Annotated in this window: 102 protein-coding genes (2 of these 102 running past the window's edge); 20 read left to right on the forward strand and 82 right to left on the reverse strand. The window is 48.6% G+C overall.

The annotated features are described in order from the left end of the window. The 4 genes from arfA to A7975_RS29925 all read right to left on the reverse strand — a co-directional run. A protein-coding gene (gene arfA, locus A7975_RS29910; RefSeq protein ID WP_065387570.1) for an arabinosylfuranosidase ArfA crosses the window boundary here: on the reverse strand, positions 1-743 show its 5' end (the start). The gene continues 775 nt to the left of window position 1, outside the view; only the first 743 of its 1518 coding nucleotides appear in the window; the start codon lies at positions 741-743; its stop codon lies off the left edge, out of view. Between the two features lie 46 nt (positions 744-789). Beyond that, positions 790-1638 carry a carbohydrate ABC transporter permease gene (locus tag A7975_RS29915; protein ID WP_065387571.1) on the reverse strand — a complete coding sequence of 283 codons (849 nt, stop codon included), beginning with the start codon at positions 1636-1638 and terminating at the stop codon, positions 790-792. 3 nt (positions 1639-1641) lie between these two features. Then, a complete protein-coding gene (locus A7975_RS29920; RefSeq protein WP_053374216.1) occupies positions 1642-2583 on the reverse strand; it encodes a carbohydrate ABC transporter permease in 942 nt (313 codons plus the stop codon). A 139-nt stretch (positions 2584-2722) separates the two neighbouring features. Next, positions 2723-4051 (reverse strand): ABC transporter substrate-binding protein, encoded by a 1329-nt coding sequence (locus A7975_RS29925; RefSeq protein WP_053374215.1) that lies wholly within the window; start codon positions 4049-4051, stop codon positions 2723-2725. 402 nt (positions 4052-4453) lie between these two features. On the opposite strand from A7975_RS29925, the gene A7975_RS29930 reads away from it, so the two are divergent. Next, positions 4454-5371: an ArsR/SmtB family transcription factor gene (locus tag A7975_RS29930; RefSeq protein WP_053374214.1), complete on the forward strand. Its 918-nt coding sequence runs from the start codon at positions 4454-4456 to the stop codon at positions 5369-5371. Between the two features lie 313 nt (positions 5372-5684). After that, on the forward strand, positions 5685-6662 hold the full coding sequence (locus A7975_RS29935; RefSeq protein ID WP_065387572.1) for a tRNA dihydrouridine synthase: 978 nt from the start codon (positions 5685-5687) through the stop codon (positions 6660-6662). Between the two features lie 258 nt (positions 6663-6920). Here A7975_RS29935 and A7975_RS29940 read toward each other — a convergent pair whose 3' ends face one another. The 7 genes from A7975_RS29940 to isdC form a co-directional block, all read right to left on the reverse strand. Continuing rightward, positions 6921-7451, reverse strand: coding sequence for an FxLYD domain-containing protein (locus A7975_RS29940; RefSeq protein WP_141680456.1), 531 nt, complete (start codon positions 7449-7451; stop codon positions 6921-6923). A gap of 693 nt (positions 7452-8144) precedes the next feature. After that, positions 8145-9779 (reverse strand): chaperonin GroEL, encoded by a 1635-nt coding sequence (gene groL / locus A7975_RS29945; protein ID WP_053374211.1) that lies wholly within the window; start codon positions 9777-9779, stop codon positions 8145-8147. A gap of 73 nt (positions 9780-9852) precedes the next feature. Further along, a complete protein-coding gene (groES, locus tag A7975_RS29950; protein ID WP_053374210.1) occupies positions 9853-10134 on the reverse strand; it encodes a co-chaperone GroES in 282 nt (93 codons plus the stop codon). Positions 10135-10270: 136 nt separating this feature from the next. Continuing rightward, a complete protein-coding gene (locus A7975_RS29955) occupies positions 10271-11044 on the reverse strand; it encodes an ABC transporter ATP-binding protein (RefSeq protein ID WP_065387574.1) in 774 nt (257 codons plus the stop codon). After that, positions 11034-12017, reverse strand: a complete 984-nt coding sequence (locus tag A7975_RS29960) for a FecCD family ABC transporter permease (protein WP_065387657.1) — start codon at positions 12015-12017, stop codon at positions 11034-11036. The genes A7975_RS29955 and A7975_RS29960 overlap by 11 nt, the downstream gene beginning before the upstream one ends. Before the next feature lie 2 nt (positions 12018-12019). Continuing rightward, positions 12020-12952, reverse strand: coding sequence for a heme ABC transporter substrate-binding protein IsdE (gene isdE / locus A7975_RS29965; RefSeq protein ID WP_065387575.1), 933 nt, complete (start codon positions 12950-12952; stop codon positions 12020-12022). Positions 12953-13036: 84 nt separating this feature from the next. After that, complete coding sequence (isdC, locus tag A7975_RS29970) at positions 13037-14065, reverse strand: heme uptake protein IsdC (RefSeq protein WP_065387576.1); 1029 nt, start codon at positions 14063-14065, stop codon at positions 13037-13039. 452 nt (positions 14066-14517) lie between these two features. On the opposite strand from isdC, the gene A7975_RS29975 reads away from it, so the two are divergent. Genes A7975_RS29975 through isdG form a run of 3 tightly spaced genes read left to right on the forward strand, consistent with a single transcriptional unit; the run spans position 14518 to position 17631 of the window. Continuing rightward, entirely contained in the window at positions 14518-15471 is a 954-nt protein-coding gene (locus A7975_RS29975) for an ABC transporter substrate-binding protein (RefSeq protein ID WP_065387577.1), read from the forward strand. 10 nt (positions 15472-15481) lie between these two features. After that, entirely contained in the window at positions 15482-16480 is a 999-nt protein-coding gene (locus A7975_RS29980; protein ID WP_065387578.1) for a FecCD family ABC transporter permease, read from the forward strand. After that, positions 16477-17631, forward strand: coding sequence for a heme oxygenase (isdG, locus tag A7975_RS35295; RefSeq protein ID WP_065387579.1), 1155 nt, complete (start codon positions 16477-16479; stop codon positions 17629-17631). Before A7975_RS29980 ends, isdG begins: the two co-directional genes overlap by 4 nt. A 61-nt stretch (positions 17632-17692) precedes the next feature. Here the strand turns inward: isdG and A7975_RS29990 are convergent, their stop codons facing one another. The 11 genes from A7975_RS29990 to A7975_RS30040 form a co-directional block, all read right to left on the reverse strand. After that, positions 17693-18898, reverse strand: coding sequence for a DUF2264 domain-containing protein (locus tag A7975_RS29990; RefSeq protein WP_255314611.1), 1206 nt, complete (start codon positions 18896-18898; stop codon positions 17693-17695). Between the two features lie 15 nt (positions 18899-18913). Further along, positions 18914-20047 carry a glycoside hydrolase family 88 protein gene (locus tag A7975_RS29995; RefSeq protein ID WP_141680457.1) on the reverse strand — a complete coding sequence of 378 codons (1134 nt, stop codon included), beginning with the start codon at positions 20045-20047 and terminating at the stop codon, positions 18914-18916. A 33-nt stretch (positions 20048-20080) separates the two neighbouring features. Next, the gene (locus A7975_RS30000) at positions 20081-21919 is read right to left on the reverse strand and encodes a heparinase II/III family protein (RefSeq protein ID WP_065387581.1); all 1839 of its coding nucleotides are present in this window, start codon (positions 21917-21919) and stop codon (positions 20081-20083) included. A gap of 341 nt (positions 21920-22260) precedes the next feature. Continuing rightward, the gene (locus A7975_RS30005) at positions 22261-22851 is read right to left on the reverse strand and encodes a TetR/AcrR family transcriptional regulator (protein WP_053374201.1); all 591 of its coding nucleotides are present in this window, start codon (positions 22849-22851) and stop codon (positions 22261-22263) included. A gap of 73 nt (positions 22852-22924) precedes the next feature. Then, entirely contained in the window at positions 22925-24091 is a 1167-nt protein-coding gene (locus A7975_RS30010) for a YhgE/Pip domain-containing protein (protein ID WP_053374200.1), read from the reverse strand. A 120-nt stretch (positions 24092-24211) separates the two neighbouring features. Beyond that, the gene (gene tatC, locus A7975_RS30015; RefSeq protein WP_053377614.1) at positions 24212-24964 is read right to left on the reverse strand and encodes a twin-arginine translocase subunit TatC; all 753 of its coding nucleotides are present in this window, start codon (positions 24962-24964) and stop codon (positions 24212-24214) included. 130 nt (positions 24965-25094) lie between these two features. Then, positions 25095-25328 carry a twin-arginine translocase TatA/TatE family subunit gene (gene tatA / locus A7975_RS30020; protein WP_053374199.1) on the reverse strand — a complete coding sequence of 78 codons (234 nt, stop codon included), beginning with the start codon at positions 25326-25328 and terminating at the stop codon, positions 25095-25097. A gap of 54 nt (positions 25329-25382) precedes the next feature. Beyond that, positions 25383-26438: a molybdopterin-binding protein gene (locus tag A7975_RS30025; protein ID WP_065387582.1), complete on the reverse strand. Its 1056-nt coding sequence runs from the start codon at positions 26436-26438 to the stop codon at positions 25383-25385. Continuing rightward, complete coding sequence (locus A7975_RS30030; protein ID WP_053374197.1) at positions 26435-26929, reverse strand: MogA/MoaB family molybdenum cofactor biosynthesis protein; 495 nt, start codon at positions 26927-26929, stop codon at positions 26435-26437. Before A7975_RS30030 ends, A7975_RS30025 begins: the two co-directional genes overlap by 4 nt. A gap of 27 nt (positions 26930-26956) precedes the next feature. Next, positions 26957-27436 carry a cyclic pyranopterin monophosphate synthase MoaC gene (gene moaC, locus A7975_RS30035; protein WP_053374196.1) on the reverse strand — a complete coding sequence of 160 codons (480 nt, stop codon included), beginning with the start codon at positions 27434-27436 and terminating at the stop codon, positions 26957-26959. An 84-nt stretch (positions 27437-27520) separates the two neighbouring features. Then, positions 27521-28129, reverse strand: coding sequence for a 5-formyltetrahydrofolate cyclo-ligase (locus A7975_RS30040; RefSeq protein ID WP_082198550.1), 609 nt, complete (start codon positions 28127-28129; stop codon positions 27521-27523). A 153-nt stretch (positions 28130-28282) separates the two neighbouring features. On the opposite strand from A7975_RS30040, the gene A7975_RS30045 reads away from it, so the two are divergent. Next, a complete protein-coding gene (locus A7975_RS30045) occupies positions 28283-30217 on the forward strand; it encodes an ABC-F family ATP-binding cassette domain-containing protein (protein ID WP_065387583.1) in 1935 nt (644 codons plus the stop codon). 36 nt (positions 30218-30253) lie between these two features. After that, the gene (locus A7975_RS30050) at positions 30254-31180 is read left to right on the forward strand and encodes a phosphotransferase family protein (protein WP_065387584.1); all 927 of its coding nucleotides are present in this window, start codon (positions 30254-30256) and stop codon (positions 31178-31180) included. 97 nt (positions 31181-31277) lie between these two features. Here the strand turns inward: A7975_RS30050 and A7975_RS30055 are convergent, their stop codons facing one another. The 21 genes from A7975_RS30055 to yyaC all read right to left on the reverse strand — a co-directional run bounded on the left by A7975_RS30055 (position 31278) and on the right by yyaC (position 52415). Then, entirely contained in the window at positions 31278-31928 is a 651-nt protein-coding gene (locus A7975_RS30055) for a response regulator transcription factor (RefSeq protein WP_065387585.1), read from the reverse strand. Further along, the gene (locus tag A7975_RS30060; protein ID WP_065387586.1) at positions 31906-34302 is read right to left on the reverse strand and encodes an ATP-binding protein; all 2397 of its coding nucleotides are present in this window, start codon (positions 34300-34302) and stop codon (positions 31906-31908) included. The genes A7975_RS30055 and A7975_RS30060 overlap by 23 nt, the downstream gene beginning before the upstream one ends. A 33-nt stretch (positions 34303-34335) precedes the next feature. Continuing rightward, entirely contained in the window at positions 34336-34506 is a 171-nt protein-coding gene (locus A7975_RS34405; RefSeq protein ID WP_157265765.1) for a competence pheromone ComX, read from the reverse strand. A gap of 127 nt (positions 34507-34633) precedes the next feature. Further along, positions 34634-35563, reverse strand: coding sequence for a polyprenyl synthetase family protein (locus A7975_RS30065; RefSeq protein ID WP_065387587.1), 930 nt, complete (start codon positions 35561-35563; stop codon positions 34634-34636). A gap of 44 nt (positions 35564-35607) precedes the next feature. Then, positions 35608-35838, reverse strand: a complete 231-nt coding sequence (locus tag A7975_RS30070) for a hypothetical protein (RefSeq protein WP_053374189.1) — start codon at positions 35836-35838, stop codon at positions 35608-35610. 61 nt (positions 35839-35899) lie between these two features. After that, complete coding sequence (locus tag A7975_RS30075; RefSeq protein ID WP_053374188.1) at positions 35900-36643, reverse strand: ABC transporter ATP-binding protein; 744 nt, start codon at positions 36641-36643, stop codon at positions 35900-35902. Between the two features lie 538 nt (positions 36644-37181). After that, complete coding sequence (locus A7975_RS30080) at positions 37182-37994, reverse strand: class I SAM-dependent methyltransferase (protein ID WP_053374187.1); 813 nt, start codon at positions 37992-37994, stop codon at positions 37182-37184. A 33-nt stretch (positions 37995-38027) separates the two neighbouring features. Continuing rightward, positions 38028-39593, reverse strand: coding sequence for a 2-isopropylmalate synthase (locus tag A7975_RS30085; protein WP_065387588.1), 1566 nt, complete (start codon positions 39591-39593; stop codon positions 38028-38030). Positions 39594-40601: 1008 nt separating this feature from the next. Continuing rightward, positions 40602-41660, reverse strand: a complete 1059-nt coding sequence (gene tsaD / locus A7975_RS30090; protein WP_483295939.1) for a tRNA (adenosine(37)-N6)-threonylcarbamoyltransferase complex transferase subunit TsaD — start codon at positions 41658-41660, stop codon at positions 40602-40604. A 2-nt stretch (positions 41661-41662) separates the two neighbouring features. Continuing rightward, positions 41663-42151 (reverse strand): ribosomal protein S18-alanine N-acetyltransferase, encoded by a 489-nt coding sequence (gene rimI / locus A7975_RS30095; RefSeq protein ID WP_053374184.1) that lies wholly within the window; start codon positions 42149-42151, stop codon positions 41663-41665. After that, positions 42148-42972, reverse strand: coding sequence for a tRNA (adenosine(37)-N6)-threonylcarbamoyltransferase complex dimerization subunit type 1 TsaB (gene tsaB, locus A7975_RS30100; protein WP_065387590.1), 825 nt, complete (start codon positions 42970-42972; stop codon positions 42148-42150). The genes rimI and tsaB overlap by 4 nt, the downstream gene beginning before the upstream one ends. Further along, entirely contained in the window at positions 42969-43457 is a 489-nt protein-coding gene (tsaE, locus tag A7975_RS30105) for a tRNA (adenosine(37)-N6)-threonylcarbamoyltransferase complex ATPase subunit type 1 TsaE (protein WP_053374182.1), read from the reverse strand. Before tsaE ends, tsaB begins: the two co-directional genes overlap by 4 nt. A gap of 16 nt (positions 43458-43473) precedes the next feature. Further along, complete coding sequence (thiL, locus tag A7975_RS30110) at positions 43474-44565, reverse strand: thiamine-phosphate kinase (RefSeq protein WP_065387660.1); 1092 nt, start codon at positions 44563-44565, stop codon at positions 43474-43476. Positions 44566-44640: 75 nt separating this feature from the next. Next, positions 44641-45510 carry a YitT family protein gene (locus tag A7975_RS30115; RefSeq protein ID WP_053374181.1) on the reverse strand — a complete coding sequence of 290 codons (870 nt, stop codon included), beginning with the start codon at positions 45508-45510 and terminating at the stop codon, positions 44641-44643. A 149-nt stretch (positions 45511-45659) separates the two neighbouring features. Continuing rightward, on the reverse strand, positions 45660-46013 hold the full coding sequence (locus A7975_RS30120; protein WP_053374180.1) for a hypothetical protein: 354 nt from the start codon (positions 46011-46013) through the stop codon (positions 45660-45662). Between the two features lie 99 nt (positions 46014-46112). Next, positions 46113-47195, reverse strand: a complete 1083-nt coding sequence (locus A7975_RS30125) for an HD-GYP domain-containing protein (RefSeq protein ID WP_053374179.1) — start codon at positions 47193-47195, stop codon at positions 46113-46115. Between the two features lie 126 nt (positions 47196-47321). Next, on the reverse strand, positions 47322-48998 hold the full coding sequence (locus tag A7975_RS30130) for a histidine kinase N-terminal 7TM domain-containing diguanylate cyclase (RefSeq protein ID WP_255314617.1): 1677 nt from the start codon (positions 48996-48998) through the stop codon (positions 47322-47324). Positions 48999-49077: 79 nt separating this feature from the next. Then, on the reverse strand, positions 49078-50280 hold the full coding sequence (locus tag A7975_RS30135) for a class I SAM-dependent methyltransferase (RefSeq protein WP_065387591.1): 1203 nt from the start codon (positions 50278-50280) through the stop codon (positions 49078-49080). 71 nt (positions 50281-50351) lie between these two features. Continuing rightward, positions 50352-50996 (reverse strand): DUF6483 family protein, encoded by a 645-nt coding sequence (locus tag A7975_RS30140; protein WP_065387592.1) that lies wholly within the window; start codon positions 50994-50996, stop codon positions 50352-50354. A gap of 24 nt (positions 50997-51020) precedes the next feature. Further along, positions 51021-51878 (reverse strand): alpha/beta fold hydrolase, encoded by an 858-nt coding sequence (locus A7975_RS30145; RefSeq protein ID WP_065387593.1) that lies wholly within the window; start codon positions 51876-51878, stop codon positions 51021-51023. A 15-nt stretch (positions 51879-51893) separates the two neighbouring features. Next, complete coding sequence (gene yyaC / locus A7975_RS30150) at positions 51894-52415, reverse strand: spore protease YyaC (RefSeq protein ID WP_065387594.1); 522 nt, start codon at positions 52413-52415, stop codon at positions 51894-51896. A gap of 210 nt (positions 52416-52625) precedes the next feature. Between yyaC and A7975_RS30155 the strand changes: the two genes are divergently transcribed. Continuing rightward, complete coding sequence (locus A7975_RS30155) at positions 52626-52853, forward strand: DUF1128 domain-containing protein (RefSeq protein ID WP_053374173.1); 228 nt, start codon at positions 52626-52628, stop codon at positions 52851-52853. 120 nt (positions 52854-52973) lie between these two features. Here the strand turns inward: A7975_RS30155 and A7975_RS30160 are convergent, their stop codons facing one another. From A7975_RS30160 to A7975_RS30175, 4 genes are all read right to left on the reverse strand, one after another. Next, positions 52974-53423, reverse strand: a complete 450-nt coding sequence (locus A7975_RS30160; protein ID WP_065387595.1) for a hypothetical protein — start codon at positions 53421-53423, stop codon at positions 52974-52976. Between the two features lie 220 nt (positions 53424-53643). Next, positions 53644-55233, reverse strand: a complete 1590-nt coding sequence (locus A7975_RS30165) for a UDP-glucose--hexose-1-phosphate uridylyltransferase (protein WP_176707839.1) — start codon at positions 55231-55233, stop codon at positions 53644-53646. A gap of 32 nt (positions 55234-55265) precedes the next feature. After that, positions 55266-56252, reverse strand: a complete 987-nt coding sequence (gene galE / locus A7975_RS30170) for a UDP-glucose 4-epimerase GalE (protein WP_053374170.1) — start codon at positions 56250-56252, stop codon at positions 55266-55268. Positions 56253-56297: 45 nt separating this feature from the next. Then, positions 56298-57470: a galactokinase gene (locus A7975_RS30175; RefSeq protein ID WP_065387597.1), complete on the reverse strand. Its 1173-nt coding sequence runs from the start codon at positions 57468-57470 to the stop codon at positions 56298-56300. Positions 57471-57673: 203 nt separating this feature from the next. On the opposite strand from A7975_RS30175, the gene A7975_RS30180 reads away from it, so the two are divergent. Further along, complete coding sequence (locus A7975_RS30180) at positions 57674-58543, forward strand: AraC family transcriptional regulator (protein WP_082198554.1); 870 nt, start codon at positions 57674-57676, stop codon at positions 58541-58543. Positions 58544-58621: 78 nt separating this feature from the next. Next, positions 58622-59851 carry an NAD(P)/FAD-dependent oxidoreductase gene (locus A7975_RS30185; RefSeq protein WP_065387599.1) on the forward strand — a complete coding sequence of 410 codons (1230 nt, stop codon included), beginning with the start codon at positions 58622-58624 and terminating at the stop codon, positions 59849-59851. Positions 59852-59935: 84 nt separating this feature from the next. On the opposite strand, the gene A7975_RS30190 is transcribed toward A7975_RS30185, so the two are convergent. Then, the gene (locus A7975_RS30190) at positions 59936-60490 is read right to left on the reverse strand and encodes a general stress protein (protein ID WP_065387600.1); all 555 of its coding nucleotides are present in this window, start codon (positions 60488-60490) and stop codon (positions 59936-59938) included. Between the two features lie 255 nt (positions 60491-60745). Between A7975_RS30190 and A7975_RS30195 the strand changes: the two genes are divergently transcribed. Next, a complete protein-coding gene (locus tag A7975_RS30195; protein WP_065387601.1) occupies positions 60746-61930 on the forward strand; it encodes a magnesium transporter CorA family protein in 1185 nt (394 codons plus the stop codon). 70 nt (positions 61931-62000) lie between these two features. Here A7975_RS30195 and A7975_RS30200 read toward each other — a convergent pair whose 3' ends face one another. Continuing rightward, complete coding sequence (locus tag A7975_RS30200; RefSeq protein ID WP_065387662.1) at positions 62001-62969, reverse strand: Gfo/Idh/MocA family protein; 969 nt, start codon at positions 62967-62969, stop codon at positions 62001-62003. Positions 62970-63119: 150 nt separating this feature from the next. Here A7975_RS30200 and A7975_RS30205 point away from each other — a divergent pair, with 150 nt between their 5' ends. Continuing rightward, positions 63120-63932, forward strand: a complete 813-nt coding sequence (locus A7975_RS30205) for a lipase family protein (RefSeq protein WP_065387602.1) — start codon at positions 63120-63122, stop codon at positions 63930-63932. A 118-nt stretch (positions 63933-64050) separates the two neighbouring features. On the opposite strand, the gene trhA is transcribed toward A7975_RS30205, so the two are convergent. The 16 genes from trhA to A7975_RS30285 form a co-directional block, all read right to left on the reverse strand. After that, positions 64051-64695, reverse strand: a complete 645-nt coding sequence (gene trhA / locus A7975_RS30210; RefSeq protein ID WP_065387603.1) for a PAQR family membrane homeostasis protein TrhA — start codon at positions 64693-64695, stop codon at positions 64051-64053. 79 nt (positions 64696-64774) lie between these two features. Next, positions 64775-65470, reverse strand: coding sequence for a lipase family protein (locus tag A7975_RS30215; RefSeq protein ID WP_053374162.1), 696 nt, complete (start codon positions 65468-65470; stop codon positions 64775-64777). Between the two features lie 96 nt (positions 65471-65566). After that, positions 65567-67024: a glycoside hydrolase family 26 protein gene (locus A7975_RS30220; protein ID WP_065387604.1), complete on the reverse strand. Its 1458-nt coding sequence runs from the start codon at positions 67022-67024 to the stop codon at positions 65567-65569. A gap of 182 nt (positions 67025-67206) precedes the next feature. Next, on the reverse strand, positions 67207-67410 hold the full coding sequence (locus A7975_RS30225) for a hypothetical protein (protein WP_063845995.1): 204 nt from the start codon (positions 67408-67410) through the stop codon (positions 67207-67209). 32 nt (positions 67411-67442) lie between these two features. Next, positions 67443-68363: a TRM11 family SAM-dependent methyltransferase gene (locus tag A7975_RS30230; protein ID WP_065387605.1), complete on the reverse strand. Its 921-nt coding sequence runs from the start codon at positions 68361-68363 to the stop codon at positions 67443-67445. A 25-nt stretch (positions 68364-68388) separates the two neighbouring features. Further along, positions 68389-68718, reverse strand: coding sequence for a LapA family protein (locus tag A7975_RS30235; RefSeq protein WP_053374158.1), 330 nt, complete (start codon positions 68716-68718; stop codon positions 68389-68391). A 123-nt stretch (positions 68719-68841) separates the two neighbouring features. Continuing rightward, the gene (locus A7975_RS30240; RefSeq protein ID WP_082198555.1) at positions 68842-70653 is read right to left on the reverse strand and encodes an FTR1 family protein; all 1812 of its coding nucleotides are present in this window, start codon (positions 70651-70653) and stop codon (positions 68842-68844) included. A 58-nt stretch (positions 70654-70711) separates the two neighbouring features. Further along, a complete protein-coding gene (gene efeB / locus A7975_RS30245; protein WP_065387606.1) occupies positions 70712-72034 on the reverse strand; it encodes an iron uptake transporter deferrochelatase/peroxidase subunit in 1323 nt (440 codons plus the stop codon). A 6-nt stretch (positions 72035-72040) separates the two neighbouring features. Further along, positions 72041-72904 carry an iron uptake system protein EfeO gene (gene efeO, locus A7975_RS30250; RefSeq protein ID WP_053374156.1) on the reverse strand — a complete coding sequence of 288 codons (864 nt, stop codon included), beginning with the start codon at positions 72902-72904 and terminating at the stop codon, positions 72041-72043. Positions 72905-73066: 162 nt separating this feature from the next. Continuing rightward, positions 73067-74101, reverse strand: a complete 1035-nt coding sequence (locus tag A7975_RS30255; protein WP_255314613.1) for a glycosyl hydrolase family 18 protein — start codon at positions 74099-74101, stop codon at positions 73067-73069. 52 nt (positions 74102-74153) lie between these two features. After that, on the reverse strand, positions 74154-75821 hold the full coding sequence (locus tag A7975_RS30260) for a polysaccharide deacetylase family protein (RefSeq protein WP_065387607.1): 1668 nt from the start codon (positions 75819-75821) through the stop codon (positions 74154-74156). A gap of 39 nt (positions 75822-75860) precedes the next feature. Then, positions 75861-77732 (reverse strand): glycosyltransferase family 2 protein, encoded by a 1872-nt coding sequence (locus tag A7975_RS30265; protein ID WP_065387608.1) that lies wholly within the window; start codon positions 77730-77732, stop codon positions 75861-75863. A gap of 22 nt (positions 77733-77754) precedes the next feature. Further along, positions 77755-79068: a nucleotide sugar dehydrogenase gene (locus tag A7975_RS30270; protein WP_065387609.1), complete on the reverse strand. Its 1314-nt coding sequence runs from the start codon at positions 79066-79068 to the stop codon at positions 77755-77757. A gap of 28 nt (positions 79069-79096) precedes the next feature. Further along, positions 79097-80557, reverse strand: a complete 1461-nt coding sequence (locus tag A7975_RS30275; protein ID WP_065387610.1) for a polysaccharide deacetylase family protein — start codon at positions 80555-80557, stop codon at positions 79097-79099. 224 nt (positions 80558-80781) lie between these two features. Next, complete coding sequence (locus A7975_RS30280; protein ID WP_065387611.1) at positions 80782-81858, reverse strand: Gfo/Idh/MocA family protein; 1077 nt, start codon at positions 81856-81858, stop codon at positions 80782-80784. A 74-nt stretch (positions 81859-81932) separates the two neighbouring features. After that, positions 81933-82502, reverse strand: coding sequence for a hypothetical protein (locus A7975_RS30285; RefSeq protein WP_053374150.1), 570 nt, complete (start codon positions 82500-82502; stop codon positions 81933-81935). Between the two features lie 374 nt (positions 82503-82876). On the opposite strand from A7975_RS30285, the gene A7975_RS30290 reads away from it, so the two are divergent. Both A7975_RS30290 and A7975_RS30295 read left to right on the forward strand, forming a co-directional pair. Next, the gene (locus tag A7975_RS30290; RefSeq protein WP_065387612.1) at positions 82877-83812 is read left to right on the forward strand and encodes a hypothetical protein; all 936 of its coding nucleotides are present in this window, start codon (positions 82877-82879) and stop codon (positions 83810-83812) included. 112 nt (positions 83813-83924) lie between these two features. After that, positions 83925-84170 (forward strand): NHLP leader peptide family RiPP precursor, encoded by a 246-nt coding sequence (locus A7975_RS30295; protein ID WP_065387613.1) that lies wholly within the window; start codon positions 83925-83927, stop codon positions 84168-84170. Between the two features lie 35 nt (positions 84171-84205). Here A7975_RS30295 and A7975_RS30300 read toward each other — a convergent pair whose 3' ends face one another. The 8 genes from A7975_RS30300 to A7975_RS30335 all read right to left on the reverse strand — a co-directional run bounded on the left by A7975_RS30300 (position 84206) and on the right by A7975_RS30335 (position 92795). Beyond that, positions 84206-86110, reverse strand: a complete 1905-nt coding sequence (locus A7975_RS30300; RefSeq protein WP_176707840.1) for a sensor histidine kinase — start codon at positions 86108-86110, stop codon at positions 84206-84208. 274 nt (positions 86111-86384) lie between these two features. Continuing rightward, positions 86385-88286, reverse strand: a complete 1902-nt coding sequence (locus tag A7975_RS30305; protein WP_065387614.1) for a sensor histidine kinase — start codon at positions 88284-88286, stop codon at positions 86385-86387. Positions 88287-88468: 182 nt separating this feature from the next. Next, a complete protein-coding gene (locus tag A7975_RS30310; RefSeq protein ID WP_065387615.1) occupies positions 88469-89215 on the reverse strand; it encodes a hypothetical protein in 747 nt (248 codons plus the stop codon). Next, positions 89212-90093, reverse strand: a complete 882-nt coding sequence (locus A7975_RS30315; protein WP_065387616.1) for an ATP-binding cassette domain-containing protein — start codon at positions 90091-90093, stop codon at positions 89212-89214. The genes A7975_RS30310 and A7975_RS30315 overlap by 4 nt, the downstream gene beginning before the upstream one ends. Continuing rightward, on the reverse strand, positions 90090-90458 hold the full coding sequence (locus A7975_RS30320) for a GntR family transcriptional regulator (RefSeq protein ID WP_053374143.1): 369 nt from the start codon (positions 90456-90458) through the stop codon (positions 90090-90092). Before A7975_RS30320 ends, A7975_RS30315 begins: the two co-directional genes overlap by 4 nt. Before the next feature lie 203 nt (positions 90459-90661). Continuing rightward, positions 90662-91456, reverse strand: coding sequence for an alpha/beta fold hydrolase (locus A7975_RS30325; protein ID WP_065387617.1), 795 nt, complete (start codon positions 91454-91456; stop codon positions 90662-90664). A 13-nt stretch (positions 91457-91469) separates the two neighbouring features. Beyond that, entirely contained in the window at positions 91470-92381 is a 912-nt protein-coding gene (locus A7975_RS30330; RefSeq protein WP_065387618.1) for a Gfo/Idh/MocA family protein, read from the reverse strand. Positions 92382-92411: 30 nt separating this feature from the next. Next, positions 92412-92795, reverse strand: coding sequence for a (deoxy)nucleoside triphosphate pyrophosphohydrolase (locus A7975_RS30335; protein WP_053374140.1), 384 nt, complete (start codon positions 92793-92795; stop codon positions 92412-92414). 284 nt (positions 92796-93079) lie between these two features. On the opposite strand from A7975_RS30335, the gene A7975_RS30340 reads away from it, so the two are divergent. Further along, positions 93080-93820 (forward strand): Fic family protein, encoded by a 741-nt coding sequence (locus A7975_RS30340; protein ID WP_082198558.1) that lies wholly within the window; start codon positions 93080-93082, stop codon positions 93818-93820. Between the two features lie 481 nt (positions 93821-94301). Here A7975_RS30340 and A7975_RS30345 read toward each other — a convergent pair whose 3' ends face one another. Further along, positions 94302-97877, reverse strand: a complete 3576-nt coding sequence (locus A7975_RS30345; protein ID WP_065387619.1) for an S-layer homology domain-containing protein — start codon at positions 97875-97877, stop codon at positions 94302-94304. 163 nt (positions 97878-98040) lie between these two features. On the opposite strand from A7975_RS30345, the gene A7975_RS30350 reads away from it, so the two are divergent. The 4 genes from A7975_RS30350 (at position 98041) to A7975_RS30365 (ending at position 105269) form a co-directional block, all read left to right on the forward strand. After that, positions 98041-100632: a winged helix-turn-helix domain-containing protein gene (locus A7975_RS30350; protein WP_065387620.1), complete on the forward strand. Its 2592-nt coding sequence runs from the start codon at positions 98041-98043 to the stop codon at positions 100630-100632. Between the two features lie 117 nt (positions 100633-100749). Then, positions 100750-103194: a beta-propeller domain-containing protein gene (locus A7975_RS30355; protein ID WP_065387621.1), complete on the forward strand. Its 2445-nt coding sequence runs from the start codon at positions 100750-100752 to the stop codon at positions 103192-103194. A gap of 209 nt (positions 103195-103403) precedes the next feature. Further along, positions 103404-104369 carry an ATP-binding protein gene (locus A7975_RS30360; protein WP_065387622.1) on the forward strand — a complete coding sequence of 322 codons (966 nt, stop codon included), beginning with the start codon at positions 103404-103406 and terminating at the stop codon, positions 104367-104369. Positions 104370-104396: 27 nt separating this feature from the next. Further along, complete coding sequence (locus A7975_RS30365; RefSeq protein ID WP_065387623.1) at positions 104397-105269, forward strand: tetratricopeptide repeat protein; 873 nt, start codon at positions 104397-104399, stop codon at positions 105267-105269. A gap of 82 nt (positions 105270-105351) precedes the next feature. On the opposite strand, the gene A7975_RS30370 is transcribed toward A7975_RS30365, so the two are convergent. Then, positions 105352-106374: an S-layer homology domain-containing protein gene (locus tag A7975_RS30370; protein ID WP_065387624.1), complete on the reverse strand. Its 1023-nt coding sequence runs from the start codon at positions 106372-106374 to the stop codon at positions 105352-105354. Positions 106375-106572: 198 nt separating this feature from the next. Between A7975_RS30370 and A7975_RS30375 the strand changes: the two genes are divergently transcribed. Beyond that, positions 106573-107538, forward strand: coding sequence for an acetylxylan esterase (locus tag A7975_RS30375; protein ID WP_065387625.1), 966 nt, complete (start codon positions 106573-106575; stop codon positions 107536-107538). A gap of 60 nt (positions 107539-107598) precedes the next feature. Here the strand turns inward: A7975_RS30375 and A7975_RS30380 are convergent, their stop codons facing one another. From A7975_RS30380 to A7975_RS30410, 7 genes are all read right to left on the reverse strand, one after another. After that, on the reverse strand, positions 107599-109041 hold the full coding sequence (locus A7975_RS30380) for a nicotinate phosphoribosyltransferase (RefSeq protein ID WP_065387626.1): 1443 nt from the start codon (positions 109039-109041) through the stop codon (positions 107599-107601). A gap of 105 nt (positions 109042-109146) precedes the next feature. Further along, a complete protein-coding gene (locus A7975_RS30385; protein ID WP_065387627.1) occupies positions 109147-109395 on the reverse strand; it encodes a YdeI/OmpD-associated family protein in 249 nt (82 codons plus the stop codon). Further along, positions 109392-109991, reverse strand: coding sequence for a response regulator transcription factor (locus A7975_RS30390; protein WP_053374130.1), 600 nt, complete (start codon positions 109989-109991; stop codon positions 109392-109394). The genes A7975_RS30385 and A7975_RS30390 overlap by 4 nt, the downstream gene beginning before the upstream one ends. 28 nt (positions 109992-110019) lie before the next feature. Continuing rightward, positions 110020-111138, reverse strand: coding sequence for a sensor histidine kinase (locus tag A7975_RS30395; RefSeq protein ID WP_053374129.1), 1119 nt, complete (start codon positions 111136-111138; stop codon positions 110020-110022). Positions 111139-111298: 160 nt separating this feature from the next. Next, positions 111299-112351, reverse strand: a complete 1053-nt coding sequence (gene desA / locus A7975_RS30400; RefSeq protein ID WP_053374128.1) for a Delta(5) desaturase DesA — start codon at positions 112349-112351, stop codon at positions 111299-111301. A gap of 246 nt (positions 112352-112597) precedes the next feature. Continuing rightward, positions 112598-113830 carry an aminopeptidase gene (locus A7975_RS30405; RefSeq protein ID WP_176707846.1) on the reverse strand — a complete coding sequence of 411 codons (1233 nt, stop codon included), beginning with the start codon at positions 113828-113830 and terminating at the stop codon, positions 112598-112600. A 176-nt stretch (positions 113831-114006) separates the two neighbouring features. Beyond that, positions 114007-115343, reverse strand: the final stretch of a protein-coding gene (locus A7975_RS30410) for an S-layer homology domain-containing protein (protein WP_255314618.1). It continues 5212 nt past the right edge of the window; 1337 of the gene's 6549 nt are visible here — the last part of the coding sequence; the start codon falls outside the window, past its right edge — the gene reads right to left on this strand; it ends in the stop codon at positions 114007-114009.

The raw sequence follows: 115343 nt of genomic DNA on the forward strand, positions 1-115343 counted from the left end.
TTGCCATAATACTGATGGAGCGAGACGTAATCCACAACCTCATACGTATGCTCAAGCGAAATTGCTTCATATTGCGGAAAGGTTGGCATGCCCGTATTGGAGCTTCCGCAGGAGACCAGCTCGATCGTCGGGTCTACCCACTTCATCGCCTTCCCCGTCTCAAGAGCAAGTCGGCCGTATTCGTCGGCTGTTTTGTGCCCGATCTGCCAAGGACCATCCATCTCATTGCCTAGACACCAAGTCTTAATCGCATGGGGCTGCTCGTAACCATGCTTTTTGCGCAAATCGCTCCAATACGTACCGCCAGGATGATTGCAATATTCAAGCAAGCTGCGAGCTTCGTCAATGCCGCGAGTGCCGAGGTTAACCGCCATCATCACTTGCGCGTTCACGCTGCGCGCCCAATCTACGAACTCATTCGTTCCGAATTGATTGGTCTCAATCGTTCGCCATGCAAGCTCCAATCTTCTTGGCCGTTCCTCCTTCGGTCCGACTCCGTCCTCCCAATTGTACCCGGATACAAAATTGCCGCCCGGATAACGGACGATAGGTACCTGCAGATCGGTGATCAGCTTCGCGACATCCTTGCGAAAGCCGCTCTCATCGGCTTCAGGATGACCCGGCTCATAAATACCGCCATAAACGGCGCGGCCTAAATGCTCGATAAAGGACCCATAAATGCGCGGGTCAACTTCGGAGATGGCAAAATCTTTTTCTAACGTCATTTTCGCTTTAAGTGTCATGGAATCACCTTTCTTTTTGAAAAGATAGTTTGGTATGTGAGCTGCCTTAGCCTTTGACTCCGCCTGCGGTCATGCCTTCGATAAAATACTTTTGGAAAAATAAAAACACGAGCAAAATGGGGACAATCGCCATCACCGCGCCTGAAATGAGCATGTCGAAATTGTTGCCGTAAGGCGTGAGGAGCGTCGCGAGGCCAATCGGAATCGTCAGCTGCTCGGTCGTACGCAGAACGATAAGCGGCCATAAGAAGTTATTCCATGCGAATAGCGCTTGCAGGATTGCCATCGACGAGAAAGCAGGCGCCATAAGCGGCATCATAATTCGGAAAAAAGTTCCGAACTCCGTAGTGCCATCCACACGGGCAGCGTCGAGAAAGTCCTTCGGGAGGCCGCCGGCATATTGACGGAAGAAAAAAATCGGCAATGGAGCAACGACAAAAGGCAATATGACGCCCCATATGCTGTTAATCAGCTTCAGGTTAATCGACAGCTTATACAGGGGGAGGATAATAATTTCGATCGGCACCATCATCGTAATCAGCACTAGAGCAAAGATGAAGTTGCGAAACCGAAAGTTATAAACCGCGAGGCCATAGCCAACCATGGAAGAAAAGAGCAAGCACAGCACCGTGAAAATAGCCGTAATCACCAAGCTGTTTTTGTACCAGGTTAAATACAGCGAATCGCCCGTGAACAAATAAGCATAGTTTTTAAAAGAGAAGATTTCTGGGCTGATCTTCAGATTTAATCCAAAGCGCATAAGCTCCTGCGCAGGCTTGAAGGATGCGATCGTCAATGTAACCAGCGGAAACAGCGCAAACGCTGCGAAGATGATAAACAAGAGAAGCAGCAATACGGTATTGACGGTCCATTTATGTTTCTCTGCATGATTCATCCTCTACTCCTCCTTCTTGAACATGCCGAATAATTTAAGCTGGCTGATCGTGATAATGAAGGTGAGAACTAGAAGCACGATACCAACCGCAGAGCCAAGACCCAAATTATTTTGCTCAAGCCCATTTCGGTACAGATAGCCGACGATCGTAAGTCCGATATCATTCGGTGAACGGTTGCCGTTCCACAGCATATAGCTTTCCGTGAACATGGAATAACCGCCGTAGATACTAATCGTGAATACGTAGATCGTAATTGGCTTCAGCAAAGGCAATGTGATTTTCAAAAATTTATTCCAGGTTGATGCGCCGTCAATCTCTGCCGATTCATACAGCTCCTTCGGGATATTTTGCAGTCCGGCCATAAAATAGAGCAGATTAATGCCAATCCATCGCCAAGCTGCAAGCGTTATTAGCGTCAGCATCGCGAGATGCTCCTTGCCAAGCCAGCGCTGCTTCTCAAAGCCAAGCGAGGTGACAATGGTATTCATAAGCGAGCCTTCCAATTCTCCAAAAGCTAGTCGAAAAATGGTTCCTGCTACAACGACGGAAGTTAGCGCAGGAATGAATAACGTGGAACGAAAGAAGTTTTTGGCAACCATCACCTTTGAGTTCAGGAAAACAGCCAATACAAGAGGAATAGGGATCAGGAGACACAAAGAAAATAGCGTATATTTACTGCTGTTAATGATCGATTTTAGAAACGTCGGATTCCATAAGTCCTTGTAATTCTCAATCCCTATAAACGCTACCTGCCCGGGGAGAACCTCCTGAAAGCTCATGACGATAGCCGAAATGACCGGATAGGCAAAAAATACGGCAAACGAGATCAAGAAAGGCAATACGAAAAAGTAAGGGGCCATCTTCTGTGAATACAAAATGCTAGAGCTTGCGGAAGCTTTAGAGGTTTCCACTGCCTTTAACGCCTCTGGCGAGCCTTTTGCCATAAAACCCTTCCTCCTTACCAAGCGTAAACAGCTGAAGCGGCTATTTGAAGGCTAAAGCTTGTTTCGCAGCATTGAATCACTATCGTGGAATAGGCAGTATCACTAGCCCTCGCGAGGCTAGTGATACCTTCTCATTCTATTATTTTAGCTGGGCAGCCGCTTCCTTCAGTACTTTATCCACATCCTCGTTGTCGAGCAGTATGCGAACAAGGATCGAGGTTTTGAAAGCATCGGAAATCGTTGGCGTATTTTCATTAATGTTCACGCCTTCAATTTCGCCTTTGATATCCGTCAGCACGTCAAAAATATCGTCTCCGAAATACTCCGTAAATTTATTCGGCTCACTCAGCGCTGGGTCTGTCCATACATCCGAGCGGAGCGGGTCAAATCCAAGCTGCTTCCAAATTTGAATGTTGCCTTCCTTGCTGATCTTTGCGAAAGCAAGGAATGCTTTGGCTAATTCCGCATTCTTGGTCGTTTTCGTGATAGCTGTCCCAGTCCCGCCCATACCTGCGGAACGAGGCTGTCCTTCTGCCCATGCCGGCATAGGCTTAATTGCAATCTTGCCTTTCAGATCCGGCATATAATCGGTGAACCGCCCCATATACCACATCGGCATCCATAGGGAGGCAGCACCGCCGCTGTTCATCAAACCATAGTACTCCTCACTGTGATGGCCAGTACCCGGCGCTGCGATAGCGATGCCTTGTTTAACTAGACTTTGCTGCCATTTGAGCGGATCTGCTACAATCGGGCTTGTAATATTAAGCTTGCCATCCGCTGTTTGGAGATCGTCATTGCCCGGCGCCTGCGCTACCTGAGGCCATAGCGACCACAGATCTCCGCTTTCGAGTGTAGCCATCGGAATGCCCGTTTTATCCAGCACTTGCTTGCCAGCAGCTTCATAATCAGCCCAAGTTTTAATTTGATCTGGATTAACGCCAGCCTTGTCGAGAATCTCTTTGTTGTAGTAAATAACAGCTGCGCCAACATGGAAGTCAATGCCGTAATAATTGCCGTCTTTCGAGTAAATATCCAGCCTTGATTTCACTAAATTATTAATCTCAGGCTCAATGATATCGTTAAGGGGAAGCAGCTGCGGGTCGCCTTTAAGAAAATTCGGGAATTTATTCAGCTCAATATCCGCCATATCCGGTGCTCCTGTTCCCGATTGAAGCGCTACCAAAAGCTTGTTATGCATATCGTCATAGGGAAAAGTGTTAGCGACTAGCTGAATCTGTTGCTCCGGGTTTGCTTCATTCCAGCGTTTTGCCATATCCTCATAAAACTTTTGATGCAGCTCGTTAAACGTCCAGAATTCAATTTTTGTCGTTTTCACACCGGTTGCAGCAGAGTCTTCCTTGTTCGTAGTGCCGTTCTTCGTGCCGCCGTTATTACCCGAGCAAGCAGCCAGAACAACGGTAAACATGACTAGACAAGAGAGCATGACCAACAAATGCTTTTTCACTTGTATTCCCCCTTAATAAGTATGCTTCTATGCTTAATCCCATTGGGATCAATGCCGCTACTTGGGTGAAACTCGTTTGTTTTATACTTTTATGTATTTACTTTATAAAAATCTAAACTGTTTGATATTCCCATCATAATGAGGACGGTTTTGTTTGTCAATCACAAAATGTATGCGTTTACTTTATTCTTTTGTTTTAACCTTTACTAAACTAAGATCGCCTTCTTTTCACACAAAAATAGATGTTTTTCGCAACACGAATGAATATCTTTAGAAAAACGTTGCTTTCCGCTGCCATCCATCCCTCTTTTTACATAAAAAACCTATCCCTTCTCATTCGTTATTATTTGATTTATAATAAGTTAAATCAATTACTTGTCAGGAGAGGGGCGACTACTCACATTGATCCATATCAAAGAGCTCCGTTCAGGTTTAAACATCTTTAAAGCGCTTAGCTCGGAAATCCGAATTGAAATACTTGAATTGCTGACCAAACACGATAGCTTGAATTTAAATGAGATCGCTGAGAAGCTTGGGCTTACCAACGGGGCGATTACGATGCATATTAAGAAGCTTGAGGAAAGCGGCTTAATTGATATCACGACAGCGGTTGGCCGCCATGGCCGCCAAAAAATATGTTATTTAAACGAGGATTTATTATCTGTCGAATTGCGGAGCAAAGGCAAACAAAATGTATACGAAGTAGAGTTGCGAGTTGGCCACTATTGCGACTACCATGCCGAACCAACCTGCGGATTAGCTACAAAAGACAGCATCGTTGGGGAATTCGACAATCCTCGCTATTTCGCTGATCCTGAGCATATCAATGCCGGAATCGTATGGCTGAGCAAAGGATATTTGGAATATCGAATCCCAAATTACCTTAAATCCAATCAACGCTTCAGCGAGCTGCAATTTATATTGGAAATCGGCTCCGAAGCACCCAGCTTTAACAACGACTACCCTTCCGATATCGTGTTTAGCGTAAATGGAGTAGAGCTTGGCATGTGGACCTCCCCCGGTGATTTCGGCCTGGAACGCGGCACGTATAATCCGGAATGGTGGCCGCCCCACTTGAATCAATACGGCTTGATCAAGCTGGTGCGCGTCAACGAGAACGGCTCCTTCATCGACGGCTGCCTAATATCGAATGTTACGATTGCCGATATCCAGCTGAATGAGAATACAGATATCAAATTCAAGGTTGCCGTTGCAGAAACAGGCAATGTGGGCGGCCTTACCATTTACGGCCAAAGCTTCGGCAACTATAAGCAGGATCTCATCGCTAGAATTATTTATGATGAGGTTGATAGGGGTTAAGCCAACACAAATAAAAGGCTTCTCGATAAGTTCAGATGAACTATTGAGAAGCCTTTTATTTCAATAGTATCGTTTTCTCGTCTCTCCTTGGTTTCCCTATTTCCAACTTAAGGTCCACAAGATTTTCAACTGCAGGCGCCTATTCACCTGAACGCGTTTTTATAGCAAACAATGCCAATATCACATTAATTGGTCAGTCGCTCACACAATTGATTCTGTGCATCAAACGAAAAAAAATGATACTATGTATGATGGGTAAAGGACTTTGCTATAGCTTATATCGATTTTATATGTTGCAACAGGAGGAAGTAATATGAGTAACGACCAAAATTTTTGGCTTGATTTACCAAAGCCGTTTTTTATATTAGCGCCAATGGAAGATGTCACAGATGTTGTATTTCGTCACGTCGTTAGCACAGCTGCAAAACCCGACGTATTTTTCACGGAATTCACAAGTACAGATAGTTATTGTAACCCTGCAGGAAGAGACAGTACTCGCGGTCGGTTAACGTTCACAGAAGATGAGCAACCGATCGTCGCTCATATTTGGGGCAATAAACCTGCATTTTTTGAACAGATGAGTATAGATATGAAAAAACTAGGCTTTCGTGGTATCGATTTAAACATGGGATGCCCGGTCCAAAACGTCGCATCCAATGGTAAGGGTTCTGGATTAATACAACATCCTGAAGTTGCAGCCGAAATTATTCAAGCAGCAAAAGCAGGCGGATTGCCGGTTAGTGTTAAAACAAGATTGGGTTACTTTGAAATTGACGAGTGGCGCGATTGGTTAGGGCATATATTGAAACAAGATATTGCGAATCTTTCCATTCACCTTCGTACAAAGAAAGAGATGAGTAAAGTAGAGGCGCACTGGGAGCTAATTCCTGAAATAAAAAAATTACGCGATGAAATTGCACCAAATACGCTGTTAACCATTAATGGAGATATTCCTGACCGCGCAACAGGTTTAAAATTAGTGGAACAATACGGCGTTGATGGTGTCATGATTGGCCGCGGCATTTTCACCAATCCATTTGCTTTTGAAAAAGAACCTAAAGAACATAGCGCGAAGGATTTTCTCCATTTGCTACTTTTACAGTTGGATCTTCACGATAAATATTCAAAAGAAAACGAACCACGTCCATTTAAACCGCTTCTGCGCTTTTTCAAAATCTATGTTCGTGGATTTAGAGGCGCAGGCGAACTAAGAAACCAATTAATGGATACCACGTCAACAGATGAAGTACGTCGTTTAGTAAAGCCTATTTTAGATCAAGTATTAGATTGAAGCATTCCCACCTGTGCATGATTCAAAAGACTTGCTGTTAAAACAAGATAGAGTTTTCGGTATCATGTGTATAACTCTCTTTCAAAATAATGGAGAGCACTGAACCTGCTTTCGGTGCTCTCAAGACCTACCATAAAACATAAACTGACGTATCCAAAGTTGTAGACTATATAAAGAATGATATGACCCACAGACAAACAAAAAAGAGTACTCATGGTGAAGTACTCTTAGCGCTAATCGGTTACACGATATATATCTCTATTCAAACAGTTGAAATTTATATTTCTTTATCCCCTCTGGATATTTGGTCATCAACTCAAACCTCCTATTCTCGTTTGGTTCAATCCCTAATGAACCAATGGCATATGTCCAATCAGTATCAATCACATTATCATTTGCATCCATATATATAGCCATAACCTTTATGTAGGAATACGATGTGTCTCCATTATTCTTTACTGATCCTATTGCACGAATGTAATCTCCATCTCGACTCACTTCTACATCAGTGAGATCAAGCATAGGAACTGCATCTTTATTTATTGCATCCAGCAATTCAGTAAGGAACTCCATATCCTCTGACTTTATTACAACATCCGAAATAACCTCAAATGCTTCTTCTGTCTTTCCTTGCTTATGTAATTCATTAGCTTGTGCCATCAATTCATTGTATTCACTGTCAGAGCTTGAATTAACACTATCCGCACCGTTTGAACATCCAGAGAATATGAAAATAGATGAGGATAAGGCAATAAATATTAATATTGCATTACGCACTTCAATCACCACTCCCGTTTATCCTATGAAGTCCCTGCTTCCCATTTATGCCCACAACTCATACAGCCAACCATTAGCTTCTTACTTCCAATAAGTCCTCCTAGCAAAGCACCACCAACAGCAGACTTACCAAGTCTAAAGCCTTTGTCCTGGGGACAACTGAGTGGATTTGCATTTTGGACAACGCAATATCTCGTTTGAATTATCCGTATCTTGAAAAAACAGTTTGTTTGCTGGCTTCTAATGAGGTTTGAAGACTCTCAACAGGAGCACATAATAACTGCATTGGACTTATAGCCAATGTCATTCGATTGACAGCTAATATAATAATTTTTTCCTGATTCATGTAATAACTTCATATCAAACATACGATTCCACATTTCAACCAAACTAGAATAATTACCTATAAATATACTAACATATTCCAAATGAATAGGAGTATAAAAAGTTGGCTAGAAGATGTAGAAAAGAATCTACATTTGTTGTATTGGCAATGCAACTTGCAAATGTCTTCTCTGTCGTGTTCTTGCACTGTCTGTCATCAAGAAAATCCTGAAAAGCAAATTTTAACAACATAAAAAAGACTACCTCCTGTTTTTTAGGAAGTAGTCTACACTTTAGAAAATAGTTTTTAACGTGACCAGTTCTCACGATGGACGAAAATAGTCTAAACTATTTCACAATGTATAAGGGTTTAACCCCTTATTACATCATGCCGCCCATTCCACCCATACCGCCCATATCAGGCATGCCAGCGCCAGCACCCTTAGGTTCTGGTTTGTCAGCAACTACGGCTTCAGTAGTCAAGAACATAGCCGCAACGGAAGCTGCGTTTTGTAGAGCTGAACGAGTAACTTTAGCAGGGTCAACGATACCAGCTTCGAACATGTTTACCCATGCGCCAGTAGCTGCGTTGTAGCCTACGCCGATTTTTTCGTTTTTCAGACGCTCAACGATAACGGAGCCTTCTTGGCCTGCGTTAGCTGCGATTGTGCGAAGCGGCTCTTCAAGGGAACGAAGAACGATGTTTACGCCTGTTTGCTCGTCGCCTTCTGCTTTAACAGCAGCAACGGCATTATATACGTTAATGAGGGCTGTACCGCCGCCCGATACGATACCTTCTTCAACCGCTGCGCGAGTGGAGTTGAGGGCATCTTCGATGCGGAGCTTGCGCTCTTTCAATTCTGTTTCTGTAGCTGCGCCGACTTTGATTACTGCAACGCCGCCGGACAATTTTGCAAGACGCTCTTGAAGCTTCTCGCGATCGAAGTCGGAAGTTGTTTCTTCCAGTTGAGCGCGGATTTGGTTCACGCGAGCAACGATGTCAGCGGAGTTGCCGCTGCCGTCAACGATAATTGTTGTTTCTTTTGTGATGCGGATTTGACGAGCGGAACCTAGCGATTCAACGCCAGTCGATTTCAGCTCAAGGCCGAGTTCTTCTGTAATTACTTGGCCGCCTGTAAGAGCAGCGATATCTTGAAGCATTGCTTTGCGACGGTCGCCGAAGCCAGGAGCTTTAACTGCAACGCAAGTGAATGTTCCACGAAGTTTGTTCACTACTAGAGTAGCTTGAGCTTCGCCTTCAACATCTTCAGCAATGATTAGCAATTGCTTGCCGGATTGTACGACTTTCTCAAGAACCGGAAGGATCTCTTGAATGCTCGTAATTTTTTTGTCAGTGATCAGGATGTAAGGGTTGTCGAGAACCGCTTCCATCTTGTCTGTGTCCGTGATCATGTAAGGGGACACGTAACCGCGGTCGAATTGCATACCTTCAACCACTTCAAGCTCTGTAACAAAGCCTTTCGACTCTTCTACAGTGATAACGCCGTCGTTGCCCACTTTTTCCATTGCTTCTGCAATCAGTTGGCCAACTTCATCGTCAGCAGACGAGATCGAAGCGACTTGAGCGATCGATTGTTTGCCTTCGATTGGTTTCGAGATTACTTTCAGCTCTTCAACAGCAGCTCTAACCGCTTTCTCGATACCTTTGCGGATAACCATAGGGTTAGCGCCTGCAGTAACGTTTTTCAAGCCTTCGCGAATCATCGCTTGAGCAAGAACAGTTGCGGTAGTTGTACCGTCACCTGCTACGTCATTTGTTTTTGTAGCTACTTCTTTAACGAGTTGAGCGCCCATGTTTTCAAAAGCGTCCTCTAGCTCGATTTCTTTAGCGATGGATACGCCGTCATTCGTGATGAGCGGGCTTCCGAATTTTTTCTCAAGTACAACGTTGCGGCCTTTTGGACCAAGCGTTACTTTAACTGCATTTGCAAGAGCGTCAACTCCGCGCAGCATTGCGCGACGAGCATCTTCACTAAATTTAATTTCCTTAGCCATTAACGTAAAACCTCCCAAAATAGTTTAAGTAGAACTGCTATGTCTTGCCTTCTATGTGTCCCTAAGCGGGCTGTTATTCAAAAATCGCGTGAATTTCGCTTTCTTTCATAATCAAATACTCTTTACCTTCGTATTTGATTTCAGTACCGGCATATTTGGAGAAAAGAACACGGTCGCCTTCTTTAACTTCCAAAGCAACACGAACGCCATCTTTCAGCGTACCGCTGCCAACTGCTACCACTTTACCTTCTTGCGGCTTTTCTTTCGCCGAATCCGGCAATACGATACCGCTAGCTGTTGTTTCTTCTTTCGCGATTGCTTCGATCAATACGCGTTCACCCAAAGGTTTGATCATTGAAAATAGCCTCCTTCAAAATTTGTCGCTTCTTTTATTCTCGTTAGCACTCGAAACCTTCAAGTGCTAACAACTATTTTTATCATACTCATTTTCAAAGTTAATTTCAAGTGCTTGGTTTTAATTTTCCGTTAATTTACACTATACCCAAAGGAACAACAATCATTCCCGCCTCTTCCTCCTGTTTGATCGTCACTTTGACGCCATAAATATCCTTCATCGTTTGCTCCGTAATGACCATCTTAGGCGCTCCCGCCATATGTACCTCTCCGTCTTTCATCACAATTATGCTGTCGCTGTAGCGAACCGCTTGATTCACATCATGCAGCACCATCACAATGGTCAAGCCATATTCAACGTTTAAGCTTTTGATCAAATCAAGCACTTCTATTTGATAATACATATCGAGGTAGGTCGTAGGCTCATCCAAAAATAAATAAGGCGTCTTCTGCGCCAGCGCCATTGCAATCCATACGCGCTGCCGCTCGCCGCCAGACAGCTGATCCAGCATCAAATGCCGCTTCTCAACGAGCTTCGTGCAATTTAACGCCCATTCAATAGCGAGTTCATCCTCCTTGCCGCTTTGCGTCCACATGCTGCGGTGGGGGAGCCGTCCGTAGCTCGTCAGCTTCTCGACCGTCATATCAGACGGCGCTTCATTCTGCTGATGCACGACCGCTATTCTGCGAGCCAGCTCCTTCGGCTTAAAATCGGTTATGTTTTTCCCATCCAATATGACATGACCGCTCTTCGGGGCAAAATTACGCGCCATCACGCCCAGCAGCGTCGATTTGCCGCTCCCGTTAGGGCCGATAACCGTCGTAATCCGACCAAGCTCAACGTCCGCGGATATATTTTTCAAAATATCGGGCTGTCTATCATAAGCATATGTAATTTGATTAAGCTCCATGAATGCGGTCACCCCTTCTCAGCATGAATACTAAAAATGGCCCGCCGATAATCGTCATTATAATAGAAGCCGGAATTTCGGTCGGTGCCAGAATCGTTCTGCCGAGCGTATCCGCGCTTAATATGAGCAAAGCTCCGGCTAACGCCGAAAAGGGGATAAGCAGCCGATGATCCGAGCCGATCAACAATCTCGCAATATGAGGAACAAGCAGGCCGACAAAAGCGATCAAGCCGCCAACGGCTGTCGCAACCGAAGCAAGCAGCACCGCGATAATAGAGATAATTAGACGCGCTCTCGTCACGCTAAGACCTAAGTTTCCTGCCGTTTTATCCTGCAAAGCCAGCATATTGCACCACGAGCATACGAAGAGCGACAAAATAAGCCCGATCACGCCATAAATGCCCAATATCTCGACATCGCTCCATGTTTTCATCGTAAAAATAGAGCTGATCGCCTGATTGACCGAGGTCACCGCATAGCTCCCGCGATAATTAAACGATTGTCCGAGTCCGGTGAAGGTTGCATTAATCGCGACGCCTACCAAAATAATGCGCATCGGGCTCAGCCCTGTTTTCCAAGAGAATGAATACACCAAGAAGCACGCAAACGCGCCTCCTAAAAATGAAAACAGCGGCATCCAAAAAAACATCGCCGGAAAAATCGTCACCATGAGCAGCGAAATAAAGCCGGCTCCCGAAGAAATGCCGATCACGCCCGCGTCGGCAAGCGGATTACGCATAACGGCCTGAAGCAGCACGCCCGAGACGGCAAGCGCCGCTCCTGTCAGCAAAGCGACGATAATGCGCGGCAGCCGCAAATCTTTGACAACCTCTACTTCCTCATTCGTTCCGCTGAACAAGCCCTGCGTAAGCTCTACCAAGCCAACCTTTATACTGCCCGTTGTCGCAGAAATCATGATAACGCCAAGCAGCAAAATTATTACGCCCACAAAGCTGACAATTTTTTTGTTCATCTTCATGGATAAAGCATCTCCATCAAAGCGTCCATCGCTTCATTGGCCGCTAAGCTCGCAGTCGTTCCGAACAGCGCCTCTTCCAGGTCATACACCCGATCATTTTGCACCGCGTTAAAATGATTCCAAATATCGTTTATCTTAAACTCCTTGTCGAACATCTTAATAACCTCCTCCGGCATTCCGTGCGCGGCCCGCAAAATCACATCCGGATTAGCCTGCTGCAAATACTCGGTGTTGGAAGCCAAATATTCGACGGTCTCGCCCTGCACGATATTGACTCCCCCAGCCAGCTTCACAAGATCTCCGATATACGAATTTTCCGTCGCAACGAGGTAACTTCCCGGCACGCCTAGCAAAATAAGTACGGTTGGCTTTTGCTTGCCTTCCATTTTGTTTGCCATCTCCGCTATTTTCTCGTCATAGCCAGCTGCAATTTCGTTTGCCTTCGCCTCTTTTCCATAAGTCTTGCCTAGCTCAATGATCGCCGCTTGCATATTGGCAAGGCTCGTCAGGTCAAGGAAGTTTGCCTTTACGCCTACAATTTCAAATACTGGCTCCAGATCGTACTTCAGCGTCGTTACCGATAGCACTTCAGTAGGTTTTAATGATTTCACAAGCTCCATGTCCGGGCTCATCGGATTGCCCACCTTGGTCGCCGTTTTGTACCGTTCAGGCAATGACTTCACGCTTGTAGGAATGCCGACCAGATCAACGCCCAGCGCATCCATGATCTGCGTAACCGCCACGGTCGTCGCGATCACGCGATGCTCATGCCCCTCCCCCTCCTCATCAGTCTTTTTCTCATTGCCTACTGCCGTTTGCCCCTTGGCCTGTTCGTTATTGATCGTTTTCACTTCACTTTTAGTGCCGCCGCAGCCTGCTAGCGCGACCATTAAAGCGGCAATGATGATCGTCCATAAGAATTGCTTCATCTCTTCCCTTCTCCTCCCTAAAAACACCGCAGAGGACACCATCCATATGGCGCCCTCCCGCATGTCATTTTATAATGGCGGCTATTAGACCTTTTTGTTCATCGCTCGCTTACGCAGCATCCAAATCGCGATCGCGCCGACTACAGCAATAAGAACGGGGATCGTCACGACCCAAAACGTTCTGCTGCCCGATTGCTCCTGCACATCGAGCACCTCAGCTGCGACAACCGCTTGATCAATCGAAGCCTTTACGGTCTCTGCTTCAGCATCCAGCGCTGCCGTTTGCCCCGCTTCCTCCGTAGGCGCAGGCTGTTCAGAGGCTGTCTCCGCTGGCACCTCGCTTGACGATTCCTCTACCGCTGGCTGTTCGCTTGGCGCAGCTGACGGTTTGGCAGTTTCCTCTTGCGAGGCGGCTATAGCAACCTCCGGCTTCCCTTGAGCCGGTTTCGTCGTTTCAATTGCCTCAGCTTTGATCTCTGGCGCAACTGTAGCTTGTGCGTTCACCGTATCGGTGGCTGCTGGCTTAACAGGCTTTGCACCCGTTGCTGGTTTAGCCGTGCTTGCCGGCTGTGCGGGCTTCCCCGTTGCGGCCGGATTTTTCTCCTCCTGCTTGGCAGGCACCGTTTCTTTGGGCTCGGACTGTGCTGCCTTCACGAGCTTAAAGCTATCCTGATCGAATACAATACGAATCGTGTAATCATGATCGTAGTCAATGTCCGCAACCGTCACATGGATTTTCGAAGTAACCGGCTTTGACAAATCATCGGCCTTAAACTCGACTACTCTTTTATCCTCTGTCATATCCCTGCTAATGACCTTCGCATCCGCATGGCCGCCAGCACTCGGCACCTTAAATTCCGTCACCCATTTGCTGTGATTGATAGTCAACCGAATCGTCGGCTCGCCATTCTCGATCAGAACGGTCGCCGGCTTTTCCCAATAGTCATTAGCCATCGATACCGAATCATCCTCCGCTTTGAGAACGAGATAAGTAGCGGTATAGGTACCGTCTGTCCGATCGGATTTTGCCTGCACGGCAGATGCGGCGAGCAGCAGGCTTATCGCACTAATGACCGCTATGATATAAGTCCGATAACGTCGTTTCATCATCATTTTAAACCTCCATTATTTATGTAAAAATATAGTATATATAATCATTATAAATAGGTTTTTATTTTCTTTTTAAATTATTATCTCATTTATTCCGCATTCATAAGTAATGATTATCATTCTCATTATAAAACAAAAAAATAAATTCCGTTTATTTGCGCTTCATTTCTAAAACCCTCGTAAAACCTGCGATGAAAGCCAGTTCCATCCCCTCATGTCTCACGCTCTACCGCTCGGCAGCCTATCCCATTCACGGGCTCCATCCCCTATAAAGTGACTCCTCTCCCTAAATTAAGCTTAAAATCTTAAACCACAGACGATGTTACTCCACTTTCAAAGCAATCGTCAACCGTTATTAAATTTTTAAATAATCGATATTTCGCTTATATAAATGTGTTAATCTCAATACAATAAAAGTAAAAATTTTCTTTTTAGAAATTTGGCTGGAGGGTCCTATGAATAAAGGCTTGTTGCTTTGCTGCGCCGCTCTGCTGCTCACTGCTGTAGGGTGCAGCGGACAAACATCACGAACAAATGAGTTTTCGGATCCGCCCCCCGCACGGATTCAAGTAAAGGACTTTGCTGGACGCATGATCACCTTTGACAAGGTGCCAGACCATATTGTCGCTCTGAGCAATGGTGAAACGGATATTGTGTACGCGCTAGGCGGGGAACTGGTAGGCAGACCTGCTTCAACCTCCTCCTCACTCCCGGCTGCAGCAGAAAAAGTGGAGCAAATCGGCTCTGCCCATGAGGTTGATCTTGAGAAAATTACGCTGCTCCGCGCAGATGTCGTGCTCGGCAACAATCCGATGAATACAAAGGATGTCCCCGTACTTGAAGGGGTTGGCTCTAAGGTCATTCTCACAAGCGCCAATTCCGTTAATGAGATAAAAGCGCAAATTACTTTATTCGGCCAGCTTCTGCAAAAGGAAGCGCGGGCGCAGGAGCTTAATCAAACGATAGACGACAAGCTGAAGCAATTTCATGCAGCAGCAAACCAAGAGAAACCGAAAGCTCTGCTCGTCTATGGAGCACCGGGAACTTATATGGCTGCTTTGCCAAACTCGCTCAGCGGCAACATCCTAGAACTGGCAGGCGGTACGAATATCGCGTCCAACTATCCGAGCCTGCAAAGCTATCCGCAGTATGCGCAGCTCAATTCGGAGCGGATTGTGGAAGCGAACCCCAGCCTTATTCTCATTATGACCCATGGCAATCCGGAGGAAGTGAAGAAGGGGTTTCTAAAGGAAATGCAGCAAAACCCTGCCTGGAGCAGCCTGGATGCCGTGAAGCAAAACAAAGTGGAAGTATTGCCGTCCGACTTATTCGGCTCCAATCCGGGAACTCGCATTATTGAGTCGCTCGAATGGCTGCACGACATGTTGGAGACGGCAGCGCAGCGCTGAGAGGAACAAGATGAATAAACAATTGCGAACAAAAAGAAGAAGGATCGCTCTGGCGGTCGCCCCGCTGCTTCTGTTATTAAGCGCTTTTTATGGATTGTCATACGGCTCCGTATCGATATCGCTCAAGGAAATATGGCTTATCCTTACGACTGATATACAATCGGCGCAGCAAACGATCATTATGAATTTAAGGCTGCCTCGCGTATTGGTTGGTTTGCTGACAGGCGCATGCCTGGCTGCTGCCGGCGCTATCCTGCAGGGAGTTATGCGCAATCCGTTAGCGGATCCCGGCATTATCGGGGTATCGGCAGGCGGCGGGCTTGCCGCCGTTATGATGATGGTGCTGCTGCCGCAGCTAAGCTATTTGCTGCCTGCCGCAGCTTTTGCTGGCGCATTTGCAGCGTCAATCATCATTTATCTCATATCGTGGGATAAAGGCGCTTCTCCCGTCAAAATCGTCCTCGCCGGTGTCGCGATCAACGCCCTGCTTGGCGCCATTATGAACGGCATCATGGTCGTTTACAGCGATAGGATCCAGGCGGTTTTGCCATGGCTGTCGGGGGGATTGAACGGCCGGAGCTGGCATCATCTGTCTTTTATGGCTCCGTACGCGCTAATCGGCCTTGCTCTCACGTTTCTTGCTATCAAGCCCGCAAATGTGATGCTGCTTGGTGATGATTCCGCTAAGCTGCTCGGCCAGAAGGTAGAGCTGCAAAGATTGTTGCTCATCCTCCTTTCTTCCTTGCTGGCAGGCGCCGCGGTCAGCGTCGCCGGATTAATCGGCTTTGTCGGGCTCGTTGTCCCGCATGCGGTAAGACTGCTCATAGGAGAGGATTACAGGTATCTCCTCCCTGTCTCCATAGCAGGCGGTGCGGCGCTGGTCGTGTTGGCCGATACGATCGCCAGATCATGGTTCGATCCGATCGAGCTTCCGGTTGGCATTTTGCTTGCATGCATTGGCGCACCGTTTTTTCTACTATTATTAAGGAAACGGAGAAATTGGCGATGACAGCTAACGATACGGCAATTGATTTAAAGGAGCTTGCGCTTGAGATGGGAATGTTCCAGCTCATCGACATTTCTACCTCGGTTCCGCTTGGCAAAATGACAGGCATCATCGGCCCGAACGGCTCCGGCAAGTCTACCCTGCTCAAAATCATCGCCAAGCTGCTGGATGCAGACAAAGGGGAGATTGCCATTGAAGGCAAGGCTGCGAAAGCCTATTCAAGAGCTGACTTTGCCAGAACCGTCTCCATGCTTCCGCAAGCGAAGGATATGCTTCCCGAGCTAACCGTCCGCGAGCTGATTGCATACGGACGTTCTCCCCACAAACGTTTGTTTAGACAGAAGCTAACCGATGAGGATCAGCAAATTATAGATTGGGCGATGAAAACGATGAGCATCCGCCGCCATGACGATCGGATGTTCCATACTCTATCGGGAGGTGAACAACAAAAAGCGCGTATTGCGATGGCTCTGGCCCAGAAGACCAGCATCATTTTGCTCGACGAGCCCACGACCTACTTAGATATCTCCCATCAGCTTGAGGTTATGGGCATGCTTCGTAAAATTAATCAAGAGCATGGCATCACGATTGTGATGGTCCTTCATGACCTGCAGCAAGCTGCCGCCTATTGCGATCATTTGATTGCAATGAAGGAGGGTGAGATTGTCTCAAGCGGTAATCCGCAATCGGTTATTACTTCTCGCTTTTTGAGGCAAGTGTATGAAATCGAGGCTAAAGTAAGCTTCGCAGAAAACTATCCCGTCATTATTCCCATACCAAAAAATTACGAGGAGGATGCAACAATGATTATTGTGACGAATACATCCCATATTACGAAAGGGAACGGCGACAAGCTTATCGAACGCTTCGATCGAATCGGCAAAGTAGAAGCCATGGAAGGTTTTCTCGGACTAGAGGTGCTGCTCACGCAAAATACGGCAGACTACGATGAAGTATCCGTCGTCACGCGCTGGAACTCCAAGGATGATTTTAAAGCTTGGACAAAAAGCGAGGCATTCCGTGAATCCCATTCCCACCGCAAAACGCCCGACTACATTATTTCAAACAAAATCACCTTCCAAGAGGTTAAAATAAAGCGCAACCCGCTTCCGCCTGTACAGACCGAAGCTTTCCCTGAAGCGCAGGCACAATAACAACCAAAGAAGGCAGACGACGGAATTGTCCGTCGTCTGCCTTTTTAATGACCAGCCTCGCTTACTTCAATGCCGTATCGATGCCAAACGGCTGCCCCGACCACGCCTTCTGCGCCGTCCATGCCTCATCTGCCCCGCTCCAAAACGGATGCTCGCTCGGCAAGCCTAATGGCAGAAACACCGCAGCGCACAGATAAAGGCTTCCGGTTGAAATATAACGCTCGCCTATATTCGGCTGATGGCCGCAGAAGCCGATGGTGAGCCAGCCGTCCGGCGTAAAGTTGCCAGGCTGTTCAAGCGTCCTCCGAATGGCTGCCGTTAGCGCGCAGCGAACCTGCGCGGCACTTACATCCTCAGGCAAAGCGTCCAGCAACGCGCTTTGGGCCAAGCTCTGGAAAGCGCCAAAGCGGTAGGCGAGCGACCGTCCGATCGGCGGATATGTTCCATCAGCTGCGATCAGTCGCTCTAACACGCCCGCATAGCGGCTGGCACGGCTCGTTATTGCAGCCCGCATCGCGTCCCATTCCTCGTAGTGACCGCCTGCCGCGGCAAGCACATCAACGAGCATCGGCTGAATTACGAAGCTGTTGTAATAGTCCCAGTGAAAATCCGGACCATCCCCGTAAGCCCCATCACCCAAATACCACTGCTCATGCTGCTTTAAAGCGTAATCGATCCGCATAGGGTCCCAGTCGCTCTCTCCAAGCTTAAGCAAAGCGGATTCGATCGTTGCAGCGAACAGCAGCCAGTTCGAGAATACCGGCTTCCTCGTCCGCGTATGCTTCAGTGCAGCAATAACATTAGCTTTCACGCGCGGCGAAAGCTTCTCCCCAAGCTCTATAGGGGCACGAAGGATCGCTTGCGCCAAAAAAGCCGCATCAACGATCGGCTGGAAGCCATCGCTAAAGTTCATGCAATCCGGCGACTCCGGATCGGTGCCAGCATCGATAGCGGTGCGGGCGAGCTCAGCATATCGGCTGCGCAGCTCTTCCTCTACTCCTGTAAGCCCTCTGTTTTCAAGCCAAGGAGCCATACCGGACAAAAGCCGCCCGAGCGCTTCCAAATGGGTGTATTTAGCTCGGTCCGCCAATAAAGCCGCTTTTTCTTCCTCACTCGCCCCTTCAATTTCTGCGCATTCAACCGGCATCTTTTCCTTCAGGCGGCGCTCGGCGAGTGCTGTAAGCACCGGGTCGCTTATCGCTAACAGCTGCTCCAGCCAATATTCGCGGGCTGGAAGCGAGCTATCCATCTGATGTTGATTCAACATGCTCAATACCCCCTCCTACCAGAACGTCTCGGCATTTCCTCTTAGCCGCGCCAAACCTTCAACGAAGAAATAGTCACCGTAAATAAGCGGTACATCGATATTTCTGCGCTCTGGATAATGGCTTGTCCCATGCAGAATCAAGCCTTCTTCCGGCGAATTGTCCCAAGCGCCGTAATGCTCATACATCGATCGCAAGATTCTTTCTCCCGCAGCTTGATAAAGCCCGGATTCCTCATCTGGGACCGCTCTTGCAATTTCTAGCAAGCCGCAGGCCGCACAGGCGCCAGCCGAGGTGTCACGGTAACGCTCAACGCCTGAAGGCAAGCGGAAATCCCAATGCGGCACCGAGTCCTCAGGCAAGTTCGCAACGAAGAAATGAGCGACCCGCTTTGCTGCCTCCAAATATCTTATCTCGCCCGTATACCGGTAGCTAAGCGCCATCCCATAAATCGCCCACGAAGCTCCGCGCGACCAGGCAGAATTCGGAGCAAAGCCTTGACCGCCGTTTACGCCTTCAAACTCCCCCGTTTGCGGATCAAATACAACGATATGATTAACGGATCCATCCGTCCGGATAAAATGCGCCAGCACCGTATCCGCGTGTTCCATCGCCAAATGCTTAAATCGCGGATCGCCGGTCGTTTCGCTCGACCAGTAAAGCAGAGGCAAATTCATCATGCAATCGATGATCGCCCAGCCTTCGTTGCGATCGCCCTCGCCCCAAGGATTCCAAGCCCTTATGTAATTCCCTTTTACATTAAACCGTCCGCTAAGTACGCTGGCAGCAAGCAGCGCCCGTCTGCGCGATTGTTCCTCGCCAAGCAGCTTATAGCGGGCTACGCTCGTCAGCGACCACATAAAGCCAATGTCGTGGTCCAAACGGTCATAGCCGAATAGCACCTCATCGAGCTGCTGCTCGCATGCTTCGGCAATCTCCTTATAGCGCTCATCCTTTGATTCCGAATCACGGTATAATAACCAAAGCAAGCCCGGCCAGAAGCCCGCCGTCCACCAATGGGGCGCTTCCAGCACATAAGCGCCATCCACGCTTGCATGCGGAAATCTAGCGCCAATGCGGCTGCTCGTTCGCGTTACCTTCTCATGTACCTTTTCCCAAGCTTCATTTACCCATAACTGTTCCATTGCCATTGCCATTCCCTCTCCTCGCAGCCAATAAATGATTTATGAGTCAAATTGAAAAATAAATTCAGCAGACAAAGCTGGTCCCGTGACAGCCTTAGCTTGAAAATCAAGCGTATACCAAAAGCGCTCATGCCCAAAATGATCGGTATCGCTGCGCGGAGTCACGGCAGGCTCCCATAGCTGATGGTTATAGGACATGCTCAATTGCCGCTTGCCTTTTAGCAGAACTCGGCCCTCCGCAGCTAACTCGGGAGCAATAAAAGTGATGAACCGCTCCGTCACGGTATGCTCCTTCTGCCCGCTGCTTGCTGCAAATGCAATCGTGTCAGTCAGCGTCAAAACTGGCAGCCTATCCTTATTCCAGAGGAAGCGGCGCTCGAAGCATTCAAGCTCGGCATGACCATAAGCCGCGCTTAATTCTAGCGTCAGCTGGTCAGAGAGCTTGTCCTCTGCAGACGCTTCCATAACGGTTGCTCGGTACGTAGCGCCATTTTGCTGATGACAGCCATCGATGATCGGGACAGAATGTCCCTGCGAGCCATTGCACCAAAGCGTGTACCGCTCCTCGCCAAAATATTGCGCCGTATACATCCCGCTGCCCAAATCAGCCAAATACGCTTGTCCATCCGCATGCACGATAAAGTGGCCCGTATCATTATGGTTATGGGGCTCCTCATTATGGCCGCCCTTAGCCGCAAAGCTATAGCTGCCGCCATCCTCCGCAGCATGCCTGGACAAAAGCCACTGCACATCGGGCAAATAATACGATTCTGATGGCCAGATCGCTACGCTGCCGGAAGCGTCTGACTCCATCCATTCCTCGCGCACCCATACCAAATTACGAATTGCAGGCGCCCAGCGGCCGCAATGATCTGCCGAATAGTCCGCTCTCAAGCTCGCATCCGGTACGATTACCTCTTCATATTCACCATGCAAGCAGCAGCTAAGTCCCATAAAGATGCCGCTTGAAGCGGGCGAATCAGAGAAATTGACGACCGTGCTGCCGCCTGTAAAGCTTTTCTGCTGGAAAAGCGCGATCTCCTTCACCTTGGCTGAATCAAATAAATTGATTTTGCCGTCTGTCGCCGACTTTAGGAGCTGGGCAAAATAGACGTAGTAGCCGAATCCGTACTGCCAGTACAAGTAACCTTCGGCGCATGCGCCATCCTCTCCGAAGCCGCTCAAATAACAATCCAGCGAATGAAGCACCCGCTCAAGTACCACTGACAAACGCTCCGTATCATCAATCAGGTGAATAGCCGCAGCGCCTATCGACCCAGCGCATACCGCGGACCAATTGTGCTCAGCCGTCTCCCAGCCATACGGGCCTTGGTTCAAAAAAGGACGGAATATCCGCTGCTCCACCTCTGCTTCTATCCGCTCGCGGAGCAAAGCAGGAAGGCGGTCGCCTAATAACAAGCTGACTTCGCTAAGCGCAAAACCCGTCTCCGCAGCAAACAAATCGATGTCCGGCTTCTCCGCTCCCACATTAAAGTGGGCAGGCAGGCACCATGTAAACTCATTGCAAATCGACCAAATGATATTCAAAGCGGCTGTTTCATACCCCTTATTGCCCGGCTCCAGAAGAGCCATGATGACAAAAGCGTTCAGCCTTTTGCGCCGTTCAAAATAAACGCGCTCGTACGCCAATCGTTCTCCCGTTTCGCCGTATACACGAAATAGCGAATAGGTAAGCTCAGGATCAGCCGTCTGCACCAAGAGGTCAGCCTCCGACTTAATTTCCATAATCAGCGTCTGATTCGTTTTGGACTCCCTCAATCGTGCAACAAGCCTATCTGATGAGCTCTCCGAAGCAAACAGCGTGAGTCCGCGCCTTCTGCTAAGCTCCAAAACTTCCTTCATTCGCTTGCGATTCATTGTTCGTTCGCTCCTATTACATTTGTGTAAGCTGCCGAGCACGGCGCACATTCATCATTCTCACGAATTCAGCATTACGTAAACGCTTGCAGAAAATCATGAACGCTCATTACGATCTTTCTGCCTCTTTATCGATTGTACCAATAGTTAGGGAATAGTAGAAGGCTGAAGTTATTCACCTATTTGCAAATGATTGCATTCAGTCAACGATTCCAATCTATTGCGTAGTAATTTCTACCGTTAATTTCTCCTTTTCCAGTTAAACCCACTTGTCGATCGCAAAAGCCAAAAAAAAACTACCGCACAGCGATTGCTCGCAAAGCGGTAGTTAGTGGTTCATGCTAGTTTTCCTTGCAATACAAGCCGCCCATAATGAACGCAGTCAAATCCTCGCTCATCGTCTCCAGCGATGGATGCTCTTCTTCAAGCAAGATCGCCCAATAATCCGTATGTCTATGAAATAAAAGCGCGCCGATAATAGACATCAAAGCGGTATCTAGTGAGCGAAAATGGAACAGCCCCTGTTCCTCGCCCTGCTTTAGCCAGTGGCGCAGCAGCTTCCACATCGGCATGACATGCTTGCGTATTTTTTGAATGCGGTCCGTGTTCATTATGATTTCTTGCTGGATGATGCTGATGAGCTCATAATCGCTATATCTAAACCTCGTTACCTCGCGAATAAGCAGCCGCACGCCTTCTACAGGATTAAGCGTCGAATCTATCCCAGCGATTTGATCATTGGGAAAAAAGTTCTCGAATAAAGCGCCGAACATATTTTCTTTCCCGCCAAAATGATATGACACGAGCGCGATGTTAGCTCCAGCCTCCTCGCATATTTGCCGAACGGTCGTTTTTTCAAAGCCGTTCTTTGCAAACAGCTTTTTGGCTGCTAACAATATTCTAATTTTTATATCCGCGTCGCCTGTTGTCATGATCATCCTCCATGAATCCATATTTCTTTTATTTAGTTCTATTTACGGACAAACAGCAAGCGAGTGCCAACTTTTATCGTTTTTGGCCTGCAATTACCGCTTGAGGCTGCTGCTGCTGAACCGCTTGCCGCTTTGCCGCTACAGCAAGGACGCTGATTGCAAACGCGACAACCGCAATTATGACTAATTTCAGCGCGTCAGGCGTAGCAGCCGGACCGCCGAACAAGATGTTCATCGTTCCGTCCACCGCATAAGTAGCTGGAAGAGCATCGCCTAGCTTAATGTAGAAATCCGACAACAATTCACGTGGAACGATTGCGCCGGAGGTAACCAGCTGAGCCGACAACAAAATAATGTTAAAGAGCATGCCTGCCATTCCAAACAAATATAGGAACATTTGGGAAACGAATATGAAGGTTAGCAGGAAGAGCAGCTGGAACAGCCAAATGTGAAGGAAGCCCTGATCCATTTGGCCGCCAAAGGAAGCAAGCATCGTCGAGCCAACTAAGGATACAAGAACAGCAGCTACAACATTAATGATGCTTCTTGTACCGAATCGGCGCCATCTGCTGACAGTAGCGCTCGTAGCCATGGACGACTGCTCAAAATTCATGCCCATGATCATGGCGCCAACATACGATGCAAGCACCATCATCATCGGAACCATCTGATTGTTCATACCTTTTACCGCATTCGTCGATTGAATATCCGACGTAACGCGCTGCGATAATCCTTGAGCCGCAGCCGCTGCTTGCTCAGCAGGCATGCTCATATTGCCAAGCACCGCCTGAATGCCGCCTGTGACGGCCTGACGATTAACCTCTGCTGTAATTTGCGCAGCCGCGCCGCTCATGATGCTTTTAATAAGCGCAGGATTCGATTCATTAATATAATATTGGATCGAAGCGGTTCCGTCTGCCGCTGCCGCCTTTTGCGAGAAATCCGCCGGTACAACAACGACCATTTGAAGCTCACGCTCATCCAACTGCTTTTTAGCTTCATCAACACTGTCTACCTTCCTCATATCAAAAGGCAAGTTTTGAATTAATCCGCTTGAAATTTGTTGCCCCATTTGCTGATCCTCATTCACAACCGCAATCCGCAGCTGATCCACACGATCCGTAACGCCGTTATAACCCGTCATCCAAATGACCGAAAAAATCACTTGGAACATTAATGCCGTAATAATGCCCACCCAGGTAGTCGGCCTTTTCATAAATGCTTGAAATGCATGTTTCATCCTTATCCACTCCCGCTCTCTCTATTTAAACAACCGTTTTAAACGATTGTTTAATTATTGCTTGGAGAGGCTTGTCTTGTCAACAAAAAAAAGAAGAAGAGCTATTTTCTCTTCTTCCCGCTATACATGATTGGGTGACTCTCCGTAATCGGCTTCCCATTTGGCATCTGCCGCCAGCTGCTTTTTGTGCACCGTTCCGGATAGAAAAACACTGATTTCATACAAAATGATTAAAGGGATGGCCACCAAAACATCTGAAATGAAATCAGGCGGCGTAATAACAACCCCGATAAACACCATAATAAAATAGGCAAGGCGACGCATTTTGCGAAGCCGCTTCGGATTTACTAATCGAATGGCCGTCAAAAACATAATGACGAGCGGCAATTCGAATAGGAGCGATATCGGAATCAACAGATTAAACATAAACGTAAAATATTGGGCGATGCCGTATGTTTCCTCTAGATTCAAATGCTGCGAAACCGTTCTTGTAAAGTTGAATGCGAGCGGAAACACAACAAAATACGAAAACGCCAATCCGATCAAAAACATGAACAGCGCGAATGGCACGTATTTGAGCGTAGAGCGCTGCTCGTTCTTGCGCAGTGCCGGCTTTACGAACGCCCAAAGTTGATACGCAATGACAGGCAATGCCAAAATCAAGGCGATAACAAAAGCAAATTTCATATACATCCCGATGCCGTCCCATAGCGAGAAAGTATGTAAGGAAATCGTATTGGCCGGCTTCTGGCTCATAAGAAAGTTATAAGCAGGCTGCGCGAAAATAAGCCCCACGACTAAACCTAAGGTTAGTATGATGAGCACATACACGAGGCGTTTCCGAAGCTCGCCAAGATGTTCAAGAAGCGGCATTAGCCCTTCTTCGCGCAGAAGCGCTTTTCGTGATTTTTGGTCCGAGTGGTTTTTTGCTTCCGATCCCACCTGCACTTACCTCCTTCGCCTAGCGTTTACATCCCTTTGTTCAAGAAAAAAGCGGGCCCGATTAGTCCGGAAGCCGCTTATTGTCTTTATCGATATTTTCCGAGCGATTCACTTCAGCCCGACTCGAATCCTTGTCCTTGCGGTCATCGTCTTCCATGATGTCTTTGGCGCCTGCTTTAAACTCACGCAGCGTCCGTCCAAATGCGCGTCCAAGCTCTGGCAGCTTGTTCGGTCCAAACAGAAGCAAAGCAACCAAGACAAGCAATATAATACCCGTTGCACCTATCCCTGACATGATGTTACCTCCTCAAAGCTTTACGCAGTAATGATACTTCGTAAGCGTTATACACTAGCAGCTATTTAGTCCGCCATATCCCATGCTGACAATATCTTCTCGAACGATCGTATCTCCAGCCAGAATACGCGGCAGTAGAACATCGAATGACGTATAAGGATCATGCATGACACAACCCGGCAAGCCCATAATAGGAACTCCGTTCAAATATCCGATGAGCAGCATCGAGCCCGGCAGCATCGGCGTTCCATAGCTTACGATATCCGCTCCAGAAGCTTTAATCGCGCCTGGCGTGCGATCGTCGGGATCAACCGACATCCCGCCTGTTACTAGTATCATATCATAACGCTGCTCAAGCAAATAGTGTATTTCCTTGACAATTGTTTGTCTATCATCCGGCGCAAATCGCTGCTCCCCAACCTCCGAGCCAAGCTCCTCGAGCTTGCTTCTTACGGCCGGACCAAATTTATCTTCGATTCTGCCGTTAAACACTTCTCCGCCTGTCGTCAGCAATCCCGCCCGAATTTTCCGGAAGGGACGTACGTGAAGCGGCGACGCTCCCCCGTTCGCAATCCGGTATTCGGCTGCAAGGCGCTCTACCTTCTCGACCTTCGCTTTGGATACGACGAGCGGTATCGCCCTTGTTGCCGCCAGCTGTTGACCAGGCTTGACGACCGTATTGGTCTTAATTGTAGCCAGGGCAATCTCCCCTAGCTCATTAATGGCATCAACTATGCCTTTATCGATGGAGGCTAGGCCAAGCATATTCGACTTTATGCTTACTTTCCCCTCATGAGGTTCAGATAATAGCAATTGATCGCCATATAAAGCTTCAGCCATTCGAATCGCCGCATCATCTTCATGGAGCTCGTTTTCGCCAAGCTCCATAATATAGATATGCTCTTTCCCGATATCCAGAAGGCTCGGAATATCCGATTCTTCCACCACATGCCCTCTTTTGAATAAACGGCCCTTGAACTCGCCTGGAATAATACGCGTCAAGTCATGGGCAAGACGCATTCCAATCGCATCATATACGGATACTTCTCGAAGTATGGTTGTGCCGTGCTGCTCTGTTCCGTCCTGTTCATGCTCAAGGTTCCGGCTCATAAGCTATGCTCCCCCAGCTGACCGGATAAAATGCCCAATGCATGCGGCAATTGATCCATGATCGCCATTAGACTCTCATGTACGCCCTTTGGACTCCCTGGCAGATTCACGATAAGCGAGCTGCCTCTAATGCCGCATACGCCTCTCGAAAGCATCGCTCTTCTCGTTTTCTGGAGCGCGCCCATCCGCATCGCTTCCGCAAGTCCCGGAACAGCGCGGTCAATGACCTTAAGCGTCGCTTCTGGAGTAACATCGCGCTCCGCAAGACCTGTTCCGCCTGTCGTAAGCACAAGATCGGCATGGAAATACTCGGTCATTTCAATGATAGCTGCCATAATTTCGTCCTGCTCATCCGGCACAATCCGGTAATCGACAATTTCTCCGCCAAGCTCTTCCTCAATTAACTCACGAATAACTTGCGCGCTCGTATCTTCACGTTCCCCGCGCGACCCTTTATCGCTTGCTGTTAATATTGCTACCTTCCACCGCATTTACCATTCCTCCCATCCCTAGTCCGCTCATGGGTTTGACGAAATTCGATAATCACCGCTTTTGCCGCCCGTTTTCGATACCAGCTGCGTTGGTCCAATCACCATATCCTTTTGCAGCGCCTTGCACATGTCGTACACCGTTAAGGCTGCGGCTGACACAGCTGTCAGCGCCTCCATCTCGACGCCGGTTTTTCCGGTTGTCTTTACAGTGCCTTCTATGTAAAGCTCATCCGTCCCATTATCGCTGAATACTACATTTATGCCTGTGAGCGGGAGCGGATGGCACATTGGTATCCAATCAGCTGTTTTTTTTGCGGCCATGATTGCGGCAACCTGAGCAACGGCCAGCACATCGCCCTTTCCAACCTTGCCTGCCTTGATTTGAGCTAATGTGTCAGGGTTCATCGTTACTTTGGTTTGTGCGACCGCTGTGCGTGAAGTGACTTCCTTATCAGAGATGTCCACCATCCGCGCCCGGCCCTGCTCGTTAAAATGCGTCAGCTCCACCTCTATCGCTCCTTTTAGCCTAAACGACTCTCCACCCAAAAAGGCCGTCGCCGCTTCGTTAATTTAGCTAGCCTCTCATTTTCATTAAAGCAAGTAAACGCCTGACTCCGATATCCATCCATCCATTTTGAGATCATGTTCCTCTAACGGAACTTCAGCAATGAACTGTGCCTCAAACGACATCCCGAGCCATAACGTCTTTGTTGTTTTGTCGTTTCCTCTAGCTACCGCTTCCGCAAATCGGTCATAATATCCGCCGCCGTAACCAAGGCGTCCGCCATTCCGATCAAAAGCGATACCCGGAACCAATACGATATCAGGTACATAACCTTCTTCGATTGGCGGTGTCACAGCGGGATTCGGCTCCATAATGCCGTAAGCACCAGGCATAAGATCGTCCCAGCTGCGCAAATAATGAAGAGTCATCGAACGATCGGACTCCACGCACCTTGGTACGATTACCTCTCTTCCCGCTTGCCAGCAATCTTCAATGAGGCTGGACAAATCGAGCTCGCTTCGAAAAGACACGTAAACCATAAGTTTTGCTGACAAATGATTCTCAAGCCATTTTCCTGCATTCGCGCAGGCAAGGTCTGACCATAATTTCCGCTGCTCTGGCAGCAAGCTGTTGCGCTTTATCGCCATCTGTTTGCGTATGTATGCTTTATCGACAAGTTGATTTTGCTCAGCCAAAAGCACTCACCTATTCTGCTTCCCATCATTTTCTTTCATTAATAGTAGTTTACCACTGTTATGCAACTTTCGCCAATGTTAGCGCTCGTTTATGGTACACTATTGAGTAGTAAAAGCATTCGTTCTTTACAATTTTTTGTTGGAGGTTTCAAAATGCTGCTGCAAGTTTCTAACGTAACGAAGAGCTACGGCGTAAATGTCGTATTATCCAATATTTCTATGCAGGTACAAGAACGAGAACGAATCGGTCTCGTTGGCGTTAACGGCGCAGGCAAATCAACGCTCCTAAAAATTATCGCCGGCGAAATGTCCGCTGACTCAGGCGCAATCCATAAAGCAAAAGAAACAAAAATCGGCTATCTTGCTCAGAACAGCGGCTTGCAATCCGATCGGACGATCGAGGCGGAAATGCGAGCTGTGTTTGCCCATTTAATCGAAGCTGAACAGGAGCTGCGCGAGCTTGAGGTCAAAATTGCCGATCCGGCGCTTCATGAAGATGAGAAACGTTATGCCGATACACTCGATCGGTACGCTAAACGCTCAGATTGGTACCGTGAGCAAGGCGGCTTTGAAATCAACACCCGCATTAACAGCGTCCTTCACGGTATGGGCTTTGGCAGCTTTCCGCCAGATACGTTAATCGCTACATTAAGCGGTGGACAAAAGACACGGCTTGCTCTCGCCCGAATTTTGCTTCAAGCGCCCGATTTGCTCATGCTTGATGAGCCTACCAACTATCTCGACATTGAGACATTAACCTGGTTGGAATCCTATCTGCGCGGATATTCGGGAGCGATTCTTGTCGTATCCCATGACCGCTACTTCCTAGATGCGCTCGCCCAAACGATTATTGAAATCGAGCGCCATACTTCTAAGCGCTACACCGGGAACTATAGTCGCTATATGGAGCTGAAAGCTGCCGAATACGAGATCAATATGCGCCAGTTCGAGAAGCAGCAGGATGAAATCTCGCGTATGGAACAATTCGTTCAGCGCAACCTTGTGCGTGCTTCGACAACGAAGCGCGCGCAAAGCAGGCGCAAAGCGTTGGACAAAATGGATCGTCTCGACAAGCCTCAAGGCGATTTGAAGAAGGCTCATTTCACTTTCGAAATCGAGCGCCAGACCGGTAAAGACGTGCTGTCCGTGTCTGATGTATCCGTCACGTTTCCTGGCAAAGACTCTCCCATCTTCCGCAATGTCTCCTTCCAGCTTACTCGTGGAGAGACCGTTGCCCTGATTGGTCCGAACGGTATTGGAAAATCAACGCTGCTGAAGGTGATCGTCGGCCAGAATGAGCCAACTACGGGAACCATTCGGTTCGGAACCCATGTGAAGCTTGGTTATTATGATCAAGAGCAAACGAGGCTAAACGGACAAAATACCGTTCTAGAAGAGGTTTGGGGCAGCTATGCCCATATGGAGGAAGCCCGTATTCGCACCGTTCTCGGCAACTTCTTGTTCAGCGGTGAAGATGTGCTCAAGCGGATATCATCGCTAAGTGGCGGTGAGAAAGCACGTGTTTCTCTAGCCAAGCTTATGCTTGCCGGCGCCAATGTGCTTATTTTGGACGAGCCTACGAACCATCTTGACCTCTTTAGCAAAGAGGTGCTTGAAGCAGCATTGCTTGACTATGAAGGGACATTGCTCTTCATCTCGCATGACCGTTACTTCCTAAACAAGATGGCAGAACGAATTGTCGAACTTAAACCGTCAGGTACGGATCATTTCCTAGGAAATTATGACGAAATGATAGAGAAAAAAAATGAAATCGAGGAAGCACGGCTCGAGGCACTGTCAAAACAGGCTTCAAACTCGAAATCTACAGCTAATTCCGACAATGCGCCTGTTAGCTCCTACGAAGCCGACAAACAAGCAAAACGCGAGGAACGGGCAAAGCAGCGGAAGCTCGAACAGCTGGAGCAAGAAATTGCTGCACTTGAGCAGCAGATTACGGAGCTTGAGGAGCAGCTTGCTGATCCTGCGATTTTTAATGATTATATTCGGATTCAAGAAATCCAAGCTGCTATTGAAGCACGCAAAAACGCTTTATCGACTGCTTACGAGGAATGGGAGCAATATATGTAATAACATTCTTCTGCAGAATCGTGAAAGGATGGGATTATGATAACATCCGATTCTAAAGATCAGCTTTCAGATCGCATGCTGCAGTGGGTAATCGATGCCGTGCACCCGCAAGCAGTCGTTCGATCCATCCAGCGGCTGCATGGCGGAATGTCCTCCATCATGCATAGCATCGTGCTTCATGTAAATGACGACGAATTAAAAGTCGTTTTACGGCAAGTCGACAACGCAGAGTGGCTTCAAGAAGAGCCGGATTTGGCGCTTCATGAGGCAGAAAGCTTACGCTTAGTCGCGCAAACCGCTGTTCCGACACCTCGAATTCTTGCTTATGACGTAACTGGCGACAGTTGCGGAATACCGGCTGTATTGATGACGCAGCTGGCTGGTACCGTTGTTTTGCGGCCGCCTAGTATGGAGTCGTGGATCGACGGCTTGGCGGAGACGCTCGCTCAGATCCATAAAGTCGAAGCAGACCATTTTACTTGGACATATTTCACGTACCAAGATCTTTCTACTTTCGAGTCTCCATCTTGGTCAACCTATACGGAATGCTGGGACAAGGTTGTCGCGCTAGTAAAAGGGCCGCAGCCAAAGGCAAAACCTTCGTTAATTCACCGTGACTATCATCCAGCCAATGTAGTATGGAAAGATGGCAAAGCAAGCGGTGTTGTCGATTGGGTTAATGCTTGCCGCGGACCTGCCGGCATCGATGTCGGTCATTGTCGAGTCGATTTAGCCCAGCTGTACGACGTTGAGACTGCCGACGCATTTTTGAAAGCATATATGAAATATGCAGGTCCCTCCTTCCAATATGAGCCTTATTGGGATCTCCTGTCCTTGGTCGACATCTTGTTTGGACAGCCAACGGTATATGCTGGATGGGCAGCATTTGGAGTCAACGGATTAACCGATGCATTAATGGCCGAGCGATTGGACAATTATATGCTTAGCCTATTATCAAAATGAAAAAACGGCAGATGAAGGAGCACTCCTTCGCCTGCCGTTTATTATTTACCAGCTAAATGCTTAATTCCGTGAATCATGGAACGATAACCTGACAAACTTAATATTGTTCCAAGCTAATAAGGCCTAGGCGCTGCGCCTCTTTAATCGCTTCCGAACGAGAGCGTACGTTTAGCTTATCGAATATGCGCGACAACTGGTATTCCACATTTCTCTGACTCACATGGAGCATCGCCGCCAGCTCTTTATTGCTAATGCCCGTTGCTACCTCATGCAAAATCGTTTGCTCTTTTTCGTTGATGGATACATCCTCGATCGTTACTTCCGAACGACCAATGGTGACCTCATGACGTCTAAGCTGTTTCAATAGCGAAATCGGGATAACGGTGTCGCCTCTCATGGCGCTGCGTATTGCGTTATGCAGCTGTTCTCTGGATACCGTCTTGGATATAAAGCCTGAAACACCTGACTCTATTAACAAATTAAAGTGTGATCCAATCTCATAGCCGGAATAAATAATGACCTTGCGCTGAGGATCCTGTTGAATTAAACGCTTGGTCAATTCTAATCCGCTAATGCCTGGCATATTCAAGTCACATAAGATCAGATCAAAATGCTCTATTTGCACGATATCCAATGCCTCGATCGCTGATAGAACAACCGAGACAGACATTTCACTATCTTGCTCAATCATGTTTTTAGTTCCTTCCCCAACGGAAGGATGATCATCAACTAATAAGATACGAATCACGCGATATTCCCCTCTCCGATCTGCCGGTTGTCATGTCTTCTGGCAACAAAATAACAACCTCTAGGCCGTTACCGCGTTCCGAATAAAATGATATGTCACCTTCTAGACCTGTCACCCGCTCTTTAATACCCGACAAGCCCATATGCTCAAAAGAAACAATCATTTGATTGACATCCATTCCGACACCATCGTCCTGATATCGGAAATATATCGTTCCTTTACGTAGCTCGAGCTCGAGAATGACTAATTTTGCCTGTGAATGCTTGTCTGCATTGCGCAGCAATTCTTGCACGATCCGATAAATAGCCGTAATTTGTTCCTCATTTAGTGGACGGCTGAATGTTTTCGCACGGAAATCAACCGCAAAGTTCACCCTCATTTGCGTATGCTCTATGATCGATTCAACAGCCTCAACGACGCCCATCTCTTTCAAAAGCGGCGGCCGAAGCTCGTTGCAGGTCTCACGAATTTGGTGAATAACATCCAGCAGTCCCTCTTTGATGTCCTCCAGCTCGCGACCGAGGTTATCCGAAATCGGATAGTCCATCATAATGGCTTCAAGCTTTCTGTACCATAGCAGCTGATCCTGGAGCGCCGAGTCGTGCAAATCCGCGGCAAGCTTTCTTCTCTCGTTCTCTGACAAGCAAAATAACAAACGAAGCACCCATGGCGAGGTGGAATGTTCTTTGCGAACCTCAGATTCCAGATCCTCGATTAATCCTTCAATTAAATATAAATTCTCAAATACGATGCTTGAATAGCTGGACATCGTTTTTAGCCAACGGAGCTCGTCCGAGTTAAAGCGGGTATGGTTCGTCTTCATGCCAATCCATAAAATATGGTATCTCGACCGCTGCCGGCCAATAACAAGTCCTAGACCGTAAGGCAGCTCGATTAACTCCCCTACCTGAAGGGAGTTTACCGTTCCAAGCAAAAACTCCGCGGTGATGAGCTCCTCGGGGTGCTCTCCCATCGGATATACCGTGTTCTCTGATTGCTCTACAAGCAAAAAAGTAATTCGTTTTACCGGCAAAAGCTCCGAAATTTCCTGCATCAGAACCGCTTCCAAATCACCTTGCTTCATGACTCTGGCGATTTTGCGAGAGAAACGGTCAAGGCTATCCTGATAGCTGTACATCGCCTTGAAGAGCTTAGGTCTGAATCGCTGATCAATTTGTTCCTTCCCATATAGAAACAACGTCATTCCGATGTAGATGACAAAAAATACGCCAAACCATACGGACCATGACGGATTATTCTCTCCTAGTATTAATATCGCCACTAGCGCGGACACAATGATTGATGGAAAGATGGCTAGTGCAGTGTAGTATTTAAATCTCGTTAAAATAAAATCGATGTCGAACAATTGATTCGAAGTTGATAGATAGAAATATACAATCGGCAAAACGAATAAGAAGAGCGCTGTAAATGCAGCAGGGAAAATTTGGTTCTTTCCGAAAATTTGAGGAAGTAAATTCAATGTCGCAAATGGCGTAAAAGCTACCAGATGTGAGATTAAAGTTATCGTAAACAATGAGTGTAATTTGGTATTGCGATGTTCGATAAACTTGCGAATAAGCTTATATACGCACACTAAATTGCCTAAGAGCAAAATACCGCTAAAGGCCATCTTAATATAAATATAAACTTGTATTGGAAATAGATCTGTCCAAAAATATAACAAGCTTGTAAAGCCTACTCCGCCCACTACCGCAAATAATAACCGCAGCAGTCTCTTGCTAATGAAGCTTACGTTAAATCTTTGCAAATATATGCTCATGAAACTCATAAACAACAATGGGATAAGTGGCATTACGAGATAAAGAATGGCGGTTCCAACAGGATCGCTTCGATAAGAAGCCGCTGAGCTGTAATAGCTAATTCCTATCGAAATAAAAAATAAAATGAGCATAATTGCTGCTCTATCGTTTCTACGCTTAACATAAAGAAATCCCGAAAATGCACAAAAAATAATAAGCGATATGCCTGGGATGTATAGCTGAATAAATAGCTCCCATAGCGAGTGTTCGCCTGTCCAGCCTTTTGGAAAGGTGATCTCTTGCTGACTGTTGTCTTTATGTAAAACAAGCACATTATCAGCATACTCTATCGAATTATATTTTTTCACATTTCGAAATTCATTAACCGGCTCGCCGTTTACCTCTAAAATCCGGTCGCCAACCCTAATTCCTTTTACTTCTGCCTGACCCGCGGGCTCTATCGATTTAACGATATAATTATCGCTCGAATCATTGATCAGAATTGCCCCGATTGATGGGATAGTAGCTATAACCGAAGTTAAGTAAACTACTGATGAGAGAAGCACTGCTAGGAAGAGGATTGCTACAATGCGGTTTAAGAATGTAGGTCTCATGCTGTCCTCTTCCCTTCAAACAATATCAAATTCTTAGCCCCACATGTATGCGTATCCGCTGTTTTTCTCGTTTTTGTTCTTCAGTTCACCAAGAAGAGCTTTTTGTTCTGCAGCCGAGACACCTGCAACTTGCAATTGTCCACCCATAGCCATGGACATTTTTTCAGTGCTGTTTACCAATTGACGAATCGCTTCTTTTAACATTTTAACTCCTCCAATTCGTTACTATTATTATAAAAATATACTACTTCTCTACTATAACAGGAATAGAATCGACAGAAAACGCAAAAGTGATTCGTATTTACCGAAGTGACTTTTGCGCGGTGTGTTTTTATGCAATTCTTTGATTTATAATATGTAAAAATGTCGATTTCCAAGGACTAATCTCCTGAATAGAGTCTACCAGCTCTTCAAATCGATTGTAGTGCATCCGGCTCATGACTGAACCATACAAAATAGTGCCTGTTCTTTCGCATGTTTCGAGGAAAAGCTCACGCTTCATGGCTACATCCTCTAGCGAGATCCGTCCTTCAAAATACTCCTTTATCCAGCAATCCGCCTCTGCTTCGCTCTCTATTAAATAAAGCGTGAGCAGCGTACGTTTGCGCTGGAGAAAATCGCTCTTGTCGTCCCATCTCAGCAAATCCCGCAGATCATTTTGAATTTGGGCGGCTATGCCAATTTCAGCTGCATATTCTGCCACCACTTCGTTCCAAGGCTCACCGGCAAGCATAACACCTGTCATACAAGCGAGCTGCAGCAATGTCGCTGATTTTTGCTTAACCATGTCCAAATAGGATTGCTCGTCTACAATCTCATTCATAATGTCGAGCATCTGGCCGTTGGCCGACTGAAGCAGCAGCCTGTTCATCATTTCCATAAGCGCGATTCTCATCGCATCGGAAGGAGCGCTGCTCAGCATTGCTTGCTGCGACAACGTTAATAGCGCCGAGGCAACATGAATCGCCACAGGCTGAGGAGCCTGCATCCAGGGCTTGTGTGGAGCGTCCTGGTCCTGCAAATCATCCAATATGTCCGATGCCAAAATAAACAGCTCAACTGCCGCTGCCGCTTCGTACACTTCGTCGCTATGACCGCCAAACATGCGATAATGAATAACGGTCAGCTGGCCAAACCGAATCGTTTCAGCAAGCTTGTCCTCAATAAAAAGCTCTGCGAATCGTGCAAGAGGTTCAGCAGTAAAAAACCGCTGAACCATCGTCCGCATTTGATGACCAATGAGTGGAATACTATCGTTCACAAGCGATCCTCCGCCAATCAAGATCATTCTATTATACTATGAAATCATAAAGTGAACATACGGTGTACCACATTTACAAAATGAGCTAACCAATGATGCTTCATTATGCCGTAACAGTCGCTGGGATGTTTGCGCTTATTATCCGTTTCGCTATCTTGTTTCTTATTTCCCCCCTCGCTCATTTGATTCATTAAGGTAGCGATCATCTCCATTCGTAATTCCAATAATTCTTTGCGCTCGACTGACGGACTTTCGATGCGATCGCGATGATCCATTTCTAAAAAGCCCTCCTTGAACATTTCCCTTTTAAATCCTTTGCTTAATGTTTGATTATCCTTATACGCTGACACTCCTATCCAGTTCAACTGCATGGTGCATATAAACAGCTTCCATAGTCATGCCGCCGCCGGGCAGCTGCGCGATAAGCGACGATGGATTATCGCATGTAATAAATTCGCCTTTGCGCATCACGCAAACGCGATTGCAGTTCCGTTGAATCTCTTCCATGTCATGCGAGGCAACGACGATCGTTTTCCCCTGTTGCTTAAGCAGCTTAAGCAGCGTCCAATATTCTTTTTTGGCTTGCGGGTCCAGACCCGTTGTCGGTTCATCCAAAAATATGATTTTAGGATCATTTACTAATGCAATTGCAAGTGCCGTGCGCTGTCTCCAGCCGCCTGAGAGGCGCTTTACTAATTTATCCGAATATGGGCTAAGTCCAAATTGTTCAATGATATTGTCCAAATCATTTTTTCGTTTGTAGAAGCCTTGAAACAGCTCCATAGCTTCACGAACATTCATTTTGTCGACCAAAGACGTGCTTTGCAGATGGATTCCGATGTCTTCCTTCAATCGTTCTGCATCATGCACCACATCGTGGCCGTATATGCGGATGCTTCCTTGGTCTGGCATACGAATACCCATTAGCATTTCGAGCAGCGTCGTTTTTCCTGCACCGTGCGTACCGATAATTCCGAAAATCTCTCCTTCATTTACTTTGAAGGATACCCGATCCACTGCCTTATTCGCACCATAGTACTTGCTGACCGAACTTACTTGAATGATCGTTTCCTTTTCCATTCCTTGGTTAACCTCCATTCACACTTAAGCTTTGCGTGAGTTATTCGTTAATATGCTAGATTCATGTTCTCGGTATATTTCATAGCTTCACGATAACGCATAACACAAACTATTTCACCGAAAACATGACTAGTAATTCACGCAAATTTTTTGCGGTACCGCAATGTAAGCGCAACCAAGTGATAGAGGATCAACTATTTACCATTCGTACTAAATATTAGATGTATTTTGTTATCCACAAAGATATCAACAACTCTGTATAAATTGTTAGTTAATTCTGTCGATAATAAGCAGGCATTATAGTAGTATTTTCGCGGATTTCGTCGTTTCATAGGTACAAACTCATACGTTCCCTATTGTTTATCCATGTTATACACATTATCCACAACTTTAGTATGAAAAAACTATCCCCTTTTCGCACACAATGTGAAGCTTAAGTAAATCCAGTGTTTTCAGGGTTTTCTTCATCTTATACACAAAAAGGCACTCGATTGTGGATAACTTTGTGCACAACACTAAATTTGGCAATTAAACGAGGTTATTTTCTCTTGCCGACATACAGCAAATGCGAGGAGGTTCCCAGCAGATGGACGTTATCCGCGTACTCGCAAACAAGCTCCATACATTTTGCATATTCACGCTCTCCAAGCGATTGCCAATAATCGAATTGCTCCTGCGTCAAAGCGCCGGCAACGCTCGATGAGCCTATTAATTTAACCGTTTCAAATCCATGTGCCTCCATAAGAGGTTTTATCTCTTCTATTAAATGATAGTAGACGCCAGTGAACCTGCCTTCGTCCGTATGATTAAAGATGCCGTTGTCCATAAAATCTAAAATGGCTCCCATATTGTCGGTGGGCTTCCAGCTCTGCGGATGCGCAAGCGCTGTGAGCAAATGTCTGATCCTCGTCATAAAAGAAACAAACACATACCCGCCGCTTTGCGTTACGCGGTATAGTTCTCGGACAGCCTGGTTACGTTCCTCCTGCTGCTGCAAATGATACAGCGGCCCCATCATAAGCGAAGCGTCAAATTGCTCATCTTGGAGCATCGTTAAACTTTTAGCATTGGCAGTATAGAACCCTTTAAAGCGCTCAGCAAGCCCAAGCTCCTCCGCCTTATCCTCTGCCTGCTGCACCAGCCTTGGCGTTAAATCCGTTAACGTAACGTCATAACCGCTTCTTGCCAGCTCCATTGCATACTTGCCTGGACCGGCGCCGTTATCGAGCACATGTCCGCTCTCCGGCAAGTATCGACTGATATGAAACCAATTTACGATAAACTCAAGGGGCGCTCTTTCGAGACGCCCCCATTCATCAAATTGGTTGTAGTATTGTATGATTTTATCCATCATAAACCACTCCCTTTATGGTTTAAGCCACAATCAGTTAGCTGCTTTAGCCGGGCTGGATTCCACATACCTTTTTCCCGTTGTCATGACCGCCTGATTGCAAGCTGCGATGTAGGCTTGCGCAGCGGCTAGAACAATGTCCTTGTGAATCGAAGTGCCACGGAAGCGCTGCTGCATATGCACAATGCTCACAACCGCTTCTCCATGCGCATCCTCGCCTGTTGACAAGGAGTGAAGCTCCAGATCCTCAAACTCGGCTGCTACCGGAATCGCTTGTTGAATCGCATGGATAACCGCCTCAATAGGCCCGGCTCCCATCGCCATATACGACTGCTCCGTCCCAAACTCATTTTCCCGAATCGTTACCGTCGCCGTTCTAGACCGCTGCGTACCCGCATGAACATGCAGATCAACAAGCACATAAGGATCTGGCTGCGTCTCTGTCAGCTCGCCCGCAATCCGGATCAGCTCGTCATCCGTGACGATCTTTTGCGCGTCTGCCGTTTCCTTGAATTTGTCGTACACATCCTGCAACTGAGCATCCGACATGTCGATGCCGTATTCGGAAAGGCGGTGCTTAATCGCATGGCGGCCGGAATGCTTGCCTAGTATGATCATGTTGCGCGGGATGCCCATCGCTTCCGGGTCCATGATTTCATACGTATTGCGGTTTTTGAGCAGGCCATCCTGATGAATGCCTGATTCATGCTGGAATGCATTGCGTCCAACAATCGGCTTGTTGTAAGCGATCGGGAAGTGCATCGCGCGGCTAACCATACGGGACGTTTCAAAAATTTCACCGATTTGAATGTTTGTCTCCGCTTGAATCGCATCCTTGCGCGTTTCGATTGCCATAACCAGCTCTTCCAACGAGCAGTTGCCCGCTCTCTCGCCAATGCCGTTTACCGTCACTTCAATTTGCGTGGCGCCCCCATGGATCGCCGCAATGCTATTCGCGACCGCAAGGCCAAGGTCATTGTGGCAATGTGCGCTATATCTTACCGTTTCGCCGCCTCTGGCTTGCTTGCGCACTGCGCGGAACAGCTCGCTCATTTCCTCGGGCATGGCGTAACCAAGCGTATCTGGCAGGTTGATAATCGTTGCTCCTTCGGCAATGACCGCTTCTACGAGCTGAATGACAAAATCTCTGCCGGATCTTGTAGAATCCATGGCCGAAAATTCGATTTCATCCACAAATTGTTTTCCGTATGCGACCATCTCACGGGCAATTTGCACGACCTCATCACGCGATTTGCGCAGTTGATGATTAAGATGGATGTCCGACGAGGAAATAAATAAGTGAAGCCGTCTCCGCGCCGCATCCTGCGTCGCTTTCACAGCAGCGTCAATATCAACCTTTACAGCCCTAGCGAATCCGGCGATCTCCACATGCTGCAGCTCGCGTGAGATTTGCTGCACCGCTGCGAACTCTCCGGGGCTAGAGACCGGAAAGCCCGGCTCTATGACATCGATGCCCAGTTTGCCCAGCTGGCGGGCAATGATGATTTTACGTTCCGGATCCAGGGAAGCACCGGGCGATTGCTCGCCATCCCGCAGTGTCGTATCAAAAATTTGAATTTTTTTCATTTCATTTGTCATGATTATATGCCTCCTAAAGGTGGGTTGGATTGTTTTTGGGTACAAAAAAAAGCTCGTCGTCTCCTTGTAAGAGACGACGAGCTTTACGCTGCCGTGGTACCACTCTAATTGGCCAGTCCTTGATGCAGAAGCAGGGGCGAGGTACATCCGCTAGGACGTCCTGCTGCTTTCTGCGGGGATCTGAGCCCGCTTAAATGCCCGATGACGGCGGCTAGCCGTAACGGTGTACGCGTATTGTCAGCTGACAATCCGTTTCCACCAATCCGCTCCCAGGCGAGATTCAAACTTCAGCTTCGACTGCGTCGCACCACCCCGCAGCTCTCTGTACGATTTCGAGTGACTCACCGCAATGCGATGAGCAAGCCTCGAATTTCGTTTTGCCAGCCTATTGTTCTACTGCTCCTGTTCATAGCGTTTCCACTCTATGTTGTTTGTTCCTTATCGCTTTCATGCTGCATACTTCACTTCCTAGACAACAAGAAAAGCCTGTCGTCTCTTGAATCAAGAGACGACAGGCTATAAAAGACCCGCGCGGTACCACCCTTGTTGACACCCATACGTTCGCAAACGAGCAGGGACGCCCAACTTAAGCATATGGCCAACTCCGGATGTTGACTCACATGCACCCGATTACGGTGGTTAACCGTAACAATGTACCTGCATGGCTATTGGCAAATTGCCGCCACCGTTTCCACTGTTCCGCTCCCAGGTGAGCTTCAAGCATCCTTCGACTGCGTTGCACCAACCCGCAGCTCTCTGTCATCGGAGCGATGTATGAATGATGCTCATTCATAAGCGCGCTGCCGACATTCCCGGACAAGCTTTACTGTTCCTGTTCCTTGCGTTTGTAACGTATGAAGTTGAAGTTTGAAGTATTGTTGCTTATTATATGCTCTTCAAAATAGTCTGTCAATTCCATTTCCAATTTTTTTTTGGGCACGAACATTTCCAGCATCATGCAGCCGTTCTATCAATTCGATGCAACCGCAGCTCCCTATTAAAGCTTTCTTACTTGCTCACAGACCAGCTCTCCAGCGAGAAGCCCGGGTCGCCCTTCATATCGAGGTCCGTATATTGCGCACGTTTAAGCTTAAGATATGCAGCCGCACCGATCATCGCCGCGTTATCCGTACAGAGCGAATTCGGCGGAATAAGCAGCGGCACCTTGTCCGACTCGCAGCGAGCCGTTAACGCCGCTCTGAGGCCACGGTTAGCGGCAACTCCGCCGCACAGCAGCAGCTGCTTCGCGCCAAATTGCCGGGCAGCGCGCAGCGCTTTTGTAACAAGCACCTCGGTGACCGACTCTTGGAAGCCGCGTGCCAAAGCCGATTCATTAAGGACTAGGCCCTTCATTCTCGTCTGGTTAATAACGGCCAGCACCGCTGATTTCAAGCCGCTGAAGCTGAAATCATAGCTATCCGCCTCAAGCCATGCTCTTGGCAAAACAATCGATTCCTCCGCTTCAACAGCGAGCTTATCGATATGCGGTCCTCCTGGGTATGGCAAGTGAAGCGCACGCGCAACCTTGTCATAAGCTTCGCCGACCGCATCATCCCTTGTACGGCCTACAACGCGAAAATCACCCTCGCTTTCCATCAGCACAAGCTCCGTATGCCCGCCGGAAACAACAAGCGCCATACAGGGATAAACAATGTCATGGACAAGCTCATTGGCATAAATATGACCTGCGATATGATGCGTGCCGATCAGCGGAATATCGAGTGCCATCGACAAGCTTTTGGCGGCTACAATCCCAACAAGCAATGCGCCTACGAGGCCAGGACCCTGCGTTACAGCTATAGCCGACATGTCCTTCAGCGTCAGGCCTGATTCCTTAACCGCCTGCTCGATAATGAGTGTGACCGACTCCACGTGCTTGCGTGAAGCGATTTCCGGCACAACGCCACCGAACCGTTCATGAATCTCGATTTGACTGGATACCACATTGGATAAAATATGCTTGCCGCCGCGAATGACAGCTGCCGATGTCTCGTCGCAGCTCGTTTCTATCGCCAAAATAATATCATTTGCCCGCTCGGCATTTGCTGCTCTCTCTGACTGACTCACGTTCATTGCTCCCCTGTCTTCAACTGCTCATGGTCAAGCTCTGCCCACATAATAAGCGCGTCTTCATTGTTATCCGAGTAATAGCGCGGGCGAATGCCTGAAGGCTCAAAGCCGTATTTCCGGTAAAGCCGCTGCGCGATCTCGTTGGAAGGACGAACCTCGAGCGTCATTTTGACAGCGCCAAAAAAGACCGCCGTCCGCTGCAGCTCCATTAGCAAGCAGCTGCCCAGCCCTTGTCCGCGGTAGTCTGATCTTACGGCTATATTCGTTACATGCGCCTCGTCCATAATGACCCACATGCCGCCGTAGCCAATAACCTCGCCCTCATATTCCATTATCATATATCTGGCAAACAAATTGTTCACCAGCTCATTCGTGAACGCCTCTGCCGTCCAAGGACTCGAAAAAGCTTCATGCTCAATAGCTACGATTGCCGGGATATCAGCCATCGTCATTGAGCGATAAATGAGCTTGTTCACGTCTACTTTCATACCTTAGCCCCACCTTCCTGCTTTGCCTTCCATACGACTTCCGCTTCGGTGAGCTGCGTGTAGTTTGGAATAAAAGTATGCGGGTTCTCGGTGAGACCTGCTTCCAGCCGTTTGCGTCCAAGCTCTGCTATCCATTTGCCTTCTTGGACAAACGGCTGCAGCCGGACGGTTACTCCTGCTGAATCGCCGATTTCCTGCAGCCGTGCCGCACCTGGCTCGTGAAGGGATAAATCCCCGACCAAGGAGATGCTTTGAACGGCGCCTTCCGGCAGTTCAGCCAAACGTTCTTTCAACTGTTCGACAAAATCCTTCATAAGCCGTACGCCATCCTCTGACCAGCGGCTCCACTTCGCATGATTCGTCATCGAGAAGCAGGACGAATAAACCTGGCCGCGCCTAGCGTCCATGATTGGGATAACCCAGTGTTCTCCGTCGCCATCAACTGCTCTTGTCTCTTCCGCTTGCGCGCCTAATTGTTGATGGCAAGCACCGTAAGCAATCGCCTCTAGGCTGGATACGCCGACTAGCGGCTTCTCCCAAACCCAAGCAAGCGTCTTGGCAACCGAAACCGCAATGCGCATGCCCGTGTAGGAGCCTGGCCCATTGCCAACAGCAATCGCTTCGATATCCGTTTCCGTTATGCCGCTATTTTGCAGCATAGCCTTGATATGCGATACGACATGAACCGAATGATTTCTTTCCGCTAACGACTGAATTTCAGCCAATACCTCATTTTCGCTAACGATAGCCGCAGCCATCGATGCCGTCGAGGTGTCTAATGCCAAAATCACTCCAGCTTGATGCTTCTGCTCTGTTCTCATCTGTCCGCTCCTAACTTGTTCACGGCCTCGCACCAGCTTGCGTACATTTGCCCGTAGCCAGTCAATTGAATTCGCCGTGCTTCATCGCCAAGGTGCTCGATATACAGCTCCAGCCTCTCGGCTGGCAGCAGCTCTTTAATCAAGCTTGCCCATTCCACGATCGTTACGCCATCGCCAAAAAAATAATCATCTAACCCAAGCTCATCCGCTTCCTCCAGAGATAGCCTGTACACATCCATATGATAAAAGGGAAGCTTATCCCCTTCATATTCTTTAATAATCGTGAATGTCGGACTGTTCACAATGCCCTTAACGCCAATCGCTTCGGCAAAAGCTTGCGAAAATCTCGTTTTGCCCGCGCCAAGATCGCCGTCCAGCGCAAGAAGCGAGCCTGAATCTGCCATAGCAGCAAGCTGCTTAGCCAGTGCTATCGTATCCTGTTCGGATTGCGCCACCCAAGTGGCCTCACCTATCTGTTGTTGCATGCTAATCACCCGTTCATCACAAAAAATGATTGTATCCGCGCTTCTTAAGATTTATTCGCTTCTCGTTCGAAGACAGTAGTCCGCTTCCCTTGCTTGCTTGATTGTAGCGTATAAGCTGTACGTCCGGCTCGCCCGCTTCGGTTTCCCCGATGATAAAAAAAGGAATGCCCTCCTGCTGGAAGGCGAGCTGCATCGCTTCGGCATCCTCAGATGCCATCGTGCCTAGCAATACGTAATCCTCTCCGCCATAGAGCATCCACTCCAGCGGATCAACGCCCGCGCTTGATGCATAAGTCGACATGCTTCCGCTCCTTGGCAGCCGCTTCTCATGAAGCATAAGACGCAGCCCTGATGCCTCTGCAATCTCCCACGCTTCGCTTGCCAGACCGTCGCTTACATCATTAAGCGAATGACAGCTGCCCCGCTCAAGCAGCAGCCTGCCTGCCCGCACCGACGGATTTGGCCTCTGGTGCGCTTTCACCAAAGCCGCAAGCTCCTGATGCCCCGCATCTGCGGATGCCATAACAGCTCCCCGCGCCTCCTCGGCAAGCAGCGCATGCAAGCCCGCCGCCGACATGCCTACCGCGCCGGTCACAAACACCGCGTCGCCCGGCTTAGCGCCCGAACGCCGCAGCTCGCGCCCCGCTTCAACGGTTCCCGTCACCGTTACCGCAACAACCAAATGCTCCGGCGACGACGTCGTATCGCCTCCCGCAATCGCAACCCCGTAGCGCTCGGCGCACTCGTAAAGCCCATCATACAGCCTCCGCATCCGCTCCGGCGTATACGCGGGCGGTACGCTGACCGAGACGAGCGCATGCAAGGGCACGCCTCCCATCGCGGCAATATCGCTTATGTTCGCGGCAAGCGCCTTATAGCCGACATCCTCGTCCCGCATCGTCGACTGCTTGAAGTGGACGGTCTCCACCATCGTGTCGACCGCCAGCAGAAGCCGCTTCGGCTCGGCTACGCCATCCGCGGCCGCGGCCAGATCAACAACCGCGGCATCATCGCCGATGCCGGCAACAATGCCCCTCCGCCGCTGCCATTCGTCCTCTTGCCTGCCTGCTGTCCAGTGATGAATGCTCTCAAACTCGTCCAATGCGATGATCTCCTTCATCCTTATCCGATAGCCTGCCGGTTCAACGGCTTCGCTGTCCCTATGCAAGGACTACTATCATCATTAGTGAATATCCCGTTTCTTAAACCGTCCGCCCTTCACATCATGAATATTGCCTACTGCGAGAAATGCCACAGGGTCCAGTTCATGAACGATCGACTTCATCTTCGCTTCCTCAAGACGCGTAATGACGCAAAAGATAACGCGCTTGTTTCCGCCTGTAAAGCCGCCTTCGCCGTGCAAATAAGTAACGCCCCTGCCAAGCCTGCTCATAATAGCTGCGCCGATTTCCTTCGCTTCGTCGCTAATGATCCATACTGCCTTCGATTCATCGAAGCCCTCAATCGTAATATCGATCATCTTATAGGCAATGTAATAGGCGATCAACGAATACATCGCCCGATCCCAGCCGAACACAAAGCCCGCGCTGCCAAGGATGAACAGGTTAAAAAACATAACCGTCTCGCCTACCGAGAACGGCAATCGCTTGTTGAATACAATCGCAACGATCTCCGTGCCGTCGAGCGAGCCTCCGAATCGGATAACCATACCAACGCCGACGCCCAATATGACACCGCCAAAAATAGCAGCCAGAAAAGGCTCTACAGTAAGTGGCGGCACCGGATGAAGCAAAAAGGTTCCGAGCGACATCACCGATACGCCATACAGCGTCGAGATTGCGAAGGTTTTGCCAATCTGCTTATAGCCAAGAAACAAAAAAGGAAGATTTAACAGAAATAGAAACAGGCCCAGCGGCACTTTCGTTAAATGGGAGGCCATAATCGATATACCGACAATACCGCCATCAATAATGTGATTTGGTACGAGAAAAATTTCCAGTCCAACCGAGACCAGCGCTGCACCGAGTGTAATAAACAGCACTCTTCGCAGCACTTCTAGCTTCGAAAGCTTGTGGTGCTGTACTGCTCCCATAATGAACGCACATCCCTTACTAGCTCTATTTCTCATTATTTTACCTTAAACACTATCAGATATAAAGTAACTCTATCATTATTGCAAAAAGAAACCTCCCATATGAGCAGCAAAGCAGCCGCTAATGGAAGGTTTCTCTCAAAGCCTGTTTAACCGATTACTGCAAAAGCCTCGACCCCAGCCGGAATCGATTTTGTATGATACACTCTACCAAAGCTGTCATAGACTTGAAGCGTATAATTGGCCGTTGTCAAAGTCGGTGCCTGACTGAAATATACAGCTCCGAAACGGTCGAACGCCGCTGTCTGCACAAGTGTCGTACCTCTAAACAATGCGCCATAGAAGCCTGTCGTATTAAATGGAACACCATTTAAGTCTACCCACAGTATCGTTAAAAGGCTGAATGTCGGACCGTTTTGCAGCTTGCGGACCTTCGTTCTCTTCAACAGCGCCTTGTTCTTTTTCTTTGGACCTAATATTGGCGGTTTGACTCGATTTGCCATGCCGTCACTCCTTCCCGCATTTATTAAAATATGCGGGTGAGTGCAAGGCGGTATGGTCAAGCCCCTACGCCTAATGCCTATTTATGTCCAGAAAGGCAATTAGAGCTCTTTTACAATGGTGATGAATAGCTCGTCCTTCAGCTCGATCTCATACGGCGAAGCGGGCTGAGTGCCATTTGCCTCCATAATAATACGGACGCGGGGACGATGCACGGCAAGCTCATTGTTTTCTGATACGACGCCTACCTGGCCGGTGCTGAGCAAGAGCGAGGTGGAAATCGGATAAATCGATATATGTCGACAAAAAAGCTTGATAAGGTCCAAATCAAAAAAAGTGCCGCCCGCAGCGAACAAAAATTCGATCGCCTCGCTTGCCGTATAACGCTTTCGGTGCGGCCTTGGCGAGGTCAATGCGTCAAAAGTGTCGGCTAGCCCAACGATTTGTGCATACATATGTATTTCATTTTCCTTGAGCCCGCGCGGGTAGCCCGAACCATTAAAGCGTTCATGATGCTGCAGGGCGCAATGCGCGGAAACGATCGATATATCATGATACTTGCGTAATATATCAAAGCCATCCTTCGCGTGGCTATGAATGATTTTGTGATCCTCCGCCGTATATCTGCCTGTATTCGCCAGCAGCTTCTGCGGCACCTTCGTCATGCCGATATCGAAAAGAAGAGCGCCAATGCCAAGCTCTTCAAGCTGATTGCGATTAAACCCTTTCGCCATGCCCATAATGCCCGCGAGTACCGCGACGTTAAAGGAATGCTGAAACAAATAACCATCCATAGCATGAATGCTGGTTAGATTGACGAGCATATTAGGTCGTGAGGACAGATCCTGCATAATTTGTCCGAATACCGCTCGGAAATTTCGGCCCATGTCAGGAGCGATCGTCCGTCCCTTTGTCACAGTCTGGTCTTTAAAGGAGTTCATCGTTTTATAAATGGTATCGACTGCTTGCTTGCGCGTTTCCTCTCGGATCGTATCCTCGGGGATCAAGTCCTCCGTCAGTCCGTCCTCGATGAACAGAAAATCAATGCCCAAGTTTTGCAATCGATCAATGTAACGATCATTTAGCTCTACCCCTTCTCCCAGAAGAACGTTGCCGTTTTCTTGAAAGATAGGTTTTGCCACCTTGTCTCCCGGCTTGACCATTCCAATTTGCACTTTTCTCATTAGATTAGTTCCCGCCTTCGATAGTAATAGCGCCTTTAACCGGATAGCTTCTATTTTATCAGAACTGGCTCAGACTGACTATGCAAGCGCCATTAAAAAAAAGGCTGAACGCTGCCGTTCAAGCCTCTAAGCTAATTTGCGTTTGACGATCCGATTACGGCCACTATATTTCGCTTCGTACAATGCGGCATCCGCTTGTGCGAGAAGCTCTCGCAGAAAAGCTTTTGGGTCTGCAAGATCGGAAGGCTCAAAGTGCTCAATCGAGATGACGCCCATGCTGACCGTAACGGATATCGGCTGCTCGCCGATGCCAGTATTCACCCTGTTCTGCTCAACCGATTCCATGAGCTTCTCGGCAATCTGATCCGCTTGTTCCCGGTTTGTATGCGGCAAATAAACGGTAAACTCTTCCCCGCCGTACCTAGCCAATATATCCGTGAACCGCAGCGCTCCCCGGACGGCATCAACCGTGCTGCAAAGCACTTCGTCGCCGACCAGATGACCATGTTTATCGTTGATCGATTTAAAATGATCCAAATCAAATAGAAAGATAGAAAAAGGTATGCCATAACGGATATTGGTAACAATCTCTTGCTCCAGCTGATACAGCAAATATCGGCGGTTAAAGCAGCCTGTCAGGCCATCCGTTATCGCCATATGCTCCAGCTTCTTATTCGCTTGGAACAGTTCATCCTGCATAATAAGCAAATCGCGATTGCGATCCTGCAGCATCTCATTCTGATTATTCGTTTCTTCCACAAGCAATCTAAGCTCCGTTACATCCTGAAAGGTCAGCACTCTGCCCACCGGCGTTTTCTTATTGTTAAGAATCGGAGAGGATTGCACGATCACATGGCGATACTTATCATGTTGGATCGCTATCTCGAATTCATGCCTCTCGAGCGGGCGCGTGCGCTGCGCTTCCATAAACGCTTTCAACTCTTTGGAAGCCTCTCCCTTGAACTGGGAGCCCAGGAGAGCGGGATTAAATTTGTCTCCGATCCGCAGCCGGAAAATCGGCTTTATCACTTTATTCACATCAATGATCGTATCGTTCTCATCCAGCACGATAATGCCCATTGACATCGTATTCATCACGTCGCGTTGAACGGTCTGAATGATATCGAGCACTTTATTCCGTCTTATGGCATGCACCAAATATACGGCGGCAAAGGCCATGCCTACCGATATAAGCGGAATATAGCGATTAAATCGTTCAATGATAAATATATTGAGCACTAAATCGCCGATGGCGAACAAGACGAGCACGAACATGCCATTGAACGCCGTTTTGATTTGCGTGCGCTGCCGCTCGGCTTTCTCCACCCTCAGCTTGTAGAACATAATAATAAACGACACGACCATATAGAGGACCAGCTGTACGACCATGATCCAGTATAACGGCCCATGCTGAAGCTGCTTCAGCGGAGTAAGCTCGGTATTAATTTGAAGAAACATGCCGTTTGGATTCACGATGACTGCAGCAACCGAAATAAGCGCAGGCAGCGCTAAAATGAACAACCGGCTCTTTCGTATTACATACGACTGGCCGGTAAGAAAAACGATAAATACGAACCAACCGATTCCTAGCAGCGAAAGCGCTGTGTATGAGACGGAAAGGTAGAAGAGTTTAAAGTGAGTTTCAGTCGTTGTCTGCGAAACAAACTGAAAGAGCGTCCAGATCATGAATACGGTATGTAGAAACAAATAAATACGATGCAGAACCGTTACCGTACTTGAGGCTAACACGTAGAAAAACAAGCCGAACAGCACTAGAAACATACTAAAGTCTAGCCAGATCATCCATCCCAATACGGTTCACCCATCCATTTGACAGCCATCTTCTTCCATTGTAGCAAATGTTAATTGCATCGACAATTATTTAATTTTTAGCATCTGGCTTGGAAGATTGCTTCGGCCATCGGTCGGCAAGCATATGCTCTAGCGATGGAGAAATGCTCAAAAACTGACGGAATTGCTCGTATTGCTCCCATTTTTTCACCGAAATCCCTTGCTGCTCCGAGCGTACAGCGCGAATGAGCAAGTTTTTTGGCGTATGCTCCGGATCGACAAATTCAAGCATTTGAACCTTGTAGCCGAGCACCTCAAGCAGCGTTCCGCGAGCGGCATCCGTTGCCAGCGCCGAGAAGCGCTCCTTTAGCAGCCCTTGCGAGAGAAGCGGTGACAGGATATCGCTGCTGACCTGCTTGAACAGCTCATGCTGGCAGCATGGCACCGACATAATAACGGAGGCTCCCCAGTTTACCGCTTTGGCAAGCGCGGCATCCGTAGCCGTGTCGCAAGCATGAAGGGTAACGACCATATCGGCAGCCTGCAGCTCCTCATACTCCGCGATGTCTCCAACGAGGAATTGAAGCTTGTCGTAGCCAAGCTTCTCCGCAAGGCCTGAGCAAAACGCGATGACATCCGCCTTCAAATCAAGTCCGATAATGTTGATTTTCCGCTGCTGCTCAACGGCTAACAAATGGTAAAGCGCAAACGTCAAATAAGATTTTCCGCAGCCAAAATCAACAATCGTAAGCTCCCGGTCCGTCGGCAAATACGCCAGCACATCGGTAACCATCTCTAGAAAACGATTGATCTGCCGGTATTTATCCTGTTTCTTAGCATGGACGAGCCCCTCTGGCGTCATGATGCCCAGCTCGACAAGGAATGGCGCCGCTTTGCCTTCGGCCAATATCCGCTGCTTTTGCCTGTTATGCTCCAGATTTACCGGACGCGCCCCCGCAGTAGCGGGCTTCCTCAGGATAGCGGCCTTGCCCTTCTTGCTAAAGAGCAGCTGCACATCGGCCTCAGGCGTCTTCACCAGCGCTTGCCGGTAATTCTCTTGAAGCAGATCGATGACCCTCTCGGCAGCCTGAAGCTCCGCAACGTTGTCATGCGTCACTTTATTTGCAAAATGATATTCAAACTGATAAAACAACCCGTTTTTCAGCTTCAGCGGACGAATGATTGTTTTAGGCGCTGCCCCTGCGTCCTTGCGCTTTGGCTGGCTTAGCGTAGCCTGCAGCAGCTCCCCGCTTTTGACCCAATTCGTGATATCTAGCTGCCATTGTTCTGTCATGCTGTACCTCTCACTCCTAAAAAAATAATGGAGCCAAGCTCGCTTTCGTAAGCTTATGCTATAAACCTTGTCTATTCTTTCAAAAGGGCTTCCAGCCCTTGCTCGATTTCCTCGCGCGGCAAGCCGCCTGCCTCAAGCCGCTCATCGGGCTGCAGCAGCATTCGCCTATAAATATCCTCCGCCGCGGACGGGGTAAGCGCGTTATCGCCCAGCAGCTCGTGCATCATATTTTCGGCTAAATCAAAGTGCCCCTCTGCCTCATGCCACTCCATCATCAGCCGCTTGGTGGATAAGGGAAGCTCATACGGCAGGAGCCGCTCAAGCAGCTCCTTGATTTGTCCTCGGGGCTCCACAATCGTAGGCTCGGCATCTACAAGCGATAATCGCAAAAACAGATGCAATGCTTTCACATACGCTACGAAGCTTTCGTCCTCGCGTCCCAGATCACCGTTAAGCTCGGCCTCTTGCTTCATTAATATCGCTATAGCCTGCATATGATCGGTTTCAAGCACCCCGTTTGTCGTCATCATCCGCATTAAATCCTCGTCGGATAAGGAACGGATAAGCTTGCTGCTGAGCCGGAAGCGTTTATCGAGCAGCTCGTCAATGAAGAGAAGCGCCTCCTCATGCTTCCGCTCGCGCCGCAAATTCATAATTTGGCCAACAGCCTCCGTCATCTGTTCAATCATTCTCATGAAATAATCGCGCTGAAACATATGCTTCCCCCTCCCTCATACGTCTTACTGCTTGGATTTCATGAAGCTAAGTATCGCTTGGACTAACTCCTTCGGCTGCTCAACCATCCCCATATGGCCCGCGCTGTCCAGCACGACCTTCACGGTTGATCTGTTTGATGCGGCAAAAGTGCTATCTGTCGGAATGACTTTATCGTTTGCTCCTGAAACTAGCAGTACAGGAAGCTCGGTCTGTTCGATAATATGCGTGCGGTTAGCTCGGATTTTCATGCCTCTTGCCGTACCGACCGCTCCTTGCAGCGAGGTGCCATAGCCGATTTGTTTCGCTCGCTCAATCTCGCTTGGCATTGCCTCCACATTCGCCGGTGCAAACAGTTTAGGGATGAGTCCGTCCACAAATGGCTGAACCCCGCTTTCCTCCAGCGCCGCAACCGCCTTATCGCGATTTTGCTTGGCCGCTTCGCTGTCTTCAAGCGCTGTCGAATGGATGAGCCCAAAGCCCGAAAGCTTCTTCGCATACATCTCAGCGAGCGCAAGCGTGATGTACCCGCCTAAGGAATGCCCTAGCAGCACCGCATTATGAATTTGTAGGGTGATGAGCATTTGGGCGACATCCTCCGCATACATTTCCATCGTATAGACGTCCTCGTTTGTCGCGGAGCTTCTTCCATGCCCGCGGGCATCAGGAGCGATGATACGTACATACTGCTCAAGCTCGTCAACGATAGGCTCCCAATAAGCCGAGCTGCCGCAATAACCGTGAAGCAAGACGATTACCTCGGTAATGCCGTCAGCCGCTCCACCGTCATCAGGATGGGAATCATAATAAGCGAGCTCAACACCGTTATTCAAAAATAGCTTCCGCTGCGCAATCGAAATTTTCTCAACATTTGCTTCTGTCATTGCCAACACGCTCCTCTATACATTTGGTATTTGTAAAAGATTGCTTTGGTTTATCGGCTTGCCCTCATGCTTGCTCCAGGCTAGATCAATGGCTGACACTATTTCTTTGGCCATTTGCAGCACATGATAAAGGGAGGTTGTTTGCAGCATCCAATAAGCCTTAGGGCCGTTTGCGTTCACAACGCCTGCAACGCTGTAATGCCCAATTGCCGGCAGCCGCCTGCCGATAGCCTTTCCAGGCTCGATAGGGCCTTCAGATGCGATAAAACGGCCAACCGATCCCGGCTTGCCAAGGCAGGCGTCGATCGCTATGACGATCGCATCCTTATGTATCGCTTGAGCCGCTTGCTCTACGGCATGCGCATCGCAGGGCTTCTCTAACGTGCCGATGACATTCGGCCAGCCGCCCTCCTGCAACATGGTGCCCACCAGCGGGCCAAAGGAATCGCCGGTTGAACGGTCGCTGCCGATGCAAATAAATACAATGCTGCCCGGGTGGCTATGCCTTTCTGCAATGGCATCAAAAAATTGCTCTATATCCTTCTTCGCTGCTTGTTCCGTTGCCCTGCACCTGCCCTGTGATCATTTGCTTTTCATTTCTGCTTTAATTGTATCCAATTTCATGATGCTGTTCAATTTGTGGTCATTCGCGTTTGAAACATGGTACAATTGCTGCAATGCAAAACGTACGAATAAGCCTATGCTTCGAGGCCGCTTTCGGCTCGCAAAAACTTTAGGAGGCACTCAATGAACAATTTACAATTGCAAACGCAGGAAAATGTGGAGTATATGATTGAAGTTATCAAAACAAAGCTCAAAATGGCTTCTGCCGCAGCCATGCAGGCTTCAAACTTCGACCTCAATAAATATGAGGATATAAAAGACCTGTATGAGGTCGTTGCTTCGAAGGACAAATTCAGCATCAGCGAAGTCGAAGCACTCGTCTCCGAGCTAGGCAAGCTGCGAATTCAATAAAATTTTTAACTATCAAGAAAATTATTCCAGTATCAGACATTTCTTTTCATTATTCTACAAAACAAGAACCGAGCCTGGCACTTTAGCCTAGCTCGGTTCTTTTTGGGCTGGTGAGTGAGCTTATTCCTGCTCTTCCGCCTCTGCTTCAGCCGCTTCTATAGACAGCTTAATCGTAACGTCCTTATGCTCTCCTTTGAGGAAATGCGCGATTCTCTCCAGCTTATCCGCAAGCTCAGGCCCGCTCAGCGTCGTGTTCAAATGGTAATCGAAGCTGTCGGTCAGCTTGCGATCCGAATACGCGCTTTGACCGCCCCATGCCCGATCTCCGCCCGCGTTCGCTCTAGCAAGCAGCTGCTCTTGAACCGGATAAAATTTATCGGATTTATTTACGACTCTTTCGTAAATGCGCAGCTTCTTAAGCAGCATGTAATACTGGGCAGAATGCTTGAAATTCCAAGCTTCCCGAATGTCTTTAAGCGTATAATCCATCTTCCAACGTTTCAGCTTTTCAACTTGCTCATCAGTGCTCAGCTGCAAAAAATCGTCTAAGGGCAGCATTTTTTCGGACATCTAGACCCCTCCGCAAAATAGTTTATAGAGTAATGAATTAATAATTTAAAAAGATTTTTTTATCATATAAAAAATACCATAAATTTTGGCTGTTTACAAATTAATATAATTTCACAATGCATTTTATCATTCATTTTATAAAAAAGCGGCTCAACAGTAGAAAACCCCCATTCAAACGCGTTTCGCTCCGCATTGATGGGGGTCTGCTTTTTATGCTGTTTTATGCTCTCTGGAGGCCGGTCGATGTTAAGAATCGCTCGAAGGCTTCGGCGCCTGCGGCCGTACGTTTGTATACGCCGGCATCCTTCAGCACATCAAGAAACTTGCTGCCCGTTTCGGATTGCACGATCGTTTGGGCTTGTTCAGCCGCATTCGAGGTGCCAAAGCGCTCGGTAAGGGACAAGATCCACGCCGCATGCTTGTGTAGAGGATGCGAGGTTTCCTGAAGCTCCTCTGCGGATGCAGACGAAGCGCCTGTCAAATAAGCGGCGATTTGCTCAAGCTCATCCTTCAAACGGCCTGGCAATACGGCTAGCCCCATCACTTCAATCAAGCCGATGTTTTCTTTCTTCACGTGGTGCAGATGCTGATGCGGATGGAAAATACCGTCTGGATGCTCCTCGCTCGTTCGGTTGTTGCGCAGCACCAGATCAACCTCGTACTCGCCGTTATCCCGCAGCCGCGCAATCGGAGTGATCGTGTTATGCGGCGTAAGCGTGCCGTCCTCTTGCTTGGTAAAAGCAAGCACATCCGCGGAAGCATCGCTGTAAGCGCGCCATTCGTCCAGAAGGCGGCAAGCCGCGCCATGAACGTCAGCCTTGGTCGAGCCGTTTACCCGGACGACCGACATCGGCCAATTAACGATGCCAAAGCGAACGCCAGGAAGCTTTGCATCTACAAATTGCGCATCTATTGAAGCAGTCTCCATCGGAAACACGTGACGGCCGCCTTGGAAATGGTCATGGCTTAGAATCGAGCCGCCTACGATTGGCAAATCAGCGTTCGAGCCGATAAAATAATGCGGAAATTGTTCAACGAAGTCCAGCAAGCGCGCGAAGGAGGAATGGGAAATAACCATTGGCTCATGTGCGCCTTTGAAAATAATGCTGTGCTCGTTGTAATATACGTATGGTGAATATTGGAAATACCATTGTTCCTTCTGCAAGGTCAGCGGCAATACGCGCAGGTTCTGCCGTGCAGGGTGATCGGGACGGCCGGCATAACCTACATTTTCGACGCATAGCAGACATTTCGGATATTTCGCTTGCGGCATCGTCTTGAGCAGCGCGATTTCCTTCGGGTCCTTCTCAGGCTTCGAAAGGTTGATCGTAATCTCCAGCTTGCCAAATTCCGTCTCATGCAGCCAGTACAGGTTTTTGCGAATGCGGTCCATGCGGATGTAATTGGAATCGATGCTTAGATTGTAAAAGGCATCGGTTGCCGCCGTCAGCCCCTCCTCCTTCACCTGACGGTTGAAGGCAGCGCTCGCCTCGGAAGGCCGTGGAAGCAAGAGGCCCATAATGCGGGCATCGAGCAGATCGCGATAAGTCGTCGTATGATCTGGAATCAAACCGATTGTATAGCCATAATCGAGCAATGGCTCAAGCAGCGGAACAGCGCTCTCCAAGCTTTCCTCCTCAACGTTGCCCTCAAAGGGCTCCGCGAAGCCGAATAAGCTCAGCAGCTCATTTCTTGCCGCATGGGTATCCAGCGGGTCGTTCAGCAGCTTCCGCTGCTGCGCGAATTGCAGCAGCCGTTCGATTAGAATCAGCGCATCGTTTGCTGATGTCACTTGTTGTTCATTTGCCACGTGATGCAGCTCCTTTCCGGTAAACGGCGCCTTTAGCCGTTGTAACCATTCGGATTGGCCTCATGCCAGCTCCAAGCGCTCTTAATAATGTCCTCCAGCTTGTCACGCTTAGGATTCCAGCCAAGCTCCTTGCGAGCGCGATCCGATGATGCGACCAGAATGGCAGGGTCGCCTGCACGGCGTGCTTCAAACACGGCAGGAATCTCTTTGCCGGTAACCGCACGCGCGATCTCGATCACTTGCTTCACCGAGAAGCCCGTTCCGTTGCCTAGGTTGTATACGGCACTATCCGCGCCGCCGCGTAGACGGTCAACCGCCAGCACATGCGCATCTGCGAGGTCGCTGACATGAATATAGTCACGGATGCAAGTGCCGTCTTGCGTCTCGTAATCTTCTCCGAACACGGAGATATGTGGCCGCTGGCCAAGCGCCGCTTGCAGCACGATTGGAATGAGATGCGTCTCAGGGCTGTGATCCTCGCCGATTTTGCCGCTCTCATGAGCGCCTGCCGCGTTGAAATATCGAAGCGATACGAATTTGATGTTATGAGCGACATCAAACCATTTCATCATTTTTTCCATCGCCAGCTTCGTTTCGCCATAAGCATTGGTAGGAAGCGTGCGGTCATACTCATCGATCGGCACATTTTCCGGCTCGCCGTAAGTTGCGGCAGTGGACGAGAAGACGATTTTGCGAACATTGTATTCGTTCATCTTCTCAAGCAGGCAAAGCGTGCCAAAGACGTTGTTGTGATAATATTTGCCAGGGTCCTTCATGCTCTCGCCAACGAGTGAATTCGCCGCAAAGTGAATGACCGCATCAATTTCGTTCTCTTTAAAGACGGTATCCATAAATTCCGCATCACGAAGATCGCCAACGTACAGCTTGCCTCCAAGCAAAGCCTCGCGATGTCCCTGCTGCAAATTATCGACGATAACGATCTCCTCGCCGCGCTCCTGCAAGGCTGCTACTGCATGCGAGCCGATATAGCCAGCTCCCCCGGTTACTAATACTGCCATGATTCATTTCCCCTCTCCATATGGTTATTGCTATTTAAAAGCTTTTTATACGAGCCGCTCTACGCCGTTGCCGATTGTACATACATAAAAGTCCGCCGTTAAGCCGGTTGCTTCTTTATATTTGCGTCCAACCTCTTCTTGGAACGCTTCCACGCTATCCTCATGCACAAGGGAAACGGTACAGCCGCCGAACCCTGCTCCCGTCATGCGTGAGCCAAGCACGCCCGGCACCTCGCGAGCCGCAGCTACCATCGCGTCAAGCTCGGCTCCCGTTACTTCGTAAAGGTCGCGCAGCGAATCATGCGAGCCATTCATCAGCTGGCCGAATTGTTCAAGGTCATTCGCTTTGAGCGCTTTGATCGACTTCAAAACCCGGTCGATTTCTTCCACTACGTGCTGGGCGCGTTTTCTGACGGTTTCATCCTTGATCAAGTGCTTCGCGGAATTGAATTGCTCCAAATTGATTTGTCCTAGCAGCGTAATCTCCGGGAATGCCGCTTGCAGATCCGCTACAGCTTGCTCACACTGCGCACGGCGCTCGTTATAGGCGGAGTCTACCAAACCGCGGCGCTTGTTCGTATTGCCGATCACCAGCTTGTAGCTGCCTGAATCGAACGGTACAAGCTCATACTCAAGCGTGTCGCACATAAGCAAAATCGCGTGATCCTTTTTGCCGTTCGCTACTGCAAACTGATCCATGATGCCGCATTTTACGCCGTTGAACTCATTCTCCGATTTTTGCGAGAGCAATGCGATTTTTACCGTATCCGTCTCCAGCCCTTCCAGCGATTGAAGCGCGTAAGCCGTTACTACTTCAATCGAAGCGGAAGAGGAAAGCCCGGCGCCGTTCGGAATTTCGCCGTGGTAAAGCAAATCGTAGCCGCTGCTGAACTGTACGCCGCTTTGCTGAAGCTCATGGACGATGCCCTTCGGGTAGTTCATCCAATCATCGGCTTCGTCATACACGATCGTATCAAGCGAGAAGCTCTTGGAAGCCGGGAAGTTGGTCGTTGCCAGTCCCAGCTGATTGTCTGAACGTTTCCGAATGAGCAGCGTCGTGCCAAATGTTAATGCGGCAGGAAACACATATCCGCCGTTATAGTCCGTATGCTCGCCAATCAAATTTACACGGCCCGGAGCATGGAACACCGCGATGTCGCTTGCGTCTCCGCCGTATTGCTGTATGAATTGCTGTGTTAGCGCGTCAATGTTTGCCATTTGCTATCACGTTCCTTTTAGTCAATTTTTGTGTGGTTGTTTGCAATTTCAGTATAAGATAACCATCTGCAAAACGAAATGGCGCTAAGTGCTTATTATATGGATTAATGTGACTTAACTTATGGCCTTAGGACATGCTATGATAATGCAAAACCTACATTTGACCCTATTTTCATTCGAATATAAAGCAGGTGTAAAGTATAATGCAGCAGGATATGTATACGGTAGCCTCCAATCCGATTATAAGCAGCGATGAGCACGCGCCCCTTAACGTATTGTTTGCGGGCGAGAGCCAGACGAAGCCGCTCCACCGCCTTGGTCCAAAGGTATATGACTTCTACTTGATGCACATCGTGCTGAGCGGCAAGGGCCTCTTCATTTGCGACGGCGCAAGGCATGAGCTGCGCGCTGGCCATACGTTTCTGATTGAGCCGGAGCAGCTAATCAGCTATGAATCGGACCATGACGATCCATGGCGCTATCGCTGGGTCGCCTTTAATGGCGTGCAATCGGCGGAGCTCGTCACAGCGGCGGGCTTAACGGCGGAGCAGCAGGTCGTCTTCAGCGCAGACAAGCGGCGGGCTGCCGCGTTGTTCCGGCAAATTCACGAGACCTTTCGGCGCGGCGGCGCTGCGGCGGACATGATGGCTGCCGGATACCTGCATCTGCTGCTTGCCGAGTACAAAACCGTGCTGCAAGCCCGCAGCGAAAGCCCGCTCCGTACCGCCCAGGCGGAGGGTGACCATCTGCTCCAGCAGGTCGTTCATTACCTGTCTACGCAATATGCGCATCCCGTATCGATCGAGCAAATGGCAGAATCGCTTGGCTACAATAGAGCGTATCTATCGCGTTTATTCAAGCAAAGAACCGGCGAATCGCCCGTTACGTTCCTGCTCAAGCTCCGTATCGACAAAGCGCGCCGCATGCTGCGGGAGCGGCCAGAGCTGACGATCGAACAAATTTCGGCTTCGGTCGGCTTGCAGGACGCCCTTTATTTCTCCAAGCAATTCCGCCGTTTCCACGGCCAATCTCCAACAGCCTACCGCGAGACCATGAGAGGCCTAGCGGAATAACAAAGCTAAGTTAGTATCAACTAACGGTCGCTTCATATTCGCAAATTCGGGTAATACTACCATAGGGAGTGATGACCTATGAAAGAGCTGCATACCGGCAACCTATACTGGCCGGTTACACTAGGCGATACGCGGGAGTATGAACCGCTTCGGCAAAACAAAAAAACACAGGTAGCCGTCATTGGGGGCGGCATGTCGGGATCGGTTTGCAGCCTCATCTTCACGAGAAGCGGCCTTTCCACCATTATGCTTGAACGCGGAAAGGTAGCAGGCGGAAGCACCTCGGCGAATACAGGGCTTTTGCAATTCTCTAACGACATTATGCTTTGCGATCTAATCGACCAGATCGGGGAGAGAGATGCGCAGACTTTCTACAAAGCATGCAAGGATGCCGTCAATATGCTTGCCATAACGGCCGATTCGCTCTCCTTGGACGTTGGGTTCAAAAGAAGAAGCAGTCTCTACTATGCCTCTTCCGAGCAGCAATTGCCTAAGCTCAAAAAAGAATACGAAGCGTTGAAGGCTTGCGGCCTTGATGTCGAATTTTGGTCGCCGGAAGAAATTATGAGCCATTTTCCATTCCGCAAATCAGGCGCTATCGTAACGCACGGCGATGCCGAAGTAAACCCTTATCAATTCGTAAACGGTGTGGCGAGCGCCGCAGCCGATGCCGGCCTTCAGATCCATGAACAAACGAATATTGTAGCGCATGATACACTGCCAAGCGGTCTCCACCGCCTGCGCACCGCCGATGGGTTTGAAATTGAGGCAGAGCATGTCGTATATGCAGTCGGCTATGAGCCTGAGGAGCTTCGGGGCAAGCTTGTCAAAGCGGATTTGAACCGTTCATACGCGCTCGTTACCGGTGTTCAGCCAAATCTTCAAAGCTGGCATGAGCGGTTTCTCATTTGGGAAACAGCGCGTCCTTACCTATATATGCGCACGACGGTTGACGGACGTGTCGTCGTTGGCGGTCTGGATGAAGAGATTGAGCAGCCGCTTCATAGCGGGAAAGCTAGGCATAAACGTAGCGAGAAGCTGCTTGAACAGCTGCAGGCGCTATTTCCCGAGCTGCAAGCGCCTATCGAATTCGAATGGAATGCCACATTTGGCGAATCACGCGACGGACTTCCGTTTGTGGGCGCCGATCCGGCATGGAAAAACGTCTATTACTGCTTAGGCTACGGCGGCAACGGCACGGTGTACAGCATGATCGCTGCCCATCTCTTGCGAGATCTTATTCGCGGCGATAGCCATCCCTTAACGGATATCGTGAAGCTGGATCGCAAATCGTTAGCCAGTATATAAAATAAAGAAGCCTCAACCTGACGCATGGATTCCCTGCGCCGTTCACGAGGCTTCTTTTATGCTTGTTGGCTGGTATGCAGATACTTACGCTCCGTCCGCTATGGACGAAGCGCTGCATGCGCGAAACACGGCTTCCGCTGCGCCTAACCTCGACAAATCGGGGCCGCCGTCCTTATCGAACAATGACTTGCTCTCATCCGTCTCTACGATAACGATTAGCGAGCCGCTTTGCAGAGCGTCACTGCATAGCTTTACTTCATCGCCATCCAGCCCAAGCGCCTGCAGCGTGTCGCTATGTTCGTCGTCACCCAGCAGCATTGCTGCCGCAAAGGGATAGCCGCCCGCAATATAGGGCGCTGAACCATAGCCTGTTATGCCATACACGGCATTGACGCCTGCTCCGCCAAATCCCGATGTAGCAGCCATGCCTAGGCTGCCGAGCCCTTGGCGATCCGGCATAGCCTCAAGCTCGCTAAGCTCATCCACATGAACGTTGCTCTCTGCTTCGACGCGCCGGGAATGATAGGAATCCTTCGCCAGCACCTTAAGCTCGCTTTTTACGAACCCTGCTTGCTCAAGCTGCTCTATAGCCGTTATCGCTTGCTGCTCTGTGTCGAATACGCCTATTTTTTTTGCCATGTTTTCTCCTCCTAAATGACTTTGCAAATGCAAAAAGTGAATTGGAATGCAGCTGCTTGGCACACTTAAATCGTCTTATGATACAAGCTAATGTTGGTATGCCCTGTTTTATGCGGAATAAGTCGGATCGTGTCGGATTAAGGCAAGTGCATGTAAAGGTTTTGTCTAATCCGCTTGGCAGGTTGTGCAAGCCTGCAGTTCGCGGTATGATGGAGAAATAGATATTGGAAAATCGGACAAGCAGGAGGCAAAGCGATGATCCATCGGATGCTTCGCTATCCCGCAGGATGGGAATGGCATGTGCTGCAGCAAGCAAGGGGCGAAGCCGTAAGGAAAGAACCCTTGCCAAGCAGAAAAGATGCGAATAAACAAACATCAGCTTCACGCGAAGAGCGAAGAGCCGTCAAGGCCATTTCAAAAATGGAGCAGGATGAAGCGGTATCGCAAACGGATGAGTTAAAGAAGCTTTATCCGGAGTGCGCTTCCTGGATTGACGAATGCGCGGGAAGACGGACTAATAATATATCGGTTGGCGATGCATCCACCTCGGAGAAGCTGCTATACGGAACGGTCATGTTCCAAGTATCAGAGGATCAAACGGACATTCAACCCTTTCATTTCTGGCTGACAGATAAACGCCTTATTACGATGCATGAGGATATGCGCCTCCCGCTGCGGCTGCAAGCCATTGAGCATACGCCCAAGCTTGAAAGCTGCGAGACGGCGCCAGAAGCCTTATTTATAATGATCAGCATCATTTTAGAGACCTTCCACGCCGGACTCGACGGCTTCGAGACGCGGCTCGGCGAGCTTGAAACGACGATGCGCAGGGAAAACCGCACCGGTCTTATCGATATTATTTTTGAGAGACGGTACGATCTGCTGCACTGGAGCCATCTGTTCATTCCGGTTAGAGAGGTGCATAGCGCCGCTCAAGAAGCTTTTATGGACGAGCTGACTGAAACGGACAGCTTCAAGCGGATCTCACATAAGCTTGAGCGAATCGAGGCGCTGCTGAAGCACTACGCTTTGGAGATTGATACGCTCATTTCGATGGATGACGCGATCTCAAACTTTCGCGGCAACGATATTATGAAGACGCTGACGATCTTTACGGTGCTCTTCCTTCCCGCTACGATCATAGGCGGCATTTGGGGAGTCAACTTCGAGAACCTTCCTTTTAAAGAAAACAAATGGAGCTTTGCCGCGATGATAGCGGCGATTGCTGCCATTACGGGCTTTATGTATATATGGCTGTGGAAGAAGGGTTGGACGGGCGATTTGCTAAACGGGCGCAATCCGAAGGAAATTGTCGCGGACAGCTCGACCACGCGCCTCAAGAGATCGCAGCGCACGAAAGCCAGCCGTTCCGAGCAAGCCGCTTCGGCTGCTGCCGAGCAGCCTCAGGCGAATACGCGCTCTGCAAGAAAACGCAGGTAATGCAATCTCTCTCTTTTTCAAAAAAACCGTGCACCAAGGCAAAAGCCTCGATGCACGGTTTTTTACTTTTTTACAGCTTCACCGGCAGCCCTGTGCGCGCAGAAGCATTTGCTGCAATCGTCACGTTATGCGTTAGCACAGCATCTGCATAGGTTGAGCGAATTTGCGAAGTATCGCCCGTTTTAAGCGCATGAAGGAAAGCTTCGTTCTCTCGCTCGTAAGGATCGGATGCATTGGCATATTCCGTCTTGCGTCCTGCTTCCGTATCGATCAGCCCGCCATGGGTCAGCTCAAGCACGCCTTTATTCGTATAGATATGAAGTCCAGCGCGGTCACCTGCAGGAATGGCGCATGTATTGCTGATCGTCGCCACCGCGCCCCCAACCAGCTTTAAGGTAACGGTTCCAACATCGGGCACGGTTACGCCGTCCTCCACGCTGCTCATAAAACGATCGCCATATGCGGCATATACCTCGCTTACTTCGCCTACCGTATATCTCAGCAAGTCGACGATATGGGTCGTTTGCTCGACAAATTGCCCGCCGGAGCCTTCCATTTTGCGCCACCAGCTCACACCCGGCATCGATCCCATCCAGTAACCTAGCGCCATGAGCGCCGTCCGATCGCGCAGCAGCTCTTTAGCGCGGTCTGTTCCGTCCATGTAACGGAAGTGATAGCCGACTGATGTAATCAGCTTTTTCTCTTGTATCCCTTGCAAAATTTCCGATGGAAGCTGCTCGTCTACGCCAATCGGCTTCTCTACCAGGAAAGGAATGCCGCGTTCAATCAGCGCTTTCTCGATTTCTCCGTGCGCGAACGGCGGCACACAAATATAAACGGCATCAAGCTTCCGATCATCCAGCATTTGATGAATAGATTCATAACCGCGTGCACCATCAAAGCGCCGTGCTGCCAAATCCGCTTTTTGCTGATTCGTGGCCACGAAAGCCGTTACCTTAACGCCAGGCAGCTTAGCCAGCTTCTCCGCGTGCATCATTCCAAACCAGCCTGTCCCAACAATACCTATTTGAAGTGTCATATATGAATCCCCTTTCATAATGGGTTTACTCCCCGATTATACTTGCAGCTGCAGCGTAAAGTCCATTTTCTATCCGCTGGTACCCATCCGCCCATAGCGTCATACAATACAACATCAGTATGGCCGGAGTGGTATGAGCGGAGGGATGATATGAGAGCCAAAACAAGAAACACGGTTGCAACGCAGCAACTCGATCTTCGAACTGCCCTATTTTTAGCTGCGGTTAGCGGACAAACGTACCTGCAATACAATAACAAGGACGGACTGTTTCTGGTACCAAGAACCTATAGCTTAGTAAGCGAATTCACAGCAAGAGCCTATGAGAGCAGCGATGAGAGATTCGGCTTTGTGCTGACCTCGGAGCGTGCGTCTGTGCTTGCTTTTCGCGGAAGCGGCTCGGCCGTCGATTGGGTATCGGATTTCATCGCTCAGCAGACGGCTTATCGTCCGGTCAAAAATACGGGCCTCACCCACAAAGGCTTCACTGACATTTACATGTCCGCCCGCACTCAAATCTTCGAAATATTAAAGCAACTGCCGCCGGATAGGCCGTTATTCATTACCGGTCACAGCCTTGGAGGTGCGCTTGCTACGCTGGCATCAATTGATCTAGCCCACAATTCCGAGTTTACACCTATCGTATATACTTTTGGCGCTCCGCGAGTCGGCGATCCGAAGTTTGCAAGCAGCTATAACGCAGCCGTCGCGACGCATTGGCGTTTTCAAAACGAGTTTGATATCGTCCCTCATCTGCCTACGCTCGTCTATCAATCGCCAAATACGAAACAAACCTATTACTACATGCACGTAAAGGGCGAGGTGAAGCGGTCCTTCCGGATGGGCTCCGTCGCCGGCAACCACATCTTATCCAGCTATTTCGCTGATCTGGTCAATGAAGAACCCGAATTTGCTCTAACCGTATGCACGGAGCCGCCGGGCTGGTGCCCTGCGATTGAGCTTTAATCGATGTTAGCCCAAATAAAAATAGTGAAGGCCGTATTATTCACCAAGAAGCTAACTTCACGTTGAATAATATGCCTTCACTATTTTCGAATAAGGCTTCTATTTTGGTGCGGCTTCGTCACGCCGGCAGCACATACAGCAAAATGGCGAAGAAATGGACGATCGAACCGCCCAGAACAAACAAATGCCATACGGCATGGTGATACGGAAAGCTGCGCCACATATAAAATACGGTTCCAAACGTATACAGCAAACCTCCGGTAATGAGCAGCTGCACGCCGCCTGGCGCAAGGTGAGCAGTCAACGGTTTCCATGCGAATACGATAATCCAGCCCATTGCGATGTATACAAGGGTTGATGTGAACAGGAAACGCGAGGCGAAAAACGCTTTGAACGCAACGCCGACTACGGCCGCTCCCCAGACGATGCCAAACAGCACCCAGCCCAGCTTCCCCTGCACGATATGGAATAGAATCGGCGTATAGGTGCCGGCAATAAATACATAAATAAAGGAATGGTCCAGCGATTCGAACACGCGCTTCGCCTTCCCCTCAGGAAAGCTATGTACGAGTGTGGAAGCCAAATAAAGCAGCAGCATCGCTGATCCATATATAGTAAAGCTAACGACATGAAAGGGCGTTCCTTTGGTTGCCGCGAATACGATAAGCACAACTAATGCTGCAACGCTGAGCCCTGCGCCGATGCCATGTGTGATTGCATTCGCTATTTCTTCCTTCTTGGAGTACGTATGGGTATTCGCCATAGGCTACTCACCTCCTAAGTGGCAAACAATCGCTGAAAAATGATTCTAGCGCTGTTTGCTCTCCCCTTAGTGTAAAGGATCACACCCACCCTTTCAACCAGTCGCGCATGCGGTCAACGGTTTTGTCGAGATTGCAGACGGCCTCTTGGTCCGTATAGTCCTGTGTATGGCGAAAATAATCGGCATGCCCGCCAACCATCGGAATGCCTTCCACATAGCCAGGCGCATATTTCATGCGGTTCCACCTCGGCACCTTAAATCCTGTTCTGCTCCAGCCGCCCCATGTTCCGATTCGGCTTATCGGATCGTTCAGCTTGCCAAGGCTGTCGATCGAATGAAAATAACTGACGCGGTCCTGGAGCTTAGGCTCGATTGGCGTTCTTGGCGAACCGACCTGCACGATGCGAAAATCCTCGATGCTATCTTGTTCATATAGCATCTTAGCCGCTTGGTAAGCTGCCGCGCCGCCTCCGCTGTGACCGATCAGCAGCAGACGTTCGCTGGTTAACGTTTCTTTGATTTTGCTGAGCGCAAGCTGCCCGCCGATACGTCCAGCCGTAAGGCGATTGGACAAGTCGCTCTTCACCTCAAGCACCTGCCTAACCACGCTGCGGCTGGCATCCCCATATGGAAAGATGACATGAATGGCTGGCTCGATACCGTCTGATTGAAACATTTTTTCGAGCTTTATTTTGCATTCGGTAAAAATACTATTGGATGTTGCCACACCGGCAAGCAAATAAATGCTCATTCGTGATGGTTTGGTCGCCGTCATAACGAATCCCTCCGTAATTCCTTCGTAATAAAGGTTAAACTGCCTTGCTTTTAATAAGCATCATCGTATATTCATTATGTGGGTTTGCTGCTGAAATCATTCTTGTATATAAATGTTATTCCCGTATAGGTTGACCTCATATCCGATGCCTTTCGCTGTTTGCTTTAGGGGCAATGCTTGTACATTTCGGTAAATAAGCCGCTGATCTCTCGTTTTTGTCCCCGTCCATATTTTACGTTGAATGACCTTAACAGGTGCCATCGCAGCCATCGTGCCGTCCTTATGGAAAATACGGGCGGTTTGTGCCCCGCTTCTATCCTGCCCCAGCTTCACCTGCAGCTGCATCACCCGCGAGAAAAATTGCTCATCCACATACGTAATCCCGTTCTCCCGGAAAACATAACCGCGGTACGTGAAGCGCTGCTCGACCGGTTGTTTTGGCAGCGACTGCGCATCCGGCATTTTGCTCAAAAAATGCTCCGACTCCGTAGCCTTCCGATACGCCTCAAGCAGCTCCTGATCGCTTGTTATCGAATAGTCATTAACCTTGCGCGCTTCATTATAGGCCTCTACATTGTTCACGTCAAAATAAAAGACCGCTTTAACTCTCGGGTAGTCATTCCGCAGGTGGCGGTATAAGCGGGAAATCCGATTAATCGCGAAGCTGTTGTCCTTTTGTCCGTCCGTCGTGTTGTAATGGGTTACCCCGAATTCAGACAGCTGAATCGGCTTCGTTCGGCTAAAACGGTTATATACATAATTGATCAAATCAAGCGGATCCTCGTGGCTTGCTTGATGAACTTTGTCGCCATTATGATACTTCACATTGTAAACATTCACGCCAACCCAATCCACATACGCATCGCCGGGATAAAAGCTCTCGATCGTCCTCATCGGAAAGGTAAGCACCGTCCATACCATCACCACATTCGGTGCATGCTCCGCAAATAGGTTATGAACCATCCGCCAGGACCGCTTATAGGCTTCCGGATCGCCGCTGTAATTCGTCCATGTGCCGTTCATTTCAGAAGCAAACCGCAAAAAGACGGGAACTCCCGCTTGCTTCGCCTGCTCCGCGAATGATCGAATGTAAGCAGCGTCCTTCACCTCATCCAGCCCTTTATTCGGCTCCCAAGCAATATGCGGAAATGCGCCTACCGCTTTCACCTCCTCGACCCATTCTGAAGGAAATGGCTTGCCGAAGCCGACGTACTTGAAGAAGCTCGCGTGCTGCTTGCCTGTCCGCTCGTTAAAAGCATGCATGCTGTATCCTATTGCGGCATCCTGCAGGACGTACGCACCCAAGTATACGCCTTCCACAGGCTCAGCATTAGCCAGCTTGTAGGACGGCTCAGATGGAATAAAGTGAACGGTCCAATCCTCCTTAGGAGCGACTTTAAGCTCAGGGCTTTCAAATCTGGAATGCCTGTCCGCTGGCGCGCCTTCTACGCTTGGAACTGCTTGCAGCAAGGCTGCTATAACAAAAACAAGCACGAATAACCTCTTCCGCCTTGAACGTCCGGCGCTGCTTGGGCTAGCTGTATATTGCTCCATCACCTTTATTCTCCTTCCAACACAGAAACAATCGGTCTATTGCTCTCAGCATTTGCTATCTGGCCCGTCGTTATTCCACCTGACGCTAAACTGCCTTTGGACAAAAGAAAGAGCGCCTGGCTGTTGCCAGCCGGCGCCCTTCTTCGTTGCTATATCTGCGGCCAAAATAACGACTCCAGCAGCTATACACCCATTTTTTTACGCTGATTGTTTACCTTCTTCGTGTTTTGGCTCTTCAGTGCCTGCGTCCCTGTGGAAAGATGCGTTTGGCCAGGAGCTCCGCCAGCTTTCGCTTGCTTCTTCTGAGCGAGCAGTTGCTTCGCTTTCTCCGCTTGAGTCAGCTGCTTCGGCTGCTCTTCGGATTGGTTTTGATCAATTGTAGACATAGGTTCACCTCGTTTCATGCGCTACATAATTCTTATTCTACTACACTTATATATCTGGTAAAAGAGGCTTTACTCAGGGTTGTGCTTTTCGTTATCCGCCAGGATGCTTTCTCGAGCTGCGCGGCGATCGGAACAGTCGTCACAATAACCGCCCGCTTCGCCCATTTCCTTATGGCTAGCAGCATTTCAAGCTGCTCTTCCTCCGGCAGCACGGAGCATAAATTGTAAGGCATATCTACAATCGCCGCATCGTATTGCCCTTCCAGCAGCCTCATATCGCCAAGCTTCACCCGGTCCGGATAACCAAAATGGGCCAGATTGATGCGCGCGCCCCTCACCGCAAGCGGATTAAGGTCCACGCCCTCTATGTCGATGCCCATCGACATCGCTTCGATTAGAACCGTGCCCATTCCGCAGCACGGATCGATGACCCGCAGCTGCTCAATGGCCGGCCCTGCCGCAACATTAACCAATGCTCTCGCCGCTCTTGTCGGAAGCGCCGTCGAATAGTTTTGCGGCTTGCTCTGATGCTTCAGCCAAGCGGCGCCGTTTTCCTCGCACGGCCCGAAATACCAGCGTCCGTTCAGCTTCGTCAAGCCATAGAGACATTCCGCTCTCCGCATATCCGCCTTGCCGCGAATTACAGCGCCTGCTGCCCGCTCATGCTGGCGCTGCTCCTCAAAAGCAAATGGCTCATCGCCGGGTGTAAACAGCACTTTAAACGTTTTGCCGCCGAGCTCTAAGGCTGGAAGCTGCAAGGCAAGCTCCTCAAAGCTGCTGGCTTCCAGCATTACGGATATTCGCCGCTTCATGAACGGGCTGCGATCGACCGGCAGCTCATAGGGGCTGCTAATCGCTCCACCGCAAACGTCCTCGTAACCAAACAGCGTTTGCAGCTCGAGCTGGCATAAGTTTGCCTCATCCTCATGGCATGCATACGTATAAATAAACATGATTGGCCTCGCTATCTAAGTTGTGTTAGTCGACTTGCGGCGCTGCTTCCGCTTGTTTCGGCTCAGAGCCCAGCACTGACGGGGAAATGCCAAGCCGTTCTGCTTCAGCCGTCAGGGAAGCCAGCTGCTTCTCCAACGATTTAACGGTTCGCTGAAGGCGGATCTGGCGAATGAGGCCTAGCAGCCCTACCGTTACGCCTCCAAGCAGCGTCGATACCAATATGACGAGAATAAGCGGAAGCGTCGTCTTCGCAAAGAAAAAGTTAACCTGTACGGAATCGACATTAATTACAGCAAATATCGCAATAAGAAGCGCAAACACTAACGCGGATATAAGTACGCCTTGTCCCTTCACTCCGTTCCCTCCCTTTTCCAGAAATCATACCACAAACCCCATCGATTCGCCTATCATCGCCGAATAGGGAATTCGCCTCGCAAAAAAGCAGATGCCTGCTTATGGGCACCTGCCTTTGCACAACTACTTTACGTTTGCTGTCTTGCGCGCCGGCGCCGCTTTGCGAAGCTGCGTCACGCACACTTTAACGATAATGTACGCAAGCACCGCCAGCTGCGGCAGCGTTGTTTCCCATGTCGGATAGACGCCAAGCGCCCCTATGGTCGGCAAGCCCGCTGCTGTATGCGACGATACCCATCCCGATACCTGCAGCGAGTGAATGCTCTCGCCTAGGAAACGAATGACCAAATAATAGATAAGCGCAGAAGCCACTAGAAAGAATGGGCGAATCGGTAGCTTGCTGCTGAACTTGATTATGGCAAAGCCAAGTGCGAGCAGCAGCACGAACGTAACGCCAAAGCCTAGCGCGAGCTGAAGCGAATCGATGGATGGAGCCATTCCGACATAAAAGATTGTCGTCTCCGCGCCCTCGCGGAAAATCGCCAGCCCCGATACAGCGAACAGCGACCACAGGCTGCCCCGCGCCAGCGCGCTGCCCATTTGTTTATCGATATATTGATTCCAGTTGTTCATATTCGATTTTTTGTGCAGCCAGTTGCCGACTGTGAGCATCAGCACGACGGATAACAAGCCTGCGATCCCTTCAATCGCCTCCCGCATGCTGCCGGCCGCAATCTGGGCAATCGCGTAAGTAAGCACAAAGGCCATAATACCGCTTAACAATAGCCCTACCCATACGCCGGACCATACCCATTTGCGCTTATCATGATTGCCCGTACGCTGCAAATAAGCCAGCAATGCGGCAAGGACCAATATCGCTTCAAGCCCTTCGCGCAGCAAAATCATGCCCGCATCCCAAGCGGTATAACGCGTCTCCTGCATCATCGGCTCAAGCTGGCCCAGCATCTTGCCAATCAGCTCCTCAGCCTTGCCTGCCGCAGGCGGATCGGACAGCAAATATCCGCCTACCTCTGCCATGCTAATCTCGATGCTATTGTACAGCGTAGCGGACCGCAGCCGAACCGTTCCCTCAACCGCCGGCCACTGCATGATAAAGGCTTCCATTTGACCGGATGCCTCAGGAAAATGTCCCTGCTGAACGTCACGCAGCGCTTGATTAAGTATTTCGACTTGATCCGTAATCGTCAGGCCCGAGTCCTTCGGAGCAGCGGCAACTTTACCATCGCGGTAATCATTAATTAATTGAATGAGCGCAGCCGCTTCCGTCTTCGCTTGCTCTGCGCGCGGCGGTTCGGCTTGCACGGCAATCCGAAGCATGCTCATCTTCGTCTCCATGCCACCGTACACGCTGGAATTATCCGCCCGAACCGCAGGCTCGACCTTCGGCCAGCTGGCATTCAACTGCAGATAATCAGCCTTTGCCTTTTCCCAGTCGCCAGCCTGTACGCTTGCCAGCAGCTGCTCCGTAAGCGGCAGCATGTTTACCGCCGCCTCTTGACCGGTTAACTGCGGCGTTTCCGGCTGCAGGCTCTTCACATATTTATTAAATGCCTTCGCCAGCGACGATAACGAAGCCTTCGCGGCATCTGAATCATCCGCAGATCCGGATAACGCTTTAGCTGCTCCCGCTAGCGCGGAATCTACAGCCGCGGCTTCCTTCGACGCAGCCGGCTCCAGCTGCTTCCACTTTGCGGCAGCTTCCTCCACATGCGCTGCAGCTTCCTCCCATTTGCCTTGCCCGACCTCTACAAGCGCACTGCCGACTAGCGGGAGCAGCCGATCCAGCTCGGCCGCTTGGTCTCCCTCAGCATATGCGTGCAATCCACTACTGCTTACCATTATCAATAGAAAAACAACGGAGAAGAAACGTAATACATGCCGTTTCATACCGTTGTTAGGTTGTGCGAACATCATCGTCCGCCCCTTTCGTCATAAAACTTCTATTTTATTTATGAATGCGCTTAGCTATCCGTTAAAACAGCGTCTCACCGATATATCCGCCTTGACGCACGCCAGGGAAACATGCAAACATCGCGCTGCCAGTATGAACGATATACTCGTTTAGCAAATCGCTTTGTCCAAGCTTCTGCTGCATCGGAATAAATTGCTTGCGCGAATCGCGATTAAAGCAAATAAACAACAGCCCCGCATCCAGCTGGCCTGTCTTATGATCCATACCGCTTGAATAGGAGAACGAACGGCGCAATATTTTGACCGAGCCGTCACCATGCGCTAGGCGGATATGTGAATTCATCGGGATAAACGGCTTGCCCTTCTCATCCTTTTTGTCCAAATCGATTTTATCCGTTTCATGTACGGAGCCGATCGGAGCGCCGCTGTTGCGGTGACGGCCAAAGGTCGCTTCCTGATCACCAAGCGTAGAGCGGTCCCACACCTCGATGCGCACCCGAATTCGCCTTACGACCATATAGCTGCCTTGATCCATCCAAGGCGTCCCATCGGAAGCGGCTGCCCAAACAACCTTTTTCATCTCCGCATCATCGCTGACGTCGGGGTTATTCGTCCCATCCTTAAAGCCCATCAGGTTACGCGGCGTTGCACCCGCAGGATCAGCGCCGCTGGTCCGCTGGAAACCTTCCTGCGTCCAGCGGAGAACGGCCTTCCCCCTCGCGATGCGGGCAAGGTTGCGTATCGCATGAAAGGCAATTTGCAGATCATTCGCATTCACCTGCACGCCAATGTCGCCGCCTGACCATTCCTCGCGAAGCTCATCGCCGCCGAAGGCGGGCAGATCAGCCAGCGCGGCTGGCCTCTTGCCTGCAAGGCCATACCTTCCGTCAAAGAAGGATGCGCCCACGCCGAACGTAATCGTCGTGCGAGAAGGCGACAGCCCCTCTGCTTCACCCGTATCCGATGGCGGCAAATTCAGATTCTCGTTGTTGCTGCCAAGCATCTCCCCGCTTGTCATCGCAGCGGCTGCAGCCGTCCACGCCTGGAACAGCTTGCGAACATCGTCCAGCGAATTCGCCGTTAAATCAAAAGCGGCAAAAACGATAAAGTCCTGCGGCGGGGTCGTAATGCCCGCCTGATGCGCGCCATAAAAATCAACGATTTGACCGCTATCCGCTTTAGCTGCTTTGGAAGCGGGCTTCGCCGAGCTTCGCTCCTGCACAGAGAATAGCCCGCCCATTCCCGTCGCACCAAGCAAAAGCCCTGCTCCGCCTACGCCAGCCATGCGCAGCAAATCTCTCCGGCTGATTTTTTTGTCGATAATGCCCGGCTTGCCTTCTTCTTGAGATTGTCCATTCTGTTCTGAATCGCTAGGTCGTTTCATGTTGTTTTACGCCTCCAAAATAGTTCCCATTTGCGAAAGCGGTTCTGCGAGCGCATCGATAAGCTGGCTTAGCTTCTTTGTATCTTCCTGTTTCAATTCCAAATAGGATACATAACCATCACCTGATTTGTAAGCAGCCAGCGCTTGCTCCAAATCTGCGAAGCCTTTGCCGATCTGCTCATCAAGCGCAGCATCCTTCTTATTCAGATCCGCCTTAACCAGCTGATAGATTTTGTTCGCGCCTTCTACGTTTGCAGCAAAATCATAAAGATCCGTATGCGAATAACGTTCTTCCTCGCCCGTTACCTTCGAGGCGGATACCTCATTAAGCAGTTCCACCGCACCGGTAACAAGCAAGCTAGGCTCAACCTCTACCGTTTCCATCAAAGCGCGAAGCAGCTTCGCGTCCTCGAGCAGACGATCCGCATAGTCTCCCATGCCTTCTGTCGTGTTCTTCTCCCAAAGCGCTTGCTCTAGGCGGTGGAATCCGCGCCAATCCTTCTCTTCTACATCGTTCTCACGCGCATCGATATTCGGGTCTAAGTCGCCAAGCGCTTCAGCAATCGGCTCAATCCGCTCGTAGTACATGCGAGTCGGCGCGTACAGCTTCTTAGCCGTCTCGATATCGCCGGCTTTGACCGCATTTACAAATTTCTCTGTTTCCAGAATAAACGTATCTGCCTGTTCAATCGTAAACTGGCGGTAGCTCTCCAAAATCGGAGCCCAATCTTCCTTAGCAACGGCTGTTTCAGCCGTTTTATTGCCTTCTGCTTCTGTTTTAGCCGGTTCATTCTTCTCCGCTGCATTCGATCCGCAACCTGTAAATACGATCGTACATGCCAGTAAAAAAATGGATAACTTAAGCTTCATTATAATAGCTCCCCTGCTCCAATAAATTCGTTCTGTTTTTGTCCTAAAATGAAGTATATTCGCAATTGATAATCATTGTCAATCCGAATGTTTTGGAAGAAAAAAAAGGACTTTCCCTGATGCTGTGTAAGCATTCACGCAAGTCCCTCATCGATCGTTATTTCATTTTAGATGCTGCTTCAATAAATCAAGAGATGACCTCTGCATTTCGCCCAATCTCCATATCGCCACTTTGCCGTATCCGGCTTGCCCGGCAACCTCGATCCATTGCGACAACGTTTCTTCGTCCGCATACCATACCGTATGCTTCACTTGATCCTCGGCCGTATAATCAAAATATACGCTCCCGCTTGCTTCATCGCGCCGAATCGTACTGCCTGTCTGCTTTGCCAAAATGGACGCCTGCACCTCAGTCAATGCCTTTGCCTTGCCGCCCTCCTGCCAGTCAAACCCTCCGACAGAGAACGCAATATACGGCTGTCCAGGCAAAGAGCCCATTCGGCTCGTTAATTCCTTAATAAAAGCATGGTCAGCCTTCGGCCCCGGACCGCTGTGTGAGCCATATAAATTATAAGCCATCATGACATAATCAGGCCCCTCCGGAAGCTTAAGCTCCTCGATCTTCGCCCTAGTCTCGAGCACGATGCGAAGCGACTTCCCTTTTTCCTGCAGGCGAGGGTATAGGTCGGAGAAAAACAGCAGCAGATTGTCCCAATCCTCATCCGCCACTCTCTCATAGTCCAGCTCGATGCCGCCGAAGCCGTACTGCTCCACGGCCGCTATCAATTCATCCGCATGTTTCCTGCGGCTCTCCACCGTGCCCATCAAACGCGTAATCAAAGCCGGGTCCTTCTGCACCGATTCGCCGCTCGGCTGGAATTGATCATTCACAACGGTCAAATAGACGTGATCAAGCCCGCTATGCTCATAAAGCTTTAATACCTCAGGCAGTGCCTCGTGGAAGCTATCGGTGAAATAGAGGCTGTCCGTTTGATCAAAATAGGCAGCGAACATCTGCAGGCTCGTCAAGCTTCCCTTTATTGCATCCAAATTCTCAAGCCCGGTTTGCCATTGCCAATCCGCAAGCCACGCAGAGAGCTCGGACGTCTGCCCCTCCTCTTTAGAAGGCCCGACCAGCTCATCCATACATACCGCTGCGCCAATGAACAAGATAAGCAAGCTCGCTGTTAAAAACACCTTCCGGCTTCTAACCAATCTTAACACCCCGTTTTTGTCATTCATAATCAACCTAGAAGGTGTCGATCGCCCAGTCAAAGGAAGCATTAACCGCATTCCTGATTCTGCTGATTATTCCTTCAATGCCGGCGTATCCATTTTTGTACAACAGCTTCTGCTCGCTTCCAGCTTCCGTTACGGACATCACTTTGATGTCATCAAATACCGCATCGTATATGTCGTCCTTCAAATTCGCCCTGCTGGCTTCCGACGCAAGCGCAATCTCGCCGCCGTTGATCGTGCCTTTAATCTGCTGCCCGTTAAATAGCTGAACATCATCCAGAGACAGCTTCAATTGATTGCCGTGCATAACGATCTCCAGCTTCTTGGCAGCATCTTCTGCCGAGTTCTTCAGGGTATACTCTTGAAGCTTCTCTGCCTTGCCGCCCTTTTCCTTCTGCTCAACGATTATCTTGTTGTCCTCAAGCGATATGCGCACATAGGAATCCTGCTTCCGGTTATACCTCACATAAACCGACTGTTGGCCAATCGCGTGGCCCTTTAGCTCTGCGGTTAGCTTAACATCGCTATAAGCCCCGCTGCCCTTCAAATAAAGCAGGCCTTTGCCTGCCGGAAGCGACGTTAACGCGATGCGGTTATCAGCGAACTCAGCAGCGCCGCTGCCAAGGGTCCATTTTGCCGCACGCTTCTGATCGCCGGTTACAAAGCTGACTTTCTCGCCCGTATCCTTGCGCAGCTTCATAAGCAAATGATTCGTATACCAATAAGACGCCGGCTGCACTCTTGTTAGATCATATAAACTCTCATCGCTATCATTGAAGGAGAATCCTTCGCGGTTAAAATGCATGCCGAACATCGACTTAATGTTATCGGCATTCACATTTTCAACTAGCAGGTTCATCCCTCCGTAAAGATAGTTGGCATGCATGATCATATACACATTAGGCACAAAACCGAGCGTGCGCTTATAAATCTCGTTCATGGACTTATAATCCGCATTTATGCGGGCTTCCATTTGCTTGCGGTTCTCGGTGGGCACAAGATTCTCATCCCGAATGAAGTCCATCAGATAGTGGGTATAGTAGCTTACGTTTTCTCTATCCTTAAATTCATTCTCGTCCTTCACCCCGATCAGCTTGCCTGCCTTGTCAAAAATATTAATGTACGTGAGGCGGTAGCCATTGCTGCCCAGCTCCCAGTAGCCGGTTTTCATCATTTTGAGCATGTCCTTGGGTTGAAGGAACTTGGATTCCTTGCTGCCAACCTTGTTCGCATACGACAAAATGGTTGCCTTGAAGTTGTACTTCTCAAGCAGCGGCTGCGCAAATAAGCTCGAATCGTTTCTTCCGTCCTCGAACGAGAGGAATAGCGCTTTAGGCGGCAATGGCTTGCCGCTCTTGTAGTAGTCCAATACATCCTGCTGCGAAATTGTCGTATAACCTTGATCGTAAAGCGCCTGAAGCTGCTGATCCAATCGTTTTTTGGAAATCAGCTCCGAGGTGCCCGTTCTTGCCACGCCAAAATAAGACAGCGCAACAAATCCGTTCGTGTTGCTCCACTGCGCATGGTCAGGCACCGCATACTGCTTCGTATCGAAAATCGCATGATAAAGAATGAAGCCAACAATAAGCAAAATGATCGATTGTATAATCGTTTTGATAACCTTTATTTTATTCTTTTTCTTATAATCAAAGGCTCCACTCGCAATTCCCTTTTTCATGGCGGCCATCCTTCATCCTTGAAATAGGCCATGCTTGCTCTAAAGCGGCACGTCCATATTTTTTTTGTTTTTGTTCTTCCTGGCTTCCTTTTTATTTCTAGCCTCGATATCCTGCGGCGTTTCTCTCGTTCCCCAAGTCGACTTCCAGAACGTTACCCACGCGACAGGCATTTGCCACAGCAGCACGAGCTCGTAGAAGACACAGAATACGATCCCAAAAACCCACAGCTTGCTCTTGCGAAACAGCAGATGGGCAAAGCTCATGAGCAGCGCCATCAGCAGCAGCCCCATTAGAAAGGTGCTCGGGAATACGTGATGCACGATCGGCACATAAAACAAGTTGTATAACACGATAACCGGCGCGGCGATCGGAACGATAAGCCCGATGTAGAAAAACAATGCCATAAACGGCTCTTTGCGCCAAATAAATCCGCCTGCCCGAAGCGATTCGCGCAGCCAGGAACGCTTCCACCTCATTTGCTGCTTTAAGAAAACAAACATGTCGGATGGCACGATCGTCGAGCAAATCGCCGTGTCCTGGTAGCCTGTCCGATGGGTTTTCAAAATAAAATTCGTCATGCTTCGGTCATCCCCGAACGTTGCCGGCTGGCCGAGAAACTTCTGATTAAGCCAAGCATCCTTGTGCTTCAGGACCAGCTCTTTCCGGTAACAGGACAAAGGCCCGGACAAGCAGGTTACGCTGTCGAACCATGACTCCGCTGCCTTCATAATGCGGAAAGCGATGTAATAGCGCACCGTTTGCAGCTTCGTAATGGAGTTGGTGTATTTATTCTCTACGTCCGTTCTTCCAGCTACGCCTCCCATTTGCGGATCTTGAAACGGCTGAACGAGATGCCTGATCGCGGTTGGCTCCAAGAAGCTGTCCGAGTCGACGAATACGACCAAATTATGCTTCGCCATCTCTACGCCCTTGACGAGCGCGACGCGTTTGCCTCCGTTTTCGGCGAGCACATGCATTTTCAACCGATCCTTCGTTGCATACCGCGCCGCCTCTTGATGAACAAGATCGATGACCTTCTGGATTTGCTCTACCGAACGGTCCTTGGAGCGGTCATCGACAACGATCACTTCAAGCTTATCGACAGGGTAGTCCTGATTCATACAGCTCAAAATCGTGCGGTGAATCCATTTTTCTTCATTAAAGCAGGGAATGATTATCGACACGCCAGGCGTATAGTAAGGGTCAATCGGCACATCCCGGTGCAGCGCCCCGAAGAAATAACGCGTCAGCAGGAAGGCCGCCGCCGTGATGCTGTATAAATAAAGCAGAAAGTTGTATTTGAAATAAATGATGCTCTCCACGCGCATCAGCATAATGATGCCGACGGCAACAAACAGCAAGCTGCTCGCCATATAGACGGAGTAACCCCATCGTTTCCGCTGCAAGTACGCCGATATCGGCTTAACGAATTGGAAAGCGATTAATAGCTTTATTCCTTCTTCACTATCGCGCGTGAATGTCCGAATAATGACGGCTTCCAGCTTTACCGACGATTCAAAACCTTCCGGCATCGTACCCGGAGGAATATCGAAGCTGAGCTGATAGTTGCCTCCCTCCCGAAACGAATGGTCGGCAAGGCCAGGGTCCAGCTCAATTAAGATGCCAGTGGAAGAAATATCGACCGCCTGTCCTTTTATCCGTGACTTCTTGCTTCGTCCTTTTCGAAGAAGCCAAACGTCAAAGCTCGCCTCATAGCGCAAGCTTAGCTCACGCATTTTTTTCATATTAGCCGAATCAAAATAGCCGTCAGCAGGCTGTCCCTCGGCCGCTCCTCTTCGATCAACCTTTAATCTAAGCTGTTCCGGGTCAGGTACGTTGGAGAGGGTTCGCCTGTCCGTTCTTGGAACAGACAGCACTTCTTCAGGCTTCTTTTTTTGTCGCTTAAACATAGCTGCTGTCTCCAATCTGGCACTACAGGCTCCAATACTCGTAACGGTGTTCCTCAAATTCGTTTTTATTGAATATTCCTTTTACATCAATGAGTAGCTTCGTTTTATGATCCTCGTACAGCTTGTCAAAATCACTCACGCCCATCTGCTTAAACTGACTGTGGGGCACGGCCACAACGACTACATTCAGCCCTTTGAGCGCGTCCATCTCAACAAGCTCGATGCCGTATTCCCTATACACCTGCTGCTTGTCCACATTCGGATCAGCTACAAGCGTCGTAATGCCGTACTCCTCCAGCTCGCGAATGATGTCGGTTACCTTCGTATTGCGAATATCCGAGCTGTCCTCCTTGTATGATAGGCCGAGGAAGCCGATTTTGGCCGTATTCATATTTCCCTTCAGCTTGACCAGCTTCTTAATAATTTGCTGAGCTACATATTTGCCCATTCCATCGTTTATATGGCGTCCTGCTAAAATAATTTTTGAATGATAGCCGGTGTCCTCCGCTTTGTAAGTCAGATAATAGGGATCAATTCCGATACAATGTCCGCCCACCAGTCCTGGCGTAAAGTTTAGAAAATTCCATTTGGTGCTTGCGGCTTCCAGAACGGCTTTGGTGCTGATCCCCATATTGTTGAATAACATAGACAACTCATTCATAAAAGCGATGTTAATGTCCCGCTGCGCGTTCTCGATCACTTTCGCCGCCTCGGCTACCTTGATGCTCTCGGCGCGGTATACGCCAGCCTCAATAATAAGCTCATACATGCTCGCTACTATATGGAGCGTATCCTCATCCATCCCGGATACGATCTTCGTAATGTTCTCCAGCCGGTGGACTTTATCTCCCGGATTGATCCTCTCTGGCGAATAACCGACCTTAAAATCGACGCCGCAGGCCAGTCCCGACTCCGCCTCGAGAATCGGCACGCAGATCTCCTCCGTTACTCCCGGATACACCGTGGACTCAAATACGACGATTGAGCCCTTCTTCAGCTGTCTGCCAACCGTCCGGCTTGCGCTTTGCACATATTTCAGGTCTGGAACATTGCCGCTTTGAACAGGCGTCGGCACAGCAACAATGAAGAAATAAACATCGCTCAGCTCGTTCTCATCGGAAGTAAACCGGGCCGTGCTGCTCCCGAGAACGTCATTGCCGACATCCCCCGTTGCATCGAAACCTCGTCTATAGGCGTCAATCTTTGCCTCGCTTACGTCAAAGCCGATCACATCCACTTTTTTGGAAAAAGCGACCGCGATCGGCAATCCCACATACCCTAGCCCAATGACAGCCATTTTCTTCTCTTTTGCAACAATCTTTTCGAATAACGCCATATGCCCAACTCCGTCTAGGTAGAAAATGTTATTTCAAAGCCATTTGCGACATGGGAACAAATTCATAGCCTTTGCTTCTCAGCTTCTCAATGGCGATCGGCAGCGCCTCAATCGTATGGATATCATCGAGCATATGAAGCAATATGATGCTGCCGCTTACCGTTTGATCCAGAATGCCATTTACGATATGGTCGGCATCGCTGGCAGAATCCCAGTCGAACACCGTAACGTCGTACATGGCGATATCTGTGTAGCCGGTAGCAGCCACCATCCTCGCTCTATCATCGTCAATGGCACCGGTCGGCGGCCTGAACAGCATCGTAGGCTTTTGCTGAATCGCCTCGGTTATGACTTGATGGGCTTTTACAACTTCCTGTTGCAATTGCTCTGGCGTTATCTTCGTAATAACGGGATGGCTGTAAGTATGGTTAGCAACATCATGGCCTGCGTCTGCAATGGCCTTAGCTAAATTCGGGTTTTTCTCAGCCCCGTTCGCACGCAGGAAGAAGGTCGCCTTAATATTGTATTTAGCCAATATATCAAGCAGCTTGGTAACCGTATAATCAGTGCCCCAATCATCAAAGGTCAAGGAAACGATCTTCTTATTCATCCCGAGGTTATTGATAAGCTGATACTTGGCGTCCTTGTAGTTTAAATTGATTTTCGCAGCGTCGTAACCCGGGATTTGTTCCAGCGGCTTTCTCTCATGACCGCTCTCAATCAGCTTTCTAAGCGGAATCAGCTTATAGCCGACATCCTCTGCCGCCTTTGCGATAAACGGAACGGATTCGAGAACATGGGTATCCAGCTCTGAATCCAGTGCGATGATTCCGCCGCGTGTGACATATTTTCGAATGTAATTGGCTTTTTCTTGTTCGGTTTCATTTTGCCACTCATGCAAATTAAGGCTGTACGATACAACGCCCGACAACCCGCTCTGAGCCGCGGCTAAACGGACATTGTCGTTATAGTCGCCTGATCTCGTTCTCAAATATTGCGGAGTGACGCCTGTTTCTTTTTTTATAACTTCATTGCTCACATGAATTTCCTTGTAAACTTGCTCGTAGGTTAAATTAGTAAGATCCAATTGGTTCAGCGTATTGTTCTCGATTTCATGCCCTCTGGCCAAAATCTCATTCGCGATATCCGGCTCCTCCGCCACCCTCTCCCCTGGCAGGAAAAAGGTCGCCTTGATACGGTATCGATCAAGCTCATCAAGCAGCTTAGCCATAATTTCCTCGTCACCCATGCCGTTGAAGGTAAGCGAAAGCTCTTTATTCGTCGTGTACACGAATGGAATCGCCTTGCTCATCTCACCGTTATAAGGCATTTGTGGCTGATTCGTTTCCTCGCCTGCTGCCAGGTTCGTATCTCCGGAGTTCGAGCGGTTACCAAATAAACTGCAGCCCGTTAGAACAGACATCGTTAATAGAAACGCTAGAATGAGTGTTGCCGTTCTTTTATCGTTTTTTTTGTTGAGGGAAAACATCCGCTTACTCCTTCATACCCATGATTATTCCAATAAAGTAAATTATTTTATCAATTATATCCGACAGAAATGTACAATTTCTGTACAATTCGACCCGCTAAAACAAAAAACGACTCAATCACAATGGTTGTGATATAGAGTCGTCTACTATAATTATATTTTATCATAGGGCTAGGAAAACCCCTGCATGTAAATGGTACCATTTTTGTGTACTATATGTCTTATTAACTCGTCCAAATCTGCTGATCTGTATGAACAGTTTGACCTGATTCAATCGCTTGTCCCATCATTAGCGCCAGATAGTGATCCTGAGCTGCTTCGGCAAGACTGTAAAAGGAAGGTCCTCCTGAAGCGTAATCGCCCATGCGAAGCAAGCATGTAGCTATCGCGATCTCGTCATCGCTTAGCCTTGCGGGAGCGACCGGATTTTGGTACAGCCATTCCCCGTCCGCGGTGACGCCGCGATGGTAATAGCCCTCCAAATTGCCGTGATGGCCGGTATCTATCCTACGAAGCTCAGTATGGATAGGTGTAGCATAGTCCTTTAAGTAGCTGACTTCGGAGTCCACCAGCTCGCCCTTGCTGCCTCTGACGAGAACGCGGCTGCGCCGAATCCAAGAGAAATATTGGTCGCCTGTAAAATCGTAAACAGCCAGCTTATCTCCAAAACGGAACGTCGCGATCCGTTGAACCGACTGCACGAAACGTTCCTCGATAGGGTCGCCTTGCCGGCTTGGCCCTTGCATGATCGTCGATTCAAACTGCTGGCCGCTAATGGCGGCCGTCTCGAAGCCAACGCCAAGCAGCTGTCTAATAAGGCTAATACCATGATAATCATGAGCAGCCGAGACCTGTACATGCTTCACCTCGCCCAGCTTGCCGGAGCGCGCGATCTGAATGCGGGCGGCATGCATCGGCTGGAATAAATACTGCTCCGCAACCTGTACCTTTGCACCCTGTGGCAATGATCCATAAAGCGCATCAAGAGCAGCCAAATCCGCGGCCGGCGGCGTCTCTGCAAGCACCGGAATCCTATGCTCGGCTAATTCACGGAGCATGTCCGGAACTGCGGTACGTGGCACGGATACGACTGTGAAGCTCATATTCGCCGCCTCTTCTATGAATTGTTCCATGTTGCGGACCGTTCGAATGCCCCATTTTGCCTCGAGAGCCCGTCCCTTCTCCTCGTCCCGCACAAGCATCGTATGAATACGAAATCGCTCTGGCAGCGCTTTTGCTATCCTTATGTAAAACTCCGCGCGCCAGCCTCCGCCGATAATGCCAAAACTGATCATGGACATTTTGAAAGTCAGCCTCCCCGATCTATTGTTGATTCCTTTAAAAAGAAAAAGATCTCCTCATGAGAGATCTTTTATTATGCCGTTCGGAAAGTGCCTGTCGCTTTTATTTCCTCTTTGACGCCCGTATAGGCATGCAGCTTGCCGTGGTAGACTAATTCTAATAATGCCGTATTCTCCAAATCAGCAGGCGTTACGAATAAAGATGGCTTGTTGACCAAATTCACTCCGCTTTCTTCGAAAACCGAAGCGACGAACTGCGAACAGAAGTAAGCGTATTCTCGTTTCATCTCGATATTAAGCATGATGCCTAACATGCCAAGCAGATTATATTTGTATTGGTCTCTATTCTTCTCCATATAGTGAATCTGGTTTCTAATGTTAATATAAGCGCAATGGCTGATCGTGCATCGGTATAGAGCACAGGTAGAATGCTCAAAAAACTCGCCGCGCACATCCTCCTTCACAAACCCCGCAAAAAATGGGTTGCTCGGATTTTTTCTCCCGAAGCTATACACTTCATTCAAATCGCTGTCAAATGCTATTGATGCATGGTTTAACATATTTTTCGTATACCATCGAATGGTCTTTGAGAATAATGTACCCGTATTCGTTAAGAGCACATAAATTTCTACATCTCTATTCATGCCGTACTACCTCCACATTAAAGAACTCTCATCTTGGTATTAACTTTAATGCAGGAGAACAAAATTCTAAACCTGCTCAGGTAATAGGTATGTCCCCGACCTTAGTCCAGTTTTGTAAACATAGTGTGACAGAGGGTCTTCTACCAATCATTCAAACTTCCATAGCTTTACTCTATTTTACTGGATTTTCTCTTTTTACTCAATAAGGTAGTTCGCCTTTTTTACCTCTTGCTTAAAAAAATGTTAACATTTGCTTATTTGGAAGATGGTATAGTAGGAAAAGATTTACACGGTTCATTTACTATTTATATGCGCCAATTTACAATTTAGTATAGTCATTTCAATTCCAATGAATGGTCACGGAGGGTTTCTATATGGAATGGTTTACTCGATATAAAACGCAGCTGGAGCAAGTTTATATGGAAGCTGAGCGCCGTATTGCCGTTTTTCCAGAACCGCTTAACGCGATTGGCCTTGCTTACGCCGACAAGTTCAATCCTGTGAAGCATGATAGCGGCAAGGATTACATATGCAGCCTGCTTCCCTTCTGGGTCAAGGAGCCGAGCGGCATTAGTGATGCACAGTGTGAGAAGCTCGCTTTAGCTAATGTATATGGAATGCTCTATTTTTTTATTCAGGATGACGTGATGGACGGCCTTCCCTCTTCCCGCTGGAAGGAGCAGCTTGCTCTCGGCAGCCTGCTGCAGCTTGAAATGTTCAGCCTCTTCCGCGAGTTGTTCCCTTCCGATCCCGTGTTTTGGTCCTATTATCAACGTTATGTGACGACATGGGCTGACAGCGTTGTGAACGAGAATCGCCAGGATTATTTTATTAACGATCCGATCCGCACGGCAGGCAAAGCAGGTCCCGTCAAAATCGCAAGCACGGGCGCGCTTCTCTTAACAGGGCGGACAGAGCTAATCGACAAGCTGGAGCAAATGATCGACATCGTGCTTATGACGCTTCAGATGGCGGATGACTATGCGGACTGGCGGGAAGATTTAGCAGATGGCAGCTATAACGGCTTGCTTGCGATGATTGCTGCCGATCGCCCTGCTGGAACCATTTTGACAGAGAAGGATGCTGAAAATGCCATTTACATTCGAGGATGCCTAAAGCCATATGTGCAGCTGGCCGAGGATAATCATGCGAAGATAGCGGCTATGGAAGCGGGAGCTGGGGAATTGGTAGAGTTCCACGCTTTTATAGTGAACCATTTGAACCAGTTATATGAGACGATTGAATCAAAAAGGAAAAATTTACTTGAGGGCGGATTTAACTATTTTTTCGCGAATCAATCAATTGGATAGGTGCAAAAGAATCTATTATTTGTCGAAAAATTGAAAATATATATGGAATATGTCGAATGGTCATGCTAAACTGAGTATGGTAAACATATACATATTCGGAAGGGTGATCATTGTGTCCACTAAACAATCATTGCAAGAACAAATCATTCAAAAAGCCTGGGAAGATGCCGAATTCAAAAAACAACTTCTAGCCGACCCGAAAACAGCCGTTAAAGACGCTTTTGGCGTTGATGTACCGGATACAATCGAGGTAGAAGTGGTAGAAGAGACAGCAAATAAATTTTATCTCGTTCTTCCCGTTAACCCTGCTGAGAAACAAGATGAAGCTCAAGTATTCTTCCCGATGTGGCCTAATTAATAAAAACTACGCCCTTTACCAACTGGTAAAGGGCGTTATTTTTTCTCTAGTGGGAATTCAATTGTAGCTTCAGTTCCAACTCCCTTTTCACTCGAAAAATGAAGCGTTCCATTCATAACCTCAATAATACGGAAAGTGACCATGAGACCCAATCCCGTGCCCTTAGTTTTTTTCGAATAATACGGTTCGCCTAGCCTTTTTAAATCAGCCTCATTCATACCTTCGCCATTGTCTTTAATATGAATGATTACTTTGTTAGTACTTTCATGTTCGTAAGCACGAATATGAATCGCGCCATTTTGCCCAAATGCTTCAATACTGTTTTTAATAATATTAATTAGTGCTTGTTTAAATTTTGATGAATTTCCTCGAACATATAGCTCTGATTCTAGTTCCACTGTAATAATTCCGCCTTGCATCGTCGCTAAGGGAACGAGAATTCCTTCTATTTGCTGCAGTTCTTCCCCAATGTTCAGTATCGTTGAATGCTCCAACTGAGGTTTGGCGAAGGTCAAAAAGTCTGTAATAATCTCTGCTGCCCGATCAAGCTCCTCAATGGCCAGCAGCATAAAGGTTTTATCTTTTTCATTGCTTGCTTTTTCCCCAATAATCTGTAGAAATCCTCGCGTTACTTGTAGTGGATTTCGCACTTCATGTGCAACTGAAGCCGCAAGTTGGCTAATGATATCCATTTTCTCAGAACGTTGAAGCTCCAGATTAAATATCTCCATTTGCTTTGAGTACTTCATTAGCTGTTCATAATTATGTATGCTTCGACGTGCAAGTATAATGACTAAAGCTCCTAAAAAGCAGAGTATACCCCACTTCCACACAAACATGTAGTAATCCATACCTTTTAAATAATACCAAACCAGCTCCCCTCCCCCTATTGCTGCAAACATACTAAAGCCGGTTGATAAAATGATTGCTTCTGTATTCTTTTGTCTACAATAAATGACGAGCAATACAATAAGAAGTATATTACTTAAGAGAATAAAGAGCGCAAAGACTGCAGAACCGTAAATGGAGTACCAATTTCTTACTCCGTCTAATAAAAAACCAACCACAAAAAAAGCAATATTAACTAAAGCAAACCACATATGAATTTTTCTAAAACGTGAGATTAACTGATATGGTCCTTTACCGAAAACCTGCTCAAAAAATAAAAATATAGATGGCATTAGCAAGGTTGATGCCATGTCAAAAGAGTAATATGCCGTAACACCTACTTGCGGATAAAACTTATGTAAAAAGGATGAATTCGTAAAAATCATTATTCCAACAGATAGAATAATAATCGTTAATGAATTAGCTGCCGCTAGATATATTTTTTTTATAAATAAGAAACAAAGAAGTAAGCCTAATGCAATAAACACAAGCGCAGCACCTAAAATAACATCCAAAAAACCGTATTTCATATAGCTTTTATCAAGATATTGATATTCTCCTAAAGTAAGTTTACCTTTTATCCCAATTAAACCTGTACTCGTTGCTAATTTTAAATATATATTTTGATTGGACTCCTGAGGTATTAGTGGGAGTATAATTTCGTTCTTATTAAAAGAGTAGTTTCGATACGACTCATAGACGATTTTTTCATTAATATATATCGTTACGTCTCTAGCAGATAAATTATTTATGGATAATGCTGGTCTAGCCAAATCAAACTCAGGCAATTTGATTCTTACCCACGCTACTTGCATGTCAACGGGCTTTTCGACTAAAACGTCGTTCTCGGAGTGTAAAACCCACTCCCCTTCCCTTTCCTTGGAAGAAACATCCTGAACCGTACTATCAGGATTCTCTTCCCACATCATTTCCCACTCCGTGATGGCAGTAGTCGCAGCAGAAGACTGCGCATAGGCGGACACAGCCAGAAAGGAGCTAGCAATAAATAACGATAGGACGATAACAATTACATATTTATGTAAAGCTTTCATTGAACACCTCATATGATAAGAATCACAATTCCTTATACGGTACTATATTTCGACAATCTTCGATTTAGAACCTTCTGACTTTACCCTTTATTTAAAATAAACAACAAGTTAGAACCAGATAAAATGGGTTATTAAGCTAATTCCAGTTTATTCCCTTTAGTGAAAAGGCACAATAGTTTCTATTATTTGTCGAATATTAGAAATTTACGTTTTATAACATATATCGTAAAATGACAAAAAAAGCGCTCGTCCACTCTAATATGAGCAGACAGCGCTATTTTTTTGCTGAAGGGATGTGGATGACAGCTTCCGTACCCACGCCTTTTTTACTATTAAACTTAATCTTCCCGCCCATAGCTTCAATAATACGGAAGGTCACCATCAATCCTAAGCCGGTTCCTTTCGTTTTTTTGGAGTAATAAGGCTCGCCTAATCTCTTCAGGTCGGCCTCGTTCATCCCTTCCCCATTATCCTTTATAGTAATGACCACGTTGTTGAAATCATCCATGTAGGTTCGAATCAAAATGGTTCCATCTTTGTTTAGAGCTTCAATACTGTTTTTGATAATATTAATTATCGCTTGCTTTAGTTTGGATGAATCACCGCGAACGTATAATTGAGGTGATAACTCCGCCTTGATAACGCCGCCCTGCATGTTCGCTAAAGGCACCAGTATTCCCTCTATTTTCTTAAGCTCGTCGGCAACGTTCAAAAGCGTCATTTCTTCGAGCTGCGGCTTAGCAAATGTTAAAAAATCCGTAATAATATCAGCCGCCCGATCCAGCTCATCTATTGCCATCACCATAAACCCTTTGTCTCTTTCGTTCGTTGATTTCTCACCGAGCAATTGAAGAAAACCTCTGGTCACTTGCAGCGGATTACGAACCTCATGGGCTACCGAAGCGGCTAATTGGCTGATGATATCCATTTTTTCGGCACGCTGAAGCTCATTATTAAAGACTTCCAGCTGCTTGGAATATTTTACGACCTGCTCGTAATTCAACAATATTCTTCTTACTAAAATAATAATTAAGGAGGCAATAAAACTAAAAATGCCCCATTTCCAAAATATCAAATCATAATTTTTGTCTTGAATAAAGTACCAGCCGAGCTCTAACGCTGCTATCGCTGCGAAAGTGCCGAATCCAATCGTAATGATGATAGCTTCTTTGTTCCGTTGCAGACAATACTTGATGAAACAGCCAATAAGCAGCATGTTCCCGAAAACGACCGTCCCGGCAAACGTGAGCGTCGTCACGAGTATATAATACTTTTCAATTCCATCCGATAGGAAAGAAGCAAAAAACCAAACAATAGAAATCGCCGAAACCATGACCTGCAGCTTTCTAAAACGCGTAATTAATCCGTAGGGACCTCGTCCAAATATTTTCTCAAAAAAGATAAAAATAGAAGGCATCAATAAATTTGAACTGACATCAAACGTGTAATAAATGATAAATCCATATTCCTTATATACCGAATGGACATAGGGAGATAAAGAAAGAAGCATTACCCCGATTGAAAAAATAAAAACACAGAGTGAATTTATCCCCGACAAATAAGATTTATTTAAAAATAAAAAACATAAAAACATAGCCAGCGATACAAATAAAAGCGATGCCCCAATAACGACATCGAACATTTCCTGCTTCATAAACGCTTTGCTGAGTATCTGGCCTTCACCAATCATAATGGGATTCTTTAGGCCAAGCCAATCTGAATCGGTATGCAAAAGAATATAGACCATATGATTAGCTTCATGTTCCGTAATAGACAAAAGAATCACGTTTTTATTATAAGGATAATTACGGTCTGACTCATAAACGAGCTTATTATTGATAAAAATCGAAACGTCCTTGGCTGTTAACTTACTTATTAATAATACAGGCCTTGCCAGATCATATTCCGGCAGCTTAAACCTAACCCATGCCGATTGAATATTAGCTGGTTTCTTCGGCAACGCATCCCCATAGGTAAATGCTTGCCACTCGCTTGAACGCTCACTTGAAGAAGCATTTTGAACGGTCTCATGCGAATCGTCCTCCCACATCATTTCCCAATCGGTTATAGCAGCAGGAGTAGAATTCGATAACGCGTAAGTGGGTGTTGAAAGGAGCGGAATGGCTATAAATATCAATAAAACAAGAGCCAGCATAAATTTATGGGAAGCCTTCATTGAACACCTCGGCATGTTGAAAATACTATTTTATATTTCTACTATATTTCGACAAACTTTGATACCCCTCCTTCTTCTTTCCCACTATTTCCAAAAAGCACAATCATTTTCGCCAAGGGGAAAATAAACAAAGCTGCCCCAAAGATCGTCACGACCTTCAGCAGCAGCCTTGTCATTTGCTATTAAAACATTTTTTTCTTGATCGCTACACGGCGAAGGATCCTATCGTTCAGTACCACGATAATCGCTATCACGAGGATGGCAAGCAGTACGACTGCAGCAACTGGCGTATGCTGGGCATTAAATGCCGATTGCAGCAGCTCGCCCAGCCACTTTGAGGTTAATACGATGTCCATCGCCACTGCCGTAACAATCGCCACAAGCGTAATAAGCAACCCGTTCCGCCAGTGGAACCGATAATAACCCGAGCCGATGAGCCAGCCGCTGCCAAAGTAAGCAAAGAACAAGCAAAAATATTCTACAAAAACCAAGCCTAGCTGCGAAGGGGAAGTAAATAGATGAGCGTTTTGCAGCTCAATGGACCAATTATTCCGCTCATAAATAAACTGCTCCACCGAAATGCCTGCCATCATAAGGATCGCTAACAGCGCTGAGCTCGCTGCCATGAAGAGTGTCACGCCCCGTATGAAATGCCTCCTCGTTACGCCGCACGCAACAAAACTCGCAAGAGACGCTGGGGTCAGCAAAATGCCGATGACCATGAGAAATATTTTAGGGGAAATCGTTACGCTCTCCCATATTTCATTTAAATTCAATTCTCCGTCAGGAATGACCTTTTCATTCACTAAAACAGCAAGGCCAATAAAGACCAATATGAAAATAATCCAATAGAAGAAGAACGTCCAGCGAAAGGTGTACAGCAGATGCTGTGCTACATTCAGCACGGGATGCTTTCTCTTGCCGCTCATAACTCATCCCCTCGTTTCTTGGTCAAATGAACGAACAGATCCTGCAGCGATACAGGCCCAAGCTCAAGCCCCTCCGCCAATGCTGCCTTGCGTTTTTGTTCCGTGAGTTCACCGAACACCGTAGCCGACTTCGTCTTGCCCAGCTTCTGCTGCCCAAGCACCGTCAAGCCGCTAACGAAACGGTCTACGCTGTCGCTTGGTCCGGTAATGGATGCGCCGCGCGCGCGAAGCGCCTCTGTTTCCTCATGCATGAGCAAGCGCCCTTTATCCAAAATAAGCACCTCCTCAAACAAGGAGCCTACCTCCTCAATTAAATGCGTGGATAAAATGAATGTCCGAGGCGCCTCCATATAATCATTTAGAAGCTCTTCGTAAAAGGTATAGCGAGAAGGAGCATCCATGCCAAGATAAGCCTCGTCAAAAATCGTAACCGGGGCGCGGCTGGCAAGGCCTAATGTCACGCCAAGCGCAGATTTCATTCCTCGCGAGAGCGATGCCACCCGCTTCTTCAGCGGAAGCTCATATTGACGTATGAGCCGGTCTGCGTAATCAGCATCCCAGTTCTGCCAGCAGCTTGCTGCTAGCTTTAACACATCTCGTACGTAAAGGGTTTCGGGCATGTGGCCGCTTTCTTGAACGAAGCATACTTGCTCCATAATTCGCGCATTTTCGAAGGGGGCTTCGCCATCAATGGCTACGTTGCCGCCTGATTGTTCGCGATAAGAGGCTAGTATCGATAGCAGACTTGTTTTGCCAGAGCCGTTCCGGCCGAGCAGACCGTATATTTTGCCGCCCTTCAGCTTAAACGAAATATCCTCAAGCGCCGTAAAAGAACCATAACGCAGCTGCAAATGGCTCACCTCTACCGGAAGCGTCATTTCCCGTCCCTCCCTCTCACCTGTTCGATTCGACCTATAATATCTGCCAGCGGCACTCCGATCTTCTCGGCCTCCGCAAGCATTTGATCGACAACCTCCTCAAAAAAACGCTCCCTACGCTGCATAAGCAACGATTGCCGCGCTTCACCGCTCACAAACATGCCGATTCCCCTTTTCTTATACAAAATGCCTTCCTCCGTTAACAAATGGAAGCCTTTCGCTGCGGTAGCCGGGTTTATGCGATAAAACGCAGCATATTGATTCGTAGACATCACCTGCTCATCTTCCTGCAGAACGCCGCTAATGATATCGTCTTTAATTTTGTCAGCAATCTGCTGGTATATGGGACTTCGGTCATCAAACACGCCATCACCTCTTCGCTTCTATGGTTCATTACTTATGTAACTAACCATACAACTAACATTATCCGATGTCAAGCCTATTTGGATACAGCTCGTCTTTTTACAAAACAAAAAAAGCCGCCCCATCAGGTCATTGACCTCATGAGACAGCTTCTTGTCCTTACTTTATGCCAAGCACAGCAAGACCATTCCATCGTTATGGATATTTACTCAGAGACGTGAATGCCCTTCATCCAACCAAGCAGCTCGCGGCTAACCTGATCCAGCTGCTCCTGTGGCGTAATGGTCGCTTGTTTATCGCCCTTTTGAACGCCGTAGGAACCGAATTGGCCGTGGTTGCCGCCTTCAATGGTGACATACTGCGTATGGCTAGGCATAAACGCTTTCCCCTTGCCCCAGTCCTCCCAGTTCAGCACCCCATCGTTAGAAGCGGTAATTTGCAATACCGGAAGCTTGGCATCGGCTAGGCTTCCGGCCTTTTCCGCATAAGCCGCCAAGAAGAAAATGCCCTCGATTTGATCCGGATGCTCAGCGGCATACCTTGAAGCAAAAACACCGCCAAGCGAGTGTCCGCCTAGCACGTAACTCTCGTTAGGATGCTCGGCAATGAAGGCATCCGCTTTATTTTTCCCCATAAAAGCAAGGTTGAGCGGCATGCTGGCGATGTATACACGGTGACCGGCCTCTGCCAATTCCCGCGCAAAAGGCGCGTAGCTCTTAGGATCTACCAAACCGCCCGGATAAAAAACAACATTCGGCTGCTTCACAGCCGCCTCGCCTGCAGCAGGCTCAAAGCGGTAGCCGGCTTGTCCGATGCCGACCGTTACCTGGTCATCGCTTTTCATTGCCGCTTTAGCTTCCGGCGACGGCGAATATACCATAACCTGATACACGATAACGAGCGTTAATAATAGAGCTAATACAATGCCTGCCGCCCAGATCAGCACCTTTCTTCTACGCCCCTGCTTCGGTTTTGGCAAAGCCGCTGAATCCTGATTCATTTCATACACGTCCTTAATTCAGCATGCTCATCAGCAGCTGTTGTGATTTCAAAGCCTCCTCGCCATCCACGGCGAGTTTCTGATCATGAATGATGCATTGCACAAAATGATGCACGGCATCCTCGAAGCCGCGCTGCTTCAAAATCGTCTGCCAAGCCGGAGGGAAAATCGTTGTAAGCTTATCATCCCGCTCCACCTCGAGCAAACTCATATTTTTGACGCGAATCATTTCGCCTGCCGCAACGATCTCAAGCTGTTCGATGCTTGTGCCGGCATTGCGATGCATCGCGGTCGATACGCTATAACCAGCTGACGCATTGTATTGATGCTGTGCATATAACAGTTGATTTTCATCGTTGATCCGGACGTTCCCGTTTTGCAAATCGGCTTTGCCATCCGCCAACCATCTTGCCGTATCCACCAAATGCAAATAATCATCCAGCATCGTAAAATTCACCATCTGAGGACCGACCGAATTTGTGCGATGCTTCTCCATTCGAATCCATGCAGCCTGAGCCGTATGCTGCTTCGCCTGTACGTATAACGGCGCGAATCGGCGGTTGAAGCCAACCATAAGCTTTCTCCCAAGCTTCACGCTTAGCTCCGCAAGCTGCTCCGACTCCTCTAAGGTTGCCGCAAGCGGCTTATCTACATATACATCCTTACCCCGATTGAGGAGAGTAGACACAACTTCAAAATGGGAATCCGTCGAGCTATGTACAAATACCGCATCGCAGCTTTCTGCTAGCTCGGATAAGCTGCCGAACGATTCGATTCGATACTCCCCGCAAATAGCCATTCGTTTCTCCGCACTAGGAGAATAAGCGCCTGCAAACGTCCAATCCGAGGCTCTTGATAATAGGGGGAGATATACTTTTTGAGCGATACCGCCAAGTCCAACCATTCCGATACGAAGCTTACTCATTCTCTGGCACCTCTTCATTTGCTCATTTTTTTAGCCTTGCATAAGCATGTTAACAAATTTTATATCCGCGGGAGCAAAAGAATAATCAGCTAATTGCTCTGAGCGGACCCAGCGATACTCATCATGATCGATCAGTGCAATAACGCCTGCAATAAACTTCGCTCTATAAGCTATTAGTTGAATCTGTAAGTCACCATACCAATGCTCATTTATGCCAAAATACGTTTGCACTTCGATCTCGACGCCCATTTCCTCCATCAGCTCTCTGCGCAGACACGCCTCAGGCGACTCCTCCTCCTCCAGTTTGCCGCCTGGAAACTCCCATAGTCCACCCTGTGATTTTTCTATTCTGCGTTTTGCTATGAGCAGCAATCGCTGCTCATTCTCAATAATAGCTGCTGCTACCCGAATCAATCAGACACACATCCTCTAATTGCGAACTCCTTACCTCCCATTTTGGTATTCATTCTCGAAATTTGCAAGCAAGATTCCTTGCGCATATTTGATCGCAGCCAAAAAAAGCCGTTGGGTCGTTGAGGTTGATGCTGCTACGCTTAAAATAAAAACGAAGCTGATGACATCCGCTTACAGTTCAGCTACAATACTTTTAGGTGAAGAACACCGCTTATTCTCTGGACCATTGTCCGAAGAACAAGCGGTGTTTTTTTATTTTCAGGAGATAGGAGCGGGTCGGTCTTATGGAAAATCAAATGACGTTTGACGGCGTGAATATTGGATCAACCATTAAATGGGGTGAATCCGAGCTGGCTTATCGGGAGTGGATACTCAAGCATACCGAGCTGCGTGATCCAACAAGTGAGCGAAGGCGACGGTTAGTGGAGCGGGACGATCATGGAGAGCAGCTGTTTGCAATCGGCATCTGGTTGCCTGTTCTGCAAAGCTTTGAGCATTTGCATCCGGAGTACGAGGTGAATGATTATCGTGATGGGAGCCGATTTTTAGACTTCACCTATATGCGTCCACCCTATCGCATCTCCATTGAAATTAACGGCTATGGACCGCATCAAAAAAACGCCTCACGACGCAAATTTTCAGATGACCGCTTTCGGCAAAATCAGCTTGTCTTGGACGACTGGATCATCGTCCGTTTTTCCTATGACGACCTTCGTGAAAGGCCACGGCAATGTCAGCAATTTATCCAGCAGCTGCTTGGCAAATTGTACGGCCTGGGTCGTGATCAATTGCTGGATCAACCCTTGCCTGCGTTCGCTCGTGAGCTCCTGCGTTCCGCACAACGCCGTGGTAATAGAGCACCCTTCAGCCCTAAAGATGTCGAGAAGCAGCTTGGAGTCAGTCACTCTACAGCTCTTAAATACCTGAAGCAGCTGCTGAAGCAAGAGCTGGTTGAACCAGCATCCGGAGAAAAGCGGATACGCACCTATTGCCTTACAGCCAAGGGTGCTCGATTGCATCTGTAAGCATTTTTTCTGAAATCCGCCCTTTTCGGTGGGCGAGCTGGCAGGGGCGGGACGAGTTAGGTCCACTTTCTAGCTCTATTTTGTGAAAATTGGTTAATTGGGTGGGTTTAGAGCTAGTTTCTAGCTCTATTTCTCGGGAATCAGCCCTTTCCGGGGCAGATTGACCGGGGCGGGGAAAAATTGATCTACTTTCTAGCTCTATTTTGTGAAAATTGGTTAATTGGGCGGGGTTAGAGCTAGTTTCTAGCTCTATTTTTCAGATGCCAGCTTTATGGGCCTGGTCGGCAAGGGTTGCCGTGAATATGAAGCCGCTGTGGAAGTTGACTGGGCACACGGTGGGCCGAACTCTCGCGGCAGGCTGGCTGCGTACGCGATAAGCCTGCATTTCAGGCTAGATTCCCAGTACGGGGGTCGAGCTAAAGAAAGGGCATCCCTTTAGCAGATAAAACGGCTAAAGGGATGCCCTTGTGCTTTAAGTTAGTTATTCATTAATCAGTTCGAGCTTTTGCATCATATTGTAGATGAGAACAGCGCCTTGGGCACGGTTTGCCACGTCGGTTGGACTGAGGCTGTTGCTTGTAGTGCCGCGGATTATACCTTGCTTTAATGCATACGCGAGCGCTTCGCGCGCCCAAGGCGCAACACTTGCCTCATCGCTGTATGCACTTAGCAGTTGTTTCGTTTCTTCTTCCGACAAAACTTCAATTTTTCCTGTGTATTTGATTGCATGGTATAGGATGGTCACCATTTCTTGTCGGTTCAGAACGCCTGCCGGTCTAAACGACCCATCCTCATAACCATTAACCAGTCCCATTCCATACCCGGTTACAATCGCATCGTTATGCCATTGTCCCGCCTTTACGTCCGTAAAGGCCGCAGCAGAAGTCCCAGACGGTCTAATGCCAAGCGCCTGCAAAATCATCGTAACATACTGAGCGCGAGTTATTTCGCTGAATGGCTTGAAGCTGGCTATTCTTATGCCGCGCAGCACAAACTTATTGCTCAAAGCTTGAATGGCTTTTGTCGCAAATGGAGCAGCTGTGCCGTCCGCAAACGTCCGCATATGCCGCCAAACCGTATATGCCCCGCTACCCTTAAGCTTTAATTCCACTTTGGTTACTATGTTAGCCTCGCCGCTAAACAAGGCAGGAACCGAATAAGCCTCGCCATTCTCGCCGTTCCCAATAGATACGCCGGCTAATTCATACGCTTTAATCGAGCTGGCATCGTTCGTCGGCAGCTTCATAATAAGCTGAGCGTAGCTCCCCTTATACTCGAGTGCTTTAGAGCCGCCATCCTTCTTCACTGCTTTTAGTTCAAAACCTACTACCGGCAGCCCTATTGATGAAGCACCGTTGAAAGGAAGAGCAGACTCGGCACGCTGAGCCTCTTGGCTTTTATCGTTAAAATTTAGGACAACATGAATGGTATCCGTCTCCGTTTTCACCTGATCCTTTAGCTCTGCAAGCGGCAAGCGCAATGCGCCAATCGCCGTCTGGATTTCTAAAAAGGCTTGCGGATTATTGTTCGCCAGTTCGACTATCGCTGCGGGGATGGCAAGCAGCACTTGCTTCGCCGTGTCGGATATAACCCCCACGCTAACAGTGGCTGGTCGTGGGGAAAGCGCTAGCAGCGCGTCCACTCCCTTACTGCTTATAACAACCTCTACATTGCCATTCGCGGCTTGACTTGCAACGGCATCCTTCAAAATCGCTTGCCCCGCTTGTCCGCCAATCGTTTTATCAAGCAGCTTCTCATCAGGATTGGTCACATTTCCGCTAGCTCCCCCTGTTCCGCTATTTCCGCCAGTGCCTCCATCTCCGCCATTACCGCCTTCTCCACCAGTACCTCCGTCTCCGCCAGTACCGCCTTCTCCACCAGTACCGCCGTCTCCGCCAGTGCCTCCATCTCCGCCAGTGCCGCCATCTCCACCAGTACCGCCATCTCCGCCAGTACCTCCGTCTCCACCAGTACCGCCGTCTCCGCCAGTAGCTGCAGCTCGGAATACAGATACGGTGTACGTTCGGGACTGTCCGTCCTGAGCTGTTACTTTCACAGTAATCGGAGTTTGGGCCCCAGCAATAAGCTCGATGGATGCCGATGCCGTTCCGCTGTCTACCTTCACGCCGTTCACTTCAATAATAGCTGCCTCGTCAAAAGCTGTCGGCGTAACCTTGATCGTTGAAACCTGATTGGCTGCATCTGCTCTGTACGAGTCCTTCTTAGAATCAAACGGTGCATTTAGCGTAGCCCCCGATAGTGAGAGTGCCGCTAATTGATTTCCTGCAAAATCAAACTTCTGTACCCGGTAATTATAGCTGTCCGTTACAAATACATTACCAGTCCCGTCCACCGCTATGCCTCGCAGTCCGTCGAATTCGCCTTCTAACTTCCCCTTGCTTCCCCAGCTTTCCAGCAATTGCCCTTCCGGTGAATATTTACGAACCAACTCGTCCTCGCTGTCCGTAACATACACGTTTCCGACACTGTCTAGCGCAATATCCGAAATATTTCCAATGGTCTCTTCATTCAAATTCCCCCACTCTGCTTCCAACTGCTCGCCGCCAAGCGTGAACGTTTGAACATGGTACGTATCCGTTGTGTATACGATGCCCCTCTCGCTATCAACCGCAATGCTTTGTGGCCTAAAATAAAACCCGACCGCATAATCCGGCTCGCCAACGAAGCTGTTCACCTGCTCATCCTCTGCATCAAAGACTTCAACGGTATGTCCGATTGTATTAGCAACATAAACATGGCCATTACGATCAGTCGCTACGTCCTGCGGATCGCCAAGCGCGCTATCCACTACTTTTATCGACTCATCAGACGGATTGTATTTTATTAAGTCACTATAGCTTGTTATATAGATTTGCCCTGCTGCATTGGCAGCTAGACCATATGGCGAGAAGTTCGAGTCCCCGCCCTCCTCTTCCAAAAAATTCAGTCTATTATCGAATTTTTGCACACGATTATTGCCTAGGTCTGACACATAAATACTGCCGTCCGCGTCGATGGCTATATTTTCGGGCATATAGAACTGACCGCTCTCGCCCCCGAGGCTTCCCCATGTGTCTAAGTGCTGCAGCGCAGCATCAAACTTTTGGACGCGGTTATTATATTTATCAGCCACATAGACACTGCCGTCGCCTGCTACAGCAATGCCCTCCGGCTGATCGAACTGGCCATTTCGCCTGCCTTCCTCACCGATAACCGCCGCATTCCATGATGAATCAAAACGAACAACACGGTTGCTCGATCTATCCGTTACATATAGATTGCCGCTGCTATCCGCCGCGATTCCTCCGATTTCATCAATCATCACATGAGTTGAGCGATTAAGCTGCTCTTCGTTCCCCTCGCTTCCTTGCCATTGATCCAGCAGCCTTCCTTCGTTATCCAGCTTCAAAATTCGGTTTTCATCCGATACGTATAAATTACCCGCATGATCGACCGTTAGGGCTGACAGCTGATGGAATGGGCTGCCTCCTTCATCCCCAATGTCATACGAATCAAGGCTTGCGGACACCGGCTCTCCCGCTTCCAAAATCCATATTTTATTGTAATAGTTATCGGCTGCATAGAGCTTTCCGCTCTCGGAATCAACGGCCAGTCCGCCAATATAGCCAAAAATCTCCTCGCCATTCCATTGCTCCACTTGCGAAAAAACAAAGCTCTCGCTCACCGCTAGTTTATAAATTTCGCTTCCGTTAGTCACATACACAAAACCGTCCTGGTCAATAACGATATTGCTTGGCCGGAACTGCCCTTCCCCAAAGCTGCTCGTTGCCCCAAGCTGCTTTCCAGCCGCATCAAATACAACAATTTGACGGTTAGCCCAGTCGGCTACATACACATTTCCGTTTGTATCCGTTTCTACATCACTAACAATTTCAAAGTAATGTCCTTGCTCCGGCGTCATCCGCTCGAACCTATAGCTGCCTCCCGCTCCTTCTGCCGCGGCGCGCTCCACCGAGATGCCTGCTGCACTCGATGCAAGCAAGCATGTGACCAGCAATAGCCGTGCTGCCTTTTTGATTCCGAAAAATCGTTCCATCCTTTTCACTTCCCTTTCTTCAAGCTGCTTTATCGTCGTCTACGATTCTAGCAACAGAAAAAAAGGAAAACGATTGCCGAAAGTTAACTTTTGCTCGATTTTGTCAGAAAAAGTAGCCTATAATAGAAAAAAAGAGAAATTTGTCATCATTTGTGGAGGCGTTATGAATCCATCACCCAATCATGTTCTTTTGCAAACAAAAACCGTGCTTCCCCAATTAAGAAAAAATCTAGTGCCGCGCAGAAGGCTGACGGAGCTGTTGGACCAAGGAACAGAACGCCGTTTGACGACTGTTTGCGCGCCCGCTGGCTTTGGCAAAACAACGCTGCTCAGCCAGTGGATTGATCAAACAGGCAGCCTTGTTAGCTGGCTTTCTTTAGAAAAAGGAGACAATGATTTAATCCGCTTTTGGCGATATGTCGTGCAGTCCGTCGCCGCGAGCGCCTCCCCTCATTTGGTTAAGCGAGTCTCGCAGCACTTGCCTCTGCTTCCCGCTGCGTCTATCCATACTTTCCTTGATGCATTTATTAACGATCTCTATACGATTGCTCAGCCGGTCGTCCTTGTGTGGGATGATTATCAATATATCGGACTGCCGGACATACACGCCAGCGTTGCCTATTTTATCGACCAACTTCCGGCGCATATCCGCCTCGTCATCGCTGCCCGCTCCGAGCTGCCTTTCTCCACTGTGAAGTGGACCGCGAAGGCTGAGCACACCGCGATTGATGTTCGTCAGCTGCAGTTCACGCTGGCAGAAACCGAGGCCTACTATAGCCATACTGCCGCGCTTCCCCTCACTCGCGCGCAAATGGATGCTTTGTTCGAACGAACGGAGGGCTGGGTTACCGCGCTGCAGCTTATTTCGATCTCGCTTCAATCAGACTCTGATTATGATAGGCTCATCGATAGTTTTACAGGGGGCCATCGCGCCGTCGCCGACTATATGTTCCAAGAGGTATTGTCCGAGCTGTCCGAGGAGATGCTGCAATTTCTGCTTCAGACCTCCATGCTGGGGCGAATGGATGCTGCGCTTTGCGAGGTTGTTACCAAGAACCAAAACAGCCATCAACTGCTGGAGCAGCTTAAAGCGCGCAACCTCTTCCTTATTTCACTGGATGAGCATAACGGCTGGTTTCGGTACCATCATTTATTTGCTGAATTTTTGCAAAATCGGATGAAGCGGCTTCAGCCTAATGAGTGGTTAACCTGCAACCGCGCGGCAAGCATAAGCTTCGCATCGCGAGGTTATGTGGTCGAAGCGATCGACCATGCGATAGCCGCCTCTGATTCTGTGCTTACGGAAAGCCTGCTAGAGAAGCATGCTCCCTACTTGCTCATGCAAGGCGAATTTACGGCGCTGCTGCGATGGCTGGACAGCTTCCCAGAGGATAGGATGAAGCGATCGCCCGATACGGCGCTGCTTCATGCCTTTGTCCTTATCGTGACCGGACAGTCCGATCGCGCCGAGATGATGATAGAGCGCATTCAGCAGCTGCCTGATCATGAGCTAGGGCAAGAAATACAGAGCGGGCTGTTATTCGTCAAATCAAATTTGCTGTTTACGAGCGGCCGATTCGAGCAGTGGATAGCCTTTGCAAATGGGGGATTAGACGAGATGCTCCCGCAAAGCTCCATCTACTATAATTTCAATTACAACCAGACGGAGCCGCTTGTGCGGCGAACTTCCTTTGGCATGAACGGGACGCTGACCGCTGCTACCGAGAGCATTGCCCATCTTTTTACAAGCACGCTGAGAAGGCATAACTGGAATGAATCGCTCATCAATCTCTATGTGATGCAATCGCTATGCGAGGGCTACTACGAGTGGGATCGGTTAGATGACGCCGCTGCCCTTCTCCCGGTTGTTGAACGAGCCGCGCGCGCAAACCAAACGCCGGGGCTGTACATTCCTAATCAAATCACGCAAGCTATGATTTACATGGCGCAGGGCATGGCGTATTTGGCTCATGATACGATTGATGCAGCCCTTCAAGCCATGACAAGAGAACGCGAAAGCTTGCACTGGAAGCAGGCGCTGATCGCATGCAAAATCAGGCTTTATCTAAGGGAAGGCAATGTCCCGCTTGCGAGGAAAGAATTGCCTAAGCTCCATATTTCCGCGAAGGAGCGGCCTGTGCTCAGCCGATGCTACGAATACGTGACGCTCGCGAGGCTGCTCGGCGCCCAGCACAAGGAAGCCGACGCGCTTCGCGTCCTCTCGCTGCTCAAAGCTCAAGCGGTTAGAGAGAACCAGCTCATAAGCGTGGTGGAAATAACGATACTCGAAGCTTGTCTCACGGAGCAGCGCGGGCATCGGGCGAGCGCGCTCCGTCTTCTGCACGAGGCGCTGACTATTACCGAGCCTTTTCACTATATAAGAAGCTACGTCGATGAAGGAGCAAGAATGCAGGGGTTGCTCCAAAAATATGCAATGCAGCGGTCGCTCGCTCCTGATTCTCCGCTCAATAGCACTGTTGCAAATGAATACGTACAAAGGCTGCTGCAGCATTTTCCGGGCAGGCTTGAAGAAGCTGCGGAGGCAGCTCCTACCGAGGAGTTAACCCGCAGCGAGCTGGAGCTGCTTAAGCTGATCCGCCAAGGAGCTTCGAACAGATCAATTGCCCAAACGCTGATGCTCGCAGAGGGAACCGTCAAAGTATACGTCTCCCGCATTTATGCGAAGCTCGGCGTCTCGTCGCGAACGCAGGCACTGCTGGCGGCACAGAAACTGCAGCTGCTGGACGGGGAATAATTTTACACAAATGACCTTCATTTCGCGCAACTATAACCGCAATCCTTTCGTTAAGGAGGGTAACCAAATCTTGCTAGATAACTGCATCATCAAAAATAAGAAATAGGAGGGTTATTCATGCGAAAAAAAGCGGCTGCTGCGCTGCTTCTAGCTGCGTTATTGCTTCTCGCTCCCGCGGCCGGGGGGCCGTTCCTGAAGCAGGTTTCCGCGGATTCTGATATTCAGCTTGTCGTACGGGGCACAAAGCTAGCTTTATCTACCCATGCTTTTATCGAGAATGGCAATACCGTTGTTCCATTGCGGGAAATTTCGGAAGGTTTAGGAGCAGAGGTCAGCTACCAAACCGGAACAAATGGTCAGCAAATGATTACGCTCAAGCGCGATGATCGAACTGCTTCTCTCACAATCGACTCTGCCTTAATGACCGCAAACGGCAAGAGCATTCGATTAGAAGCACCCGCCCGCCTCTATCGCGACGTTACAATGGTTCCGCTCCGTGCCATCTCCGAAGCGCTAGGCGCTGTCGTAGCTTGGGATGCTGTCAATCGGATCATAACGATTGACGATCCGCTGCAGCTGCCGACGATTGGCTCTGAAGAGAAACTCCGCGAGCTAATGGGAGCAAGTAACGCCCAGGGCGGACAGCTTAATAAGATCGGAATACTAGCAGGTCAAAACGAGATTGTCGATAACGCAGCCCCCGCCTCGGAGGAGTCCAAAAGCGATGGCGACTATTCTCAAACGAATGTACAAGTTGGCGGAGTAGATGAGGCGGACTGGGCCAAAACGGATGGCCGCTTCATCTATCAGCTTAGCGGATCGCGCGTGCTCATTACCGATATTGCTGATCCTGCTAAGCCGAAGCTTGCAGCAACGGTTGCATATGCGGCGAAGGACGGCTTCACGCCACTAGAATTTTATGTCGATGACAACCGTTTAGTCGTCATTGGCCATCATCAAGTCAGACTGCCCAATAATGCGGATACCGGCACTACGCCAGCTGCAAGCGGCAATGTCGCAAGCAAGGAGAGCGGCACGGCTGCCTCAACCGCCTCTGAGGCAAAAAGAGGGTTATGGATGCCCGTACCGATGCGCTATTCGGTAAAAACGCTTATCTACGAGCTGAATGAAGCGGGTCAGCCGAAGCTTATGCGCGAGATCGAGCAGGAAGGCAGCTACGGCTCCTCGCGTAAAATCGGCAGCGCTTTGTATATTGTGACCAACAAGAACAACTATGCTTACCCGTTGTACGATAAACAGAGCGGCGGCGATGCTGCGAAAGATCAATACGCCCTCTCCTTTCAACCCGTGTATAGCGATTCGGCGGTGTCTAGCGAGCAAAAATCACTGCCTCTTGATTCGATTCGCTATTTCCCTGATTCACCCGATCCGAATATGATGCTCGTCGGAGCAATCGACCTTGATGCCGCTGATCAGCCTTTGCAATTATCAGCTTATCTCGGTTCAAGCGAGACGATTTACGCCTCTGAAAAACATTTATACGTTGCCATATCCAAATATACAGCGAAGGATGGCACCTATAAGCAGGAGACGCAAATTCACAAATTCCGCCTTGACCAAGGACGAATCGTCTATATTGGCGAAGGGTCGGTTCCCGGCACTATTTTAAACCAGTTCTCGATGGATGAGCATGAGGGCTTCTTCCGAATTGCATTGACGAAGGACGGCATGCTCGCAAACGGCAAAGAAGGCTCAACCAACAACCTCTACGTGCTGGATGAGAAGCTTAACACGGTCGGGAAGCTGGAGGGCTTGGCGCCAGGCGAGCGCATTTACTCCGTCCGCTTCATGGGCGGCCGCGCTTATATGGTTACCTTCCGCAACATTGATCCGCTGTTCGTCATTAATCTGAATAACCCGGTTAAACCTACGGTGCTCGGGCAGCTGAAAATTCCCGGCTACAGCGACTACTTGCATCCTTATGACGAGAACCATATCATCGGCTTCGGCAAGGAAACGATCGAGCTCCCTTCCAAAGGAATGAGCGCTGATGAGACGACCGCTTTTTACCAAGGGATGAAGATCGCCCTGTTCGACGTCTCGGACGTTAACCGCCCTAAGGAAAAGTTTAAAGAAATCATCGGTGATCGCGGCACGAATTCCGAGCTTTTGCAGGATCATAAGGCATTGCTCTTCTCCAAGGAAAAAGGGCTGCTGGCGTTTCCGGTAGAGCTTCAGGAAATTAAGAACAAAGCGACGCTTAAGCCTGCCGATTCGCTCTCTTACGGTGAATTCACGTATCAAGGAGCCTATGTCTATGGCATTGACTTGCAGAAGGGCTTTACGCTGCGCAGCCGGATTACTCATTTGACAGCAGAAGATCTCGCGAAGAGCGGGCAATACGGCTTCGATTACGAAAAAGCCGTTCGGCGCATTCTCTATTCGGGAGATACGCTCTATACGCTGTCTGATCGTATGCTCAAAGCAAACAATCTAACTACGTTAAAAGAAAGCGGCTCGCTCACCTATCCGGCTAAGCCCGAGGAAAGCACGGTATATCCGGACGGCCGGCTGGTGCAGCCATTGATGGTTGCCGAATAACCTGCATCTTCGAAATCTGTCCATTAAGCAAAAGATCGCCTTCGTCTTCCCTAAGGGTAGAACATGGGCGATCTTTTACTACTCTGAATATGAAAAACAGCCCATTATGTAACAATATCTCCCAAATTTCAGCTTTTTGTATAAAACCTCCAATAATCGCTATGAATTTGCTACACTAATAAAAAATGATCAATAAGAGGATGATGACGATGTCAGATCATAACGACCGCGATGAGCTCGCCGATCGCCGTCGCAATAAGCTGAAAGTGCTTCATTTTGATGCAAACGGCAAAGATTTAATTGAATCCGAGAAACCGGACGAAACTTTCGCTGATGTAGGCGGACTTGAAGAAGTGAAGAAAAAAATTCGCATGAACTTTATTTTGCCGCTGAAGCAGCCTGAGCTGTTTGCTGCCTATGGCAAAGAAGCGGGCGGAAGCCTGCTGCTGTACGGCCCTCCCGGCTGCGGCAAAACCTTTCTGGCTAGAGCGGTAGCCGGAGAGATTGATGCGAACTTCATGCACATTGAGCTGCAAGCTATTCTTGGCATGTACGTTGGGCAAAGCGAAAACAATTTGCACGATATTTTCGAGAAAGCGCGAGAAAATAAGCCCTGTGTCATCTTTATAGACGAGCTTGACGCGATGGGCGGCAGCCGCAACCAGATGCGTCAGCATCATGACCGCATCTTGGTCAATCAGCTGCTGATGGAGCTTGACGGGCTTCGCACGTTTAACGATCAAGTATTTGTCATTGGCGCGACGAACACGCCTTGGTACCTCGATTCAGCGCTGCGCAGGCCCGGTCGGTTTAACCATATGATCTTTGTACCGCCGCCGGAAGAAAACGAACGGGAATCGATTTTGCGGCTGAAGCTTGCAGGCAAACCGCTTGCGACGCTTGATCTGAGCAAAATATCAAAGGAAACAAAACATTTCTCAGGCGCTGATTTGGAGCAAATCGTGAAGGATGCCGTTGAAGAGGCCTTGGAGAGAACGCTGGAATCCGGTGTCATCGAGCCGATCTCGCAGGATGATTTGAAGAAAGCGTCCAAGCAGCGGAAAGCCACTACGCTTGACTGGTTTGCCACTGCCAAAAACTACGCAACCTTCAGTGATGTCAACCAAGACTATCAAATCGTACTCGATTATATGAAAAAAAACAGTTTGAAATAATCGACTAATAGCGAGGTAGGCATATCTATGATAGAGACGGCTATAAGCAGTCAGCGTTATGATCGCATTACACAGCTGATGCAGTGGAGCAAGTATAAAGAAGCATCCGAGGAGGCGCTCCAGCTTATTCGGGAAATGCCGGAAGATCCGGATGCCTACGCGCTGCTTGGACATGTATGCTTTCGAATGGAAAACTTTGACCACGCCCTTCGCTGGTCCGGCGAGGCGCTTAAGCGTGATCCGGAAAACGGGCTGGCATGGTTCGTTAGAGCCAATTCCTATTACGCGATGGAGCAGTGGGCCGATTCCTTGCAAGCAGTTGACGACGCACAGCGAATCGATCCCTATGAGCCGCACTATTTTTTCTTGCGCGCTAATATAAGCAACAAAAAAGGGAGATTTGAAGAAGCTAGAGACTACCTGTTGAAAGGTCTTGAGATTTCGCCTGAGAATCCGCTTTATCTGGCTAACCTAAGCTATAACGAAGCTCTGCTGCAAAATTTCCCCGAATCCAGACGGCTGTCGAACATCGCCTTGCGCCTTGAGGTAGAGTCGGATTTGGTTTATTTGTATCTGGCTTGGTCCGCCGAAAGGCGGAATGATTATGACGATTATCTGCTCATGCTCAAAAACGCCATCAGGCTAGATCCGGATAACAAGCAAATTCGCGAGGAATTTCTGAAAGGGCTCCAAAAAAATTATAAATTTTATCGTATTATGCTTCTGCCAGGCAATCTGATTAAGAAAATGAAGCCGTGGCAAATTTTCCTCAGCTGGATCTTTCTTTGGCTCTTGTTTAAACCGCTCGTCATCCTATTTATCGTCCTATATATCATTACCCACTGGGTTACCAAGCTTCTTGTTCATGTCAAAGTGTATGGCTGGACGCGCCGAAGATAAGCCGCACAATAGCAAAAAGACGTCTTTACGGCCTTCATGGACCGTATAAGACGTCTTTTCTTTTGTGATGCCTATTCTCGTGCTATTCCAATGCTTTGTCTAATCGTCCGATTGTAATGTAAGCTTGCTGGCGCGTATACGTGCCTTTTGGGCTGAAGTTTTTACTGTCCGTTCCTTTCATGATCCCGAACATAAATACAAAATCAACGCCCGGCTTCGCCCAGCTCGCGATGCTGCTGCTGTCAGCAAATGCCGAAGCATCTACTTCCGTTTCATAGCCCAGCACCTCTGCCGTATTCGTGAGCATAATAGCCGCTTCTTGTCTGGTGATGCTGCCGTTAGGATCAAACTTTCCATTTCCTTTGCCATTAACGATCCCCATCAAATTAGCAGCAATAACTTCTTTAATCGCTGTATCCGTGAATGGATTGTCGGCAAGGCTAACCTCATTTTCCAACAAGATTTCATCGATGGTTTGCCCTGTCTTGACCTCTAGCAGTTTAATAATGATTTTCGAAAAATCAGCTCGTGTAATTTTTTGTTTATAGTTTGTACGCAGCTCAGTCGGTACGAGCCCGGCAGCAATGGCTTCATCCACCTCAGCTTTTGCCCAAGCATCAGGCTGGTCCGTTGTAACCGCACCTTTTTCAGCCTTGAAATAATAAATCGTTGTATTCTCTGTTGCCTCATCCCATATGAACAATTCATAGTAAGGCAGCCCGTAAGAGAAATTCACGGTCACGGTCGTATTTGCCTTCAGGTCATTCGTTCTTACCTCTTTGCCATTAATCGTCCAAGGCAATTCGTTTCTGACCATAATACCGTCCTTCAAAATGTAGCCCGACACGCTAGCTTTCATATCAACCTTCGGCGTGAAAGTTAAAACTGTATTTTCCGGTACGATAGTAGCTGTAATTTCTAAATCCTTGTAAATATCTCCAAAATCGTCAAGTGTGATCTTTTCCTTTACTTCACCCGACTGTTTGGACACAGAAAACGTATAGTTTTCCTTAGGAATTTCGGCTGCTGCAGCCGGAATAGCGAATGAAACCGCCATTAAACATACTGTAAGCAAAAATACAAAAGCTTTGTTACCTTTCTTCATGCCTTAACCTCCAAATAAAATGAATAGTACTTCCAAATTAATAATTCAACAAAAGATCCAGCATTCCCTTTTTTCCCCTACATATTTCCAAACATTTATGGCTCAAAAATCAGGGTTGCGCTTTCATAGCGCAATTGTTATCATCATCCTAGCTTTGAGCACCAGCATAAAAACTCTATTAAAAAGGCGGTTAGTAAAATGGCACAGCCCTATGATTTGCCCCTTGATCAATTGCGGGAATATAAGCCGGCCCTGACGCGTCGAGCGGATTTTGATGATTTCTGGACCGCGACGCTAGCCGAATTAGCCGCAGTACCGCTTGCTTATGAGCGCTCTGAACTGAACTATCCGGTTAAAGGCTTAAAGGTTTACCGCGTGTTCTACCAAGGCTTTAATGATGCGAAAATCGAAGCGATTCTCGCTTTGCCCGAACAGGCGGAGCCGCTCCCGGGCATCGTCTCTTACCACGGCTATAATTGGTGCGTTGATGGGGATATTCATGATACGGTTAACCTTGCTTTGAAGGGCTATGCCGTACTGAAAATGTTCTGCCGAGGCCAGCATGGCGAGAGCGAGGACAATGTTGTTTCATCTAACGGCCATGTAGCCGGTTGGATGGCGAAGGGCATCCAGAACAAAGAGGAGTATTATTACCGGGCCGTCTACATGGATGCGGTGCGCGCCATTGAAGTATTAGCCGCTATGCCCGAGGTTGATGCCAGCCGAATCGCCGTAACCGGCGGCAGCCAAGGCGGGGCGATTACGCTGGCGGCAGCCGCCCTATCGGATGTGCCTAAGCTGGCGGTTGCCGATCACCCGTACCTCTCGCATTTTGAGCGCGCAATTGACGTGACGCCGCGCGGACCTTACAGCGAGTTGAACGACTACTTCCGCCGCCACTCCGGCAGCCCTTTGATCGAAGCTAACGCGAAGGACACGTTAACCTATTTCGATATTATGAATTTGGCTCCGCGCATTCGCTGCTACTCTTGGCTGACGATCGGGCTCGTCGACGATATTACGCCTCCATCCACCGTCTTTGCCGTTTACAACCATTTGGCATGCGAGAAGGACATCGCTGTCTATCGCTACTTCGGGCATGAGCTTGTGCCTGGCTCCATTGCGCCGCGCCTGCAATTATTTATAGATTATTTGCAAAAATAAAGCCGTAAAAACGCCAAAGGACACCTGTACACGCCCCCCGTGCGCAAGTGTCCTTTGTTATTACATCTGATGCTGCTGAATCAGGTCCCGCTTCAGCTCCCATAACGCTACGCTTAAATTAACGCGATACGCTTCAGCGTTCAGCTTGCGCAAATATTGCGGCCAAAACAGCTCGAACTGTCCGCTATGATAAGTGCGGATTTGCTCCAAGCTCGGAAGCTTGTACACTAATTCCCCCTGCATAAAAATCGGTTTTAAAAGCGGGATCGCTTCATAGCCTTCAATGTATTTGTGTATATAAGGATGAATGGGATCGAATAGCTTAATTCGTTCTCCCCTTGCGAGATGCTGTTCATCTCTAAGCGTAATATAATCCGCCTCCGCTTTCCCGGTTTGTGTATTAATTATTCGGTACAGCCCCTTGAAGCCTGGGGTCGATACCTTCTCCGGGTTAGCCGAAATTTTGATAACCGGCTCGTAGCCGCCGTTCTTCTCACGCGCGACCAACTTGTACACGCCGCCAAGCGAAGGCTGATCCGTAGCGGTAATTAGCTTCGTCCCTACGCCCCAGACATCAATCTTGGCTCCTTGTGATTTGAGATTAGCGATAATCGCTTCATCCAAGTCGTTAGAAGCAACGATTTGAACGTAAGGCAATCCCGCTTCATCCAGCATCTTACGCGCCATCTGCGACAAATACGCGAGATCGCCGCTATCAAGGCGGATGGCATTCATCCGTTTTCCTTGTTTCTCTAATTCATGGGCAATTTTAATGGCGTTCGGAACTCCGCTTTTGAGCGTATTATAAGTGTCAACCAGCAGCGTCACATAGTCAGGCAGCGAATTCGCATAAGCGCGGAACGCATCTTCCTCCGTGTCATGACCCTGTATCCAAGAGTGCGCATGCGTTCCTTTGGCAGGGATACCGAACAGCATGCCCGCTCGCATGTTGGATGTCGCATGAAAGCCTGCAATATAGGTAGCCCTTGCTCCCCAAATGGCGGCATCCGCCTCTTGCGCGCGCCTTGTCCCGAACTCAAGCAGCACATCATCCGGCGCCACCTGTTTAATCCGTGCAGCCTTCGTCGCAATCAGCGTCTGGTAGTTCATGACATTAAGAATCGCCGTTTCCACAAGCTGCGCTTCAAATATGCGCGCCTCCACGCATAGCAGCGGCTCGCCGGGAAAAACCAGCGTTCCTTCTTCCACCGAATAAATATTGCCCGTAAAACGAAACTCGCGCAGCGCATCCAGAAACTCCTCTTTGTAGTTCTCCTCCTGCGTGCGCAAATATGCAATTTCCTCATCGCCAAAATGGAGCGAGCGGATATAATCGACAATTCTCTCTAGTCCCGCAAATACGGCAAAGCCGTTGCCAAAAGGCAGCTTCCGGAATGAAGTTTCGAATACAGCCTTGTCATTCATCGTTCCTTGCAGAAAGTGCGCGTACATCATATTGATTTGATACTTATCGGTATGAAGTGTCAAATTCGTATAGCTCATCCCATTAACTCCCTTCCTTTAGTAATCTTTCCTTAAGTCGGATCGATCACTCTGAAACAACAAAAAATACGCCCGTGAGAACGTCATAGCCGTCTCCATGGCGCATTATGATTTCAGCTTTTGTCCGCCTGATAATTTTTGATTCGCTTTGCTGATTCGATCGATTCTCGTTTCAGCCTTCTTCGCCGATTCAATCCAGCTCACGCATTCTTTCTGACCTGAGTAGGCGTGGCTTGCCGCGACCTGCGATTTTTGCCCAAAATGCTCTTCCACGTCAAAAGGAACCGTTACATATGTCCAAGCCCCGACTGCTGCCGGCTTCACCAAAACCGCTTCAAAATCAAGGACTTTCATTTGAACCAGCCCTTCTCTTTAAAACGAGTAATCGCTTCAATGCGGTTGCTGACGTCAAGCTTATCGAGAATGACGGAAATATAGTTGCGGACCGTTCCCGTCGTAATGAACAGCTCGCTTGCAATTTCCTTCGTGTTCTTCCCGTCTGCAACGAGAACAAGCACTTCCTTCTCCCGCTCCGTTAACGGATTTTCCTGGCCGTATGCCTCATCCACCAGCTCGGAGGCGAAGATGCGCCGTCCCGCCATCACGCTGCGAATCGAATCGGCAAGCTCCTCGCTTGGGCTGTCCTTCAGCAAGTAGCCGCTCACGCCTGCTTTGAGCGCACGTTCAAAGTAGCCCGACCTTGCAAATGTCGTCAAAATGATGACCTTGCAGCCTTGCCCCTTAAGCTCCTCGGCAGCATCAAGCCCCGTCTTTGCCGGCATTTCAATATCCATAATACAAATGTCAGGCTTATGCTGATGAACTAAACTAATGGCGTCTTCTCCGTTGCTCGCTCTTCCGACGACCTTCATGTCCTCTTCCAAATCAAGCAGAGAAGAGAGGGCGCCAAGCAGCATGCGTTGGTCCTCGGCAATAACGATTCGAATCATAACCCTCAATCCCTTCGTTCGCAAAGCGTTAGTTTTGTTTAATGACATTCGGAACCCTTATCACGAGCTTTGCCCCGTCTTCATTGACGATATCGAGGCTGCCGTTTACGAATTCAAGCCGCTCCTTCATGCCTTGAAGGCCATGCCCGCCGTAATTTCGAGCCTCATCGGGAATACCGACGCCGTTGTCCTTTACCTTAAGCAAAAAGTCGGTGCGCGAGGATTCAATCGCAACCAAGCAAACCGTTGCTCCGCTATGCTTCACGACGTTCGTTACCGCTTCCTTCAAGCACATGCTGAGTACATTTTCGGTCAACAGATTCGTTTGTCCCAGCTTCAAATCGCCCTCAAGCTCGAACTCGATTTCGGCCGCCTTCAAAATCTGCTTTACCCGAAACATTTCGTCCTCAAGCCTTGTGCCGCGCATTTGCGTAACCATTTCCCGCACTTCCTTTAATGCCATTCTCGCCGTCTGGCGTACGTCATTAATTTCAGCTTGGGCCTGCGCCGGGTTTTTGACCATTAGCTTTCCTGCCAGATCGCTCTTTAAGCCGATGAGAGAAAGCTTTTGTCCAAGCGTATCATGCAAATCACGCGCGATCCGCTGTCTTTCCTCAAGCTTAACCAGCTCCGATATTCGCTTATTCGCATCCTCTAGCTGCCCTTCAAGCTGTCCCTGCTTATTCCGGCTGTACGTGTTGAAGGGAAGGAGAATAACGACGATAAGGCTGATCAGGATGAATGGGAACTGTGTGAAAAATAAGGAGTTTTGCGTGGCAAAGCCGTAATTGACCGTAACGAACGTACTTACGATATGAATCGTATACAGAGTGAAGAAGCCGGCTCGATTCTGAATATTGCCAATAAAGAAGGCCAAAAAAATCGAAAAATAGACGTAGCTGAACAACATCGTCATCGCAATCGATATGACGATTTGCACACTCGTCCAGAAGTATACGAGCCATCCTTTGGAAACGAAGGATAACCGATAGCAAATAAAGAACAGGATAATCATAATAATGCCGGATACGACCTCGTAAGGCGAGGAAGATCGGAATATAAAGTAAAAAGGCAAGATACAGAAGACTACCCATACATAAGGGCTCAGACCTGTATTTTTATGAAAAATCTGATACCACTTGTTCATGGTCGTCCACCCTTTTTTTGTGCCATGCTTTGATTGCGATTGTTGTTGCCTTCATTTTATCATATACGTTTGTACAAGTATTTATTTTCCTTGCAAACCATAAACGCCAGAAGCCAGCCTTTTACGGCATGGCTTCTGTGAGTCGATGCTATATCACGGTCTAAACTTCAAGCTTGGGACGCGTTGTTTTGAGCTTCTCAGAAGCCTTTTCCATTTTCCGAAGACGCTGCTTGATCCCTTTGAAGCTGACGAATTTTTTGTCCGTTTCATCCCAAAGGCGGAATTGAAGCGACTCCAAGCTCTCGCTAATCGTAATGGTCGTCGCTTTGTGAAGCGGCGGCGTCGCATTATGCGCCTTCTCCAAGTTATAATTCGGCACTTTCGGGCTCAAATGATGAACATGGTGGAAGCCGATGTTTCCCGTGATCCATTGCAGCACTTTTGGCAGCTTATAGTACGAGCTTCCATCAACGGCTGCTTTCACATAGCTCCACTCGTCTTCATTTTCAAAATAGGAATCCTCGAATTGATGCTGCACATAGAACAACCAGATGCCGAGCAGTCCCGAGACGAAGAACACAGGACCCTGCACAAGCAGAAACGCTTGCCAGCCGATCGCCCAAATAAGCAAAGCATACACGCCAACGATCAATGCATTCGTTAAATAAGTATTCATCTTTTCTTTGCGACGTGCGCCTTTTACGTTAAAACGGTATTGAATAAGGAATACGCCGATTGGACCTAGTCCAAACATGACGAGCGGGTGGCGGTACATGCGATAAGCGATGCGGCGCATAAGCGGCGCTGCAGCATATTCTTCAACCGTTAGAATCCACAAATCGCCAACGCCGCGTTTATCGAGATTGCTGCTCGTTGCGTGATGAATGGAATGGGAATTTTTCCACTGTCTATAAGGAACAAGCGTAATAACGCCCGTAATGGTACCAATGATGTCATTTGCCTTTTTGCTCTTGAAGAACGAGCCGTGGCAGCAGTCATGGAAGATGATGAATGTCCGAATCACAAAACCGGAAGTAAGCAGCACCAGAGGAACCGTAAGCCAGTACGATATCGAGAGACTATAGTAAGCGGCATACCAGAGCAGAACAAGCGGCACTAAGGTGTTAATAAGCTGTCTGATGCTCGACTTTAAATCCGTTTTCTCAAATGGGGCAACTTCTTTCTTCAGGTGAGCATGTTTCGGCTCTGTCATCGCATTCTTCCTCCTCAATATGACGCTTGGAGAGTATCCCGGACGTCTAACGCAGTATTCTAACTTTATTGTAAAGAAAAGTGTCAGGTCATCACAGTCATAAACGTCAATACGAGGACATGACAAATGTCATATAGCGAGCTGGAAAGTTACCGGATTAATGTATCAAGTCCCAGAAAACAACAAAAAAGAGCTGTCCGAAAGAAGCTGCGCTTCTTCCAGATAGCCCTTTAACATCATTTTGGATTAAATTGCCCAATTTCCTTTACGGAAGATCGGTACAACCTTGCCGTCCTTCGTAATGCCGTCGATATCCATCTCGGCGGAGCCGATCATGAAATCGTTATGCGTAAGGCTCGCGTTGACGCCGTGCGCTTCAAGCTCTTCCGGGGACATCGTCTTGCCGCCCTCAATGTTGAAGGCATAGCCGCTGCCGATTGCAAGGTGATTCGAAGCGTTCTCGTCAAACAGCGTGTTATAGAACAAAATGTTAGACTGTGAAATCGGCGACTCATGCGGTACGAGCGCGACTTCGCCAAGATAATGCGAGCCCTCGTCGATATCGATCAGCTGCTGCAATATCTCTTGCCCTTCCTCGGCCTCAACCTTCACGATGCGGCCATTCTCGAACGTCAGCTTGAAGCGGTCAATAATGTTGCCGCCGTAGCTTAATGGCTTGGTGCTTGAAACATAACCGTTCACGCCCGTTTTGAGAGGTACGGTAAATACTTCTTCCGTAGGCATGTTCGCCATGAACGGAACGTTGTCTACGTTCGTGCTGCCCGCAGCGACCCAAATATGCGTCTCAGCCAATTCAATCGTAAGATCAGTGCCCGGAGCGGTGTAATGCAATTTTTGGAAACGGTTCTGGTTAAGCGTCTCGCCTTTGCTATGTAGGTTCGCGTTATGCTCTTCCCATGCTTTGACCGGATCAGCCGTATGCAGCCTGACGGAATCAAAGATTGCCTTCCACAGAAGCTCAACCGCTTCCTCTTCTCCTGCTTTAGGGAATACTTTTGTTGCCCATTGCTTGCTGGCAGCCGCAACGACGGTCCAGCTTACTTTGTCAGACTGAATCGCTCTGCGGAATTCTTTTAGCCCTTGGCCCGAAGCCTTCTGGAAGCTCGAGATACGGCCCGAATCGATTCCTTTCAGCAAATCAGGGCTTGAGGAAACGATGGAAATAAATGCTGCGCCGCGCTCCACGAACGAATTGCGCTTGCCTGTCTCCCATTCCGGGAACCGCGTGAACACTTCATCCGCCGCTTTCTCATATTTCAATCTGGACAAGGAATCATCTGTCCAATCCACATGCACATTGCTCGCGCCTGCTGCATATGCTTTGCTTGCGACAAGCCGAACGAGCGCCGCATTATCGACAGCTCCCGTTATGAACACCTCTTGTCCTTGCTGTACGTTCACGCCGATCTTAACGATTAGTTCCGCATACTTATCTAAATGATTTTCAAATCCGCTCATCATTCATAATCTCCCTTCCATGATAACGACTAGGTACTCGGTAAATCCATGCTATAACCTAAATTGTATCGAATGAAGAAGCCTATAGTCAAATCACGCAAAGTAGAGCAGCATAAACAAAGATCGTCCTCCAGACTTGCCGGAGAACGATCCTTATTAAAGCTTCTGTTAAATTGCTATTCCACGGCCGTCCATATCATTTTGGCAATTTCGGCGCGCGTTACATTCGCTTTTGGCTCAAACCGGTTGCCTCCCTTGCCGTTAACAAGTCCGAGCGCTTGCGCTGCTTCAATGGACTCCCGTGCCCAATTCGAAGCTAATGCAATATCGTCGAATGCTTTGCCAGCAGGGGCTGCTGCGCTTGCAGGGTTCACATACGCATAAACTCTCATTAAAATCGCTGCTGCTTCTTCGCGTGTAATCGCGGCATCCGGTCTAAATTTACCTTGATCGCCCGTTACCAGCCCAAGCTCAGAAGCTTTATTGACATACGCCGCATAATATTTGCCGGAAGCAACATCTGTGAACGCATTTGCTTCAGCTTTCGCATCGAGGAAGCCCAGCGCCTTCACTGCAATAACCGCAAAGTCTGCACGCGTTATCACTTTGCTTGGCGCATAACGATTCGCATCGAAGCCGGTAACCGCATGTTTGGCTGCCAATTTCGAGATGAATGGCTCTGCCCAGTGTCCGATTACATCCGTAAACGTTTTGCGATATTCAAGAATTGCATAATGAGAGAAATGATTCGTTACAAAGGTTACTATGTTGCCTTCAAACGTACTTGGCACATATTCTGATGTGCTGCCGTTTAAGTAATACACACCGGCATAATCAATATCAAATGCCTTTAGCTCGTCCGAGGAGAGCGTGCGTGTTACCTTAACCGGTTGATTAAAGTGATGAACGGTTTCAGCGGTGCCGCTGCTGTTTACGCTCTTCAGCTCCAGCGTATAGACAAGCCCGGTCGCAGCAAGGCTCTTGTTTTGTTCTACAGCCGCTCCTGTCGCCGAGGTCGTCTCATCCGTCGCTTTGACGTTCATGATCAATTGTATGCTGCTCGCTTGTACGGCAGCTTCCGGAAGCGCTCCGGCTGGCAAATCCAGCGTTACGGTTCTGGAAACGATACGAATGGGATGCGAGCTTTGCTGCAGTGCTCGAACACCCTCTCCGGCAAGCTCAAGCAAGCTAGCTCCAGCCGATGCTGGCGAAGCGAGTCTCACTTCAATGACCGCGTTTGCCGCTGCGCTGCTAATCGCTTTCTGAATCGCTTCTTTGTATAGCTTAAAGCTGCCGTCCTTGCTTGCTTCAAGCTCAATAACAGCTTGAGTCCCACCGCCTGGTTTAGGTGTTGGCGACGGTGATGGCGTTGGCGTCGGCGACGGCGTTGGTTCGCCTGGATCGGGATTTGATGCGCCTGTAGAGAAGCGCCAAACGTCCGAGAGCGCTAAACCGCTATGCTCATCCTCAGCTACCGCATACCATTCATATTCGGAATTAGAGTCCAAACCGC

Source organism: Bacillus sp. FJAT-26390 (genome assembly GCF_001682865.1).
GTDB lineage: Bacteria > Bacillota > Bacilli > Paenibacillales > Paenibacillaceae > Pristimantibacillus.

Coding starts and splice junctions, on each gene's coding strand:
- A7975_RS29915 (WP_065387571.1), bottom strand. CDS start 1,638: ATGAATCATGCAGAGAAACATAAATGGACCGTCAATACCGTATTGCTG.
- A7975_RS29920 (WP_053374216.1), bottom strand. CDS start 2,583: ATGGCAAAAGGCTCGCCAGAGGCGTTAAAGGCAGTGGAAACCTCTAAA.
- A7975_RS29935 (WP_065387572.1), top strand. CDS start 5,685: ATGAGTAACGACCAAAATTTTTGGCTTGATTTACCAAAGCCGTTTTTT.
- groL (WP_053374211.1), bottom strand. CDS start 9,779: ATGGCTAAGGAAATTAAATTTAGTGAAGATGCTCGTCGCGCAATGCTG.
- groES (WP_053374210.1), bottom strand. CDS start 10,134: ATGATCAAACCTTTGGGTGAACGCGTATTGATCGAAGCAATCGCGAAA.
- A7975_RS29955 (WP_065387574.1), bottom strand. CDS start 11,044: ATGGAGCTTAATCAAATTACATATGCTTATGATAGACAGCCCGATATT.
- A7975_RS29960 (WP_065387657.1), bottom strand. CDS start 12,017: ATGAACAAAAAAATTGTCAGCTTTGTGGGCGTAATAATTTTGCTGCTT.
- isdE (WP_065387575.1), bottom strand. CDS start 12,952: ATGAAGCAATTCTTATGGACGATCATCATTGCCGCTTTAATGGTCGCG.
- isdC (WP_065387576.1), bottom strand. CDS start 14,065: ATGATGATGAAACGACGTTATCGGACTTATATCATAGCGGTCATTAGT.
- A7975_RS29975 (WP_065387577.1), top strand. CDS start 14,518: ATGAATAAAGGCTTGTTGCTTTGCTGCGCCGCTCTGCTGCTCACTGCT.
- A7975_RS29980 (WP_065387578.1), top strand. CDS start 15,482: ATGAATAAACAATTGCGAACAAAAAGAAGAAGGATCGCTCTGGCGGTC.
- isdG (WP_065387579.1), top strand. CDS start 16,477: ATGACAGCTAACGATACGGCAATTGATTTAAAGGAGCTTGCGCTTGAG.
- A7975_RS29990 (WP_255314611.1), bottom strand. CDS start 18,898: ATGTTGAATCAACATCAGATGGATAGCTCGCTTCCAGCCCGCGAATAT.
- A7975_RS29995 (WP_141680457.1), bottom strand. CDS start 20,047: ATGGCAATGGAACAGTTATGGGTAAATGAAGCTTGGGAAAAGGTACAT.
- A7975_RS30000 (WP_065387581.1), bottom strand. CDS start 21,919: ATGAATCGCAAGCGAATGAAGGAAGTTTTGGAGCTTAGCAGAAGGCGC.
- A7975_RS30005 (WP_053374201.1), bottom strand. CDS start 22,851: ATGACAACAGGCGACGCGGATATAAAAATTAGAATATTGTTAGCAGCC.
- A7975_RS30010 (WP_053374200.1), bottom strand. CDS start 24,091: ATGAAACATGCATTTCAAGCATTTATGAAAAGGCCGACTACCTGGGTG.
- tatC (WP_053377614.1), bottom strand. CDS start 24,964: ATGCCGCTTCTTGAACATCTTGGCGAGCTTCGGAAACGCCTCGTGTAT.
- tatA (WP_053374199.1), bottom strand. CDS start 25,328: ATGTCAGGGATAGGTGCAACGGGTATTATATTGCTTGTCTTGGTTGCT.
- A7975_RS30025 (WP_065387582.1), bottom strand. CDS start 26,438: ATGAGCCGGAACCTTGAGCATGAACAGGACGGAACAGAGCAGCACGGC.
- A7975_RS30030 (WP_053374197.1), bottom strand. CDS start 26,929: ATGCGGTGGAAGGTAGCAATATTAACAGCAAGCGATAAAGGGTCGCGC.
- A7975_RS30045 (WP_065387583.1), top strand. CDS start 28,283: ATGCTGCTGCAAGTTTCTAACGTAACGAAGAGCTACGGCGTAAATGTC.
- A7975_RS30050 (WP_065387584.1), top strand. CDS start 30,254: ATGATAACATCCGATTCTAAAGATCAGCTTTCAGATCGCATGCTGCAG.
- A7975_RS30060 (WP_065387586.1), bottom strand. CDS start 34,302: ATGAGACCTACATTCTTAAACCGCATTGTAGCAATCCTCTTCCTAGCA.
- A7975_RS34405 (WP_157265765.1), bottom strand. CDS start 34,506: ATGTTAAAAGAAGCGATTCGTCAATTGGTAAACAGCACTGAAAAAATG.
- A7975_RS30070 (WP_053374189.1), bottom strand. CDS start 35,838: ATGGATCATCGCGATCGCATCGAAAGTCCGTCAGTCGAGCGCAAAGAA.
- A7975_RS30075 (WP_053374188.1), bottom strand. CDS start 36,643: ATGGAAAAGGAAACGATCATTCAAGTAAGTTCGGTCAGCAAGTACTAT.
- A7975_RS30080 (WP_053374187.1), bottom strand. CDS start 37,994: ATGGATAAAATCATACAATACTACAACCAATTTGATGAATGGGGGCGT.
- A7975_RS30085 (WP_065387588.1), bottom strand. CDS start 39,593: ATGACAAATGAAATGAAAAAAATTCAAATTTTTGATACGACACTGCGG.
- rimI (WP_053374184.1), bottom strand. CDS start 42,151: ATGAAAGTAGACGTGAACAAGCTCATTTATCGCTCAATGACGATGGCT.
- tsaB (WP_065387590.1), bottom strand. CDS start 42,972: ATGAGAACAGAGCAGAAGCATCAAGCTGGAGTGATTTTGGCATTAGAC.
- tsaE (WP_053374182.1), bottom strand. CDS start 43,457: ATGCAACAACAGATAGGTGAGGCCACTTGGGTGGCGCAATCCGAACAG.
- A7975_RS30115 (WP_053374181.1), bottom strand. CDS start 45,510: ATGGGAGCAGTACAGCACCACAAGCTTTCGAAGCTAGAAGTGCTGCGA.
- A7975_RS30120 (WP_053374180.1), bottom strand. CDS start 46,013: ATGGCAAATCGAGTCAAACCGCCAATATTAGGTCCAAAGAAAAAGAAC.
- A7975_RS30125 (WP_053374179.1), bottom strand. CDS start 47,195: ATGAGAAAAGTGCAAATTGGAATGGTCAAGCCGGGAGACAAGGTGGCA.
- A7975_RS30130 (WP_255314617.1), bottom strand. CDS start 48,998: ATGATCTGGCTAGACTTTAGTATGTTTCTAGTGCTGTTCGGCTTGTTT.
- A7975_RS30135 (WP_065387591.1), bottom strand. CDS start 50,280: ATGACAGAACAATGGCAGCTAGATATCACGAATTGGGTCAAAAGCGGG.
- A7975_RS30140 (WP_065387592.1), bottom strand. CDS start 50,996: ATGTTTCAGCGCGATTATTTCATGAGAATGATTGAACAGATGACGGAG.
- A7975_RS30145 (WP_065387593.1), bottom strand. CDS start 51,878: ATGACAGAAGCAAATGTTGAGAAAATTTCGATTGCGCAGCGGAAGCTA.
- A7975_RS30155 (WP_053374173.1), top strand. CDS start 52,626: ATGAACAATTTACAATTGCAAACGCAGGAAAATGTGGAGTATATGATT.
- A7975_RS30160 (WP_065387595.1), bottom strand. CDS start 53,423: ATGTCCGAAAAAATGCTGCCCTTAGACGATTTTTTGCAGCTGAGCACT.
- galE (WP_053374170.1), bottom strand. CDS start 56,252: ATGGCAGTATTAGTAACCGGGGGAGCTGGCTATATCGGCTCGCATGCA.
- A7975_RS30175 (WP_065387597.1), bottom strand. CDS start 57,470: ATGGCAAACATTGACGCGCTAACACAGCAATTCATACAGCAATACGGC.
- A7975_RS30180 (WP_082198554.1), top strand. CDS start 57,674: ATGCAGCAGGATATGTATACGGTAGCCTCCAATCCGATTATAAGCAGC.
- A7975_RS30185 (WP_065387599.1), top strand. CDS start 58,622: ATGAAAGAGCTGCATACCGGCAACCTATACTGGCCGGTTACACTAGGC.
- A7975_RS30190 (WP_065387600.1), bottom strand. CDS start 60,490: ATGGCAAAAAAAATAGGCGTATTCGACACAGAGCAGCAAGCGATAACG.
- A7975_RS30195 (WP_065387601.1), top strand. CDS start 60,746: ATGATCCATCGGATGCTTCGCTATCCCGCAGGATGGGAATGGCATGTG.
- A7975_RS30200 (WP_065387662.1), bottom strand. CDS start 62,969: ATGACACTTCAAATAGGTATTGTTGGGACAGGCTGGTTTGGAATGATG.
- A7975_RS30205 (WP_065387602.1), top strand. CDS start 63,120: ATGAGAGCCAAAACAAGAAACACGGTTGCAACGCAGCAACTCGATCTT.
- trhA (WP_065387603.1), bottom strand. CDS start 64,695: ATGGCGAATACCCATACGTACTCCAAGAAGGAAGAAATAGCGAATGCA.
- A7975_RS30215 (WP_053374162.1), bottom strand. CDS start 65,470: ATGACGGCGACCAAACCATCACGAATGAGCATTTATTTGCTTGCCGGT.
- A7975_RS30220 (WP_065387604.1), bottom strand. CDS start 67,024: ATGGAGCAATATACAGCTAGCCCAAGCAGCGCCGGACGTTCAAGGCGG.
- A7975_RS30225 (WP_063845995.1), bottom strand. CDS start 67,410: ATGTCTACAATTGATCAAAACCAATCCGAAGAGCAGCCGAAGCAGCTG.
- A7975_RS30230 (WP_065387605.1), bottom strand. CDS start 68,363: ATGTTTATTTATACGTATGCATGCCATGAGGATGAGGCAAACTTATGC.
- A7975_RS30240 (WP_082198555.1), bottom strand. CDS start 70,653: ATGATGTTCGCACAACCTAACAACGGTATGAAACGGCATGTATTACGT.
- efeB (WP_065387606.1), bottom strand. CDS start 72,034: ATGAAACGACCTAGCGATTCAGAACAGAATGGACAATCTCAAGAAGAA.
- efeO (WP_053374156.1), bottom strand. CDS start 72,904: ATGAAGCTTAAGTTATCCATTTTTTTACTGGCATGTACGATCGTATTT.
- A7975_RS30260 (WP_065387607.1), bottom strand. CDS start 75,821: ATGAAAAAGGGAATTGCGAGTGGAGCCTTTGATTATAAGAAAAAGAAT.
- A7975_RS30265 (WP_065387608.1), bottom strand. CDS start 77,732: ATGTTTAAGCGACAAAAAAAGAAGCCTGAAGAAGTGCTGTCTGTTCCA.
- A7975_RS30270 (WP_065387609.1), bottom strand. CDS start 79,068: ATGGCGTTATTCGAAAAGATTGTTGCAAAAGAGAAGAAAATGGCTGTC.
- A7975_RS30275 (WP_065387610.1), bottom strand. CDS start 80,557: ATGTTTTCCCTCAACAAAAAAAACGATAAAAGAACGGCAACACTCATT.
- A7975_RS30280 (WP_065387611.1), bottom strand. CDS start 81,858: ATGTCCATGATCAGTTTTGGCATTATCGGCGGAGGCTGGCGCGCGGAG.
- A7975_RS30285 (WP_053374150.1), bottom strand. CDS start 82,502: ATGAATAGAGATGTAGAAATTTATGTGCTCTTAACGAATACGGGTACA.
- A7975_RS30290 (WP_065387612.1), top strand. CDS start 82,877: ATGGAATGGTTTACTCGATATAAAACGCAGCTGGAGCAAGTTTATATG.
- A7975_RS30300 (WP_176707840.1), bottom strand. CDS start 86,110: ATGAAAGCTTTACATAAATATGTAATTGTTATCGTCCTATCGTTATTT.
- A7975_RS30305 (WP_065387614.1), bottom strand. CDS start 88,286: ATGAAGGCTTCCCATAAATTTATGCTGGCTCTTGTTTTATTGATATTT.
- A7975_RS30310 (WP_065387615.1), bottom strand. CDS start 89,215: ATGAGCGGCAAGAGAAAGCATCCCGTGCTGAATGTAGCACAGCATCTG.
- A7975_RS30315 (WP_065387616.1), bottom strand. CDS start 90,093: ATGACGCTTCCGGTAGAGGTGAGCCATTTGCAGCTGCGTTATGGTTCT.
- A7975_RS30325 (WP_065387617.1), bottom strand. CDS start 91,456: ATGAATCAGGATTCAGCGGCTTTGCCAAAACCGAAGCAGGGGCGTAGA.
- A7975_RS30330 (WP_065387618.1), bottom strand. CDS start 92,381: ATGAGTAAGCTTCGTATCGGAATGGTTGGACTTGGCGGTATCGCTCAA.
- A7975_RS30340 (WP_082198558.1), top strand. CDS start 93,080: ATGGAAAATCAAATGACGTTTGACGGCGTGAATATTGGATCAACCATT.
- A7975_RS30345 (WP_065387619.1), bottom strand. CDS start 97,877: ATGGAACGATTTTTCGGAATCAAAAAGGCAGCACGGCTATTGCTGGTC.
- A7975_RS30350 (WP_065387620.1), top strand. CDS start 98,041: ATGAATCCATCACCCAATCATGTTCTTTTGCAAACAAAAACCGTGCTT.
- A7975_RS30355 (WP_065387621.1), top strand. CDS start 100,750: ATGCGAAAAAAAGCGGCTGCTGCGCTGCTTCTAGCTGCGTTATTGCTT.
- A7975_RS30360 (WP_065387622.1), top strand. CDS start 103,404: ATGTCAGATCATAACGACCGCGATGAGCTCGCCGATCGCCGTCGCAAT.
- A7975_RS30365 (WP_065387623.1), top strand. CDS start 104,397: ATGATAGAGACGGCTATAAGCAGTCAGCGTTATGATCGCATTACACAG.
- A7975_RS30370 (WP_065387624.1), bottom strand. CDS start 106,374: ATGAAGAAAGGTAACAAAGCTTTTGTATTTTTGCTTACAGTATGTTTA.
- A7975_RS30375 (WP_065387625.1), top strand. CDS start 106,573: ATGGCACAGCCCTATGATTTGCCCCTTGATCAATTGCGGGAATATAAG.
- A7975_RS30380 (WP_065387626.1), bottom strand. CDS start 109,041: ATGAGCTATACGAATTTGACACTTCATACCGATAAGTATCAAATCAAT.
- A7975_RS30385 (WP_065387627.1), bottom strand. CDS start 109,395: ATGAAAGTCCTTGATTTTGAAGCGGTTTTGGTGAAGCCGGCAGCAGTC.
- A7975_RS30390 (WP_053374130.1), bottom strand. CDS start 109,991: ATGATTCGAATCGTTATTGCCGAGGACCAACGCATGCTGCTTGGCGCC.
- A7975_RS30395 (WP_053374129.1), bottom strand. CDS start 111,138: ATGAACAAGTGGTATCAGATTTTTCATAAAAATACAGGTCTGAGCCCT.
- desA (WP_053374128.1), bottom strand. CDS start 112,351: ATGACAGAGCCGAAACATGCTCACCTGAAGAAAGAAGTTGCCCCATTT.
- A7975_RS30405 (WP_176707846.1), bottom strand. CDS start 113,830: ATGAGCGGATTTGAAAATCATTTAGATAAGTATGCGGAACTAATCGTT.